The sequence below is a fragment of the Streptomyces lydicus genome (assembly GCF_000717345.1).
GTDB lineage: Bacteria > Actinomycetota > Actinomycetes > Streptomycetales > Streptomycetaceae > Streptomyces > Streptomyces lydicus.
In genome coordinates, this window is sequence record NZ_JNZA01000036.1 from 1 (window position 1) to 110,515 (window position 110,515).

Genomic DNA, 110,515 nt, shown 5'->3' on the forward strand with positions numbered 1-110,515 from the left:
TCTCCGGGCGCTTCCCTTCGGTCTTGCGTTTCCGACTCTATCAGATCCTTGCGGTTCCGATTTTCGCCGGTGCGATTCGGCCTTTCGGCTTCTTCGCGGCTCCGACTCTATCAGATCCGGATTCGCTTTGATTCCGGTTCCGATTTTCGTCGGAGAGCGCTTTGGAACGGCTTTTACCGCTGTTCTTTCGGCGCGTTTCAACTTTAGCGGCTTTCCCTGGCGGCTCATAATCGAGTCGGCGGGGTCGAATTTTGGCAACGCCAAAAAGACCCGTCAGGGGTTTGTTCGCAGTAGTTGGTTTTGCCACCTGGCGGTCTGCGCAGAGAGCGCTGCCCGTCTCCAGCGGCTCGGGCTACGTTAGGCGGTTGACGGTGGAGAGTCAAGTAGCGCTGGTCGCGCGGCGGCGGGGCACGTGGCGACGGTACGGGCTGACGGTCGGGTCGTCCGCGATCCAGTAGCGCCAGGGGTGGTGGGCCCCATCGCCGCCGACGCCGGTGCGCGGGCCGTGGCGCACGAGGGCGGGGGCCGGCGGGTCGCCCTGCAGCAGGGTGAGCGGGGCGTCGCCGCCGCGGCACAGGTCGACGCCGTCCAGGCTCCGGTCGATGTCGAGGGCGGTGGCCAGGCGGGCCGGGCCCTTGGCCAGTTCGTTGGCACTGCGGGCCTTGGGGCGGCGGGCCGCGGCCAGCGAGGCACCGCGGATGATCTTCCCGGCGCGCAGCAGGACACCGCTGGCCTGGCCCTCGGGGCCGCAGACCGCGTTGAGGCTGAACCACATGCCGTAGATGAAGTAGACGTACGCGTGCCCCGGCGGGCCGAACATCGTGGCGTTGCGCGCGGTGCGGCCGCGGTAGGCGTGGGAGCCGGGGTCGTTCTCGCCGTCGTACGCCTCGACCTCGGTGAGCCGGAGTTCGATCGGGCCGTCGGGGGTGTGGCGTACGAGGGTGCGGCCGAGGAGCTCAGGGGCCACCTCTATGACGGGGCGGGCGAAGAAGTCGCGGTTGAGCGGCATTCGTTCCGGTACGTCGGTCATGCGGTACGAGGGTAGTGGAGCGCTCGCGGGAGGCGGCTGGCCAGGGGGACGTCGGGATTGGGAAAGTGTGGCCGTGGAACCGGCCTGCGCGGTTTCGCGTTCGTAGGAAGCAATGCGCGGGCGGCGGTCCGCCGGAAGCGGGCCGTTCGGGCCGGGGCCGGTTCCCGGTACGCACGACAACGGAACACAGGCGCTGCGCCTGGGGAGGAAGAGCATGGGATTCAAGAAGCTGCTGGCGAGCCTGGGCGCCGGAGGCGCGTCGGTGGAGACGGTGCTCTTCGAGGAGAACGTCGTCCCGGGTGGGGTCGTGCAGGGTGAGGTGCGGATCCAGGGCGGGTCGGTGGCCCAGGAGATCCAGGGGCTGTCCGTCGGGCTGCAGGCGCGGGTGGAGGTGGAGAGCGGCGACGAGGAGTACAAGCGGAACGTCGAGTTCACCAAGGTCCAGCTGGGCGGGGCGTTCGAGGTGCAGGCCGGGGCGGCGCACACCGTGCCGTTCGGGCTGGAGATCCCGTGGGAGACGCCGATCACCACGTTCCTGGGGACGCACCTGCACGGGATGAGCGTCGGTGTGACGACGGAGCTGGCGATCGCGCGGGCGGTGGACTCCGGCGACCTCGACCCGGTGAATGTGCACCCGCTGCCGGCCCAGCAGGCGATCCTCGACGCGTTCGGTCGGCTCGGGTTCCGTTTCAAGGCCGCCGACCTCGAGCAGGGGCACATCAGGGGCACGCGACAGCATCTGCCCTTCTACCAGGAGATCGAGTTCTACGCGCCGCAGCAGTACCGCGGGCTCAACCAGGTCGAGCTCTCGTTCGTCGCGGACGACCGGGAGATGGACGTCGTGCTGGAGATGGACAAGAAGCCGGGTCTGTTCACCGAGGGGTCGGACACCTACCGGTCGTTCACGGTCGGTCTGCAGGACTTCCAGGGGACCGACTGGGCGGCGTACCTCAACCAGTGGCTGGCGGAGGTCGGCGGCAAGCGGAACTGGCTCTAACCTGGCCGGACGAAGTGTCAGCAAGCGACCAGGAGGTTCGAGTGTCCGAGCTGAAGCGGCGGCCGCTCCCGCACGATTTCCATCCGCCGGTGCCGGAGTTCACCGTGCTGAGCGACGAGGTGGAGCCGGGCGGGACGCTGCGGCCGGAGCAGGTACACGCCGAGGGGAACCGCTCGCCGCACCTGCGGTGGGAGGGCGCGCCCGCGGGGACGCAGAGCTACGCCGTCACCTGCTACGACCCGGACGCGCCGACCGGCAGCGGTTTCTGGCACTGGGTGCTGTTCGACCTTCCGGCGTCGGTGACGGAGCTGCCGGCCGGGGCGGGCAGCGGCGACATGAAGGGGCTTCCCGAGGGGGCCGTGCATGTCCGTAACGACTACGGGACGCGGGACTTCGGGGGCGCGGCGCCGCCGCCCGGGGACGGTCCGCACCGCTATGTGTTCACGGTGTACGCCGTGGACCAGGAGAAGCTCGGTCCGGGCGCGGACGTCTCGCCCGCGGTGGTGGGATTCAATCTGCGGTTCCACACGATCGGGCGGGCCCAGCTGATCGCCGAGTACGAGGTCCCGGCGGCGGGCTGAGCGCCGTAATTCCGTTGCGCCCCGGCGCTTCCCGCACGCAGAGTGGTACCCGAGCCGCCGCCCCTCATCAGGGCGTCGGACAGCTGGTACCGCAGTGGCGGGAGCGGCGGGGCGCAGGTGTGTCGCCCCGGCTCGCCGGAGCCCGGACTCGTGTCGGGCGTCCTCGCCGGCTGTCGTTCGCTCCGGGTCTCGCGTATTCACGGGGGTGGGACCCGGAGCGATCTCTCATGTGCCGTCCCGGTGAGCGGGGCGGTCCTTCCCGGCTCCCCCGGTGCGCGCGGGTCGCCGCCGGAGCACCCGGTCTTCATCTTCCCCTCACTCCCCATTTCCCTTGTGGCGTGCGGAAATTGCGTTGTTCGGGGAATACCTGCCGCTGCACAGTGGAGCAACTTCGCCACGGGGGCGGAGCGGGTCCGGGAGGTGGACGGGATGCGCGAGACGCTGGTGCTGAATGCGAGCTTCGAGCCGCTGGCGACGGTGTCGCTGCGGCGCGCGGTGGTGCTGGTCATGCAGGACAAGGCCGTCGTCGAGCACGCGCACCCGGGTCTGCGGATCCGTGCCGCTTCGGTGGACGTCCCGGTGCCGCAGGTGATCAGGCTCAGCAGGTACGTACGGGTGCCGTTCCGAAGACGGGCGCCGTGGTCGCGGCGGGGCGTACTGGTGCGTGACCAGCACCGGTGCGCGTACTGCGGGCGCCGGGCGACGACGGTCGACCACGTCGTGCCGCGGTCGCACGGCGGCGGGGACACCTGGCTGAACACCGTCGCCTCGTGTGCGGAGGACAACCACCGCAAGGCGGACCGGACGCCCGAGCAGGCGGGCATGCAGCTGCTGCGGCGGCCGTTCGAGCCGACGCCGGCGGACGCGCTGCTGTCGACGCTGGGGGTGTCCGTACGGGAGGGCCTGCCGGAGTGGCTGGCGCTGCCGGCCTGACCGTCCGGCCGCCGGGCCGTCGTCCGGCTCCCCTCACTTGAGGAGGAGTTGGACGATGGCCAGCAGGCCGACGACGACGATGACGGCGCGCAGCGCGGTGGGCGGCAGCCGGCGGCCGACCTTGGCGCCGAGCTGGCCGCCGAGGGTGGAGCCGACCGCGATCAGGAGGACGGCGGTCCAGTCGAAGGTGGCGACGAAGAGGAAGAAGACCGCGGCGACGCCGTTGACGATCGCGGCGAGGACGTTCTTGAGGGCGTTGATCCGCTGGAGGTCCTCGTGGAGCAGCAGGCCCATCAGGGAGAGGTAGAGCACGCCCTGGGCGGCGCCGAAGTATCCGCCGTAGGTACTGGCGAGCAGCAGGCCGAGCAACAGGGCGATGCCGCCGTCGGGGTGGGGGGCGGTGCCGTTGCGCTCGCGGCGGGCGCGCAGCTTCTTGGCCAGCCGGGGCTGGACGACGACGAGGACGAGCGCCACGGCGATCAGCACGGGGACGATCGTGTCGAAGGCCGTGGAGGGCAGCGCCAGCAGCAGGATCGCCCCGCTCAGGCCGCCGAGGAGGGCGGTGGCGCCGAAGCGCAGCAGCCGGCGGCGCTGGCCGGTCAGTTCACGGCGGTAGCCGAAGGCGCCGCTGAGTGAACCGGGCACCAGGCCGAGGGTGTTGGAGACGTTGGCCGTGACGGGCGGCAGGCCGAAGGCGAGCAGCACCGGGAAGGTGATGAGCGTCCCGGATCCGACGATGGTGTTGATCGTGCCGGCGCCCAGCCCCGCGGCGAGGACGGCGACGGCTTCCCAGATGGTCACGCGGATTCCCCCTGGTGCATGAGCGGTGCGGTCCCGCCCGATCATGCACCAGGGGGTGCGGGGTCAGTCGATCGGGGGCGTTTCGTGCTTCGGTCCGCCGGGCTTGGGGATGGAGCCGCCGCCGGTCGGCGGGGTGAAGTTGCCGAGGGCGCCGCCGAGGCCCTTGAGGGCGTCGCCGATCTCGCTGGGGACGATCCAGAGCTTGTTGGCGTCACCCTCGGCGATCTTCGGGAGCATCTGGAGGTACTGGTAGGAGAGCAGCTTCTGGTCCGGGTCTCCGGCGTGGATCGACTCGAAGACCACCCGGATCGCCTGGGCCTCGCCCTCGGCGCGCAGCGCGGCGGCCTTCGCCTCACCCTCGGCGCGCAGGATCGAGGACTGCTTCTCACCCTCGGCGGTCAGGATCTGCGACTGCCGGACACCTTCGGCCTGGAGGATGGCGGCGCGCTTGTCGCGGTCGGCACGCATCTGCTTCTCCATCGAGTCCTGGATGGAGGTCGGCGGCTCGATGGCCTTGAGCTCGACGCGGTTGACGCGGATGCCCCACTTGCCGGTGGCCTCGTCGAGGACGCCGCGCAGCGCCGCGTTGATCTCCTCGCGGGAGGTCAGCGTCCGCTCCAGGTCCATGCCGCCGATGATGTTGCGGAGGGTGGTGACGGTGAGCTGCTCGATCGCCTGGATGTAGCTGGCGACCTCGTACGTCGCGGCGCGGGCGTCGGTGACCTGGTAGTAGATCACCGTGTCGATGTTCACGACGAGGTTGTCCTGGGTGATCACCGGCTGCGGCGGGAACGGCACGACCTGCTCGCGGAGGTCGATGCGGTTGCGGATCGAGTCGATGAACGGGACGACGATGTTCAGGCCGGCGTTGAGCGTACGGGTGTAGCGGCCGAAGCGCTCCACGATGGCCGCGCTGGCCTGTGGGATGACCTGGATCGTTTTGATGAGTGCGATGAACACGAGCACCACCAGGATGATCAGGACGATGATGATCGGTTCCACAGCGGCTCCCGTGCCCTTCGTTGCTGGTCGCGCCGGCCGGTGACCGGCTTGCCGGTGATCAGTGTTTCAGAGACATGGCTCGTCGCGCAGCGTGTTCGAGTCAGATGACGACGGCGGTGGCGCCGTCGATGTCGACGACGTCGACCTGCTGGCCCGGTTCGTAGATCCGGTCGCCGTCGAGGGCGCGGGCGGACCAGATCTCGCCGGCCAGCTTGATGCGGCCGCCGGCCCCGCCGTCGACGCGTTCCAGGACCGTGGCGCTCCTGCCCTTGAGGGCGTCGATCCCGGAGGCGAGGCCGGGGCTCTGACCGCGCTGGCGGGCGGCGAGGGAGCGTACGACGGCGATCAGCGCGACCGATACGGCGGCGAACACGAGGAATTGCGCGACGGTGCCGCCACCGAGCGCTGCGGTGACGGCACCGGCGACGGCGCCGGCCGCGAGCATCCCGAATTCGGGCATCGCGGTCACGACGAGAGGAATTCCCAGTCCTACGGCGGCGATCAGCCACCACACCCATGGATCCACGGGTTCATGGTAGATCCGTGCGGGCGGCCGGGACAGGGTGCGATCGGTCAGCGCCCGGCCGGCCGGGGCCCGTTGCGGACCACGGCTCAGGTCAGCGGCAGGCCCTGGGCGGTGAAGCGGTCGCCCACGCGCTCGACGACCAGCGGCAGGCCGAAGCAGTGCGAGAGATTGCTGGAGGTCAGCTCCAGGTCGATGGGGCCGGCGGCCAGCACCTTGCCCTGACGGATCATCAGCACGTGGGTGAAGCCGGGGGCGATCTCCTCGACGTGGTGGGTGACCATCAGCATCGAGGGGGCGTACGGGTCGCGGGCGAGACGGCCGAGGCGGCGGACCAGGTCCTCGCGGCCGCCGAGGTCGAGGCCGGCGGCCGGCTCGTCCAGCAGGAGCAGCTCGGGGTCGGTCATCATCGCGCGGGCGATCAGGGTGCGCTTGCGCTCGCCCTCGGACAGGGTGCCGAACTTCCGGTCGAGGTAGTCGTTCATGCCGAGGCGGTCGAGGAAGGCGCGGGCGCGCTGCTCGTCGATGTCCTCGTAGTTCTCCTGCCAGTGCGCGGTCATGCCGTACGCGGCGGTGAGCACGGTCTGCAGGACGGTCTGGCTGCGCGGCAGCTTGTCGGCGAGCGCGATGCCGGCGATGCCGATGCGCGGGCGCAGGTCGAAGACGTCGACCTTGCCGAGCTGCTCACCGAGGATCGAGACGGTGCCCGTGGTCGGGTAGAGGTAGCTGGAGGCGATATTGAGCAGGGTGGTCTTGCCGGCGCCGTTGGGGCCGAGGATCACCCAGCGCTCCCCCTCCTTCACCGACCAGGAGACCTGGTCCACCAGAGCCCGTCCTTCGCGGACCACGGATACGTCCACCAGCTCCAGCACATCGCTCATGAGCGCGTTGTCTCCCATTGCTTCTCGGTCGTCGCGGCGCACCTGTAGGCGCAGCCCCTGCAAACCTACGCCACTCGTTGTCAGTGCTGTTCCCTAGGCTGGGGACCATGCTCGATGAACCTCGTTCGGGACGGTTGGCGGCCTGGGGAAATGCCCTTTTGGCCGGACTTGTCTCACCTGATGAAGCCGCGCACCGGATCGCGGAGGACGACGCGGTGCACCGCGTGGAGGACCTGCCCGGGGAGGCCGCGCCGGTGGGCCTGACGCTCGCGCTGGGCCGGCTGCGGACGCTGGGCGCGGTCGGCCTGCGGGTGGCGCTGCCGGTGGCGGGGCATCCGCTGGGCCTGTGCGGCCCGCCGGAATTCAACGCGCGGGCGCTGGAGGCCGGGGAGGCGGTGCTCGCCGTGGGCGCCGGGCTGGGGCTGGTCCCGGAGACGTACGAGGCCGGGCCGGAGGGCGGTGCCGCGCCCGATGTGCACGTCGAGGTGGTCTGGCGGTGTCTGCCGGTGCGGGAGGCCCCGCCGGCCGACGTGCCGTCGCTGGGCGAGGCGGAGCGGGAGCTGGCGGAGGCGCTGCGGGAGGCGACCGAGGTGCTCTCGAAGCTGGACGTGGCCGGGTCCGGGCCGGTGGCGCAGGCGGCGCTGGAGGCGTACCGGGCGCGGGCGGAGGCCGGCCGGCAGGTGCTGGCGCCCGGCTATCCGCCGCGGGCGGTGCGGGTGCTGGAGCTGGCGCAGCGGGTCGGGGCGCTGATCGACATCGCGCGCGACGCCGGCGGGGACGGGGAGCACGGCGGCGCGGTGAGCTCGTCGGAGATCGCGGCCCGCGCGGAGGCGCTGCGCCCGGTGGACCGTACGGCCCGGCGGGCGCAGGTGGCGGCGTACAACTCCGCGGTGGAGGAGCGGGAGCGGCACCGGGGGTGAACCCGGCGGAGGGCGGGAGCAGCACGGACGGGCCCCGCCGGACCATTGTGTGGTCGACGGCGGGGCCGTGGCCGGGACGGGCCGAACAGCTCTGGGCAGGGCGAGCTGTTCACCCCGCCCCGGACAGCCTCAGGTGCCGGCGACGACGAGTGCGGCCTTTGGGGCGGTGTTCATGAGGGTGAGTTCCTTACGTGGGGGCGCAGGGCCGCGCAGGACGACGCGGTGGGGAGGGGGACGGCAGCACCGCGGGGCTGAACGGCTCGGCGCAGCTGAGCCGTTCAGCCCCGGTCGGGCAGTTCAGTTGTTGGTGCTGAGGTTGCCGAACGCCGAGTTGAGGACGCCGACGACGTTGACGGTGTTGCCGTTGACGTTCACGGGGACGTGCACCGGGGCCTGGACGAGGTTGCCGGAGCCGACGCCGGGAGAGTTCGTGGCACCACCGGCGGCCTGGGCGCCACCGGTGGCGAAGGCCGAACCGGCGGCCGCGCTCAGGGCGAGACCGGTGGCGGACAGGACGAGGGCGGCCTTCTTGGCGGTGTTCATGGGGTGTTCCTCACTTGGCGGCACGAGGCCGGCCGGATGACGGTGACGGTGCGGAGAGCGGACCGGCCGGGTGTCCAGGGGGTGACGGGGACCGGTCCGGCGCGCTCCGCGCGGGCCGTGGACCACGGCACGGCGCGGAGCGTGCGGGCCCTGCGGGCGGGGACCTGCGGTCAGTTGTTGACGCAGGGGTTGCCGAAGCTGGGGTTGAGCAGACCGACGACGGAGATGGTGTTGCCGCAGACGTTGACCGGGACGTGCACCGGGACCTGGACGACGTTGCCGGAGACGACACCGGGGGAGTGCGTGGCGCCGCCCACCGCCTGCGGGCCGTGCGCCGAAGCGACGCCGGCGCCCGCGAGGGCGAGACCGCTCGCCGCCATCGTGATGGCCGCTGCGCGCTTGATGTTCTTCACTTCTCTTGCTCCTCATTGCCGTTGTCGTGACCAGCCGCCACGACTGCTCTGGACAACGGTCCGGCTCGAGGAGGGATACGCCGAACGGGCTACCGCTACACGACAGTATGAATCTCGGACCGGAGGGCGACGTTCGGGTTGACGCATTGTCGTACGGGACGACCGTCGCACCCCCGGTCCGGCCGGGCTTCGTGGCTGCTCAGGCCCCGATTCCGTGCCGTACGGCCCACAGCGCGGCCTGCGTGCGGTCGGCGAGGTCGAGCTTCATGAGGATGTTGGAGACGTGGGTCTTGACGGTCTTCTCCGACAGCACCAGCGCGCGGGCGATCTCCCGGTTGGAGCGGCCGTCCGCGATCAGCGCGAGCACCTCGCTCTCCCGGTCGGTGAGGGAGGTGCCGCGCCCCTGCCCGCCGTTGCCCTCCTCCTGCGAGAGCAGCGCGCCGGCCACCTCGGGCTGCAGCACGACGTGGCCGGCGTGCACGGAGCGGATGGCGGCGGCCAGCGCCTCGGGGTCGATGTCCTTGTAGACGTAGCCGGCCGCGCCCGCGCGCAGCGCCGGGACGACGGTGCGCTGCTCGGTGAAGCTGGTCACCACCAGCACCCGGGCGGGGTTGTCGAGTTCCCGCAGCTTGCGCAGCGCCTCGATGCCGTCCGTGCCGGGCATCTTCACATCCATCAGGACGACGTCCGGGCGCAGTTGTTCGGCGGCGGCGATGCCCTCGGCCCCGTCGGCGGCCTCCCCCACCACCTCGATGTCGTCCTGGACCTCCAGGAACGTCCGCAGCCCGCGGCGTACGACCTGGTGGTCGTCGACGAGCAGGACGTGGATCGACCGGATGTCAGCCACCGGGCACCTCCATCTCGACAGCGGTGCCCTTGCCGGGCTCCGACTCCACCGTGAGCTTTCCGCCGACGCCGCCGGCCCGGTCGTGCATCGACACCAGGCCGAGGTGGCGGCCGGCCCTGCGGACGGCTCCGGGGTCGAAGCCGCAGCCGTCGTCGGCGATCCGCAGCAGCGCGCCCTGGCCGTCGCGGGACAGGGTGACCTCGACGCTCTCCGCTCCCGAGTGCCGCAGGGCGTTGTGCAGCGCCTCCTGGGCGACCCGGAGCACGGCCTCCTCCTGGGCGGACGGCAGCGCCCGCACGCCGTGGGCCGCGAAGGACACGCGGGCGGCGTGGGCGCGGTCCAGGACCTGGATCTGCGAGCGGAGGGTGGCCACCAGCCCGTCCTCGTCCAGGGCCGCGGGGCGCAACTCGACGACGGCGGCGCGCAGTTCTTCGGCGGCCTCCGCGGCCAGCGCGGCGACCTGGTGGAGTTCGTCCTTGGCGCGGACCGGGTCGCGGTCGACCAGGGCGGTGGCGGCCTGGGCGGTCAGGCGGAGCGAGAACAGCTTCTGGGCGACCGCGTCGTGCAGTTCGTGGGCGAGCCGGGCCCGCTCGCCGGCGATGGTGAGCTCGCGGCTGCGCTCGTAGAGGCGGGCGTTGGTCAGGGCGATGGCGGCGTGCTGGGCGAGTATGCCGAGCAGGCGCTCGTCGTCCTCGGTGAAGCCGCAGCCCTCCCGGCGGGAGGGAGCGTCCTCGGGGCAGCGCTTGTTGGCCAGGAAGAGGGCGCCGAGGATCTCGTCGCCGTCGGCGACCGGCAGGCCCAGGAAGTCGGACATGTCGGGGTGGGCGGCCGGCCAGCCGCCGAAGCGGGGGTCCTCGCGGACGTCGGCGAGCCGCTCGGGGGTGGCGTTGTGCAGCATCGCGGCGAGGATGCCGTGCTGGCGGGGCAGCGGGCCGATGGCCTTCCACTGCTCCGCGCTGACGCCGTCGACGACGAACTGGGCGAAGCCGCCGTGGTCGTCGGGCACTCCCAGGGCGGCGTACTCGGCGTCCAGCAGCTCGCGGGCCGAGGCCACGATCGTCTTGAGGACGTCGCGCACCTCCAGATGCCTGCTCATCGCCAGGATCGCGGTGCTCACCGCGGGGATCCCGGCTCCCGGTCCGTTGGTCATGGCTTCACCGTACCGGCGGGCCGCGCGGCCCGTATCGGTCCGGCGACGCCTCCGCCTAGGCCCCCGGCCCTAGGGCGAATGCCCTGCCCGGGGCCGGTCCGGCGGCCGACGTGCGCGGGGCGGGGGCGTTCCTACGGTGAGGGCGTGGCCGGGGCGGCCGTCCCGGCGGGAAGGGGACGCGATCATGCCGGTGGCGATCATCACGGGGGCGTCGAAGGGACTGGGCCGGGCGCTGGCCCGGGCGCTGGCCGCACGCGGCTGGGACCTGGTGGTGGACGCCAGGTCGGCCGGGCCGCTCCAGGAGGCGGCGCGGGAGCTGCGCGGGTCGGGGGGCCGGGTGGTGGCACTGGCCGGGGATGTGGCGGACGGCGGGCACCGGGCGGCGCTGGCGGCCGCCGCGGCGGAGCTGGGCGGGCTCGATCTGCTGGTGAACAACGCGAGCGCGCTGGGCGCCGCGCCGCTGGTGCGGCTGGCGGAGCATCCGCTGGACGGGCTGCGCCGGGCGCTGGAGGTGAATGTGGTGGCGCCGCTGGGGCTGATTCAGCTTGCTTTGCCGCTTTTGCGCAATTCAACCCATGGCTCCTATCTGTCCTCGTATGAAGGAGAGGCCCCTTATATAGGAGAAGCTCCTTCGGGACGGCCGGACGAGGGAAGTGAGACGTACGAGGCGCACACCGCATGCGGGAATTCCCATAATTCTTATTTGTCCGATTCGACCCCTTATGCGGGAGCGGGTGGAGCCGTCCTCTGCCTCAGTTCGGACGCGGCGGTCGAGGCGTACCCCACCTGGGGCGGCTACGGGGCCTCCAAGGCCGCGCTGGACCAGCTGTCCGCGGTGCTCGCGGTGGAGGAGCCGGCGCTGCGCGTCTGGTGGGTCGACCCGGGCGACATGCGGACCGAGCTGTACGCGGCCGCCGTCCCGGACGACGACGACTCCGGCCGGCCGCTCCCCGGGACGGTGGTGCCCGCCCTGCTGCGGCTGCTGGACGGGGCTGCCCCCAGCGGGCGGTACCCAGCGGCCGGGGCGGCGGCCCCGGCCGGCAGCGGGAGCGCCCGGTGAGCGCGGAGACGCTGCACGTACCGGAGGAGCTGTCCGCCCGGGTGCCGGCCGAGCAGCGGGGCCCCGGACTGGGCCGGGACGCCGTACGGCTGCTGGTGAGCCGGGGTTCCGCGGAGCCCGCGCACCACGCCTTCGGTGAGCTGCCGGAGCTGCTGGCGCCGGGGGACGTGCTGGTCGTCAACACCTCCAGCACGCTGCCGGCGGCGGTCGACGGGCGGGTCGGGGACGGCCGGGGGCGTGGCGAGCCGGTGGTGGTGCACTTCTCGACCCGGGCCGGGCGGTGGCCGGCCGCTGGGCGGTCGAGCTGCGCAGCCCGGACGGCCGGGGCAGCACCCACCCGCGGGCGGGCGGCCCGCCCGGCGCCGTGGTGCGGCTGCCGGGCGGGGCACGGCTGGTGCTGGAGGCGCCGGTGGACCCCGGGGGCGTACGGCTGTGGTGGGCGCGGCTGAGGGGCGTCCGGGCGGACGAGCTGATGCGGCGGCACGGGCGGCCGATCCGGTACGGCTACACCGACCGGGACCAGCCGCTGGGGGCGTACCGGACGGTGTTCGCGGTGGACTCCCCCGGCGGCGGCAGCGCGGAGATGCCGAGCGCGGCCCGGCCGTTCACCGCGGAGCTGGTGGCGCGGCTGGTCAGCAAGGGGGTGCAGTTCGCGCCGATCTCACTGGACACGGGGGTGGCGTCGGCGGAGGCGTTCGAGCCGCCGTACCCGGAGCGGTTCGTGGTGCCGGCGGCGACGGCGTGGCTGGTGAACGCCGCGCGGGCCCGCCGGAGGACGGCGCCGCGGGCTGCCGGCGGCCGGATCGTCGCGGTGGGCACCACGGCCGTACGGGCCCTGGAGTCGGCGGCCGGGGCGGACGGGCGGGTACGGGCCGCGGCCGGCTGGACGGACCTCGTGGTGACCCCGGAGCGCGGCGTACGGGCGGTGGACGGCCTGCTCACCGGGCTGCACGAGCCCACCGCGTCGCATCTGCTGATGCTGGGGGCGGTGGCGTCGGTGACCGCGGACGGGGAGGCGCTCGGGCGCGCCTATGCGGCGGCGGTGCGGCGTCGCTACCTGTGGCACGAATTCGGTGACCTGCATCTGCTGCTGCCGGGCTGAGTCCCAGACTCGGTGCATGTCGCATTCAACGAGGAGCTGGGCGCCGGCCGACGGCGAGCCCTACCGGCCGGTGCCGTACCGCCCGGAGCGGATGCCCGCGGCCGAGTCGCTGGCCCGGGCCGCCGAGCTGCGGGAGCGGATGAGCCGGCGGCGTACGGTCCGGCAGTTCGCCGCGGACCCGGTGCCGGAGCAGGTGGTGCGGGACGCGATCGCCTGTGCGGCCACCGCGCCGTCCGGGGCGCATCAGCAGCCCTGGACGTTCGTGCTGGTCAAGGACCCCGAGGTGCGCCGCCGGATCCGGGCGGCGGCGGAGGCGGAGGAGCAGGTCTCCTACCGGGGGCGGCTGGGCGAGGAGTGGCTGGCGGCGCTGCGGCCGCTGGGCACGGACGAGGTCAAACCGCATCTGACCGACGCCCCGCAGCTGATCGTCGTCTTCCAGCAGCGGCACCGGCTGGGCGCGGACGGCAGCAAGCACAAGCACTACTACGTCGACGAGTCGGTGGGGATCGCGGTCGGCATGCTGCTGTCCGCGCTGCATCTGTCGGGGCTGGCGGCGCTGGTGCACACGCCCAGTCCCATGCGCTTCCTCCAGGAGGTGCTGGGGCGTCCGGCGAACGAGAAGGCGTTCGCGGTGATTCCGGTGGGATATCCGGCGCCGGAGTGCGTGGTGCCCGATCTCGTCCGGAAGTCCCTTGATCAGGTAATGGTCGAGGTTTAACGCACACAGCCTGTGCATTCGCAATTACGTCCGGCGAGACAAACCCCCTCGCGGTGTGACGCCGCGCATAGGGCCTACATCACGTACGACCCGGGTTAGTGGGATCCGCAATAGCGTGTGACCTGGGAAGCAAGTATTCGGAAAGCAATATTCCGATACACGGTTCCACTAACTCGGATCGTACGTCACACCTTTGCCGGGGCAATTTTCGGCCGCTAAGAATGGCCTCCATCGCTCGGCGCCGTGGTCAGGACTCGGCGTTCGCCGCCGTTCGAGGCCCGTGCGATACCGCCCATCGGAAGGTCTGTCCCGCCATGCCCCAGCACGCCATTTCTGGTCTCAACCGCCTGACCCGGACGCACAAGCTGTCCGCCGCCGGTGTCGCCACTGCCGGTGCCGCCGCTCTGGTCTTCGCCCTCGTACCGGGAGCCGACGCCGGCCAGGGCAAGGCCCAGGCCACGACGATCGAGAACGTGAAGCCGGTCGCCTTCGCCGCGGTCGACACCGCCGCGAAGACCCAGCAGGCCACGATCGCCAAGCAGGCCGCCGAGTCGACCGCCCAGGGCAAGGCCGAGGCAGCCGCGAAGCAGGCCGCCGCCGAGAAGGCAGCCAAGGCGAAGGCCGCCGCGGTGGCGAAGGCCAAGGCCGAGAAGCAGCGCAAGGCGCAGCAGGCCGCGAGCCGGTCCGCCGTCCGCACCGCGATACCGGCCGCCGCGCCGAAGCCCGCCGCCGCGCCGAAGCCGGTCGTCAAGACCTACCCGAACAACCTCGACGGCTGGATCCGCCAGTCGCTCGACGTGATGGCCAAGAAGGGCATCCCGGGCTCGTACAACGGCCTGTACCGCAACATCATCCGGGAGTCCTCGGGCAACCCCATGGCGATCAACCTGTGGGACATCAACGCCCAGAACGGCATCCCGTCCAAGGGCCTGCTGCAGGTGATCGACCCGACGTTCAAGCAGTACCACGTCGCGGGCACCTCCTGGAACATCTACGACCCGGTCGCCAACATCACCGCCGCCTGCAACTACGCGGCCGCCAAGTACGGCTCGATGGACAACGTCAACTCGGCCTACTGAGCCACTGGTTGACACCTTCCGTGCCACGCGCACACACCGCCGAGGGGCGGCACCCGCAATCGGGTGCCGCCCCTCGGGCGTTGCGGTGGGGTGCGCGCTACTTGCGCATGACCTCCGGCTCGTGGCGGCGCAGCAGCCGTGCGACGACGAAGGCGAGTCCGACGCCCAGGCTGATCAGAATGATCATGTCCATCACGTAGACGCCGGTCTGGTGCTTCCACAGCGGGTCGGGGTTGCCCAGCTCCCACGGGAGCAGGGTGTTCATGTCGGCCGTCGCGCCCATCGCGGCGACCGCCCAGCGCGACGGCATCAGCCAGGCCACCTGGGCCACGCCGACGGTGTCGAAGAGCTGGAAGAGCACGCCGGTGAAGACCACCTGGACGATGGCGAACATGACCAGCAGCGGCATGGTCTTCTCGGCGGTCTTGACCAGCGAGGAGATGACCAGGCCGAACATCATCGAGGTGAAGCCCAGCGCGATGATCGCCAGCGTCATCTCGATCGCCGGCTGCTTGGGCACGATCAGGCCCTCGGAGGGCATGTTGCGGGTCGAGAAGCCGATCAGCGCGATGATCACGCCCTGGAAGGCGGTGACCACACCGAGCACGATCACCTTGGACATCAAATACGCCGACCGCGACAGGCCGGTGGCCCGTTCGCGCTCGTAGATGACCCGCTCCTTGATCAGCTCACGGACGGAGTTCGCCGCGCCGGAGAAGCACATGCCGACCGCGAGGATCAGCATGATCGTGCTGGCGTCGCGGTTGGTGCGGTGCCGGTTCAGCGGTCCGTAGCCGAGGCCGAAGTCGCTGGGGATCAGCATCGAGACGATGCCGAGCACCGCGGGCAGGATCACCATCAGCGCCAGGAAGCCGCGGTCGGAGGCGAGCACCGAGACGTAACGGCGCATCAGCGTCCACAGCTGCGAGCCCCAGCTCTGGGACTTCTGGGTGCGGGCCGGCGGCGGCTGGACGTTCACCGACTGCGGGGCGACGGCGTCGATGTCCGCGGCGTACAACTGATAGTGCGGGGAGCCGCGCCAGCGGCCCATCCAGTCGTAGTCGCGGTAGTTCTCGAAGGCCGAGAAGACATCCGCCCAGGTGTCGTACTGGAAGAAGTTGAGCGCCTCCGCCGGCGGGCCGAAGTAGGCCACGCCGCCGCCCGGCGCCATCACCAGGAGCTTGTCGCAGAGGCCGAGTTCGGCCACGGAGTGGGTGACGACCAGGACCGTGCGGCCGTCGTCGGCGAGGCCGCGCAGCAACTGCATGACATCGCGGTCCATGCCCGGGTCGAGGCCGGAGGTCGGCTCGTCCAGGAAGATCAGCGACGGCTTGGTCAGCAGCTCCAGTGCCACCGAGACGCGCTTGCGCTGGCCGCCGGAGAGCGAGGTGACCTTCTTGTCCTTGTGGACGTGGAGCTTGAGCTCGTGCAGCACCTCGTCGATCCGGGCCTCACGCTCGGCCTCCGCGGTGTCGCCGGGGAAGCGGAGCTTGGCCGCGTACTTGAGGGCCTTCTGGACGGTCAGCTCCTTGTGCAGGATGTCGTCCTGCGGGACCAGACCGATGCGCTGACGCAGCTCGGCGAACTGCTTGTAGAGGTTCCGGTTGTCGTAGAGGACGTCGCCCTGGTCGGCGGGACGGTACCCGGTCAGCGCCTTGAGCAGCGTCGACTTGCCGGAGCCGGACGGGCCGATGACCGCGACCAGCGACTTCTCCGGGACGCCGAAGGAGACGTCCTTGAGGATCTGCTTGCCGCCGTCGACGGTGACCGTGAGGTGCCGGGCCGAGAAGGAGACCTCGCCGGTGTCGACGAACTCCTCCAGCCGGTCGCCGACCAGCCGGAAGGTGGAGTGGCCGACGCCGATGATGTCGTTCGGGCCGACGGGGGCCTTGCCGGACTTGGGGACCGGCTGGCCGTTGACGTAGGTGCCGTTGTGGCTGCCGAGGTCGCGGATCTCGAAGCGGCCGTCGGCGGTGGCGTGGAATTCGGCGTGGTGGCGGGAGACCTGGAGGTCGGAGACGACCAGCTCGTTCTCCAGCGCACGGCCGATGCGCATCACCCGGCCCGTGTCGAGGCGGTGGAAGGTGGTCGGGCTGCGGTCGCCGGCCGGTGCTCCGGCCGGCCGCTGCGCGGGACGCTCCTGGGGCTGCGGGGCCGCCTGCTGGGGCGGGACGTACGGCGGCTGCTGGCCCTGCGGCGGCGCCTGCCAGCCCTGCTGTGCGGGCGGCGGCTGGTGCGCGGGCTGCTGGTGGGCCGGCGGCTGCTGCGCGGCCGGCGCCTGCCAGCCCTGCGCGGCCGCCTGCTGCTGCGGGGCCATCGCGGGCCGGGCGCTGAAGGCGTCGGCGGCCGGCGCCGCGGCGGAGAGCGTCATCCGGGGGCCGTCGGTGGCGTTGCCCAGATGCACGGCCGAGCCGGGGCCGATCTCCATCTGGTGGATCCGCTGGCCCTGGATGTACGTGCCGTTGGTGCTGCCCTGGTCCTCGATCATCCAGCCGCGGCCGGCCCAGCGCACGGTGGCGTGCCGCCAGGAGACCCTGGCGTCGTCGAGCACCATGTCCCCCTGCGGATCACGGCCCACGTTGTAGGACCGGGACGGATCGAGCGTCCAGGTCCGTCCGTTCAATTCCAGTACGAGTTCAGGCACTCCATGCCCCATTACATAGTCCCCCGAGTGACGCCCTGTATGGGAAGTCTAGGGATGGCGAACATCGTGAGGAACTATTTCAGGCTCGGCCGGTGGACCGGAAACCGGGACGGGAGAGGGGTGCGAGCGGCTTCGGCCGGCCCTGCCAAAACTCCCGGAGCACGGGAAGAACCCATGGAAGGGCAGGGATCACCGGATTACGGGTGTTCCGGACGGGCCGGTGTGCGCACGGGGGCTCAGGCAGCCGCCGGGACGCCGTGCGGGCCCACCCCGGAGGCCGCATCATGGGAGATAGCGGACACATCACTGAGCGGAACCACGGTCCGGCGCGGCCGTGGCCGTTGCGCTCCGTCACCGTTGCCGGGTGTCCGGAACGCCGTCCCGCGGCAAGGGCGTTGGCGTTCCCGGGCGCCGCGCCGCGGCGTGCGGAGCGGGACGGCCCCGGACACGACTCCATAACGATCGGCGGGACGGCCGGGGCCTCGGGGTGACGGGGTGCGGGCACGCGGCACCGGGTCCGGCCCGGTCCGAACCCCGGACACCCGTACGGACCCGGCGGCCCGGCGGTTACCGTAAGGGCACCATGAGCGCATCGCAGATCCCGCCTGCCACCGCCGTAACGGGCGATGACGTACCGACCCTGCTCGTCAAGATCTTCGGGAAGGACCGGCCCGGCATCACCGCAGGGCTCTTCGACACCCTCGCTGCCTACTCCGTCGATGTCGTGGACATCGAACAGGTCGTGACCCGGGGACGCATCACGCTGTGCGCGCTGGTCACCACCCCCTCCCCCGGCCAGGGCACCACCGGCTCGTCCGAGGGTGACCTGCGGGCGACCGTGCACAGCTGGGCCGAGTCGCTGAACCTCCAGGCGGAGATCATCTCCGGCCGGGGCGACAACCGTCCGCGCGGCACCGGCCGTTCGCACGTCACCGTGCTCGGGCACCCGCTCACCGCGGAGTCGGCCGCCGCCATCGCCGCCGCCATAACGGCTTCCGGCGGCAACATCGACCGTATTTTCCGGCTCGCCAAGTATCCGGTGACCGCCGTGGAGTTCGCGGTGTCCGGCGCCGTGACCGAGGCGCTGCGCACCGTCCTGGCCCCCGAGGCGGCACGGCTGGGCGTGGACGTCGCGGTGGTCGCGGCCGGGCTGCAGCGCCGGGCGCAGCGGCTGGTCGTGATGGACGTCGACTCGACGCTGATCCAGGACGAGGTCATCGAGCTGTTCGCGGCGCACGCCGGCTGCGAGGCCGAGGTCGCCGAGGTGACCGCCGCCGCGATGCGCGGTGAGCTGGACTTCGAGCAGTCGCTGCACGCCCGCGTCGAGCTGCTCGGCGGTCTCGACGAGTCGGTGGTGGAGGCCGTGCGCAAGGAGGTACGGCTGACGCCCGGCGCCCGCACGCTGGTGCGCACCCTCAAGCGACTCGGCTATCAAGTCGGCGTCGTCTCGGGCGGTTTCACCCAGGTCACCGATGCGCTCAAGGAGGAGCTGGGGCTGGACTTCGCCTCCGCCAACACCCTGGAGATCGTCGACGGCAAGCTGACCGGCCGGGTCACCGGGGACATCGTGGACCGGGCCGGCAAGGCGCGGCTGCTGCGGGAGTTCGCGCGGCAGGCCGGGGTGCCGCTGGACCAGACCGTCGCGATCGGTGACGGCGCCAACGACCTGGACATGCTGAACACGGCCGGCCTCGGGGTGGCCTTCAACGCCAAGCCGGTGGTGCGGGAGGCGGCGCACACCGCGGTGAACGTGCCGTTCCTGGACACCGTGCTGTACCTGCTGGGCATCACCCGGGAAGAGGTCGAGGCGGCGGACACCCACGCAGGGTGAGCGCGGCCCCCGCACGGGGCGCACGAGCAGCGAGAAGAGAAGGGCCCCGGCGGTGTGCCGGGGCCCTTCTCGTGGTGCGGGCCGGCGGGCCGGGGCCCCGCGCGGCGGCGCCGGCGGCCGCGTGGCTCAGCCCTGCGGCGTCCAGTACGCGATCAGCCGGCCGACGCCGTGCTCCAGCGCCTTCCACGAACCGTCGAAGGCGACCACGGCCAGGGCGGAGGTCGGGAAGCCGCTGCGGTTCATCCGCGGCAGCAGATCGGCCTCGGCCTCGCCGGACAGGGCGTCCGCGAGGGCGTGCACGCCCGGGTTGTGGCCGATCAGCATCAGGTCGTTGACGTCGTCGGGGGTCTCGTTCAGCAGCGCGATGAGCTCGCCGAGGGAGGCTTCGTAGATCCGCTCCTCGTAGACGGTCTTGGGCCGCTGCGGGAGCTCGTGGACGGCGAGCTTCCAGGTCTCGCGGGTGCGCAGGGACGTCGAGCACAGGGTCAGGTCGGGGATGATCCCGGTGCCGGCCAGCCAGCGGCCGGCGACGGGAGCGTCCCTGCGGCCGCGCTCGGCGAGCGGGCGCTCATGGTCGCTGGTCTCCGACCATTCGGCCTTGGCGTGTCGGAGGAGGACAATCCGGCGGGGTGTATCGGCGCTCATGCGTCCCAGCTTCGCACGAAAGACGGCGTGCGGCGCGGGGTGTTGGAGCGCTCCCCCTGCAGGGTGACGGCGCACGCGGGCGCTCCTCACGCACCGATGCCGAGGAGCCGGGCGAGCAGCTCCAGCAGCGGCGCCAGGCCCTGCGGGGCACCCGCCGCGCTGGCCCGGGACGGGCTCGCCACCAGGGCCAGCAGGACGGTGAAGGAGACGACCGGCAGCGCCAGCGCCCACCACGGCAGGCGGGCCCGCAGACCGGGCGTCCGCAGGCCGCGGGTCCGCGGGCGGCGGGCCCTGGCAGCGGGTGGCCGGCTGAACGCGGCGGACATACGGATCGCCTCCGGGGCGGATCGGAGCCGCGCGGCCACCGGCCGCGCCACCGCGGGTGCGGTGTACTCCGAAGCTACGGATCACCGGCGGCCGTTCCTACCCGGGAAGCCACCCACTTCCCCCTGAGGCCCGTCCCCTAGGGGACGGGGGGGTGTCCCCACCCCGCGGGGCGGGGCCGCGGGGTCACGGCGCCGCGATACTGGCCACGATCGCGACGACGACGGTCACACCGAGCATGAGGCCCAGCATGAGGAGCAGCTTCTTCTGGCTGTTCTGGGGATTCGGTTCGAGCACTGGCATGGGCCCAGTCTCCCACTCAGGTCTCGTCCTCGATCCGGCGGTCCCGCCCGGCCAGCACCCCCACCGCGATCTGCGGCACCATCAGCCCGGCCATCAGGGCGATCGGCAGCCCCCAGCCGCCGCTGTGCTGGTAGAGCGTGCCGACCAGCAGCGGCCCGGGGATGGAGATCAGATAGCCGACGCTCTGCGCGAAGGCGGAGAGCTTGACGACCCCGGCGGAGCTGGTCGAACGCATCCCGATCATGGTCAGGGCCAGCGGGAAGGCGCAGTTCGAGATGCCCATCAGCAGCGCCCAGGCCCAGGCGCCGGCGGCCGGCGCAAGCCACAGCCCGGCGTAACCGGCCAGGCCGCACAGGCCGAGCAGCACGGCGAGCGGGCCCTGGTGCCGCATCCGGGAGGCGAGCCGGGGCAGCACGAAGGAGAGCGGGACACCCATCGCCATGGTGACCGCGAGCAGCACGCCCGCCGTACCGGCCGAGACCCCGGCGTCGCGGAAGATCTGCGGCATCCAGCCCATGGTGATGTACGCGGCGGTGGCCTGCAGGCCGAAGAAGACGGCCAGCGCCCAGGCGGTGGGCGAGGAGGCGATCCGCACCGGGGGCTCCGCGGGGCGCGCGGGTTCGTCCGCGGCCGGACCCGCGGTGCCGCGGCGCCGGCCCGGCCCGGCGAGCCAGGGCAGTACGGCGACCACGGCGAGCGCCGCCCACACGGCCAGGCCGGTCCGCCAACTGCCGCCCAGCGCACGGGTCATGGGGACGGTGAGCGCCGCGGCCAGCGAGGTGCCCAGGGCCAGCGCCATCGAGTAGAGACCGGTCATCGGGCCCACCCGGTCGGGGAACCAGCTCTTGATCACGACCGGCATCAGCACATTGCTGACCGCGATGCCGGCCAGGGCGAGCGCGCTGCCGGCGAGGAAGCCGCCGGTGCCGCCCGCGTACGGGCGCACCGCGACGCCGACCGCGACCGCGGCCATCCCGGCGCAGACCACCGCGCCGGGCCCCCAGCGCCGGGCCAGCCGGGGGGCCGCGAAGCCGAAGACGGCGAAGCACAGGGGCGGTACGGAGGTAAGCAGCCCGGCCAGGGTGCCGCTCATGCCGAGGCCGTCGCGGACCTCCTCCAGGAGCGCGCCGAGGCTGGTGATGGCGGGGCGGAGGTTGAGCGCCGCCAGGACGAGACCGACCGTCACGATCCGCGGCAGCCAGCGGGCGAGCGGGCCGCCGGCCGGCGGCTCCGGTGTGCCGGGGGCCGGGGCGGTGGGGGTGGTACGGGGCCCGGCGGCGGGGCCGAGGGTCGCGAGGTCGTCGTCTGCCATAGGAGCCATCATAGAATCATGGGATGAATGCCTGTCCAGCCGATATCGGTAGCCTCTGCTGTCCCGGGCGGCGCCGGGGGCCGGAAGGACCCGCCGGGCGCCGTGCCGCAGCCACCCGTCCGCCCCTGCACCCCGGAGCGCAGCCATGCCTCTGACCTCGCCCCGCCGCTCCGCGCTGGCCGACCAGGTGATCGCGCAGCTGCGCGCCCAGATCACCTCCGGTGAGTGGCCGGTGGGAGCCCGCATCCCCACCGAGCCGGAGCTCGTCGAGCAGCTCGGGGTGGCGCGCAACACCGTCCGCGAGGCGGTCCGCGCGCTGGCCCACAACGGGCTGCTGGACATCCGGCAGGGCTCGGGCACGTACGTGGTGGCGACCAGCGAGCTGGCCGGGGTGATGAACCGGCGGTTCGCGGCGGCCGAGCCCGGGCACGTCGCCGAGCTGCGCAGCGCCCTGGAGGCGACCGCCGCCCGGCTCGCCGCGCGCCGCCGTACGGAGCAGGACCTGCGGCAGCTCGACGCGCTGCTGGAGCGGCGCGAGGCGGCCTGGAGGTCGGGGGCGGCCGAGTCCTTCGTGGAGGCGGACGCGACGTTGCACATGGCGATCGTGGCGGCCTCGCACAACGAGGTGCTGGCCGAGATCTACGCCGACCTCGGCGGCGTGCTGCGCGACTTCCTGCGGGCCGATGTCGGCGAGGAACTGCGGCCCGAGGCGCACATGGACCACTCCCGCCTGGTGGAGGCGATCCGCGCGGGCGACGGCGACCGGGCGGCGGCCGAGGCGGGCGCCCACCCCTTCGGCTGCCGGCCGGGCCTCGCCGAACTCGCCTGAACCCCGGGAAACGCGTACTGCCCGCCCCGGAGACCGGGACGGGCAGTACGGACGAGCTCGGGGCGTCAGGCGCCCATCATGTGCACACCGCCGTCGACGTGCACGATCTCGCCGGTCGTCCGCGGGAAGAAGTCGGACAGCATGCCGACGACGCCGCGGCCGGCCGGCTCCGGGTCGGCCAGGTCCCAGCCGATCGGGGCGCGGTGGTTCCACACGTCCGCCAGCTCCTCGAAGCCGGGGATGGACTTGGCGGCCATCGACTTGATCGGGCCGGCCGAGACCAGGTTGCAGCGGATGCCCTGGGGGCCCAGGTCGCGCGCCAGGTAGCGGTTGGTGCTCTCCAGCGCCGCCTTGGCCACGCCCATCCAGTCGTACTTCGGCCAGGCGATCTGCGCGTCGAAGGTGAGGCCGACGACCGCGCCGCCGTGCTCCATGAGCGGCAGGCAGGCCATCGTCAGCGACTTGTAGGAGTACGCCGAGACCTGCACCGCGGTGCCGACGTCCTCCCAGCTCGCCTCCAGGAAGTTGAAGGCGCCCTGCGGGCCGAAGGCGATGGAGTGCACGATGCCGTCGATGCGGGCGCCCTCGCCCTGGTGCTCACGGATCTTGTCCGCCAGCCCGTCCAGGTGCTCCTGGTTGGTGACGTCCAGCTCGATGACCGGGGCTTCCTTGGGGAGCCGCTTGGCGATCCGCTCGACGAGGGAGAGCCGGCCGAAGCCGGTGAGGATGACCTCGGCGCCCTCGTTCTGGGCGACCTTGGCCGCCTGGAAGGCGATCGAGGACTCGGTCAGGACACCCGTGACGAGGATGCGCTTGCCTGCAAGGATTCCACTCATGGTGATCAGTGACCCATGCCCAATCCGCCGTCGACGGGAATGACGGCTCCGGTGATGTACGCGGCCTCGTCGGAGGCCAGGAAGCGGACCGAGGAGGCGATCTCCTCGGGCTGCGCATACCGCGCGAGCGGCACCTGCTTGACGATGCTGTCCCGCTGCTCGTCGCTGAGCACCCGGGTCATGTCGGTGTCGACGAAGCCGGGCGCGACGACGTTGACGGTGATGTTGCGGCTGCCCAGCTCGCGTGCGAGGGAGCGGGCGAAGCCCACCAGGCCCGCCTTGGAGGCGGCGTAGTTCGCCTGGCCCGCGGCGCCCATCAGGCCCACCACGGACGAGATCAGCACGATGCGGCCCTTGCGCGCCCGCAGCATCGCCCGGTTGGCCCGCTTGACCACCCGGAACGTGCCGGTGAGGTTGGTCTCCAGGACCGAGGTGAAGTCCTCCTCGGACATCCGCATCAGCAGCTGGTCACGGGTGACGCCGGCGTTCGCCACCAGCACCTCGACCGGACCCTGCTTCTCCTCGATCTCCTTGTACGCCTGCTCGACCTGCTCGCTGTCCGTGATGTCGCACTTCACGGCCAAAAATCCCGCTGGGGGCTCGCCCGAGCGGTAGGTGATGGCGACCTTGTCGCCTGACTCGGCGAAGGCACGGGCAATGGCGAGGCCAATGCCGCGGTTACCTCCGGTGACCAGAACCGAGCGGCTCAAGAGATCACCCTTTCCGTTTCTGTCCGTCCTGCGTTCGATACGAAACTATCGGTCACGGGCCCCTGAAGTGGAATCGAGCACGGACAGGGGCGCGCCCCGGTCACTGTCGGGTCTCCACAGAACCGCCGCCGACGCGCCGTGCCGCACACCGGTCGCGGTCTGGGCCGCGGCCGCACCGCAGGGCATGATGCAGGCGCCGACCACGGGAGGACGCCTTGCCTGCTGCACCCCATGCCCTTGATGAAACGTTCCTGGCGTTGCCGCTGCACGCGCTGGCCGACGCCGCGCTGGCCCGGGCCCGCGCGCTGGGCGCCACGCACGCGGACTTCCGCCTGGAACGGAACCGCAGCGCCTCCTGGCGGCTGCGGGACGCACGGACGGCCGGGACCTCGGACACCACCGACCTCGGCTACGCGGTGCGGGTGGTGCACGACGGCGCCTGGGGCTTCGCGTCCGGCGTGGACCTGACCATGGACGCCGCGGCGCGGGTGGCCGCGCAGGCGGTGGCGATGGCGAAGCTGTCGGCGAAGGTCATCCGGGCGGCCGGCGCCGACGAGCGCATCGAGCTGGCCGACGAGCCCGCCCACCCCGACCGCACCTGGGTCTCCGCGTACGAGATCAACCCGTTCGACGTACCGGACGCCGACAAGACCGCGCTGCTGGCCGAGTGGAGCGCGCGGCTGCTGGACGCCGACGGGGTGGCCCATGCGGACGCCTCGCTGCTGACCGTCCAGGAGAACAAGTTCTACGCGGACACCGCGGGCACCAGCACCACCCAGCAGCGCGTCCGGCTGCATCCGCAGCTGACCGCGGTCGCGGTGGACCCGACCAGCGGCGACTTCGACTCGATGCGCACCCTCGCCCCGCCGGCCGGGCGCGGCTGGGAGTACCTGACCGGGGACCACTGGGACTGGGCCGGCGAGCTGGCCCGCCTGCCCGAGTACCTCGCCGAGAAGATGCACGCCCCCGGCGTCGAGCCCGGCGCGTACGACCTGGTGGTGGATCCCTCCAACCTGTGGCTGACGATCCACGAGTCGATCGGGCACGCCACCGAGCTGGACCGGGCGCTGGGCTACGAGGCGGCGTACGCGGGGACCTCGTTCGCCACCTTCGACCAGCTCGGCAAGCTGGCGTACGGCTCGGCGCTCATGAACGTGACCGGCGACCGGACCGCCGAGCACGGCCTCGCCACGATCGGCTACGACGACGAGGGGGTGGCCGCGCAGTCCTGGGACCTGATCAAGGACGGCACCCTGGTCGGCTACCAACTCGACCGCAGGATCGCGAAGTTGACCGGCTTCGCCCGCTCCAACGGCTGCGCGTACGCGGACTCGCCGGCCCATGTGCCGGTCCAGCGGATGGCCAACGTCTCGCTGCAGCCGGCCCCGGAGGGGCCGTCCACCGAGGAGCTGATCGCGGGCGTGGAGCGGGGCATCTACGTCGTCGGCGACCGCTCGTGGTCGATCGACATGCAGCGGTACAACTTCCAGTTCACCGGCCAGCGGTTCTTCCGGATCGAGAACGGGCGGCTGGCCGGGCAGCTGCGCGATGTCGCCTACCAGGCGAGCACCACCGACTTCTGGGGCTCGATGAGCGCGGTCGGCGGTCCGGACACCTATGTGCTGGGCGGCGCCTTCAACTGCGGCAAGGCCCAGCCGGGGCAGGTCGCGGCCGTCTCGCACGGCTGCCCCTCGGCCCTGTTCGAGGGCGTGAACATCTTGAACACGACTCAGGAGGCCGGTCGATGAGCCCGCGCAATTCCCGCAGCACCGCACCGCACGAGATCGTCGAGCGGGCCCTGGAGCTGTCCCGCGCCGACGGCTGCGCGGTCATCGCCGACGAGCACTCCGGCGTCAACCTGCGCTGGGCGGGCAACGCCCTCACCACCAACGGCGTCACCCGCGGCCGGACCCTGACGGTCGTGGCGACCGTGAACGGCGCGGAGGGCACCGCCTCCGGCGTGGTGTCCCGCTCGGCGGTGACCAAGGACGATCTGGAGCCGCTGGTACGGGCCGCGGAGGCGGCCGCCCGGGACGCGGGGCCCGCCGAGGACGCCCAGCCGCTGGTCGGCGGCGAGAAGGCGTCCGCCGACTTCACCGACGCGCCCGCCGAGACCTCCTCCGACGTCTTCGCGGCCTTCGCCCCGGCCCTCGGCGAGTCCTTCCGCGCCGCCCGCTCCGGCGGCCGCGAGCTGTACGGCTTCGCCCACCACGGTGTCGTCTCGTCGTACCTGGGCACCTCGGCCGGGCTGCGGCTGCGGCACGACCAGCCCACCGGGACCCTGGAGCTGAACGCCAAGGCGCCGGGCACCGACGGCACCGTCCCCCGCTCGGCCTGGACGGGCCGCGCCACCCGCGACTTCACCGACGTCGACCCGCGGGAGCTGGACGCCGAGCTGGGCCGGCGGCTGGGCTGGGCCGAGCGGCGGGTCGAGCTGCCGGCAGGGCGCTACGAGACGCTGCTGCCGCCCACCGCCGTCGCCGATCTGCTGATCTACCAGCTGTGGTCGTCCGGCGCCCGGGACGCCGCCGAGGGCCGTACGGTCTTCTCCCGGCCGGCCGACGGTGACGGCGACGCCGCCGGCCGCCCCGGCGCCGGCACCCGGCTGGGCGAGCGGCTGAGCGCACTGCCGCTGACGCTGCGCAGCGACCCGCGGGCGCCCGGTCTGGAGTGCGCGCCGTTCGTGCTGGCGCACTCCTCCGGGGACGACGCGTCGGTCTTCGACAACGGGCTGCCGCTGACGGCCACCGACTGGGTGCGCGAGGGCGTGCTCAACCGGCTGCTGACCACCCGGCACACCGCCGGGCTGACCGGCCTGCCGGTGGCGCCCGGAATCGACAACCTCCTTCTGGAGGGCGGCGGTTCCCGCTCGCTGGAGGAGATGGTGGCGGACACCGGGCACGACGGGCCCGCGCTGCTGCTGACCTGCCTGTGGTACATCCGCGAGGTCGACCCGGCGACGCTGCTGCTGACCGGGCTGACCCGGGACGGCGTCTATCTGGTCGAGAACGGCGAGGTGACCGGCGAGGTCAACAACTTCCGGTTCAACGAGTCGCCGGTGGACCTGCTGTCCCGGGCGGCCGAGGCGGGCCGTACGGAGCGGACCCTGCCGCGCGAGTGGAGCGACTACTTCACCCGGGCCGCGATGCCGGCGCTGCGGATCCCGGACTTCAACATGAGCTCGGTCAGCCGGGGGGTGTGAGCGGGGCGGGCCGGGGCCCGCGGCCGCCGCGCCGGGGCCCGCGCTCGGAAACCCGCGCGTGGGCCCCGGCCCGTTGGCCATAGACTTCTTCTCCGTCCCTTCTGGGACACCCTGTCCTCCCTCACGGGAAAAACCGATCGATCAGGAACGCCATGACACGCCTCGGCGAATCCGTCGCCCGCGCCAGCACGCTGCTCTCCGCCGACCTCTCCTCCGACGCCACCGTCGAGGAGCTGCTCAAGGAGACCGGTGCGCGGCGCTATCTCGACCTGACGGACCTGCCCGCCAAGGAGCAGGCCGAGCTGATCGCGGCCCGTACGGTCGAGGTGCTGCCGGGCGTGGAGAAGCTGGCCGAGCGGATCGAGGAGCGCCGGACGGCGGGCAAGGGCCTGCACATCAAGCTGGGCATCGACCCGACGGCGACCGATGTGCACCTGGGGCACGCGGTGCCGCTGATCGTGCTGAGCCGGTTCCAGCGGCTGGGCCACGACGTCACGCTGATCATCGGCGACTTCACCGCCAAGATCGGCGACCCGTCGGGCCGTACCGCCGAGCGCCCGCCGCTGACCGACGAGGACATCGCACACAACCTCGCCACGTACCGGGAACAGGTCCGCCCGTTCTTCGACTTCGAGAAGGTCAGCTTCCGGCAGAACAGCGAGTGGCTGGCGCCGTACACCTTCCCCGAGCTGCTCTCGCTGCTCGCCCAGGTGCCGGCCTCGCAGCTGCTGCAGCGCGAGGACTTCCGCAACCGGCTGGCGGCCGGCTCCGGCCTGACGATGACGGAGCTGCTGTACCCCGTCGCGCAGGGCCTGGACTCGGTGGCGCTGGAGTGCGACGTGGAGCTGGGCGGCTCCGACCAGCTGCTCAACCTCCAGATGGGCCGCAAGCTGATGGAGCTGCGCGGGCAGCGGCCGCAGCTGGTGGTGACCATGCCGCTGATCGAGGGCACGGACGGCACCGGCGCCAAGATGTCCAAGTCCAAGGGCAATTACGTTGGCCTGGGCGCGCCCGCCGACGATGTCTTCGGCAAGATCATGTCGGTGCCGGACCGGCTGATGGAGCCGTACCTGAAGGCGTGGACGGAGTGGACCGACGAGGAGATCGCGCTCGTCCTGGGCCGGATCGCGGACCGTTCGCTGCACCCGATGGACCTCAAGAAGATCCTCGCCGGTGAGGTCGTGGCCGCGCTGTACGGCCTGGAGGCGGCGCAGGCGGCGCGGGCCGGTTTCGTCGCGCAGTTCTCGAAGAAGTCGTTCTCCGACGTGGAGTCGCTGCCGGCCGTCGAGGTCGGCGAGCACGGCGCGGAGACGGTGGCGACGGTGCTGACCCGGGTGCTGGAGTTCACCCCGAGCGCCTCGGCGGCGCGCCGGCTGGCCAAGCAGAACGCGCTGCGGCTGGTCGTGGAGGGCGACGAGGGCCAGCAGACGGTGGTGCTCGCGGAGGCCGACGCGATCCGTCCGCTGGGTGAGGTGCTGGCCGACAAGCTCGCGGACACCGCGGGCGTCGCGTACCTCAAGGCCGGGCGGAAGCTGGCCGTGCTGCGGGGCCGCTGACGAAGCAGCACGAGGGCGGCCGGGGCGCTTGCGCGCGCACCGGCCGCCCTCGTGTGTCGGAACTGCCTAGATGGTTTGCTTCCTGCGGCCGCGCATGGAGACCCACAGCCGGTCCCCGATGGCGACCACGATGACCGCGCCGGCCAGTTGCAGCAGGTGCCGGATCCAGTCGATTCCATTGGTCTCGTTCACGCCGAGCCCGGTGGCCGCCCAGTTGCCGAGGACGCTGCCGAGCATGCCGAAGATCACCGTCAGCCAGAGCGGGATCTGCTGCTTGCCCGGGATGATGGCCTTGGCGATGAGGCCCAGCACCAGGCCCACGACGATGGCCCACAACCACGACATGTGTTGCCTCCTCCGGTGGCACGGTGCACGTGAGGTCGCGCCCCGCCAGTGTCGCCCCGCATCGCCTACGGCGCACGCCGGAGGGGGCGGTACGCCAGTTGTCCGGGCGGACCCGGGCGCGGCGGGGCAGGACCCGGTCTCGAAGGCGGCGCAGGTGCGGCGTACCGTGGAAACCGACCGGAAACCGGGGAGAATCCGGCACGACTGAGCAGGTGGTGGAACGTGACGCGGAAGCAGAGCGGCGGCCAGACCTTCCGGATCACCGGGGCGCGCCAGGGTCTCTCCGAGGACGTGCGCGGACGGCAGCGCCGGTACGTGATCTCGATGGGGGTGCGCACGGTCGCCGTCCTGCTGACCGTCGTGCTGTGGAACATCGAGCGGCCGGTTGCCATCGCGACGCTGGTACTGGGCATGGCGCTGCCCTACATCGCGGTGGTGATCGCCAACGCGGGCCGGGAGAACGCCCCTTCGCTGCCGCGGACCTTCATCGCGGGGCCGACCAGGCCGATGCTCACGCCGGGGACGACCGGCGGCGCGGCGGAGCCCGTTCCGGACCGGCCGGCGGCGGAGGGCACGGCGCCGCGGGACGCCGCCCGCTGATCACCGTTCGGTCTGCAAAGCTCAAGAAAAGCTCAGATCAATCATGGAGTTCCGGTGCACCGCGCACCATCCCCCGTGACATACTGCGTACGCGCTCCGCATCCCCCGTCGGAGCGACGGACCGACGCCGGGCGGCTCCCCCCGTGGCTGCCCGGCGTCGCCATGTCCGCGGGTGGTGGCCGGCCGGGGTGCCGGGGCCGCAGGACGTAGGGTTGAGGCCGTGAACTCCCCTGATCTTCCCGGCTTTCCCGCCGGTGCCGACAGTGCCGTCATCTGCTCCGCCAAGGGCTGCCGCGCCGCCGCCGTCTGGGTGCTGGCCTGGAACAACCCCAAGCTGCACACGCCGGACCGCCGGAAGACCTGGCTCGCCTGCGAGGAGCACCGGGAGCACCTGTCGCAGTTCCTCGGCATGCGCGGCTTCCTCAAGGACGTCGTGACGCTGGAGGACTGGGAGGCGTCGGCCTCCGGGCACTGACGGCGGGCCGGTCAGCCGCCGATCGCGGACATCGGCCGCTCGGGCTGGAGGAAGGACGGGTCGTCCAGGCCGGAGCCCGCCTTCTTGCCCCACATCGCGACCTTCCACAGGCGCGCGATCTCCTCGTCGGGCGCCCCGGAGCGCAGGGCCGTGCGCAGATCCGTCTCCTCGGTGGCGAACAGGCACGTACGGACCTGGCCGTCGGCGGTCAGCCGGGTGCGGTCGCAGGCGCGGCAGAACGGGCGGGTGACCGAGGCGATCACGCCGACGCGGTGCGGGCCGCCGTCGACGATCCAGCGCTCCGCGGGCGCGGAGCCGCGTGCGTCCCGGCTCTCGGGGGTGAGCGTGAAGCGGGTGCGCAGCGAGGTGAGGATGTCACCGGCGGTGATCATGCCGTCGCGCTTCCAGCCGTGCTGGGCGTCCAGCGGCATCTGCTCGATGAAGCGCAGTTCGTAGTCGTGGGCGATCGCCCAGGCCAGCAGGTCGGGGGCCTCGTCGTCGTTGAGGCCGGGCATCAGGACCGTGTTGACCTTGACCGGGGTCAGGCCGGCGGCGCGGGCCGCCTCCAGGCCGTGGAGCACGTCGTCGTGACGCTTGCGGCGGGTCATGGCCTGGAAGACTTCGGGCCGCAGGGTGTCGAGGGAGACGTTGACGCGGTCGAGTCCGGCGTCGCGCAGCGCGGCCGCCGTGCGCTGCAGCCCTATGCCGTTGGTGGTCAGGGACATCTGGGGGCGCGGGGTGAGCGCGGCGACCCGCTCGACGATGCCGGGCAGGCCGGGGCGGAGCAGCGGCTCGCCGCCGGTGAAGCGGACCTCCTCGATGCCCAGGTCGCGCACGGCGATGCCGATCAGCCGGACGATCTCGTCGTCGGTGAGCAGATCGGGCTTGGCCAGCCACTGCAGGCCCTCTTCCGGCATGCAGTACGTGCAGCGCAGATTGCACCGGTCGGTCAGCGAGACGCGCAGGTCTGTGGCCACGCGACCATAGGTGTCAATGAGCACGAGGCCCCCTCCCCGGGAGTGATGGCCCGGTACGTCGTCCGTGGTGGATCAGTACGTCTTCGAGCCTACGCGATAGGTGTGCCGGTGAGCAGAGATGAGAAGCACGAGGTGGGCGGGGTGGCCTCGTAGATCTCTACGACGCCACCCCGCCCGGGTGCTGTAGGGACGGCTCAGTGGGCTCCGGTCCCGGTCAGCGAGCGGACCTCCAGTTCGGCGTACTTCTTGGCGTCCGGCTCCTCCTTGGACAGCAGGGAGCCCAGCCAGCCGAGCAGGAAGCCCAGCGGGATGGAGATCAGGCCGGGGTTCTCCAGCGGGAAGAAGTCGAAGTCGGCGCCGGGGAACATGGAGGTCTCCTTGCCGGAGACGACCGGCGAGAAGAGCACCAGCAGGACCGACGAGGCCAGTCCTCCGTAGATGGACCACAGGGCGCCCCGGGTGGTGAACCGCTTCCAGAAGAGGCTGTAGAGGAGCGTCGGGAGGTTGGCGGAGGCGGCGACCGCGAAGGCGAGGGCGACCAGGCCCGCGACGTTCAGGCCGCGGGCGAAGACGCCCAGCACGATGGCGACCGCGCCGATGCCGACGGTGGCCCAGCGGGCCGCGCCGACCTCCTCCTTCTCGGTGGCCTGCCCCTTGCGCAGGACGTTGACGTAGATGTCGTGGGCGAACGACGAGGACGAGGCGAGGGTGAGGCCGGCGACCACCGCCAGGATCGTCGCGAAGGCGACCGCGGAGATGACGGCCAGCAGCACCGCTCCCCCGGTGGAGCCGGCGCCGCCGCCGATCACCTCGGCGAGCTGCGGGGCCGCGGTGTTGCCCGCCTTGTTGGCGGCGGTGATCGCCTCCGGCTTCAGGAGCGCGGCGGCGCCGAAGCCGAGCGCGATGGTCATCAGGTAGAAGACGCCGATGATGCCGATCGCCCAGTTCACCGACGTACGGGCGGCCTTGGCGGTGGGGACGGTGTAGAAGCGGATGAGGATGTGCGGCAGGCCGGCGGTGCCCAGGACGAGCGCGAGGCCCAGCGAGATGAAGTCGATCTTCGAGGTGGCGGTGGCGCCGTACTTGAGTCCGGGCTGGAGGAAGGCCGCGCCCTTGCCGCTGTTCTCCGCGGCGGCGCCGAGCAGGCCGGAGAGGTTGAAGTGGAACTTCAGCGCCACCAGGAAGGTGATCAGCAGGGTGCCGGCGATCAGCAGCACCGCCTTGACCATCTGCACCCAGGTGGTGCCCTTCATGCCGCCGATGGTGACGTAGAGGATCATCACGATGCCGACGAGGACGACGACCAGGATCTTCCCGGCCTCGCTGGTGATGCCCAGCAGCAGGGTGACCAGCGCGCCGGCGCCCGCCATCTGGGCGAGCAGGTAGAAGATCGAGACGACGATGGTGGAGGTGCCCGCGGCGGTGCGGACCGGGCGCTGGCGCATCCGGTAGGCGAGGACGTCGCCCATGGTGAACCGGCCGGAGTTGCGCAGCGGTTCGGCGACCAGCAGCAGCGCGACGAGCCAGGCGACGAGGAAGCCGATGGAGTAGAGGAAGCCGTCGTAGCCGAAGAGGGCGATGGCGCCGGCGATGCCCAGGAAGGACGCGGCGGACATGTAGTCGCCGGAGATGGCCAGGCCGTTCTGGAAGCCGCTGAACTGCCGGCCGCCGGCGTAGAAGTCCTCGGCACCCTTGGTCTGCCGGCCGGCCCAGACGGTGATGCCGAGGGTGGCGGCGACGAAGACCGCGAAGAGGGTGATGATCAGGGCGCGGTGTTCGCCCGCGCCGCCGGCCGCGAGCTGGAGCGCGTACGACTGCTGAGGGGGCATCATGCGTCGGCCTCCAGGCGGGGCTTGTCGGCCTCCAGGCGGGACTTGATGGCCTCGGCCTTGGGGTCGAGCCGGGCGGCGGCATGCCGGGAGTACCACCAGGCGATGAGGAAGGTCGTCACGAACTGGCCGAGGCCGAGCACGAAGGCCACGTTCACCCGGCCGGCGACCTTGGTGGCCATGAAGCCGCCCGCGTAGCTCGACAGCAGCACGTACACGAGGTACCAGAGGATGAAGCCGAGGGTCAGCGGGAAGGCGAACGAGCGGTGCGCACGGCGGAGTTCATCGAATTCAGCGCTGGACTGCACCTGGAGGTAGTCGGGCGGCTCATGCGTCCCCGGATCGATGGTGGGTGCGGCACTCACGGAGTCTCCTGACGCGAGGGGTCTGGTGCTGGGGCCGAGGATAAGGCCCGGATAAGTGACGTGGATCACGCATCGTAGGGCCGCTCCCCACGATGCGACAGGGGTGGGATGGTTGAAATCCTGAGGAAACGAGGGAATGCGCAGCCCGGCCGCCACCGCGCGGGGGGCGCTTCGTTGAGCCGGTTGTGAATCCGCCGCCCCAGCAGGACGCCTCCCCACCCGGTCCCCGTCGGCGCCCGTACGGCAGCGTCCGGCTGCCCGCCCCGCTCGCCGTCGCCCCCGCGCCGCCCCGGCCCGGCGCCGATGCGCGCCGCTGGTACGGCCGGCGGATCGCCCTGCCGCCGCTGAGCATCGGCGCGCTGCGCCGGCAGGACTGACCGCCCGGCGCCTGCGCAGCGCCTCGCGCGGGCCCGTTTTCCGACGCGGCGTCAATGTGCCATCTCTGACGGGTTTCTCCGAGTCCGTTGCTGTCTGTCAGTGATCGCCGATAACTTCACTTCGCACTGCATCCGCCCGTGCGCAAACCCGCGCACGGGCGGTCTCACGGATGATGTGGAGTACCCATGGCGCATCCCCGATCCAGACGCATGCGGGCGCTGGCCGTCCCGCTCGGACTGGCCCTGACGGCGTCCCTCGGCTTCCTTCCGAACGCGGCCACCGCCGCCTCTGCGGACTCCGCCCCGGCCGCCGCCGCCCCGGCCGACGGCCCGCTGCTCTCGTACGTCGTGAACACCGCGCCGGGCCATGCCGCGGTCGGCAAGGTCGAGAAGGCGATAGCCAAGGCCGGCGGGAAGGTGATCGTCGCCCATGAGCAGATAGGCGTGATCGTCGTCCACTCGGCCAACCCGCAGTTCGCCGCCACCATACGGGCGGTGCCGGGTGTGCAGACGGCGGGCGCGACGCGCACCGCGCCGCTGAAGCCCACCGGCACCACCGACGTCGGCAAGCCGCAGAAGGTCGACCTGTCGAAGTCCCAGCTCAAGGCGGCCGGCAGCGCGGCGAAGGCGAACGGCCAGGAGCCGCTGGAACCGCTGCAGTGGGACCTGCCCGCCATCAAGGCCGACAAGGCCGCGAAGGTGAACCCCGGCAGCCGGAACGTCACCGTCGCCATCATCGACACCGGCGTGGACGACACCCACCCGGACCTGAAGCCCAACTTCTCCGCGAAGCAGTCCGCCAGCTGCGTGGGCGGCGTGGCCGACACCTCCAAGGGTGCTTGGCGCCCCTGGAACCCGGACGAGGACTACCACGGCACCCACGTCGCGGGCACGATCGCCGCGGCCCGCAACGGCGTGGGCGTGGCGGGCGTCGCCCCGGGCGTGAAGATCTCCGCCATCAAGGTCAGCGAGCCGGAGACGAGCCTCTTCTACGCGGAGAGCGTGGTCTGCGCGTTCGTCTTCGCGGCCGACCACGGCGTCGAGGTCACCAACAACAGCTACTACGTCGACCCGTGGATGTTCAACTGCAAGGATGACGCCGACCAGGCGGCCATCATTGACGCGGTCGGCCGGGCCGCGAGCTACGCCCAGCGCAAGGGCGCGATCAACATCGCCGCCGCGGGCAACTCCAACCTCGATCTGGCCGCCACCAAGCTCACCGACTCCGGCAGCCCGAACGACTCCACCCCGGTCGAACGCACCGTCAACCCGAAGACCTGCTGGGACGTTCCCACCCAGCTGCCGGGCACGGTGACCGTCGCGGCGACCGGCGTCAACAAGCTCAAGTCGTCCTACTCGAACTACGGGCTGGGCCAGATCGACGTGGCCGCCCCGGGTGGCGACTCCAAGCAGGTGCCCGAACTGCCCGCCAAGAACGGCAACATCCTCTCCACCATGCCGGGCGGCGACTGGGCCTACCTGGCCGGTACCTCCATGGCGACCCCGCACGTCGCGGGCGTGGCGGCGCTGCTGAAGAGCGCCCACCCCAAGTCCGGCCCGCAGGAGATCCAGTGGCTCCTCAAGGAGCAGGCGGACAACCCCGGCTGCCCCGCGGGTGACACCACCTGCACCGGCACCAAGCACGTGAACAGCCACTTCGGCTACGGCATCGTCGATGCGCTCGACGCCGTGAAGAAGTAACTCCCGGGAGGCGACTCCCCGGCCGGCACGCCCCTCGGGGTGTGCCGGCCGTCCCGCGCTCAGGGCGTGACCAGCACCTTGAGGGCGGTGCGCCGGTCCATCGCGCGGTAGCCGTCGGGGACGCCCGCGAGGTCGACGGTGAGGTCGAAGACCGGGGCAGGGTCGAGGGTGCCGTCCAGCACGTCGGGGAGCAGCTCCGGTATGTAGCTGCGGACCGGGGCGACGCCGCCGCGGACGGCGATGTTGTTGTCGAAGAGGGCGCGCATGTCCAGCCCGCTGCCGCTGCCGTGCGGGACGCCGACCCAGCCGATGGCGCCGCCGGGGCGGGTGATGCCGACCGCGGTGCGCATCGACTGCTCGGTGCCGACCGCCTCGATGACGGCGTGCGCGCCCCGGCCGCCGGTCAGCTCGCGGACCGCCGCGACGGCCGCCTCGCCGCGCTCGGCGACCACGTCGGTGGCGCCGAAGGTCCGGGCGAGGTCGGTACGCGCCTGATGGCGGCCGAGCGCGATGATCCGCTCGGCGCCCAGCCGCCTGGCGGCCAGCACACCGCACAGGCCGACCGCGCCGTCACCGACCACCGCGACCGTGGAGCCGGGCCGTACGCCGGCGCCGAGGGCGGCGTGGTGCCCGGTGCCCAGGACGTCGGAGAGCGCGAGCAGCCCGGTGAGCAGCCGCTCGTCGCCCGCGGCGTCGGCGGGCAGCTTGACCAGGGTGGCATCGGCGTACGGGACCCGTACGGCCTCGCCCTGGCCGCCGTCGGAACCGGGCTCGCCCCAGAAGCCGCCGTCGACGCAGGAGGTGGTCAGGCCGTCGGCGCAGTACTCGCAGCGGCCGTCGGACCACATGAAGGGCGCGACGACCAGGTCGCCCACGGAGAAGCCGGACACCTCGGGGCCGGTCTCGGCGACCACACCCAGGAATTCGTGGCCGATCCGCTGGCCGGGCTCGCGCGCCGCCTCGCCCCGGTACGCCCACAGGTCGCTGCCGCAGATGCAGGCCCGCAGCACCTGCACCACGGCGTCCTGGGGCTTGCGGACGGCGGCGTCCGGGACGTCGTCGACGCGGATGTCGTGGGCGGCGTGGATCGTGGTGGCGCGCATGCGGGGCGGTTCCTTGCGTTTTCAACAGATGGACCGCTCCACGGTACGCCTGCCCTACGACACCCCCGCCCCGGGCCGCACCGGCGCCGGCCGCGGCCCGGGCCGCCCGGCCGTCGTGGCGACGGCCCGCAGCACCCCGGTGGCCAGCGCGAACTGGGCCGCGGCGTAGGTGAGCATGATGCAGAACTGCGGGAGCGGGAGCTGCGGCCAGTGCGCCAGACCGCTCGCGATCAAGGTGTCGGAGAGCAGGAAGAGCAGCCCGCCGGCCGCGGCCAGGAGGCCCGCCCGCAGCGCGCCGAAGGCCATCGCGGTGAGCAGCAGGCTGTAGCCGGCGACCGGGATCCGCAGCTCCGCGGGCAGGTCCGGCCACAGCAGCGCCACGGTGCCGGCCAGCAGCAGCCCGTACCCGGCGGCGAGCCCGGCCGTCCGCCCCCGCCGGGCGGGCGCCGCACCGTTCCGCTCTCCCTGCCGTGCGAACACCAGCAAATAGCAGACGTGGCCCGCCGCGAACGAACCCATCCCCAGCAGGAAGACGGTGTCCCCGCCGATCTGCAGCAGGGTGTCGCCGCCGCAGCCGAACAGCAGCGCACCGGCCAGCAGGGCCGGCCCGCCGCGCGCCAGCACGTAGCAGGCGAGCACCGGCATCAGCGCGGGCTTGGTGACGTGTGCGACGGCCGTCGCCCCGGCGAGCAGCGCTCCCAGATGGACAGCGGTCAGCGCGGCGAACGCCCACAGCAACGGCCGCACGCCGGCCGCCCAACGGGGCGTCATGTGACGGGTTCCTCGACGGCGGGGCGCGCCTCGCCCTGCGCGGCGCCGGCCGCCTCCCCCTTTGCCGCGCCGGCCGCCTCCCCCTGCGCGGCGGCCGGCCGCCAGCCCGGTCCGCGGAAGACGTGGCCGGCGCGGGCGCTCCAGCTGCCGGCGGCCCGTACGTCGCGCGCGATGGCGGCGTACTCGTGGGTGGCCACCCGCAGCGGGTTGAAGGTCGCGATGTTCTTGGTGAGGCCGTAGACCGGCCGTTCGGTCTCGGCGACGAAGGAGCCGAACACCCGGTCCCAGATGATCAGGATCCCGCCGAAGTTGCGGTCCAGGTAGCCGCCCTGGGAGGCGTGGTGGACGCGGTGGTGGGACGGCGTGTTGAACAGGAACTCGACGGGCCGGGGCAGCTTGCCGATCCGCTCGGTGTGCACCCAGAACTGGTAGACGAGGTTGGCGCCCGAGGTGAACGCGATCGCGGCCGGATGCACGCCGAGGGCGATCATCGGGACGTAGAAGGGCCAGACGGTCCAGGTCGTCCAGGGCTGTCGCAGTGCGGTGGTGAGGTTGAACTTCTTGCTGGAGTGGTGCACCACGTGGCACGCCCACAGGACGCGGATGACGTGGTGGCCGCGGTGCGACCAGTAGTAGAAGAAGTCCTGCGCGAGCAGCATCAGCGGCAGCGTCCACCACAGCACGGGTATCCGCAGCGGGGTGAGTTCGTAGACCGCCGCGTAGATCGCGACGATGGGTATCTTCCACAGCGCGTCGAAGACCAGGCTGCCCAGCCCCATCCCGACGCTGGTGGCCGCGTCCTTGGCCTCGTAGCCCTCCGCGTCCTCGTCGGGATGCAGGCGGAAGCTCACCATCTCCACCACGGTGAGCAGGACGAAGGCCGGTACGGACCACAACACGACATCGGGCAGGTGCGGCATGTCCCGCACCATAAGGGGGGCGACAGGGGCGCCGCTAGGGGTTGTTACTCAGAAGTATGTGAGACCGGCCGTCAACTGCGGGCCGCGGCGTACCGCCGGTAGCTTCCCTCCCGGGCACGCGCCCGGCAACGACGACGGAAGCGAGGTCCGATGTCCGCACCCACCATCGCCCTGCTCGGCGGCGGTTTCTCCGACGACCCCGACACCCTGCTCGACGACTTCGTGCTGGCCGCCACCGGACGGCCGCGGCCGAAGGTCTGCTTCCTGCCCACCGCGAGCGGCGACGCGCCGGGATACATCGAGAAGTTCCACGCGGCGTTCGGCAAGCGGGACTGCGAGGCGAGCCATCTGGAGCTGTTCCGGCGCACCGTGACCGATCTGCGGTCCTTCGTCCTGGCGCAGGACGTCGTCTACGTAGGGGGCGGCAACACCGCGAACATGCTTGCCGTCTGGCGGCTGCACGGGCTGGACGAGGTGCTGCGCGAGGCGTACCGGGCCGGGGTGCTGCTGTGCGGCATCAGCGCCGGGGCCTGCTGCTGGTTCGAGAGCGCCTTCTCCGACTCCTTCGGCCCGCCCGCCCCACTCACCGACGGACTGGGCCTGCTGCCGGGCAGCCTGTGCCCGCACTACGACAGCGAGCCGGCGCGCCGCCCCGGCTACCTGGCCGCCGTCAACGACCGTGCGCTGCCCGCCGGTTGGGCGGTCGACGACGGCGCCGCCGCGCTGTTCACCGACGGCCGGCTGACCGATGTGGTGACCCGCAGGGAAGGGGCCACACTGCGCCGGGTGCAGGCGGACGGCGACGGCCCGGTACGCGAGACGGCCCGGACGGCGCGGGTATTGGCGGGCTGACGGGCCGGGGCGACGGAGGAGTGCGGCGAGAGCGCGGGGGCGGATTCGCGGGGCCGCTTGCGGCGACTTCAGGCCGAATCGGGGCCCGATTTCGGAGCGGCCAGTTTTTGACGAGTCGTGACGAGTTGTCCCGATTCGCTCGCCTTCCGGCCCCGCCCTACGGGCCCTTGCCCTCCCCCGTCCCTCCTGGTTTTCCCCTCCGCCCCCCTCCGCCTGGGGAACAGAACCCCACCAGAGCGTCTGCAAGGCGCTCAAATGCCCTCCCCCGCGGCGGAATTGTGCCCGTCGACGCCTCCGTGGCGGCCGTCTCCGGCGACGGCGGTTCGGTGGCTGTCGGTGGTGGCCCGTATCCTCAGGGACCATGCTCGAAGACCGCATGGCAGCAGCCGACCCGATCGCCCCGAGGATCGGGCAGCAGCCGGGCCCGCAGACGCCGCCGGCTCCCTGGCCGTCCGGGTATCCCCAGGGATACGCGGTGGTCGACGTGGAGACGACGGGCCTGGCCCGCGACGACCGGATCATCTCCGCCGCCGTGTACCAACTCGACGCACAGGGCGAGGTCCAGGACCACTGGTACACCCTCGTCAACCCGCAGCGCGATCCGGGCCCGGTGTGGATCCACGGCCTGACGAGCGCCGTGCTCGCCGACGCGCCGCTCTTCCCGGAGATCGTCACGGAGCTGTCCGAGCGCCTGGCGGACCGCGTGCTGGTGGCGCACAACGCCATGTTCGACTGGTCGATGATCGCCCGTGAGTACGCCCGCGCCGCGGCGACCGCCCCGGTGCGCCAGCGGCTGTGCACCATCGCGCTCTCCAAGGAGCTGGGACTGCCGCTGCCCAACCACAAGCTGGAGTCGCTCGCCGCCCACTACGGCGTCGTGCAGGAGCGCGCGCACCACGCGCTGGACGACGCCCGGGTGCTGGCCGAGGCGTTCCGCCCCAGTCTGCGGCGGGCCGCCCGGGAGAACCTCCGGCTGCCGCTGCTGACCTGCCAGCCGCTGACGGAGTGGTCGGACGCCCCGGCGCCCCGGCAGCGCGCCGCCGCCGCGTCGTACCGCCCCACCTCCTGGCGGCCGTCCCGCAAGCGTCCGGCGTGCCCGTATCCGAATCCGGGGCGCTACGAACCGGGCGGCCGGCTCGTCCAGGGGATGCGGGTCGCCTTTTCGGGCGATACGTCCGTGGACCGCGAGCTGCTGGAGGACCGCGCGATCGAGGCCGGGCTGCATGTGGCGACGAGCGTGTCCCGGCTGACCAGCCTGCTGGTGACCAACGACCCGGACGCCCGGACCTCCAAGACCGCCAAGGCTTCCTCGTACGGCACGACCGTGATCGACGAGGCGGCCTTCATGCAGCTGCTCCAGGACGTCCTTCCGGCGCCTGCTTCCGGGTGAAGCCCGGCCAACACACCCGTCCGCGCCTCGCCCCGTGCGGGCCCCGCCCGCACGCTGTGGCGCATGGCACGTTGTGAGGTCTGCGGAAACGACTACGGGATGACGTTCGAGGTGCACGCGCAGGGCGCGGTGCACGTCTTCGACTGTTTCTCCTGCGCCATCCACCGCATGGCGCCGATCTGTGAGCACTGCCGGGTCCAGATCATCGGCCAGGGGGTGGAGGCCGACGGCAAGTGGTACTGCGGCGCGCACTGCGCCCGCTCGGACGGGCGGGTGGGCATCGTCGACCGGGTCTGACGGCCGCGGGCCCCCTCTGCCGGGGACCCGCGGCCGGGCCGCCCGGGCGCCCCAGGTACCGTCGGAGCCGTGTACCGCTTCCTGTTGTCCCGGCAGTGGGTGATCCTCACCCTCGTGGGCCTCGTGCTGATCCCCGTCATGATCAAGCTGGGCTTCTGGCAGCTGCACCGCCATGAGCACAAGGTGGCGCAGAATCAGCTCATCGCGTCCAGCCTGGCGGCCAAGCCGGTCCCGGTGACGGCGCTGACCGCCCCCGGCCGGGACCTCCCGCACCACGACATGTGGCGCACGGTCACCGCCACCGGCACGTACGACACCGCGCACGAGGTCGTGGTGCGTCAGCGCACCGCCGCCGACGAGCAGAGCATCGGCTACTACGTCCTGACCCCGCTGGTCCTGGCCGACGGCGACGCGGTGCTCGTCAACCGCGGCTGGATCTCGGCGGGCAACGACCTCACCAAGTTCCCCGACGTCCCGCCCGCCCCCAAGGGCAAGGTCACCGTGACCGGCCGGATGATGGCCGACGAGACCACCGCGTTCAGCGGCATCAAGGACACCAAGGGGCTGCCCGCCCGCCAGGTCATGCTGATCAACAGCAAGGAGCAGGCGAAGCGGACCGGCCGGCCGATGCTCGGCGGCTACATCGAGCAGACCGGCCCCGATCCGGCGGGCGGTAAGCCGGAGCTGGTGCCCGAGCCGGACCACGACTCGATCGGCCCGCACATGGCCTACGCGATCCAGTGGTGGCTGTTCGCGGGCGCCGTACCGGTCGGCTGGATCATCCTGGTACGCCGTGAGCGCCGCGACCGCGCCGAGGCAGCGGCCAAGGAGGCCGCGGGCGCCGAGGAGGCCCCGGGCGGGCCGCCCGCCCGCGAGACCGAGGACGCCACCGCGTAGAACGCGACGGCCCGGGACGCCACAGCCCCGGAACGGCCCGGCCGCGGCCGTCGCCCGGACAGCCGTCAGCACCGCGTAGCGCACCCGCCCGGCGGGAAAGCCCGAGGGGTGCACCCACATATCGAGGACTACGCGCTCATCGGCGATCTGCAGACCGCCGCGCTGGTCGGCCGCGACGGCTCGATCGACTGGCTGTGCCTGCCCCGCTTCGACTCGCCCGCCTGCTTCGCCGCTCTCCTCGGCGGCCGGGACAACGGCCACTGGTCGCTGTCCCCGCGCTCCCCCGAGGCCCGCGCCGAGCGCTCCTACCGCGGCGACTCGCTGATCCTCGACACCGTCTGGGAGACCCCCACCGGCCGGGTACGCGTCACCGACTTCATGCCGCAGCGCGACCGCGCACCCGACGTCGTACGGATCGTCGAGGGCCTGGACGGCAGCGTCGAGATGCGCGGGGTGCTGCGGCTGCGGTTCGACTACGGGCGGGTGGTGCCGTGGGTGCGCGCCACCGAGGGCGCCCGGGTGGCGGTCGCCGGTCCGGACTCGGTGTGGCTGCGCACCCCGTCCCACGGCACCACCTACGGCAAGGACTTCTCCACCCGATCGGACTTCACCGTCGCCGCGGGCGAGCGCACCGCGTTCGTGCTGACCTGGCATCCCTCGCACGAGCCCCGGCCCGACCTCATCGACCCGTTCGACGCGCTGGCGGACACCCTGGAGGACTGGCGGACCTGGTCCGCCCGGTGCCGCTACGACGGCCCGCACCGCGCGGCCGTGATCCGTTCGCTGATCACCCTCAAGGCGCTGACCTACGCCCCCACCGGCGGCATCGTCGCGGCACCCACCACCTCGCTGCCCGAGGAAGTGGGCGGCGTCCGCAACTGGGACTACCGCTACTGCTGGCTGCGCGACGCCAGCCTCACCCTGGACTCGCTGCTCGCCGCCGGGTACCTGGAGGAGGCCGGCGCCTGGCGGGACTGGCTGCTGCGTGCGGTCGCCGGCGCGCCCGAAGACCTGCAGATCATGTACGGGCTGGCCGGCGAGCGGCGGCTCCCGGAGGCCGAACTGCCCTGGCTGAGCGGGTACTCCGGCTCCACGCCGGTGCGGATCGGCAACGCCGCCGTCGAGCAGCGGCAGCTCGACGTCTACGGCGAGGTGATCGACTCCTTCCACATCGCGCGTACCGCCGGACTGCCGGCGGAACCGCACGCCTGGAGCATCCAGCGGACCGTGGTGGACTACCTGGAGACCACCTGGCGCGACCCCGACGAGGGGCTGTGGGAGGTCCGCGGCCCGCGCCGGCACTTCGTGCACTCCAAGGTCATGGCGTGGGTGGCGGCCGACCGGGCGGTACGGGCGCTGGAGGCGAACCCGAAGCTGGGCGGGGACATCGACCGCTGGCGGGCGATGCGCGACGAGGTGCACCGGGAGGTCTGCGAGCGGGGGTACGACGCCGATCGGGGCACCTTCACCCAGTTCTACGGCTCGGCGGAGCTGGACGCCGCGACCCTGCTGATCCCCCGGGTCGGCTTCCTGCCGGGGGACGACCCCCGGGTGGTCGGCACCATCGACGCGGTGCGCCGGGAGCTGACGCACGACGGGCTGGTCCGCCGCTACAGCAGCGGGGACGTCCCGGTCGACGGACTGCCGGGCAGCGAGGGCGCGTTCCTGGCCTGCTCGTTCTGGCTGGTCGACGCGTTGCAGCTGAGCGGACGGCGACCGGAGGCCGCCCAGCTGTTCGAGCGGCTGCTGGAGCTGCGCAACGACGTGGGGTTGCTCTCCGAGGAGTACGACCCGGTCGCGGGGCGCCAGCTGGGCAATTTCCCGCAGGCGTTCAGCCATATCGGTCTGGTGGGGACCGCCTTCGGTCTGCTCGGCGGGGCCGGGGCAGACTAGGGCCATGGATCTGGGACTTACCGACCGGACGTACATCGTCACCGGGGCGACCCGCGGCCTGGGCTTCGCCACCGCCCGGGAACTCGTCGCCGACGGCGCCAACGTCGTGATCAGCGGACGCACCGAGGAGAGCGCGGCCAAAGCGGCCGCCTCACTGGGAGAGCGCGCCCTCGGCGTGGCCGCCGACAACGCCGACGCGCAGACGCCGGACCGCCTGGTGGCGGCGGCCCGCGAGCGCTTCGGCCGCCTGGACGGCGTGCTCATCAGCGTGGGCGGCCCGCCACCGGGCTCGGCCCTCGACAACACCGACGACCAGTGGCGCGCGGCCTTCGAGTCGGTCTTCCTCGGCGCGGTCCGGCTGGCCCGTACGGCCGCCGCGGAGCTCGCGGAGGGCGGGGTGATCGCCTTCGTGCTCTCCGGCTCGGTGCACGAGCCGATCAGCGGCCTGACCATCTCCAACGGTCTGCGCCCCGGCCTCGCCGGCTTCGCCAAGTCGCTCGCGAACGAGCTGGGGCCGCGCGGCATCCGCGTCCTCGGCGTGCTGCCCGGCCGGATCGCCACCGACCGGATGACCCAGCTCGACGCGCTCTCCGGCGACCCCGAGGGCTCCCGTGCCCGCAACTCCGCCGCGGTGCCGCTGGGCCGCTACGGCGAGCCGGAGGAGTACGGCCGGGTCGCGGCGTTCCTGCTGTCGCCGGCCGCGTCGTACGTCACCGGCGTGATGGTGCCGGTGGACGGCGGCGCCCGGCACGGCTTCTGACGGACTCCGGACGCCAGGACCGGGACGACGGGCGCCGGTCGGCGAGTGCCGGCGCGCTAACTCACCCGCTCCGCCCGGTGCTTGACCGCCCGCAGGCGTACGTCCGCCGGCAGGTGGTCGAGCCCGGCCGAGCGGCGGGCGTGCGCCACCGCCTCGTCGGACAGCCGCAGCAGCACGCCCCCGGGGTCGGCGTGCGGGGCGAGGGCGAGCAGGGCACGCAGCCGCGGCTCGGTACGGCGGCCGGTGAGCCGGACCCCGGCCCCGTCGACGCCCTCCAGGGACTCGGCCTCGGCGACGAGGACCCTTTCCAGGGCCCGGCCCCGCAGCAGGGCGCCCTCGCCGTCGCCGCTGTCGACGAGCATCTCGTGCAGCCGGTGCCGGCGCAGCTGGGCCAGCAGCCACCACAGCATCAGCAGCACGAACACGGCCAGGGCCGCGATGACGACCGGCCACCACCAGCCCTCGTGCGTCCAGCGGGTGCGCTGGTGGGCGGAGAGCAGGACGTCGCCGGGGCGGGACCAGGGCCAGTGGGCGGGCAGGCCCAGATGCCACTTGGCGGGCAGCCCGAGGCCGCCGAACAGCACCAGCCCGCCGGTGCCGAGCAGCACCACACCGGCCAGGCCCAGCAGCACCCGGTTGGCCGTTCTGCGGGCCGTGGGCATCGCGCTCACCTCTTCTTCGGGCGTCGGACGTGCACGGTCAGACCGAACCGGTGCGCCAGGCCGAGCTGCCGCAGCCCCTCGCCGAGCGCCACGTCGAGGTCGGCACGGACCTCGTCCAGCTCACGGAAGTGCGAGACGGCGCGCGCGGTGGCCTTGCGGCGGCTGACGCTCATCCGCACGGACTGGACGCCGGAGACCTCCATGGCCCGGTCGCGCAGCACCAGCGCCGCGGCCTTCCGGTCGAGTCCGGCCCGGATACCGGGGGCGACCGGCCGCATCGGCAGCACCTGGCGCAGGCCGGGGGTGACGGCCAGCGCGATCAGCCACAGGCCGAGCACGACAGCCAGCGCGGCGGGACCCAGCACCAAGGAGTCGTCGAGGTGACGGGTGGCCAGTTCGCGGGCGAGGTGCCGCCGCCAGGCCATCGCGGGGTGGTGGGCGCGCACCGCGGCGACGTCGTAGAGCAGCAGCCCGGCGGCGCCCAGGAGCACGAGCGCGACCACCGCGGCGGGCACCCGGCGGGCGGACCAGAAGCGTCCGGTCCGGCCGTCGGCCGCGACGGGCTCCGGCGTGTCCCCGGCGGCGGGACGGGCCCCGTCGTCCGGCCCGCCGGACTCCTTGTCGAGGGTGGGCATCGGCCGGGTGTCCGGTCGCTGTGCGTCGTCGTCGCTCATTGCACCCTCTCCCGGCCGTGGCCCTCCAGCAGCGGTGAGCGCAACCGCTCGACCTCGACCGCGACCTCGGGCACCGTCATGTTCGCGAGTGCCTTGACCCGTTCGGTGACGTGGCGGCGCACCGCGCGGCACTGCGCGCCGATGTCCGAGGGGTAGCGCAGCTCGACGGCGATGCGCAGCCGCGCCTCGCCGAAGTGCTCGGTGTCGTCGCGGCGGTGGACGGTCACCGTCGCATGGGCGTCCGTACGGGCCTGCGGTGACTCCTCGCGCAGCGCCTCACGCGCGGCCCGGGTGGCGATCTTCGCCACCACCCGGTCCGCGATGCTGGTCGCCCCGCGCCCGCCCGCCGGTACGTCAGCGGCAGCGGCGGGCGGGGCCGCCGGGTGGACGGCTGTCACCCGGCCTCACCGCCGCCGGTCGAAACGGTCGCCGGAGCGCGTGCGGAAGAAATCGCCGGCTTCCAGGTCCCCGTCGAGGAACCGCCCGGCCACGAACCCGACGGCGCCCAGCGCCGCCACCAGGACAAAGGCCCCGAAACCGCCGAAGTATCCGGCGAAGCCCAGCGCCATACCGGCCAAGAGGCCGACCACGGCCATGCTCATCGTGCGCTCCTTCGCTACTGCTCCGGACGGGACCGCCTACTGGAGCCGCGGCTCCGCTTCCTCTTCTTCGTCTGCCTCGTCGGGCAACTTCACATCGCTGACCGCGATGTTGACCTCGACGACCTCCAGGCCCGTCATCCGCTCCACGGCGGCGATGACGTTCTCCCGGACGGAACGCGCGACATCGGCGATGGCGACGCCGTAGTCCACCACGATCTCCAGGTCCACCGCGGTCTGCACCTCGCCGACCTCGGCCTTCACCCCGCGGCTCGCGGTCGAGGCACGCCCGCCGCCGGGCACCCGCTCCCGTACGGCGCCCATCGTGCGGGCGAACCCGCTGCCCATGGCGTGCACACCGACGACGTCCCGGGCCGCCAGACCGGCGATCTTCTCCACGACGCCGTCGGCGATGGTGGTGCGGCCCCGTGACCCGGGGTCACCTCCGCCCCTCTTCGTCGGCGTCCTGGACTCCACTGCCTGCTGCTGGCTCTCGCTCATCGTCGTTCGTCCCTTCCGCGGGGAGAAGCGGTCCACCCGCTCCGATCCTCACAGTAGGTCCGCGACCCCGGAACCGCTCCGGGAGTGTGGCAGCCGGGTGTTCCGTACGGCTCCGTCCGGCGCATCGCCCTGCCGTACCGGCGGGTCTGCGGCAGGCTGGGGACACAGTCCGGCTACGGACTCCGGCACGGGCCGGGAGACCTGCCGGGAAAGGGGTGACGCGGTGGCCGGGAACCAGTGGGCGCAGACAGTGCGCCGCCAGCTCGGGATCGGCCGGGTGCTGCCGCTCGGCGGGCCCGCGGACGGGTCCTGGATCGCCGAACGGGCCGCCGTCGGGGTACTGCGGACGGCCGCCGGCCTCCCCGCGGGCGTGCGCCTGGGTCCGCTGCGGCTGTCCCTCGCCGATCCCGGGCAGGTCGCGGAGCCCGCCGTGCCGGCGCCGCCGAGCGCACTGCCGCCGGGCCCGCTGCGGATCGAGGCGGAGTTCGCCGCGGTCGCCGACCGGCCGCTGCCGGTCCTCGCCGACCAGGTGCGCACGGCGCTGCTGGAGGCGGCGTTCCAGCAGCTCGGGCTGGTGGTGGGAGTGGTGGACCTGCGGGTCAGCGAACTGCTGGAGGCGGGCGAGGGCGGGCCGGCGGCGGAGCCCCCGGGTGCCGCCGCGCCGCCGGAGCCGCCGGCCCACCCCGGCGGTACGCCCGGGCCGGCGGCGGAGGACTCGGCCGGCGCCCCTCAGGACGGCGCGGCCGGCATCGCCGCCGCGGCGCTGGGGGTGTCCGGGGTGGCGCGTCTGGCGCCGGTGCTCGGCGGCCGGTCCCGTCCGGTGCGGCCGGCCGACGGGCACGTGCTGATCGAGCTGGCGGTCGAGGCCGGCTATCGCGCGCTGGATGTCGCGCATGCCGTGCGGGAGGCGGTGGCCGCCGCGCCGCCCCGGCCGTCGACGGTCGCGGTGCTGGTCACGGACGTCGAACCGGAGTGAGGCGCGCGGCGGACGAGAAGCGGCGGCCCGGGGAGCGGTACGGCTCCCCGGGGACGCCGGAGCCGCTACTCCCCCACACCCGCCAGATCGCGCAGCCGGCGGGCCTGGGCGGCGCGTTCGGCGACGCGCTGCTCCTCGTAGTCCCGGCCCGCCGCACCGGCCAGCAGGGCCTTGGTCTCGATCACGGCGTCCCGCGGTGCGGCGAGGAGCGCGGCGGCCAGGTCGGCCACCGCGGCGTCGAGGTCGTCCGGGGACACCACGAGGTTGGCGAGGCCGGTCCGTTCGGCCTCCTCGGCGTGCACGAAGCGCCCGGTGGCGCAGATCTCCAGGGCGCGGGCGTAGCCCACCAGCGCGACCAGGGGGTGGGTGCCGGTCAGGTCCGGTACGAGCCCCAGGCTGGTCTCGCGCATGGCGAACTGCACGTCATCGGCGACCACGCGCAGGTCGCAGGCGAGCGCGAGCTGGAAGCCCGCGCCGATGGCGTGCCCCTGCACGGCGGCGATCGTCACCAGGTCATTGCGCCGCCACCAGGTGAAAGCCTCCTGGTACTCGGCGATCGTGGCGTCCAGTGCGCTGTCCGTGCCACGTGCCAGATCGATGAACGACGGCTCGCCGTCGAAGCCTTCGGGCGTGAACGCCTGCCGGTCGAGGCCCGCCGAGAAGGACTTGCCCTCTCCGCGCAACACCGCCACCCGGACGTTTCCCGGCAGCAGCGAACCGGCCTCGGCCAGCGCCCGCCACATGGCAGGCGACTGCGCGTTGCGCTTGGCCGCATTGGCGAGGGTCACCGTCGCGACGTCACCGTCCACGGTGAGCCGCACGCCGTCCTTGTCGAGCAGAGTCATGAGCGCCTCCGAGTCAGCCAGCCGCACCTGCGTGCGTAAGTGACTGAACGGTAACCTCCCGGCCGACTGCTCGGCCGACCGGGGGGAGACCGCTGCTACCCGGAGTCGCGGCCGTCAGGCCGAGGCGGCCTTCTTGCCCCTTGTGGCTCCGCCGCGACCACGCAGGACCACGCCGGATTCGCTGAGCATCCGGTGCACGAATCCATAGGAGCGGCCGGTTTCCTCGGCCAGCGCCCGGATGCTCGCTCCGGAGTCGTACTTCTTCTTCAGGTCTGCCGCGAGCTTCTCGCGCGCGGCGCCGGTCACCCGGCTGCCCTTCTTCAGAGTCTCGGCCACCCGTGCCTCCTCGTGGGAAGTGCGCTCTGGACTCTCATGATCACCCCTCCCCGGCTTCCTGGCCACCCATTCCGCAAGGTCAGTACGACATCCTTTGCCCGCGGACGGCCCCTCAGCCGGGCCGGAATCCCGCCCGGCGGGCCGCCCACGCGCGACTTTCCGCGAGAAGTGGCAGGTCAGGCGGTATGCGACCGAAAAGGTGCGGGCCGGGCACCGGGCGGGAGCGAGGGCGGTGAAGGCTCGCCGGAGTATGAGCCGTTCTCACTCAGATGATGGATCACAGGTAGGCCGAATGATCCATACGGCATGATCCAACCGCCGTGACCGCTCCCCGCGGCCCTACGCCGGGCCCGCCGCCGGGTCAGGCCAGCGCGACCAGGTCCGCGTAGTCCTGGCCCCACAGGTCCTCGACGCCGTCGGGGAGCAGGATGATCCGCTCCGGCTGGAGCGCGTCCACGGCGCCCTCGTCGTGGGTCACCAGGACCACCGCGCCGGTGAAGGTGCGCAGCGCGCCGAGGATCTCCTCGCGGCTGGCCGGGTCGAGGTTGTTGGTGGGCTCGTCGAGCAGCAGGACGTTCGCGGAGGAGACGACCAGCGTCGCGAGCGCGAGACGGGTCTTCTCACCGCCGGAGAGGACGCCGGCCGGCTTGTCGACGTCGTCGCCCGAGAAGAGGAAGGAGCCCAGCACCTTGCGGACGGCGACCAGGTCCATGTCCGGCGAGGCGGAGCGCATGTTCTCCAGGACCGTGCGGTCCGGGTCCAGGGTCTCGTGCTCCTGGGCGTAGTAGCCGAGCTTGAGGCCGTGGCCGGGGCGGACCTCGCCGGTGTCCGGCGTCTCGACGCCGGACAGCAGCCGCAGCAGGGTGGTCTTGCCCGCGCCGTTCAGGCCCAGGATGACCACCCGGGAGCCCTTGTCGATGGCCAGGTCGACGTCGGTGAAGATCTCCAGGGAGCCGTAGGACTTCGACAGGCCCTCGGCGGTCAGCGGGGTCTTGCCGCACGGCGCCGGGTCCGGGAAGCGCAGCTTGGCGACCTTGTCGGCGGCGCGCACCGCGTCCAGGCCGGCCAGCAGCTTGTCGGCGCGCTTGGCCATGTTCTGCGCGGCGACGGTCTTGGTGGCCTTGGCCCGCATCTTGTCGGCCTGCGAGTTGAGCGCCGCGGCCTTCTTCTCGGCGTTCGCGCGCTCGCGCTTGCGGCGCTTCTCGTCCGCCTCGCGCTGCTGCTGGTAGAGCTTCCAGCCCATGTTGTAGACGTCGATCTGGGAGCGGTTGGCGTCCAGATAGAAGACCTTGTTGACGACGGTCTCGACGAGGTCGACGTCGTGCGAGATGACGATGAAGCCGCCGCGGTAGGTCTTGAGGTAGTCCCGCAGCCAGACGATGGAGTCGGCGTCGAGGTGGTTGGTCGGCTCGTCGAGCAGCAGGGTGTCGGAGTCCGAGAAGAGGATCCGGGCCAGCTCGACGCGGCGGCGCTGACCACCGGAGAGGGTGTGCAGCGGCTGGCCGAGGATGCGGTCGGGCAGGCCGAGGCTGGCGGCGATGGTCGCGGCCTCCGCCTCGGCGGCGTACCCGCCCTTGGTCAGGAACTCGGTCTCCAGGCGCTCGTACTTCTTCATCGCCTTGTCGCGGGTGGCGCCCTTGCCGTTGGCCATCCGGTCCTCGTTCTCGCGCATCTTGCGCAGCACGGAGTCCAGATCGCGGGCGGAGAGGATGCGGTCGCGGGCGAGGACGTCGAGGTCGCCGGTGCGTGGGTCCTGCGGCAGATAGCCGACCTGGCCGGAGCGGGTGACCGTGCCGGCGGCGGGGATGCCCTCACCGGCCAGCACCTTGGTGAGGGTGGTCTTGCCGGCGCCGTTACGGCCGACCAGTCCGATCCGGTCGCCCTTGGCGATGCGGAAGGAGGCGGACTCGATGAGGACGCGGGCGCCGGCACGCAGCTCGACGCCGGAAGCGGTGATCACGGAAAATGCTCCAGGGCAGGAAGACGGCGGATTGGACGGACGGTCCGAGAGCGGTCTGCGCCGTCTAATGAACCCAAAGGAGAACTGCCATAAGAGGCAGTCTAACGGGCCAGTGCAAGGAGTTTTTCCGGTCGGCCGACGGGGGCGTTGTGAACCGCGCCACCCGGGAGGGCGCCCGGCGCGACGGTGCGGCGCTCGTCGCGCGGGGCGGGCCCGGCATCGCGGGCGGCGGCCAGCGGCAGGGCCAGCAGGGCGGCGGCGAGGGGGAGCGCGAGGGGGCCGAGGCGCCCGAGGCGCCGGCCGGGCGCGACGGGGGAGGTGGGGGCTGGGAGGGGTGTGGGCACCCGGGTCCCCTTCGTCAGGAGACTGCCGATCGGCGCCGAGCGTAGCGGCGGACCTCGCGCCCGGCGGGGCGCGGGACGGCGACACGGCGGGGCGGGGCGGCCGGGTCCCCCGTTCGGCCGTCGCGGCTCGCGGCGGGAGCACCCCGCCGGCCGGCGCGCGGCCGCACCGGCCCGGGGGCCGTCCGGCCGTTGCGGGCCGGGCGTTGTCAGACCCCGGTGCCACACTGTGATCCAGGACACAGACGGGCTGGTCCGCGGCGAACGAAGGGACCGTGAGCACGATGACAGGCGCGAGGACGGGCACCCCCACGATGTATCCGACGGTGCTCTACGCGGACGCACACGCCGCCATCCGGCAGCTGACGGAGGCGTTCGGCTTCCGCGTCGGCGCCACGTACGAGAGCGAGGACGGCACGGTGCTGCACGCCGAACTCTCCTACGGCAACGGCACGGTGATGCTCGGCTCGAAGGGGCGCGGCGGCGTCTTCGCCGAGGCGATGGAGGACGCCGGGCCGGTGGGCGTGTACGTCCGGGTCGAGGACACCGACGCGCACTACCGGCAGGCCGAGCGGGCCGGGGTGGAGATCCTGATGCCGCCCACCGACGAGCCCTACGGTTCCCGCGACTACATGGCGCGGGACGTCGAGGGAAACGTCTGGAGTTTCGGCACCTACGCGCCGGCCGGCGCCGGGGCCTGAGCCGGGGCCCGGGCCGTCGCCGGCCGGCGACGCGGTCAGACGCCGCCCGTATGGACCTGGAACGCCGCGCGGCGCACGGCCTTGGCGAGCGCCGGATCGGGGTGGGCCGCGGCCAGCGCCACCAGCACCTGCACGGTGCGGGGGTGCCCGACGGCGCGCACCTCCTCCAGCAGGCGCGGCACCGAGCCCTGGACCGCCGAGTCGAGGTGACGCACCAGCAACTGGGTCTCCCCGTGGTCGGCGACGGCCGCCGCGGTGTCCACCCACAGCCAGGTCGACTCCTCGCGGGTGAGCACGTCCGGCGCGGTCTCCGGGTCGCCGCCCTCGTGCTCGAAGAGCCACAGCAGGGCGTACGGGCGCAGGGCCGGCTCGTCGGCGGCGGCGCGTACGGCCGGCTCGGCCGGTGCGCCGACCGCGCGCAGCGCCTCGAAGGCCAGCCCGCGCAGCAGCGCGTCCTCGCCGCGGGCCGCGACCAGCAGTTCCTCGACGGCCGCGCCGACCGAGCGGGCGGCGAGCCAGGCGCGGTACTCCGCGCGGGCCGGCCCCGGGGTGAGCCGGGCGCAGCCGCGCAGCATCGCCTCGGCGGACTGCTCGATGTTGCCGGCCGGGCTCTGCGCGGCGACGCAGATCTGCTCCAGCTTGACCCACACCGACCAGTTGCCGAGCGGCGTCAGCTGCGCCTCCAGGGCGTCGTGGGCGCCCTCGTAGGAGCCGTCCGGCGCGCCTTTCGGCGGCATCAGCGCGCCGACGGTGCACAGCGCGTCCAGGGCCCAGCCCAGCAGCTCGGCCAGCGACGCCCCCGCGGCGTCGTCGACCGAGCCCGCGGCCCGGCCTGCGGCGTCGCCGCCGGAGCCGGGTGCCGGGTCCTGCCCGTAGGGCACCTCGCAGCGTTCGGTGCGCAGTTCGGTGACGCGCTGGTCGAGCATGTCCAGCAGCACCGGCAGCCGGACCGGTCCGGCCGACAGGTGCAGCAGGGACAGCAGTTGCGGCAGTGCCTCGACGACCTCCGCGACGATGGCGGGCCCGGCGCCGGGCGGCGCGGGGCGGGCCAGCGACCAGGCGTCGAACAGCGCGACCCAGCCGCGCAGCACGGCGGTGTCGTCGCGGTCCCAGGCGCGCAGCCGCCAGCCGGGGCGGGCGAGGCCGCCGTGCAGCTCGACGAGCCCGGCGAGCCGGGCCCGGTCCCAGTCGGCGCGGACCTGCGGCGGCGTCAGGCCCAGGTCCTGGGCGGCGCGTTCCGCGGCGGGTGCCGGCAGTGCGCCGTCCGGGCCGGCGCGCAGCGCGCCGCCGGAGCCGCCGGCGCCCTCGGCCCAGCGGGCGAGCCGGGCAGCGCCGGCCAGCACGGCGCGGGCCTGCCGGGCCAGTTCCGCGGGTGGCGGGGTGCCCTCGGGCGGGCGGGGCGCCGGCCGCTTGGCCCGGGTGGTCACCGCCCGGCGGGCGGCCGCAACCGGTTGACGAGGGACGAGTCGGAGCCGGGAGTCGCGCGGAGTACGGGACGTCACAGGAGCAGTGTTGCCGCTGACGGCCCGAAAGCCCAATCGGAACCCGGCTTGCGATCCGGCAGGGCCGCGGCACCGCGCCGACCGGCCCCCGATATGCGGAGTTGTCCCCCCGTATGCCCGGCCGTCATCGGGGCGGCGGGGCCCCGGACGGGGGCGGTGGTGCTACATGAGCGGGGTCAGGAAGCGGCGCAGCGCCTCTTCGTATCCGGAGGGGTCGGCGTTCCACATGGCGGCGTGCGGGGCGTGCGGCACCGCGTGCAGGGTGATCAGCTCCGGGCGGCGGGCCGCGAAGGAGCGGGAGGCCGTCCAGGGGGCGATCAGGTCGTCGGGGCCGTGGAAGAGCAGGGTGGGGACGTTCAGGGCGGCGGGGTCGGCGGCGTCCGCGGGCCGGTCGACGGGCATCCCGGTGGCGCCCTCGGCGGCCCGCACGGCCAGCGGGAGCAGGGCGCGCGGGACCCCCCGGGCGGTGGCCAGCGCGCGGACCGTGGCGTGCCGGTCGAGCACCGGCGAGTCCAGGATCAGGCCGCTGACGCGGTCGCGCAGCGCGGAGTGGGTGGCGGCGCGCAGCGCCATCGTGGCGCCGGCGGACCAGCCGTGGAGGACGATGTCGCGGGCGCCGTGGCCGACCGCGTAGCGGATCGCCGCGTCCAGGTCGCGCCATTCCGTCTCGCCGAGGTGGTGGATGCCGTCGGCGGTGCGCGGGGCGCCGGGGTCGTTGCGGTAGGCCAGGTCCAGGACGGGCAGCCGGTGGCGGTGCAGGAACGGTATGAGGACCATCGGGTGTGCGCGGGTGGTGCCCAGGCCGTGCACGGTGATCACCCAGGTGTCGCGTACGGCGGGGACGAACCACGCCGGGAGGGGCCCGAGCTCACCGGGGATGTCGACGTCGGCGCAGTCCAGGCCGAGGGCGTCGCGGGGGTCGCCGCGGTGCACCTGCGGGGTGAGCCGCACCCGGTGCCCCGGCTTGAGGGTGCCGTGGGTGACCCGCTCCAGGCGGCGGACGACCGCGTCCGCGGGGTGCGGGGCGCCGTGGACGACGTCGCCGATGACCGCGTGGCAGCCGCTGCCGGTGAGGCCGTAGGTGCCGGGCCGCAGGGACGCCAGGCTGCGGGTGAGGGCGATGCGCTCCTCGGTGACGGAGTGCACGGTGAGCCGCGGGTCGCCCGGGAGGGGCTGGTCGGACACCGGTTTCAGGGCAATGTCGCCGGCGTACCGGCCGACCGCCACGGCGGCCGCGCCGGCACCTATCACGGTGGCGGCGACCACGGCCGCCGTGGTACCCGGACGCATCTCACCAGTGTGCGCAGCGACGCCGGGTGCGGCCACTCGGCGCCCTCGCCGGGGTGGGCGGCGGCCGGGCGGGCCGCCGCCCGCCGGGCGCCGCCGCCACGGTGCCGGCCGGCGGTCAGCTGCCGGGGCCGCCGCGCTGGCCGTAGCCCGCGAGCCGGGCGCCGGCCGCCTCCAGCTGGTCCGCCGACAGCAGGCGGGGCGTGCCGCCGGGCACCGAGACCGCGGTGAGCCAGACCCGGCACATCCACTCCAGCTGGGCGGTGCGGTCCAGGGCCTGGTCGAGGCTGTCGCCGTAGGCCACGGTGCCGTGATTCTGCAGCAGGGCGCCGGTGCGGTCGCGGAGCGCTTCGAGCAGGTGCGCGGCGAGCTCGTCGCTGCCGTAGAGGGCGTAGGGGGCCACGCGTACGGGGCCGCCGAGCGCCGCGGCCATGTAGTGCACGGGTGGGAGTTCGGCGACGAGGGTGGAGACCGCGGTGGCGTACGGCGCGTGGGTGTGCACGACGGCGGTGGCCGGGGTGCTGCGGTAGACGGCCAGGTGCATCGGGAGTTCGCTGGTCGGCCGGAGCGAGCCGATGATCTGCGCCCCGTTCAGGTCGACCGCGGTGAGGTCGCCGGGCCCGAGCCGGTCGTAGGGGACGCCGCTGGGGGTGACCAGGACCAGGTCCTTGAGGCGGCGTGAGACGTTGCCCGAGGTGCCGACGACCAGGCCGTCGGCGACGGTTCTGCGGGCGGTGTCGACCAGTTCGCTCCAGGCGGCGGCGAGCTGGTCGGGGTGCTCCTTCATGGGTCCTCCGGCGCGGTGCGGCGAGTGCGGATGCAGTGCGCGCCACCGTACGAGCAGGCCGGGGAAGGGGACGCCGGAGGCCCGCCGGTCCGGTATCCGCCAGCAGGGGACACCGCCCGGATGGCGGAGATTGGCCGTAGTTCTGCCGCTGTGCCGCGAAATCCCCTTATCGTCGGACGCGTTGTCATGCACGCCCCCGGGATCGGGGCGCGCGGGGCACCGGGCCGGTCACCGGGGGCCGAGGCCGCCGGAACGGCATGTCGGCAGAGCGCATCGAGTTCGCCGACGGGTGAGGTGGAAGTGACGTGTGATACACCTCCGCGTGAACACTGCGGTGGCGTCATCATCACGCCCGTCCCAGTTCACTTTCCGTTCACCCGCCCTCCGTACGGTCCCAGCGACACTGACCTTCGAACTGATTGCCTGGGTGAATGGAACACATCACGCTTCTCATCGGGATCGTGATCGTCACGGCCTTGGTGTTCGACTTTACGAACGGCTTCCACGACACGGCCAACGCAATGGCCACCACCATTTCCACCGGCGCCTTGCGACCCAAGACCGCCGTGGCGATGTCCGCAGCCCTCAATCTCGTCGGGGCGTTCCTGTCCGTGGAGGTGGCCAAGACCATCTCCGGGGGCATCATCGACGAGGCCGCCGGCGTCAGACCTGAAGTGATCTTCGCCGGCCTGGTCGGCGCCATCATCTGGAACCTGCTGACCTGGCTCGCGGGTCTCCCGTCCAGCTCCTCCCACGCACTGTTCGGCGGCCTGATCGGCGCCACCCTGGTCTCCGTCGGCACGCACGGCGTGCACGGCGACGCCGTGGTGATGAAGGTCCTGATCCCCGCCGTGGCCGCCCCGATCGTCGCGGGCCTGGCCTCGATGGCCGCGACCCGGCTCACCTACCGGCTGACCCGCAACCGCGACGAGGCCGACACCGCCAAGGGCTACCGCGCCGGCCAGATCGCCTCCGCCGCCCTGGTCTCCCTCGCCCACGGCACCAACGACGCACAGAAGACGATGGGTGTCATCACCCTCGCCCTGATCACCGGCGGAGTGGTCGCGCCGCACGCCGACCCGCCGCTGTGGGTCATCGCCTCGGCCGGCCTCGCCATCGCGCTCGGCACGTACCTGGGCGGCTGGCGGATCATCCGCACGATGGGCAAGGGCATCACCGACATCCAGCCGCCGCAGGGCTTCGCCGCCCAGACCGGCGCCGCGGCCACCATCCTGGCCTCCTCGCACCTCGGCTTCGCGCTCTCCACCACCCAGGTCTGCTCGGGTTCGGTGATGGGCTCGGGCCTCGGCCGCAAGGGCGCCGTGGTGCGCTGGTCCACCGCCGGCCGGATGGTCGCCGCCTGGGGCCTGACCCTGCCGGCCGCCGGTGCGGTCGCGGCGGGCGCCGCGTTCCTCGCCAAGCAGGGCACCTGGGGCGTCACGGCCGTGGCCGTCCTCGCACTCGGCATCTGCGGCGCGATCTGGGCCGCCTCCCGGCGCAACACCATCGACCACACCAACGTCAACGAAGGTCCGGCCGCGGAGCCGGTGGGCGTGGTGACCACCGCGCTGCGCACCGTCTCCCCGCCCCCGGCGGGCCAGCCCGCCCCGGCCGGCGACGCCCCGCACACCACCGACGAGGTGCCGGCCCCCGCGGCCGGCGCCGACACCGCCTCCCCCGCCCCGCGTGCCCAGGCCGCGACGGTCACCCGCTAGCGGCTCCCACCTCCTAAGGAAAACTCCATGAGCATCGACTGGGCAGCTTTCGGTCAGGTCTTCGGCGTCACCCTCGTGGTGACGGTCGGGATCGTGGGCCTGTTCACCGTCGGCATCGTCGGTACGGCCCGCAAGCCGGGCGGAGAGGGCGAGGCCGCCGTGGCGACCGCGCCCGGCGCCGGTGCGCGGGCCGGTGCGCTGACCGCCTTCGCCCTGTGCGCGGCGGCCGTCGCGTACGGCATCTACCTGATCGTCGCCGCCTGACGCGGCCGGGGACGACAGCGGGCGGCAGCGGCCGCGCGCACGAGGCGCCCGGAGGGGCACGGCATCAGCCGGCTCCCTCCGGGCGCCTCGGCTGTTCCGCCCCCCGCCCGCTGAGCGCCTCGTCGGCCTCCCGGGCCAGCGCGTCGGCGATGGCCGTACCGCCACGGCTGCTCAGGTACTGCGAGACCCGGATCTGCACGACCTTGCTGAAGGTCTGGTAGTGGGCGCTGCGCGGGCGCGGTTCGGCCGCCCGCAGCGCCGCGTACAGCGTCCGGGTGTACGGCGGCTCCTGGCCCGGCCAGGGCGCCCGCTGCCCCGTACTCCCCCGCTCGGCGCGCTCCGGCGGCAGCGGACAGGACGGCGCCTTCGCCGCGTCCCGGTACGCCGAGTCGCGGGTCGCCGCGAACCCCCGCTCCAGCAGACAGCGTTCACTGCCCGGCCCGGTCAGCGCCTCGATCAGGGCGCGGGCGCCCGCCGGCCGCTTGCTGCCCGCGGAGATCGCCAGGTTCTGCCCGCCCAGCACCGACATCCGCTTGCCGTCGGAGGGCCGGGCCGGCAGCTCGGCGACGTCGAACTGCTTGCGGGGGGTGAGCTTCTCGGCGACCGAGGCGTACTCCACCGGCCAGTTGCGCATGAACAGCGCACGGCCGTCGGCGAACCAGCGCCGGCTCTCCGTCTCGTCCATCGTCGTCGCCTCGTGCGGCATGATCGAGTCCAGCCGGTCCTTGACGTCGGCGACGCCCTGCTGGAGGGCGCCGACCTGCTCGCCCTTGGTGAAGCTGGTGGCGTCCGGGTCACCGCCGTTGGCCCAGGCGGCCTCCAGGGTGTTGACGGTCAGCCCCTCGTACGGCCGCAGCTGGGCGACCATCCCGTACATCGTGCGGTCGGCGGGAACCGTGCCGCCCTTCGCCTTGCGGGCCAGTTCCCGGTTGTACGCGCCGGCCACCTCCCGGGCGATGTTCTTCACCTCGCCCCAGTTCGACGGCGGCTGGTGGTGGCCGTACCGGGCGAGGATGTCCTTGCGGTAGTAGAGCAGCCCGGCGTCGGTGTTGAAGGGGACGCCCCAGATCTTGCCGTCGTAGGCGACGGTCTTGACCACACTGTCGAGGAAGTCGCCGTCCAGGCTGGTGCCCCAGGGCCGGATGACGCCCGCCTCGGCGAACTCCGCGGTCCAGGCCACGTCGAGGTTGAGCACGTCGTAGTCGCTGTTGCCGGACTGGCCGGCCGCCAGCAGCTGACTGCGCTGCCCGTCGGCGGTGTCCGGGAGCTTGACGATCCGCACCGCGCGGCCGGTGCGCTGCTCGAAGGCCCGGATCAGGTCCTGGCGCACGCCCGTACTGCTCAGGTCGCTGCCGGTGGCCAGCACGATCGGGCCCTTCTCCGGGCCGGGCTCCGGCCCCGCCGTGCAGCCGCCGGCGGCCACCGCCAGCAGCAGGGACAGTGCGGCGGCCGGTCCCGCGGCGCGTGCGGTCCTCACCGGTCCCCCTTGCCCGCGGTGCCGATGGACGCGACCAGCCCGGCCAGCAGGTCGGGCGCCTGCGGACCGCCGGGCACGCACTGCCCCCGGGACGCGCCGGCCAGACCCTGGAGGATGAAGGTGTCGCAGCCGGCCCGGCCCAGCACCAGCGTCAGGACCGGCACCGGCGGCTTCTTCTTCAGCAGCGCGGTGAGGGTCTGCTCGACGCCCGGCGCGCGTCGCGGCCCGCCGTCGTCCTCGTCGAGGATCAGCACGATCGCCTGGTTACTGCCCGCCGACTTCTTCATCTCCCGTACGGCGGCGGTCAGCGCCTCCTCCATCGCGGCGCCGTGGTCGACGAGTTCCCCCTTGGCGATGCGGTCCAGCGCGGCCTTGCCGGGGGCCGGATCGGCGGTGCCCAGCGGGACGACTTCACGCACCGCCCCCGGGTCGTCGGGGTGGGCCCGGTCGGGGAAGGTCCACAGGCCGTACGTGTGGTGGGCGCCGACCATCTCCAGGGCGCGGTCCGCGGCGCCGACGGCCACCGGCAGCTTGCCGCCGTCGGCCATAGAGGTGGAGGTGTCCATGAGGATCAGCAGCCGGCTGGACTTCTGTGCCTTGTCGTAGCCGTCCAGCACCCGGGCGACCTGGTCGGCGCCGGTCGCGAACGGGGTGACCGGCGCGTCCAGGTCGGCGTTGGCGCGGCTGTTGCGCAGCGGGGAGCCCGGCGCGGGCGCGGGCACCGCGCCGTCCTTGCCGGGGACGCCGCGGTATCCCTGCGCGGTCAGGATGCGCTGGCCGCCCTGCGGATCGCGCAGCCACCCGGCCAAGCGGTCCACCGCGGCCCGCCGCACGGTGGCGTCCGCGGCACCGCGCCAGGCGACCCGGATCAGCGGGTGGTCGAGCGCCGGGACGTTCCTGGGGTAGTACGCGGCGTAGCGGTCGCCGTACGGCAGCGGCGCGTCCAGCGCCGGGCAACTGCCGACGGCGTGGCCGAGGTTGAAGTCGGCGAGCGACTTCTCGGAGACCAGCGGCGCCGACCGGTCCCGCTGCCCGCCGGCCGGCCCCGGGTCCGCGCTCGACGGGCGCAGCGAGCACAGCAGCTCGGTGCTGTCCGCGTACTGGCTGCCGGGGGCGGAGAGCCGCTGCTCGGCGCCCTCGGCGAGCGCCGGGTCGGGGGCACCCGACGTGCCGATGTGCGAACCGTCGTTGGCGAGGTAGAGGCCGATGGTGTGCAGCAGCCCGGTGCCGGACAGCACCGGGCTGGGGCGCAGCAGTTTGAGGTCGCGGTGGGCACTGTCGGTACCGGTCAGCAGGTCCTGCCAGGAGGCGCCCACCGGCTCCACGTCGTCCAGCCGTTTCGTGGCCGGGATGCCGACGACCAGGGGGCTGTAGGCGACCGGGCCGGTGTCGGACAGGGCCGCCGGGGAGCCCGTCGGCGGCATCCCCCGCCGGGCCTCCTCGTAGACGGCGGTGGACTCGGGGATCCACACGTCCGGCTGCGGCCCCGGCCGGTTGAGCGGGTCGGCGCCCTTCGTGCCGGGCTGCCCCTGGCCGGTGCCCTTGGCCTCGCCCTGCCAGCGGTCGGCGGCCGCGAAGCCCTGGTCGATCTGGTCCTTGGCAGCGGAGTACACGGTGATCTGGGCGCGCCGGCAGCCGGCGGGCAGCTCGCCCTCGCCCTGCAACGGCCGGGTGTTCAGCTCGGACATCTCGTACGCGAACGCGGCCTGCCGCAGGGTGGGTTCGGCCTCCGGGGCGGTGAGCAGCCGCAGTTCCAGGGCCGGTGGGCAGGCCGGCAGCGGCCGCAGCAGACGCAGCGCGGTCAGCCCGGCGGCGGCCAGGACCAGGACCGTGCACAGCGCGAGGAGCAGCCTCAGCCGCGGCCGGAGGTGCTGGTTGAACCAGCGGCGTAAGCGGATCCGCGGCGGGGTCGGCAGCGGCGTCCCGGAGGTCGCGAACGACAGGACGACGTCGTCGACGGTGTTCTGCTTCGCCGAGCGCGGCTCCCACACGTCACCCATCGGTGTCCGCTCGCCGGCGAGCCGAACCCGCAGCTCCCGTACGAGGTCCTCGAAGGTGACGAAGCGCCGGCCGGGGATGCCGCGTTCGAGGATCTGCACCACGGCGCGGGTGAAGAGGGTGCCGCCGGCCGGCTCGTCCCCGCTGAAGATCCGGCGGTTGGGCTGGGCGGCCATCAGCAGCGACATCGGCTTGCGGTGGGAGTGGAAGGCGCCGCCGGCGTTGCCCGCGTAACAGCACTCCAGGACGATCACGATGCGCTCGGCCCGGGTGTTGTCGAGGCAGGAGAGCACCACGTCCTGCCAGGAGACGGTGGTGTGGCTCTGCCGCGGCACGGACGTGCCGACCATCAGCCGCAGATCGCCGCCGTCGCTGCCGACCCAGCCGTGGCCGGAGAAGTGCACCAGCAGCAGACCGCGCGCCTCGTCGGCGGCGGCCGTGAGCGCCTGGCTCAGCTCCCACGGCTCGCCGGGGCGGCAGATGGTGACCTCGTCGGCGGTGAACAGGTCGGTCGCGGTCAGCGCGCGGCGCAGTTCGGCGGGGTTGTCCTCGACGGCGGGCAGGCCGCGGAGCGTCGCGTAGTCGTGGACACCGATCAGCAGCGCCCGGTTGATCTTTCCGCGCGCGTCGTATTCCGACATCCGGTCAGTCCTCGCCGGTGCTGCCGCTCCCGTGCGCCGGGCTGCCGGGCTCGGGGCTCTCGCCGACCGCCTGGACCTGTCCGCCGGCGCCCACGTCGACGGCGGGCGCCTCGCCCTCGGCGCGCTCCTCCTTGCGGCGCCGCAGCCACTCCCGCAGCGCGATGCCCAGCCCCTTGGTGAGCTCGGTGGCGACCGCGCCGACGATGACGAGGATCAGGTCGTCCACGCCCACGGCCATGTCGGCCGGTTCCGCGCCGTCGGTGCCGTCCGCCGTCCCGGCGGGCCGCGGCCGCTGCTCCCAGGAGTGCTCCCGGCGGTTCAGCCAGGGTTCCCGCTCCAGCCACGCCCGGAGGTCGTCGATGTCCTGCTGCGGATTGTTCGTGCCCGTGACCCTGATCCGGATCTCATGACGAGCGGCGCTCTCCGGCATCCCCCAGCCCCCTTCCGGCGGCCCCTTCGCCACCGTGCTCCCGATAGTGACGTGGGATCAGGGGCGCAGGCAACCGTCTGTGACGCCGCTGCCACCCTGTGGCGTGGGCCACAGCGCCCGCCGAGGGGCAGCGTCGCAGGTCAAAGGTGAGTTGACGGGCATTCGCGGACCGTGGTGGACTGCCGGAGCCAATCGGCGACAGCAGAGGAAGTCCGGTGCGAATCCGGCGCGGTCCCGCCACTGTCACCGGGGAGCGTCCTCCGACGACGGCCACGGCCCGTACCCGTACGGGCTGGAAGGCCGGAGGCCACGCCGATCCGGGAGCCAGGAGACTCGTGTCGCCGTCACGTCGAGCCAGGGCGCGGACCCTGAGTGAGGACATACCGCCATGCCCGGCCGCCGTTCGAGAGCACCGATGCCCCCTGCCGCGGGGGCCCTTCACGGATGTCACGGTCCCGCCCCGACGGCGGTCTGACCCGATGCGCGAACACGCGGGATACGCGTGCGGCGCGGCACTCGGCTTCCTCGGCGACCTGATCGCGGCGGACCCACGGCGCGGCCACCCGGTGGCCGCGTTCGGCCGGGCCGCCGCCGCCGTCGAACGCCGGCTGTGGCGCGACCACCGCGGCTACGGAACGGCCCACACCCTGCTGTGCGCGGGCGGTACGGCCGCCGGCGCCGCGCTGCTGGCACGCGCCGTACGCGACGTCCCCGCCGCCCGCACCGCGCTGACCGCGGCGACGGTCTGGGCCGTGCTCGGCGGCACCTCGCTCGGCCGGGAGGCGCGGGCCGTCGGCGGTGCGCTGGCGGCCGGCGACCTCGACGTGGCTCGGGAGCGGCTGCCGCACCTGTGCGGGCGCGACCCCCAGGCGCTGGACGGGCCGCAGATGGCCCGCGCGGTGGTGGAGTCGGTCGCCGAGAACACCTCCGACGCGGTGGTGGGCGCCCTGGTGTGGGGCGCCGCCGGCGGAGTGCCCGGACTGGTGGCGTTCCGGGCCGTCAACACCCTGGACGCGATGGTGGGTCACAAGTCGGCGCGCTACCGGCGCTTCGGCTGGGCCGCGGCCCGGCTCGACGACCTGGCCGGCTGGCCCGGCTCCCGGCTCACCGCCGCCCTGACCGTGCTCGCGGGCCCCGACCGGCGCGGCGCGCTGCGGGCCTGGCGGGCCGACGGCCGCGCCCACCCCAGCCCCAACGCCGGCCCGGTGGAGGCGTCGTTCGCGGGCGCGCTGGGCGTACGGCTGGGCGGCACCCTGGCGTACGGCGGGCGCATCGAGCACCGCCCGGTGCTCAACGGCGGCGGCCGGCCGCCCGCGGTGGACGACATCGAGCGGGCGGTGCGGCTCTCCCGGCGGGTCGGCGCGCTGGCGCTGGCGACGACGGTGGCGGGACGGCTCGCCGCGGGCGCGCTGCGGCAGCGGAACGGAAACGGGAGGAAACGCCGGTGAACGGTGGGCCGGGAACATCCGGGAAGCTCGGCGGCGGCCTGCTGGTGGCCGGTACGACGTCCGACGCCGGCAAGAGCGTGGTGACCGCGGGGATCTGCCGCTGGCTGGTCCGCCAGGGCGTCCGCGTGGCGCCGTTCAAGGCGCAGAACATGTCGCTCAACTCGTTCGTCACCCGCGAGGGCGCGGAGATCGGCCGGGCCCAGGCGATGCAGGCCGCGGCGGCGCGCGTCGAACCGACCGCGCTGATGAACCCCGTCCTGCTCAAGCCGGGCGGCGACCGCACCAGCCAGGTGGTGCTGCTGGGTAAACCGGTCGGTGAACTGAGCGCCCGCGGCTACCACGCGGGCCGGCAGGAGCAGTTGCTCGGCACGGTCACCGACTGCCTCGCCGAGCTGCGGCGCACCCACGACGCGGTGATCTGCGAGGGCGCCGGCAGCCCCGCCGAGATCAACCTGCGGCGCACCGACATCGTCAACATGGGCATCGCCCGGGCCGCCCGCCTCCCCGTCGTGGTGGTCGGCGACATCGACCGCGGCGGCGTGTTCGCCTCCTTCTTCGGCACCACCGCGCTGCTGTCGAAGGAGGACCAGGCGCTGGTCGCCGGGTACCTCGTCAACAAGTTCCGGGGCGATGTGACGCTGCTGGAGCCGGGCCTGGACATGCTGCGCACCCTCACCGGCCGGCCGACGCTCGGCGTGCTGCCGTACCGGCACGGCCTCGGCATCGACGAGGAGGACGGTCTGCGAGTGTCGCTGCGCGGCGCGGTGCGCGAGAGCGTGGTGGCCCCGCCGCACGGCGCGGACGTCCTGCGGGTCGCGGTCTGCGCCGTCCCCCTGATGTCCAACTTCACCGACGTCGACGCGCTGGCCGCCGAACCGGGCGTGGTGGTGCGGTTCGTCGACCGCGCCGAGGAACTCGCCGACGCCGACCTGGTGGTGCTGCCCGGCACCCGCGGCACCGTCCGGGCCCTGACGTGGCTGCGCGAACGCGGACTGGCCGACGCGCTCGCCCGGCGGGCCGCCGAGGGCCGCCCCGTACTGGGCATCTGCGGCGGCTTCCAGATACTCGGCGAACACATCGACGACGAGGTCGAATCGAAGGCCGGAGCGGTCGCGGGGCTCGGACTGCTGCCCGTACGGGTCCGCTTCGCGGCCGGCAAGACCCTCGCCCGGCCGGTCGGCGAGGCGCTGGGCGAGCCCGTCGAGGGCTACGAGATCCACCACGGCGTCGCCGAGGTCACCGGCGGCGACGAGGAGTTCCTCGACGGCTGCCGGGTGGGCTCCGTATGGGGCACCCACTGGCACGGCTCGCTGGAGAGCGACGGCTTCCGCCGGGCCTTCCTGCGGCGGGTCGCCGCCGACGCGGGCCGGGCGTTCGTCCCGGCCCCCGACACCCGCTTCGGCACGCTCCGCGAGGAGCAGCTGGACCTGCTGGGCGACCTCGTCGAGGAGCACGCGGACACCGCCGCCCTGCTGCGGCTGATCGAGGAAGGGGTGCCGGAGGGGCTGCCGTTCGTGCCTCCGGGGGCGCCATGACGGGTACGCAAGCAACGGAGCGGGGAGCCGACGGCGACGTGGAGGACGACACAGCATGACAACCGCGCACAACACGACCAGCCCGCAGTACCCCTTCACCGCCGTGGTCGGGATGGACGACCTGCGGCTGGCACTGCTGCTGAACGCGGTGAGCCCCGCGGTCGGCGGTGTGCTGGTGCGCGGCGAGAAGGGCACCGCCAAGTCCACCGCGGTCCGCGCGCTGTCCGCGCTGATGCCCGCCGTGGACGTCGTCGGCGGCTGCCGCTTCGCCTGCGCGCCCACCGCACCCGACCCCGGCTGCCCCGACGGCCCGCACGGCACCGGCCCGGTCGAACACCGCCCGACCAGGATGGTCGAACTGCCCGTCGGCGCCTCCGAGGACCGGCTCGTCGGCGCGCTCGACATCGAACGCGCCCTGTCGGAAGGCGTGAAGGCGTTCGAGCCGGGCCTGCTCGCGGACGCCCACCGCGGCATCCTCTACGTCGACGAGGTCAACCTCCTCCACGACCACCTCGTCGACCTGCTGCTGGACGCCGCCGCCATGGGCGCCTCCTACGTCGAACGCGAGGGCGTCTCGGTACGGCACGCCGCGCGCTTCCTGCTCGTCGGCACCATGAACCCCGAAGAGGGCGAACTGCGCCCGCAGTTGCTGGACCGGTTCGGGCTGACCGTCGAGGTCGCGGCCTCCCGCGAGCCGGACCAGCGGGTGGAGGTGGTCCGCCGCCGGCTGGCCTACGACGCCGACCCGGCCGGCTTCGCGGCGCGCTGGGCCGGCGACGAGGACGAGCTGCGCGGCCGCATCGCCGAGGCCCGGGAGTTGCTGCCGCGCGTGACGCTCGGCGACCGGGCGCTGCGGCAGATCGCCGCGACCTGCGCCGCGTTCGAGGTGGACGGGATGCGCGCGGACATCGTGATGGCCCGCACCGCCACCGCGCTGGCCGCCTGGGCGGGCCGCACCGACGTGGCGGAGGAGGACGTCCGGCAGGCCGCCCTGCTGGCGCTGCCGCACCGCCGGCGCCGCAACCCCTTCGACGCCCCCGGCCTCGACGAGGACAAGCTCGACGAGACGCTGGAGGAGTTCCGCGGCACGGACGAGGACCCGGCCCCCGACACGGACGGCGACGACGATCCCGACCCGGACGGCCCCGACGGCGGCGGCCCGGGGGGCGGCGACGGCCCCGAGGGCGGGCACCCGCCGCAGGAGGGCGGCCCCGAGGAGGCGCCGCTGCCGCCGGAGACCGGGCTGCCGCACCAGCAGGACGGGGAGGCGTCCCCGACGCCCCAGGCCCCCGAACAGCCCGAGCCGGAGCCCCGGCCGCAGGGCGGCGCGGCCGGTGAGAAGCCGGCCGTCGGCGCCACCGAGCCGTTCCGCACCCGCCGGCTCGACGTACCCGGCCTGGGCGAGGGCGCCGACGGCCGCCGCTCCCGCGCCCGCACCGCGCACGGCCGGACCACCGGCGCGCGCCGCCCGCGCGGCGCCCTGGGCAAGCTGCACCTGGCCGCCACCGTGCAGGCCGCCGCCCCGCACCAGAAGGCCCGCGGGCGGCGCGGCACCGGCCTGGTGGTGCGCCGCGACGACCTGCGCGAGGCGGTGCGCGAGGGCCGCGAGGGCAACCTCGTGCTGTTCGTCGTCGACGCCTCCGGTTCGATGGCGGCACGCAAGCGCATGAGCGCCGTCAAGGGCGCGGTGCTGTCGCTGCTGCTCGACGCCTACCAGCGCCGCGACAAAATCGGCATGATCACCTTCCGGGGCAGCGACGCGGAACTGGCGCTGCCCCCGACGTCGTCGGTCGAGGCGGGCGCCGCACGGCTGGCACAGCTGCCCACCGGCGGCCGCACCCCGCTGTCCGAGGGCCTGCTCAAGGCCCACGAGGTGCTGCGGATCGAGCGGATGCGGGACCCCTCGCGCCGCGCCCTGCTGGTCGTCGTCACCGACGGGCGGGCCACCGGCGCACCGGGCGCCGGCCGGGCAGCGGGCGGGCCCCTCGCCCGGGCCTCCCGGGCCGCCCGGCTGCTGGCCGTCGACGGCACCGCCGCCGTCGTCGTGGACTGCGAGGCCGGCCCCGTACGCCTCGGCCTGGCCGGGGAGCTCGCCCGCGACCTCCAGGGCACCGCCATCACCCTCGACGAGCTGCGCGCGGACAGCGTCTCCGCGCTCGTACGAACCGTGCAGGGCACCAGGACCACTCACGGCAACAGGAAGGCCGCGTAATGCCGCAGGGACAGCCGTCCGTCGTACCGAACGACGGGCTCACCACCCGCCAGCGCCGCAACCGCCCGCTGGTGTTCGTCCACACCGGGCAGGGCAAGGGCAAGTCGACCGCCGCCTTCGGGCTGGCGCTGCGCGCCTGGAACCAGGGCTGGCCGGTCGGGGTGTTCCAGTTCGTGAAGTCGGCCAAGTGGAAGGTCGGCGAGGAGCGGGCACTGAAGGTGCTCGGGGAGTCCGGCGAGGGCGGCACCGTCGCCTGGCACAAGATGGGCGAGGGCTGGTCCTGGGTGCAGCGCGACATCGCCTCCAGCGAGGACGCGGCGCGCGAGGGCTGGGAGCAGGTCAAGCGCGACCTAGCCGCCGAGACCTACAAGCTGCTGGTGCTCGACGAGTTCGCGTACCCGCTGAAGTGGGGCTGGATCGACACCGACGAGGTGGTGGCGGCGCTGCGCGACCGCCCCGGCACCCAGCACGTGGTCATCACCGGGCGCGGCGCCCCGGAGCCGCTGCTGGACTTCGCCGACCTGGTGACCGACATGACGAAGGTCAAGCACCCCATGGACACGGGCCAGAAGGGCCAGCGGGGCATCGAATGGTGAAGCGGGAGAGCAGCGCATGAGCGGCGGCTCCGTCCCGCGGCTGGTCATTGCCGCGCCGTCGTCCGGCGCGGGCAAGACCACCGTGGCCACCGGCCTGATGGCGGCGTTCACCGAGGCCGGTCTCACGGTGTCGCCGCACAAGGTCGGCCCCGACTACATCGATCCGGGGTACCACTCGCTGGCCACCGGCCGGCCCGGCCGCAACCTGGACGCCTACCTGTGCGGCCCGGACCGGATCGCGCCGCTGTTCCTGCACGGCGCCGCCGGCGCCGACCTCGCCCTCGTCGAGGGCGTGATGGGGCTGTTCGACGGCGCGTCGGGGATGGGTGAGCTGTCGTCCACCGCGCAGGTGGCGAAGCTGCTGCGGGCACCGGTGGTGCTGGTCGTGGACGCCTCCTCGCAGTCCCGGTCGGTGGCCGCGCTCGTCCACGGCTTCGCGTCCTGGGACCCGGGCGTACGGCTGGCCGGGGTCATCCTCAACAAGGTCGGCTCGGACCGCCACGAGGAGCTGCTGCGGGAAGCCATGGACTCCTCCGGTGTGCCCGTCCTGGGCGCGCTGCGCCGTGACGGGCGGGCCGGTACGCCGTCCCGCCACCTCGGCCTGGTGCCGGTCGCCGAACGGCGGGCCGACGCGGTCGAGTCGGTGGGCGAACTGGCGGCGCGGGTGCGCGCGGGCTGCGACCTCGACGCGCTGCTGGCCCTGGCACGCAGTGTGCCGGAACTGCCGGACGCCCCCTGGGACCCGGCCGCCGAGGCCGCCCCCGTCACGGGCGGCACGTCGGCCGGCCGGCCGCTGATCGCCGTCGCCGGCGGCGCCGCGTTCACCTTCTCGTACGCCGAGCACGCCGAACTCCTCGCCGCCGCGGGCGCCGACGTGGCGCCCTTCGACCCGCTGCACGACGAGCGGCTGCCGCCCGGCACCCGGGGGCTGGTGATCGGCGGCGGCTTCCCCGAGGTCTACGCGCCGGACCTGTCGGCGAACGAGCCGCTGCGCGCCGCGGTGGCCGCGCTGGCCGCCTCCGGGGCGCCGGTGTCCGCCGAGTGCGCCGGACTGCTGTACCTGTCCCGCTCGATCGACGGCAAGCCGATGTGCGGGGTGCTGCCCGCCGAGGCCCGGATGACCGAACGGCTGACCCTCGGCTACCGGGAGGCGGTCGCGCTGCGGGACAACGCGCTGGCCGCGGCCGGGACGCGGGTGCGCGGCCACGAGTTCCACCGCACGGTGCTGGAGCCGGGCGCGGGCCCGGACCCGGCCTGGGGACTGACCCACCCGGAACGCCGGGTGGAGGGCCATGTGTCCGGCGGTGTGCACGCGTCGTACCTGCACGTGCACTGGGCGGCCGAACCGTCGCTGCCCCGGCGGCTGGTGGCGGGCGCGGCCCGGGCCGCCGCGGAGGCCGCGCGATGACCACCGCGGCGGGCCCCGCCGCCGTCCTCGACCACCTCGTCTACGCCACGCCCGACCTGGCGCGCACCGTCGACGAGGTGGCCCGGCTCACCGGCGTACGCCCGGTCCGCGGCGGCAGCCACCCCGGCCGGGGCACCCGCAACCATCTGCTGGGCCTGGGCGGCGGGGCGTACTTCGAGATCATCGGCCCGGACCCCGAGCAGCCCGCGCCGCGGGAACCGCGGTGGTTCGGCATCGACGCGCTGCCCGGGCCCCGGCTGGTCACCTGGGCGGTACGGGTCAGCGGCATCAGCGCCCGCGTCGCGACGGCACGCGCCCACGGCTACGACCCCGGGGAGCCGGCGGAGATGTCCCGCCGGGCCCCGGACGGCACCCTGCTCGCCTGGCAGCTGACACCACCGGGCGCGGGCGGTGGGCCCGCGGACGGGGAGTCCGCGGGGGTGTGGCTGACGCCGTTCCTGCTCGACTGGGGCACCACCCCGCACCCGTCCGCCGCCGGACTCCCCACGCTGCCGCTGGTCTCGCTCACCGCGACGCATCCCGCTCCGGCCGCCGTGCACGCCGAACTGGCGGCGCTCGGCGCCCCCTGGCCCGGCGAGCCGGTCGCCGCCGGCGCCGGCCCCCGGCTGACCGCCGTGCTGGAGGGCCGGCACGGCCGGGTCGCCTTCGGCCGGGGAGCCGTCGCGCTGTGAGGAGACGGCTGTGAGCGGCCGGGCGGTCGGCGGACCGGCCGGTGACGCCGGTCCGCCGGCCGGGGAGTCCGCGCCGGTGGTCGTGGGGGTGGGCGCGAGCCGGGGCGTGGCGGTCTCCGAGGTCGTGGAGCTGATCGAGGCCGCCCTCGCCGCGGCGGGGTGCGCGGACCGGCCGGTCCGGGCGCTGGCGACGGTGACCGCCAAGTCCTCCGAACCCGGTCTGATCGGGGCGGCACGGCGGCTCGGCGTGCCGCTGCGGGCGTTCCCGGCGACGGCACTGGCGGCCGTACGGGTGCCGGCCCCGTCCGCGGCGACGGCCGCCGCCGTGGGGACGCCGAGCGTCGCCGAGGCGGCCGCGCTGCTGGCCGCCGGGCCGGGCGCCCAACTGATCGCCGGCAAGCGGAAGTCGGTGCCGCGGGGCGGGCCGGCCCGGGCGACGTGTGCCCTCGCCGGACCGGCAGTAACGGACAACGGTGCCCTTACCGCTGGTAGGGAGGGAGCACCCGCAGGCTCCTCGCCCGCTGCCGATATCGTCATGACCTCCCCCAACCCGCCCCGCCGTGGCCCGGATCGGCGGACGGCGGTCATCGGCGACAAGGCGCCCGAGCGCGATCCCACCGGCACCAAGGAGACCCAGTGACCACCCCTCCCGCCCTGCTCATCGCCGGTTACGGCACCCGTGACGAAGACGGGGCCGACGCCCTGCGCGCGCTGGTGCGCATGCTCGGCGCGCGCCACCCCGAAGTTCCCGTCGCCGGCGGCTTCTTCGGCACACCGGGCACCGAGGCCGCGCCGGGCGGTCCGGGCGCGCCGCTGCCGCTCGGCGACGCGGTCGGCGAACTGGTGGCGCGGGGCGCGACCCACCTGGTCGCCGTACCGCTGCTGCTGGCCCCGACCGGGCCGGTGGCCCGGCCGCTGGCCGCGGCGCTGGAGCGGGCCGTGCAGCGCCACCCCGGGGTCGACCACACCTGCGGTGCCGAGCTGGGGCCGCATCCCCGCCTGCTCGACGCCCTGGAACGGCGGCTGGACGAGGCGCTGGGCGAGGGCACCCGCACCCCGCTGGACCGCGCCCGTACGACGGTGCTGCTGGTGGGGCGCGGGGCGAGCGATCCGTACGCCAACGCCGAGGTGGCGCGGGCCGCGCGGCTGCTGTGGGAGGGGCGCGGCTTCGCGGGGGTGGAGACCGCCTTCGTGAGCCAGGCGGCGCCCGATGTGCCGGCCGGCCTGGACCGGTGCCGGACACTGGCCGCCGCGGCCCCGGCCGCGGGCGGGCCGGGCCGGGTCGTGGTCGTGCCGTACTTCCTCTTCGCCGGCGGGCTGTTCGAGCGGCTGTGCATGCAGACCGAGGGCTGGGCGGCGGCGCACCCCGACATCGAGGTGTACGGGGCGCACACCCTCGGCGTCGGGCCCGAGGTGGCCGAGGTGGTTATGGAGCGCTATCACGAGACCGTGGCGGGCGGTCCCCGGGCGGCGGCGGGGGACGCCCGGGGCACGTACCGCACGGCCCGGCAGTCCGCCCCGGTCACCGCCGGCACCGGAGAGCGCTGACCATGCCGCTCTCCACCGACTCCGCCCTTCCCGCACCCGGCGTCCGCCCTCCGCACGGCGCCCACGGGGCCGCCCCCTCCCCCGAGCCCGATCTGCGGCACCACGGTGATGCCGAGGTCCGGGCAGCGGACGGCGGGGGCGATCTGACGGACCTGGCGGTCAACGTCCGCACCGGCACTCCCCCGGCCTGGCTCAAGGCCCGGATCGCCGCGTCGCTGGACTCGCTCGCCGCCTACCCCGACGGCCGTGCGGCACGCCGGGCGGTCGCCGAGCGGCACGGCCTGCCCGCCGAGCGGGTGCTGCTGACGTCGGGGGCGGCGGAGGCGTTCGTGCTGCTCGCCCGCGCGGTGCGGGCGGTCCGGCCGGTCGTGGTGCATCCGCAGTTCACCGAGCCCGAGGCGGCGCTGCGGGACGCCGGGCACGACGTCGGGCGGGTCCTGCTCACCGAGCGCGACGGCTTCCGGCTGGACCCCGGCGCGGTGCCCGACGACGCCGACCTGGTCGTCGTCGGCAACCCCACCAACCCGACCTCCGTGCTGCACCCGGCGGCGACGCTGGCCCGCCTGGCGCGGCCCGGCCGGACGCTCGTGGTGGACGAGGCGTTCATGGACGCGGTGCCCGGCGAACAGGAGTCGCTGGCCGGCCGCACGGACCTGCCGGGCCTGGTCGTGCTGCGCAGCCTGACGAAGACCTGGGGTCTGGCGGGGCTGCGGATCGGCTATGTGCTGGCCGCCCCGGAGACCGTCGCCGCCCTGGAACGGGCCCAGCCGCTGTGGCCGGTCTCCAGTCCCGCGCTGACCGCCGCCGAGGCGTGCAGCGGGCCCGCCGCCCTGGCGGAGGCGGCCGCGGCGGCCGAGCAGATCGCCGCGGACCGCGCGCATCTGCTGGCCCGGCTGGCCGGGTTCCGGCAGATCCGGGTGGCCGGCCCGGCGGCGGGACCGTTCGTACTGATCCGCCTGCCCGGGGCGGCGGGGGTACGGGCCGGACTGCGGGCCCGCGGCTTCGCGGTACGCCGCGGCGACACCTTCCCGGGGCTGGGGCCCGACTGGCTGCGGCTCGCGGTGCGCGACCGGGCCACCACGGACCGCTTCACCTCAGCGCTGGCCGAGGTGCTCGGAGAGGCCGGTGGCCCCCGGTAGGGCCGAGGGCCCGTGGGTCCTTGGCGACCCGGTGGGGCCTGGAGAAGCCGTACCCCGGGGCGGCGCCCCCACAGCGCCGGCCCGGGGTACGGGGCTGTCAGCCGCGCCCGGTCTGCGGGGCGGCGGAACGGCGGCGGCGGGCGTAGACCATCGAGCCCGCGCCCGCGACGACGAGCAGGGCCGCGCCGCCGGCGAGGTACGGGGTGGCCGAGCTGCCGCCGGTTTCGGCGAGGTTCTGGGTGCTCGGCCGGGAGCCCGGCTGGTTCACCTGGGCGTCCTTGCCGCCGGCCGGCTTGCTGTCCCCGGCCGGTTCGGTGCCCCCGGCCGGCTTGGTGTCGCCGCCCGGTTGCGGCTGACCGCCGCCGGTGCCGCCGGAGCCGCCCGGCCGGGGCACCTTGCCGCCCGGGGTGGCGCAGCTGGCCTGGACGAGCGTGACCCGGCCGCGGACGTCGGCGACGTTGAGCTTCAGGGGGTTGACGGAGACGTTCAGGTCGAGTGCGGTGGCCGCGGCCTTCCTGGCCGTGGTGCTCTTCTTCGACAGGTCGAGCCGCACCTCGCCCACGCCGGGCACCTGCACGTCCGTCGTCCCGCCCGCCGTGAGCGTGACCTTCTTGCCCAGGACGCGGACGCTGCCCAGCACGTTCGACGTGGCGCGGGGGGCCTTGCCGGCCTCGCACACCGCGGTGGCGGTGACCTGCTGGACCTCGATCAGGGACAGCAGCGGCAGGCCGGGCAGATGCACCTTGGCGTGCACCAGGTTGGCGTAGCCCTCGGCCTTGCGGTGGTCCGCGGTGGCCCGTGCGGTGGCGACGTCGGCCCGCAGCACGCTGAACGGCTTGCCGTGCCCGATGCCGTCGAGGTTGACGGTGAGCGCGGTCTTGTTCGCGGAGGCCGGGGCGTGCACCTCGTTGAGGACGGCGTTCAGCGGGACGTCGAGCGTCTTGTTGAGCAGGCCGACGTTCAGGCCGGCGCGCAGCACGACCGCGCCGGACGTGCCGCGGGCCGGGCCGTGGCCGCCGGTGGCGTGGGCGGGCGCGGCGCCGAGCAGGACGGCGGGACCGGCCGTCAGGGCCGTGGCGACGAGGGTCGCGGCGAGGCGCCTGGGCATGCCGGAGTGGGTGGGACTGGTGGACACGTGTGTGGAACCCCCACAAGAGAAATGGAGCCGCCGGCCGCGCCAATGGGGGACATCACGCGGGCCGACGACCTCGACCCGCACATCGTGTCCGCACTGAGGGTGAACGGGGAGCCACGCGTGGTCAGTTCATCCCAACGGGTGGTTTTCGCGTCTGCATTCGATTCCCGTGGCACGGTGCAGCTCTCGCGTCACAGCCGCCCCACCGCGTGGGTGACCCTGGTTGACCGGCATCGTTTCCCCCGGTCACCGGATCGGGGCAGGGGCGCGTGACGCGGCCCGGCCCGGCCGGAGCCGGGCCGGGCCACAGGAGGGCTCCGGGGGGCGTCCCGCTAGGGGCTGTCGTTTGGATCAGGCCGGATCAGGGAGCGGGGTCTGGTGCCGTGCATCGCAAGGCGGAGGAGGGAGTCAGGGCGGAGCCCTGGCGACCTCCTCGCGCGGGTCGCTCTCGTAGACCACGAGGTCGGCGGGGGCGCCCTCGGTGAGGCCGGGGCGGCCGAGCCAGTCCCTGGCCCCCCAGGTGGTGGCGGAGAGGGCGGCGACGGCGGGCAGGCCGGCCCTGGTCAGTTCGAGGACCTCCTCGGCGACCAGGCCGTGGGCGAGCGAGCCGCCGGCGTCGGTGCCGGCGAAGACGGGCACACCGGCGTCGTAGGCGGCCCGTACGGTGTCGTAGCGGCGTTCGTGGAGGCGTCGCATGTGGTCCGCCCAGCGCGGGTACTTCCCCTGGCCACCGGCCGCGAGCTGCGGGAACGTGGCGATGTTGATCAGGGTGGGGACGATCGCGACGCCGCGTTCGGCGAACAGCGGGATGGTGTCGTCGGTGAGGCCGGTGGCGTGCTCGATGCAGTCGATCCCGGCCTCGACGAGGGGCGCGAGGGTCTCCTCGGCGAAGCAGTGGGCGGTCACCCGGGCGCCGAGCCGGTGCGCCTCGGCGATGGCCGCCTCGACCGCGCCCCGGGGCCAGCAGGCGGACAGGTCGCCGGTGGAGCGGTCGATCCAGTCGCCGACGAGCTTGACCCAGCCGTCGCCGCGGCGGGCCTCCTGGGCGACGTAGGCGACCAGGTCCTCGGGCTCGATCTCGTGCGCGTAGTTGCGGATGTAGCGCTTGGTGCGGGCGATGTGGCGGCCGGCCCGGATGATCCGCGGAAGGTCCTCGCGGTCGTCGACCCAGCGGGTGTCGGAGGGTGATCCTGCGTCGCGGATCAGCAGGGTGCCGGCGTCACGGTCCGTGAGCGCCTGTTTCTCGCTGGTGGGGGCGTCCACCGGGCCGTGTGCGTCCAGACCCACGTGACAGTGGGCGTCGACGAGGCCGGGCAGCGTCCAGCCCTCCACCGTGGTGGCATCGCGTGCCATGGCCGGCCGGTCGAAGGTGACGCGGCCGCCGACGACCCACAGCTCGTCGCGTACGTCGTCCGGCCCGACGAGGACCCTCCCCTTGAGGTGCAGCACCGCACCTTCACTCTTGGACGTCATACAGGCACTTTAGGCGGCGCGGCCGACCCGGCGGGGCGGGGTGGCGGGGGTTCTGGCGGCGGGGAACCGGGGGTGCCGGGAGCCGGGCGTTCCCGGCGATTTCCCATAATCGCGGCGCATGAGGTTGCGAGCCTTGTCATGGGTTTGCCGGGCAGGTTTACATAGGTCCTACGCAAGGTCTTCCACCGGCGAATTCCCAATTTCCTGGAAGTACAGCTTCCCGTATTCTTCTGCCCGCTTTTCCGCAGCTCAAACGCCAAGATTTTGCTAGTACGGATCCCGTAATTCGGACGCATCTCAGGAGCGTTACGCAGCTGTGACCGACTACACAGCGTGTCCGTTTCGCCCCGAACATCCTGGGCAAATCGTGACAAGTTTCAGCCCGATCGCACGCACAGGCGCGCCCGCGCGATAACACATCCAGCTCGTTTACGTAACCCCTGCCCGCGATGCAATTTCCTTTTCGCCTGGGTAAATTCAATTGCATGACCGCCGCACAAGCAGACCATGCAGGTGCCCGCAGCGATATCAGAGAAATTCCGGAGGGCTTCAAGCTCGACACTCCACGTGTGGAGGACGGGGCAGCGATCTGGCGCATCGCCCGTGACTCGAAGGCGCTGGACCTCAACTCGTCCTACAGCTACCTGCTGTGGTGTCGTGACTTCGCCGCCACCTCCGTCGTCGCCCGCGACGCGGAGGGCGAGCCGGCCGCCTTCCTCACCGGCTACCTCCGCCCCGAGCGCCCGGAGACCCTGGTCGTCTGGCAGATCGCCGTCGACGACGCGCACCGTGGCAAGGGGCTGGCGGCCGCACTCCTGGACGGACTGACGCTCCGTGCCAGGGACGAGCTGGGCATTCGTTACGTCGAGACCACCATCACACCCGACAACGCCGCGTCCAACAGGTTGTTCGCGTCCTTCGCCGAGCGGCACTCCGTGCCGGTCGAGCGCGAGGTGCTCTTCGATGCGGGGCTGTTCCCCGAGCAGGGCCACGAGCCGGAGGTGCTCCACCTCATAGGCCCGTTCGTGCCTCCCGCCCCTGTCCCCGGGTAGTAGCGCCCCCGGGCCGCGCGGCGACGGCGCCGCGCCGGCCCCGCGGATCCGGCCGCCCGCAAGGGGCCGCCGGCACCGCCCCCAGACTTCCTCATCCTTCGCACTCATCTCCCAGGAGCATGCTGTGACCATCACCCAGCCCGATCTGAGCGTCTTCGAGACCGTGGAGTCGGAGGTGCGCAGCTACTGCCGTGGCTGGCCCACCGTCTTCGACCGTGCCCAGGGCAGCCGTCTGATCGACGAGGACGGGCACACCTACCTGGACTTCTTCTCCGGAGCCGGGTCGCTCAACTACGGACACAACAACCCGGTCCTCAAACGCGCCCTGATCGACTACATCGAGCGGGACGGCATCACCCACGGCCTGGACATGTCCACCACGGCCAAGCGGGCGTTCCTGGAGTCGTTCCAGAACATCATCCTGCGGCCGCGTGACCTGCCTTACAAGGTCATGTTCCCCGGCCCGACGGGCGCCAACTCGGTCGAGGCGGCGCTGAAGCTCGCCCGCAAGGTCAAGGGCCGCGAGTCGATCGTGTCCTTCACCAACGCCTTCCACGGCATGTCGCTGGGCGCGCTCGCGGTCACCGGTAACTCCATGAAGCGGGCCGGCGCCGGTATTCCGCTGGTGCACGGCACCCCGATGCCGTTCGACAACTACCTGGACGGGGCGTACCCGGACTTCCTGTGGTTCGAGCGGCTGCTGGAGGACCAGGGTTCCGGCCTGAACACGCCCGCCGCGGTGATCGTGGAGACGGTCCAGGGCGAGGGCGGCATCAACGTGGCCCGCGCCGAGTGGCTGCGGGCGCTGGCCGACCTGTGCAAGCGCCGGGACATGCTGCTGATCGTCGACGACATCCAGATGGGCTGCGGCCGTACGGGTGCCTTCTTCTCCTTCGAGGAGGCGGGCATCGTGCCGGACATCGTCACCGTCTCGAAGTCGATCAGCGGCTACGGTCTGCCGCTGGCGCTCACCCTGTTCAAGCCTGAGCTGGACATCTGGGAGCCGGGCGAGCACAACGGCACGTTCCGCGGCAACAACCCGGCCTTCGTGACGGCCGCCGCCGCGCTGGACACCTACTGGGCCGACGGCCAGATGGAGAAGCAGACTCTCGCCCGCGGTGAGATCGTCGAAGCGCACCTCAAGGCCATCGTCGAGGAGCACCCGGGCGCCTTTGCCGAGTACCGCGGCCGCGGTCTGGTGTGGGGTCTGGAGTGCAACGACAAGAGCCTCGCGGGCCGTATCGCGGGCCGGGCCTTCGAGCTGGGCCTGCTGATCGAGACCTCCGGTCCGGAGAGCGAGGTCGTCAAACTGCTGCCCGCGCTGACCACCACCCCCGAGGAGCTGGACGAGGGCCTTCGGACCCTCGGCCGCGCGGTCCGCGACTGCGTCTGAGCCCCGTCAGAGTTCCTGCACGTTCGACAGAAAGGCACCGACCCACCGTGATCGTCCGATCCTTCAAGGACATCGAGGGCACCGACCGCCACGTCAAGGCCAAGTCCGGTACGTGGGAGAGCAAGCGCATCGTGCTCGCCAAGGAGCGCGTCGGGTTCTCGCTGCACGAGACCGTCCTGTACGCCGGTACGGAGACGTCGATGTGGTACGCGAACCACATCGAGGCCGTCGTCTGCGTCGAGGGCGAGGCCGAGCTGACCAACGACGAGACCGGCGAGAAGCACCTCATCACGCCCGGCGTGATGTACCTGCTCGACGGGCACGAGAAGCACACCATGCGGATCAAGGAGGACTTCCGCTGCCTGTGCGTCTTCAACCCGCCGGTCACCGGCCGCGAGGACCACGACGAGAACGGGGTCTACCCGGTTCTCACCGAGCCGGACCCGGAGCCGGAGAAGGTCTGAGGCGACCCCGGGCCGGCCCGTCAGGGCCGGCCGCGGAAGCCCCGCGTCACGCACGTGAGCCGGATTCCGTACGAGAGGAGAGGAAGGCAACACCATGACCACCGCACCCGAGCGCATCGCCGACCTGTACCCGACCCGGGGGACCGCCGAGGTCATCACCCCGCGGAAGGACCCGGTGGTGTGGTCGCAGCCCGGAGCGGCCGGCCCGTTCGCGCCGTCCGAGCTGAGCGACTTCGAACGCGACGGCTTTTTCGCCATCGGGGAGCTGCTGACGGCGGAAGAAGTCGCGGTGTACCGCGCCGAACTGGACCGGCTGGTGCTCGACCCGGAGATGCGCGCCGACCCGCGCTCCATCGTCGAGCCGAAGTCGCAGAGCGTCCGGTCCGTCTTCGAGGTGCACAAGATCAGTGAGGTGTTCGCCAAGCTGGTCTCCGACCCGCGGGTGGTCGGCCGGGCCCGGCAGATCCTCGGTTCGGACGTCTACGTCCACCAGTCGCGGATCAATGTGAAGCCCGGCTTCGGTGCTTCCGGCTTCTACTGGCACTCGGACTTCGAGACCTGGCACGCGGAGGACGGGCTGCCGAACATGCGGACCGTGTCCGTGTCGATCGCGCTGACCGAGAACTACGACACCAACGGCGGCCTGATGATCATGCCTGGTTCGCACCAGCACTTCGTCGGCTGCGAGGGCGAGACGCCGAAGGACCACTACAAGCGGTCGCTCCAGATGCAGGACGCGGGCATCCCGTCGGACGAGGTGCTGACGAAGATGGCGGACAAGCACAGCATCCGGCTGTTCACGGGCAAGGCCGGTTCGGCGACGTGGTTCGACTGCAACGCCATGCACGGCTCGGGTGACAACATCACGCCGTACCCCCGCAGCAATGTGTTCATCGTCTTCAACAGCGTGGAGAATGCCGCGGTGGAGCCGTTCGCGGCGCCGGTGCGGCGCCCGGAATACATCGGGGCCCGGGACTTCACCCCGGTGCGCTGAGTACGGTGACGTAGACGAGAGCGTTACCGGTGGCGCGGTCGTCGCACAGCAGGGTCTGTGCGGCGGCCGCGCCGCCTTCGTGTGCGAGGAGGGGCTGATGAGGGCGGACCGGCTGCCGGGGATCGTGGCGCGCGACCATGTGCTCGAAGTGCCGCTGGATCATGACGATCCGGGCGGGGAACGGCTGGAGGTGTACGGCCGGGAGGTGGTGGCCGCCGGGCGGGAGCGGGACGAGCTGCCGTGGCTGGTGTATCTGCAGGGCGGCCCCGGGTGTCCGTCGCCGCGGCCGGTGGGGCGGGAGTCCTGGCTGAAGCGGGCGCTGGAGGACCACCGGGTGCTGCTGCTGGACCAGCGCGGTACGGGGCGGTCGACGCCGGCGAACCGGCAGACGCTGCCGCTGCGCGGCGGCCCGGAGCAGCAGGCGGCGTACCTGGCGCATTTCCGGGCGGACGCGATCGTGCGGGACGCCGAGCTGTTCCGCCGTCGCCTGGTCCCGGACGGCGGGCCGTGGAGCGTGCTGGGCCAGAGCTTCGGCGGTTTCTGCACGGTCGGTTACCTCTCCCGGGCGCCGGAGGCGCTGTCGGCGGCGTACATCACGGGTGGGCTGCCCGGTCTGGACGCGAGTGCCGAGGACGTGTACCGGGCGGCGTATCCGCGGGTGGCGCGGAAGAACGCGGCGCACTACGCGCGGTATCCCGACGACGTGGCGGCGGTGCGGCGGATCGTGGGGTATCTGCGGGAGCACGTGGTGCGGCTGCCCGGCGGGGGGCTGCTGACCGCGGAGGCGTTCCTGTCGCTGGGGCTGATGCTGGGCAGCGGCGACGGGTCGCACACACTGCACCACCTCGTGAGTGAGGCGTGGGTGACGGGCCCGGCCGGCCCGGAGCCGGCCGACGCGTTCCTGGAGGCCGTGCAGGGTCAGCTGTCGCATGCCGCGACGCCGTTGTTCGCGGTGCTGCACGAGACGATCTACGGGCAGCGGTCGGTGGACGCGGGGCCGACGGGCTGGGCGGCGGAGCGGGTGCGGCGGCAACTGGCGCCGGCGGACGCGGCGTTCGACGTGGACGCGGCGCTGGCCGGGGACGGGCCGGTGTATTTCACCGGGGAGATGATGTTCCCGTGGATGTTCGACACGGATCCGGCGCTGCGGCCGTTGAAGGAGACCGCGCACGCGCTGGCGGAGCGGACGGACTGGCCGGATCTGTACGACGCCGGGCGGCTGGCCGGCAACGAGGTGCCGGCCGCGGCGGCGGTCTACTTCGACGACATGTACGTCGACACCGGTCACGCGCTGCGGACCGCGGAGCAGATCCGGGGCATGCGGGTGTGGGTGACGAACGAGTGGGAGCACGACGGGCTGCGGGTCAGTGACGGGGCGGTGCTGGACCGGCTGGTGCGGATGGTGCGCGGAGAGGTGTGAGCGGGCCGGCGGGGCGCACGGAGCGCCCCGCCGGTGCGTCGCCGCGTCGCTGCGTGCTCAGTCGGTCAGGGCCGGGTAGTCGAGGTAGCCGCTGTCGTCGCCGCCGTAGAAGCTGGCGCGATCGGGGGTGTTGAAGGGGCCGCCGGCGGCGAGGCGGCGGGGCAGGTCCGGGTTGGCGAGGAAGAGCGCGCCGTACGCCAGCAGGTCGGCCCGGCCCTCCTCGACGAGCGGGAGCTCTTCGGGGCCGGTGGGGCGGCCGTCGGTGACCGGGTTGAGGACGAAGGTGCCGCCGAAGCGCTTGCGCAGCCGGGCCAGCAGGTCCTGGTCGCGGACGTCGCAGCTGTGCAGGTAGGCCAGGCCCAGCGGGGCGACCGCTTCGACGAGCGCGGTGTAGGTGGCCTCGGGGGCGGGCTCGGAGATGTCGTTGAAGGTGTTGCCCGGGGAGATGCGCAGGCCGGTGCGGTGGGCGCCGATCGCATCGGCGACGGCCCGCACGACCTCGATGGCGAAGCGGGCGCGGGCTTCGTCGGAGCCGCCCCACTCGTCGGTGCGCAGGTTGCTGTTGGGGGCGAGGAACTGGTGGATGAGGTAGCCGTTGGCGCCGTGGATCTCGACTCCGTCGAAGCCGGCGTCGAGGGCATTGCGGGCGGCGGTGGCGAAGCCGGCGATCGTCTCGGCTATCTCCTGGCCGGTCAGTTCGCGGGGCGTGACGAAGTCCTTGAGGCCCTCGTGGGTGAAGCCCTGGCCGGCCGCGGCCACCGGTGAGGGGGCGACGGGCACCAGGCCGTCGGGCAGCAGCACGGGGTGGCCGATCCGGCCGCCGTGCCACAGCTGCGCGAAGATCGTGCCGCCCGCGGCGTGCACGGAGTCGGTGACCGCACGCCATCCGGCGACCTGTTCCGGGGTGTGCAGGCCCGGGGTGAGCGGGTAGCCGCGGCCGACGGGGGTGGTCTGGGTGGCTTCGGTGATGATGAGTCCGGCGGAGGCCCGCTGGGTGTAGTAGCGGACCATCGAGGGGGTGGGGACGCCTTCGGCGGTGGCGCGGTTGCGGGTCATCGGCGCCATCACGAGGCGGTTGGCGAGCGGGATGCCGGCGAGGTCGACGGGGTCGAAAGCGGTGGTCACTGAAGGGGCCTCTCAACTGCTGTCCGGAGCACGGTGTCAGACGTGACGTCAGCGGTGCCAACATCGCCGGCGGGACCCCGCATTCCCGGGGCCGCTGTCCGGTGTCAGTCCAGCAGGGACAGCAGCCGGTCGACGTCGTCGGTGGAGTTGTAGAGGTGGAAGGACGCGCGCAGCAGCCCGCCGCGTACGGAGATCTTCACGCCGGCCTCGGTGAGCCGGTCCTCGGCGTCCGTGAGGCCGGGGGTGGAGACGATGGCGGAGCCGGGCGCGGGGCGGGGCGTCAGGCCGCGTTCGGTGAGCCGCTCGCGGTAGTACGCGGCGAGCGCGGTGTCGTGGGCGTGGATCGCGGCCACACCGAGTTCCTCGATGAGGGCGAGCGACTGTTCGGCGCCGACGTACGAGAAGAAGGCGTGCGGTTCGTCGAAGCGGCGGGCGGTGGTGGCCGGGGTGATCAGGCCGTAGTTGGACGCGGCGAGGTCCTCGCCGGCCACCCAGCCGGCGTGCAGCGCGGCCGGCCAGCCGGGGCCGTCGGTGCGGTCGCCGCGGTCGCCGCCGAAGGCCATGAAGGTGGTGCCGCGCGGGCACAGCAGCCATTTGAAGGCGCCGGCGACGAGGTAGTCGAAGTCGAGGGCGCGCAGCGGCAGCCAGCCGGCGGCCTGGGTGGCGTCGACGAAGGTGCGGGCGCCGTGGGTCCGGGCGGCTTCCCGTACGGCGGCGAGGTCGGCGATCCGGCCGTCGAGCGACTGGACGGCGCTGAAGGCGACCAGCGCGGTGCCGGGGCGCACCTCGTCGGCGAGCGCTTCCAGGGGGACGGTGCGCAGCTTGATGCCCGGGTGGGTGCCGAGCGGGTTGACCAGGGAGCTGAAGTCGCCTTCGGGGGCGAGGACTTCGGCGCCCGCCGGGAGGGACGCGGCGATCAGCGCGGACTGGACGGCGACGGAACTGCCGAGGGCGACCCGCTCGGCGGGGACGCCCACCAGCCGGGCGAAGGCGGCCCGGGAGGCTTCGGCGGCGGCGAAGTAGTCGCGGCCCATCGTGCCGTGCGAGGCGGATTCGTCGAGGGCCGCGCGCACTGCGGCGGCGCTGCGGCGTGGAAGGAGTCCGCTGGAGGCGGAGTTGAGGTACGTCGTCCCGGGCGCGAATTCGGCCCCGCCGAGTGGCTCATGTCGCTGCATGACCCCACTGTGCTCGGCGGGGGCCGGTCGCGTCCATTGTCTTTCGGACGGTGTCAGACGCCGGGTACGGCGCAGCCCTCGTCCCCGCAGACCTCGCCGTCGGGAGCGGCGAGGGTCTGGATCGCGCCGTCGGCGTGGGCCCGCTCCAGGGCCTGGCGGAAGACGTCGGCGGGCTGGCCGCCGGAGATGCCGTAGCGGCGGTCGATGACGAAGAAGGGGACGCCGGTGGCGCCGAGCGCGGCGGCCTCGCGCTCGTCGGCGCGTACCTCCTGGGCGTACGCGGCGGGGTCGGCGAGCACCCGGGCGGCTTCCTCGGCGGGCAGGCCGGCGGCGGTGGCGATCTCCTGGAGGACGGCGGGGTCGCCGAGCGGGCGGGCCTCGGCGAAGTTGGCCCGGTAGAGGGCGTCGAGCAGGGCGTCCTGGACGCCGTGGGCCTTGCCGGCGTGCAGCAGCCGGTGCAGGTCGAAGGTGTTGCCGTGGATGCGGTCGGAGCGGTAGTCCAGGCCCTCGCCGGCGGCGGCGTCGGCGACCCGGGCCTCCATGGCCTCGGCCTCGTCGCGGCTGACGCGGTACTTCGAGGCCAGCATGTCGAGGACCGGGATGTCGGTGGGGGCGGGCGCGTCCGGGTCGAGCTCGAAGGAGCGGTGGACCACCTCGACGCCGTCGCGGTGGGCGAAGGCGGCGAGACCGGCCTCGAAGCGGGCCCTGCCGATGTAGCACCAGGGGCAGGCGATGTCGGACCAGATTTCGACGCGCATGAGCTGACTTTCCTCGTCGGGACGTGTTCCGGTGCAACCTCGGGGGGCGGCGGGCTATTCCGTGGGTACGGTCCGGGCATGACCTCGCCACAGGGATTCCTCGACTTCTGGGAGACGACCGGGTCCGCGAAGACCTTCACCCATCCGCTCGATCCGGAGCTGCTGGCCGCGTACGTGCCGCGCGGGGCGCGGGTGCTGGACTACGGCTGCGGTTACGGGCGGCTGACCGCGGAGCTGGCCGGGCTCGGCTACCGCGAGGTGCGCGGGGTGGATGTGTCGGCGGCGCTGGTCGCGCGGGGGCGGCGGGAGCATCCGGAGCTGGATCTGCTGCGGTGGGCGGGGTTCCCGCTGCCGTTCGGGGCGGGCTCGTTCGATGCGGCGCTGCTGTTCGCGGTGCTGACGTGCGTGCCGGGGGACGCGGAGCAGGCGGCGATCGCCGGGGAGCTGGGGCGGCTGGTGCGGCCCGGCGGGGTGCTGTATCTGAGCGACGTACCGGTGCAGGGTGATGCGCTCAACCAGGAGCGGTACGCGCGGTTCGCGGCGCGGTACGGCACGTACGGGGTGTTCGAGACGCCGGACGGCGGGGTGTTCCGGCACCATCCGCCGGAGCGGCTGCGGGGGCTGGTGCGGGCGGCGGGATTCTCGGTGGTGGCGGAGCGGACCGGCCGGGTGGGCACGCTGGACGGGCGGACGGCGGAGCGGCTGCAGCTCATCGCACGGCGGGAGGGCCCTGCGGCGCCGGGTGCGGGCGGGGCGGCAGCTCCAGCGTCAGGGTGAGGTGGGTGGCGTCGGGGGCGGGGCGGCGGCCGGGGTCGGGGTGCCAGCCGAGGCGGGCGTAGAAGGCGCGGGCACGGCGGTTGTGCCACTGGACGTCGAGGACGGCCCGGGCGTAGCCGGCCGTGTGCCAGGCGTGCAGGCAGGCGGTGTGCAGGGCGCGGCCGACGCCGGTGCCCCAGTGGGCGGGGTCGACGTGCAGCTGGTGGAGTTCGACGGTGGGCCGGGGCCGGTCGGTGCCTCGGGGGTCCCCCCACAGCGTTGCGGCGTGGGGCAGGTAGGTGGCGGCGCCGAGGACGGTGCCGCGGCGTTCGGCGCACAGGGCGGGGGTGTCGTCGCAGTCCAGGACGCGGGCCCAGGCGTCGTGCCGGCGGGCGTGCTCGGCGGGGGCGTCGAACGGCGTGTGGGGGTGCCGGGCGCGATGGTGGGCGGCGCGGGCGCCGGCGTGCAGCGCGGCGATGGCCGCCAGGTCCGCGCGGGTGGCGGCGCGGACCCGGACGGCGGTGTCGTGGGGAGCGGGGTGCACGGCTACGGGTGCTCGGCGCGGCCGTCGACCCGGCGGGGCAGGCCGAGCGGGTTGTCCTCGCGCAGTTCGGGCGGCAGCAGGGCGGGCGGGGTGTCCTGGTACGCGACCGGGCGCAGCCAGCGTTCGATGGCGGTGCCGCCGACGGAGGTGGCGGTGGAGGTGGTGGCCGGGTAGGGGCCGCCGTGGTGCTGGGCGGGGGCGACGGCGACGCCGGTGGGCCAGCCGTTGACGACGACGCGGCCGGCGAGCGGGGTGACCTCGGCGAGCAGCCGGGCGCCGCGCCCCGCCCCGTCGGTGCCGGCGCCCTCCTCGTCGCCGAGCTGCAGGGTCGCGGTGAGGTTGCCGGGGAGCCGGGCGAGGACGGCGCCGATCTCGGCCTCGTCGGTGTAGCGGGCGACGACGGTGACCGGGCCGAAGCACTCCTCCAGCAGGAGGTCGTGCGGTCCGTCGGCGGCGAGGCGGGCGGCGGGTACGGCGAGGAAGCCGGCGCTGACGGTGTGTTCGCCGCCCGCGCCCGGGGTCACCGGCGCCTCGACGTCGGGGAGTGCGGCGCGGGAGCGGACGCCGTCGAGGAACGCGTCGCGCATGCGGTGGTCGAGCAGTACCCCGGCCTCGGTGTCGCTGACCGCGGCGGTCAGCGCCTTCAGCAGCCGGTCGCCGGTGGCTCCCGCGGGCGCGAGGACCAGACCGGGCTTGACGCAGAACTGGCCGACGCCGAGGGTCATCGAGCCGGCCAGCCCGGCGCCGATCTGCTCGGCGCGCTCCTCGGCCGCGGCCTCGGTGATCACGACGGGGTTGAGGCTGCCCAGTTCGCCGTGGAAGGGGATGGGGTGCGGGCGGGCCGCGGCCGCGTCGTACAGCGCGCGCCCGCCGCGCACCGAGCCGGTGAAGCCGGCGGCGCTGATCAGCGGGTGCCGGACGAGGTCGAGACCGGCCTGGAAGCCGTGGACCACGTTGACCACGCCGGCAGGCAGGCCGACGTCGGCCGCGGCGCGGCGCAGCAGCGCGGCGCACAGCTCGGAGGTGGCGGGGTGGTCGGGGTGGGCCTTGACGACGACGGGGCATCCTGCGGCGAGGGCGCTGGCGGTGTCACCGCCGGGGACGGAGAAGGCGAGCGGGAAGTTGGAGGCGGCGTAGACCGCGACCGGGCCGAGCGGGATCTTGTAGCGGCGCAGGTCGGGCCGGGGCGGGGCGAGGCCGGGGTCGGCGTGGTCGATCAGCACGCCGAGGAAGGCGCCCTCGTCGACGATGTCGGCGAAGGCGCGCAACTGGTAGGTGGTGCGGCCCAGTTCGCCGGTGAGCCGGCCGGGGCCGAGTGCGGTCTCGGCGTCGGCGACCCCGACGACGGCCTCGCCGGCCTCGTCGAGGAGCGTGGCGGCGCGGCGCAGCAGCGCGGCGCGGGCGGCCCGGTCGGCGAGCGCGCCGCGGGCGGCGTGGGCAGCGCGTACCGAGGCGTCCACCTCGTCGGCTGTGGCTTCCACCGCAACCTGCTCCCGCCGCTTCCCGGTTCGGGGGTCGACACTCCAGACTGGTGTTGCTGCTGCCGCTGCCACCGTGCATTCCTCCCGGGCGATGCCGTGCCGAGTCGTTCTGAGGGTTCCGGGACCGTCCGGACCTTGCAGCACACCGGACCTCGTTCGATATGCTGAACGCCATCCCGGATGATGAACAACTGGGACTCTATGGCTGTCCGAACAGAGGGGTCAAGAGCGATGTCAGCTGCCGATACCGGTGGATCGCAGGTCAAGTCGGCGGTGCGGACGGTCGAGTTGCTCGAGTACTTCGCGGGCCTGCCCGGCATGCACTCGCTGGCCTCCGTCCAGGAAGCCGTCGGCTACCCCAAGTCCAGCCTGTACATGCTGCTGCGCACCCTCGTCGACCTGGGCTGGGTCGAGACGGACGCCACCGGCACCCGCTACGGCATCGGCGTACGGGCGCTGCTGGTCGGCACGTCGTACATCGACGGCGACGAGGTGGTGGCCGCGGCCCGCCCCACGCTGGACCGGCTCTCCGACGACACCACCGAGACCATCCACCTCGCCCGCCTCGACGGCACCAACGTCGTCTACCTCGCCACCCGGCAGTCGCAGCACTACCTGCGGCCCTTCACCCGGGTCGGCCGGCGGCTGCCCGCGCACTCCACCTCGCTGGGCAAGGCGCTGCTGGCGACGTACACCGACGACCAGGTCCGGGCGATGCTGCCGCCGACCCTCGCGCAGCTGACCGAGCACACCCTGACCGACCGCGAGCAGCTGATCGAGGAGCTGCACGCGGTGCGCGAGCAGGGCTACGCGGTCGACCGCGAGGAGAACACCCTGGGCCTGCGCTGCTTCGGCGTCGCGATCCCGTACCGCACCCCGGCCCGGGACGCGATCAGCTGCTCGGTGCCGGTGGCCCGGCTGACCCCCGACCACGAGCAGATGATCAAGGACACGCTCTTCGACGCCCGTGACCGGCTGACGCTCGCCACCCGGCGGCTGTGACCGGCTGACGAACGCCCCGGCGCCTGCGACCCGCGGGGCGGCGCCCCTCCCCCGCGCGGCGGAGGCGGATCACCGGTACGGCCGAGGCGGCCGGACCGGGCCGCCGGAAGCCTGGACGGCATGAGCACTCACACCACCCGAGCCGCCCCGGCCCGCACCGCCCGCACCGTGCTGCGCGTGACCACGCTGGCCGCCTGCGTCCCGTACCTCACACTGAAGATCGCCTGGATCGCGGGCAGCCGCATCGGCATCCCGGAGGGCAGCGCGCTGCGCCGGGACGGCAACTCCCTGATGGCGCTCAACGCGCTCACCGTGCTGATGGACGCGGCCGTCATCGCGCTGGCCTTCCTGCTGACCCGGCCGTGGGGACAGCGGGTCCCGTCCTGGCTGTTGGCGCTGCCCATGTGGTGCGCGACCGGTCTGCTCGCGCCGATCGTCGCGGTCTTCCCCGCCCAGACGCTGGCCGCGGCGGTACGGGGCGGCCCGCCCGGCGCCGGCGGCGGCAGCCCGGACGCACTGCTCGCCCCCTGGGTCTGGAGTCTCGTCTACACCGGCTTCATCGTGCAGGCGCTGGCGCTCGGCACGCTGTTCGTGCTCTACGCCAGGGAGCGCTGGGCCCACCTGTGGCGGGGCCGCATCGGCACGCTCCCCGACAGTCCCACCCGGTCCGCACGCCGGCTGACCGCCGCCGCGGTGGCCGTACTGAGCCTGCTGCCCGCCACGACGCATCTGCTGTGGGCGAGCGGCAGCACCACCGGACTGAACGCCGCACGGGCGGCCGCGACAGACCTCGACTCCCGTCTGAACGACGCCGGTTACGTCCTCTTCGCGCTGCTCACGGCGGTCGGGGCGCTGACCCTCGGCTACGGACGCAGCCGCCGCGTCCCGCTGCTGCTGCCGCTGGCCGCCACCTGGATCGGCTCCGGTGCGCTCGCCGGCTGGGGCGGCTGGCTGACGCTGACCACCCTCTCCGTCAGCGCCGGCGATCCGAAGCTGCCCTCGCCCCTGTTGAGCCTGACCTACGCTGTGCAGATGATCGTCGGGATGCTCGTGGCAGTGGCCGGTGCCCACTTCTTCGCCGAACGCGAGGCCGCGCGGTGCGCATAGCCCGCCGCCACCGGAGGCAGCTCCGGCTGCTGGGTGCCCGCTGGATCCATCTCGTCCTGGGCGGCGCGCTGTTGATGCCGTTCTACCTGCTGGCGTCGGTCTTCGTGGGGCTGGTGACGGACGGCGCCGATCCGCTGCGCAACGTGGCCGCGCAACTCCTCTCGTTCGGCTGCGCACTGCCGCTCGCCGCCCTGGCCGCCCTCCTCCTCCCGCAGTTGCGGCCCCTGGAGGTGGCCGCCGTACGGACGCTGTGCTTCATCCCGGCGGAGCGGCTGGCCGACGGCCCGGCCCCCTCCTGGGCGGCCCGTCGGCGCACCGCACTGTGGTTCGTGGCGCATCTGCTGGCCGGCGGGGTCGTCAGCGGCATGACACTGGCCACGCCGCCGGCCGCGGTGGTGCTGCTGGTACTGCCGTTCACGGCCCCGCTGCAGCGCTCCGTGCCGCCCTGGATGCAGGACCTCCCCGGTGCGCTCGGCCCGCTCGCCGGGCTGGGCCTGCTGGCCCTCGTCGTCGCCACCGCCTGGGCGTGCGGGGTGCTGCTGGCCCGCTGCGCGCCCGCGCTGCTGGGGCCCACGCCCGCGGACCGGCTGGCCGCCGCCGAGCGCCGGGCCGCCGATCTGGCCACCCGCAACCGGCTGGCCCGCGAACTGCACGACTCCGTGGGGCACGCGCTGAGCGCGGTCACCCTCCAGGCGAGCGCCGCCCGCCGGGTGCTCGACGAGGATCCGGAGTTCGCCCGTCAGGCGCTCACTGCCATCGAGGAGACCACCCGCGCGGCGGTCGCCGAACTCGACACCGTACTGGGGCTGTTGCGCGAGGAGGACGGCACCGACCCGGCGGCGCCCGCGCCCACTCTGGACGGACTGGACGAGCTGCTCGCCCGGACCCGTGCGGCGGGGGTGGCGGTGGAGGCAGCGGTCGAGGAACGGTGCGCCGGGCTGCCGCCGGTGGTCTCACGGGAGGCGTACCGGATCGTGCAGGAGGGCCTGAGCAATGCGCTGCGGCACGCCGGACCGGTACCCGTACGACTGCAACTGCGCTTGCGGGGCGATCAGTTGACGCTGCGGATGGAGAATCCGGTGGCGGCGGGTGGCGCCGGCCCGGACCCGGCCGTCCCGACGGCGCGTACCGGTGGCGGCCGGGGGCTGCGCGGTATCGCCGAGCGCGCCCGGCTGCTGGGCGGCGAGGCGACGGCCACGGCCACGGACGGCGTATGGCGGCTGACGGCGCGGCTGCCACTGGCGGGGAAGAGCGCGCACACGGGGGCGGACGGGTCATGAGCAGGACGCGCAACGAGCACACAACGGGGACGGGCACACCATGAGCACGACGCACCACGGCGACACCGGTGACGGTCCTGGCGGCGGGACGGACGATCCCTCCGCGGGCGCCCGCTCCCGGCAGGCATTGCGGATCGTCCTCGCCGACGACGAGCGGATGGTGCGTACGGCGCTGCGCGCGATCCTGGGCGCCGAGGACGACATGGAGGTCGTCGGCGAGGCGGCGACCGGCGCCGAGGCGGTACCCCTGATCCGCCGGCTGCGCCCGGACATCGTGCTGATGGATGTGCGGATGCCGGAGATCGACGGGATCCGCGCGACCGAGCAGGTGCTCGCCGGAATGGACCGGCCGCCGCGCATCATCGTCGTGACGACCTTCGAGAACGACGCGTACGTGTACGACGCGCTGCGGGTCGGGGCCAGCGGCTTCCTGCTCAAACGGTCCGGTGCGGAGGACCTGGTCCAGGCGGTGCGGCTGGTGGCGCGCAGCGACTCGCTGCTGTTCCCGGCGGCGGTGCGCAGGCTGGCCGCCCGGCACGCCGGGGAGCGGGCCGCGCGGGACACCGTGCGGGAGTTGCGGGCCCGGCTGTCGGAACGGGAGCGGGCGGTGCTGCGGCTGATGGCGGCCGGGCTGACGAACGCCGAGATCGCGGGGCGGCTGGGCGTCGGACCGGCCACGGTGAAGACACATGTGGCGGGCGTGCTGGCCAAGCTGGGGGTGCGGGACCGGACGCAGGCGGTCATCGCCGCGTACGAGTGCGGCTTCGTCCGCCCGGGGTGACGGCCTCGTAGGGGGCGCCCCGTAAGGGTTCGGTGGGCCCCCGGTGGTTGCCCTGCCCGTCGCGGAGGGGCGGGACGCGGGGGCCGTCCCGGAACTGTCCCGGAGCCACCCCGGAGCCGCCCCGGAGCCGCCCCGGAAGCGAGATCGGGGCTCGCCCGGGCACCAGCGGGTTCCGCCCGGCGAGCGCACCGGGTTCCCTCCGGCGAGTACCGGGGCCGCCGCCCACCCCCTCAAGCCAGCGCGTGCAACGCCTCCCGTACTGCGGTCAGATCGTCGTCGCTCGCCAGCCCGGCGTGGTAGAGCCGCAGGGCGTTGGCGCCCAGTGAGGCGGCGTGCGTAGCGTCCGCGGCGAGGGTGTGGGGGCTGCCGCCCAGGCCGGAGACGACGGTGAGGTTGGCGGCGACCGTGGCGGCGGCGGGCCGGTCGGCGAACGGGGCGAGGACGTCGGCACGGGCGGCGGCGTCGCCGGTGCACGGCAGCACCACCCCGTCGGCGTGCGCGAGGACGTCCGCCGGGTCCACCCCGGCGTTGGCGCCGCAGCGGTGCGCGGCGGGATCGGCGTGCAGCAGCACCCGGAAGCCGTCCGGCGCGGCGTCCCGTACGGCGCGCACCACGGCGCGCTGCAGCGTGCGGGCGGTCCGGTCCCGCCAGGTGCGCAGCACCCCCGCCGGCTCCGCGCCGAGCAGCGCCTCGACGGCGGCCCACTCCCCCGCCCGGCCGCCGGTCCCGGCCGGGGCCGGGCCGCCCGCCCACAGCGGTTCCATGGCCCGCGCCACCGCGCCCCTCAACTCCCCTGCGGATACGCCGAGTTCGCGGTAGCCCTCGGCGCACACCGGGCAGAAGCACACCGACATCAGGTACTGCGCGGCGCCGGGGAGCGGCACTCCGGCGGTCTTGTCGTGGGCGTGCAGATGGGCCAGCCCGTACCAGCCGCAGGACTCCAGCTCGGTGCCCCGGGCACCGGGCCGTACGGCCGCCTCGGCGGCGAGGGTGACGAGGTACGCGCGCACCTCGGGCCGGGCGATGCACGGCGCCCAGGGATAGGGGTCGCCGTAGGCGTTGCGGACGACGGCGGAAGGATGGTCGGCGCCCAGGCGGGAGTTGTGGGCGAGGACGACCCAGGAGTGCACCTCCAGGCCGGCGTCGGCCAGCGCCCGGGTGGCCGCGCCGAACGGGTCCGGGCCTGTCACCCAGTCCTGGGCGTACGGGCGCAGGGTCCGCCGGGCCCAGCGGGCGGGGTCCGGCGGGTAGAGCACGGCGGCGTGCCGGGCGGTGACGATGCGGTGGCGGGGGTGGCGCGGGGTGAGGGCGCGGGTGGAGTGGTAGGCGGAGGCCAGGGTGGCCTGCTGGACGCCGAGGGCGGCGAGGCGTCCGGGGGCGTCCGGGTCGCCGATCACGTCCCAGGGGTAGAGGAAGGCGGCGGCGCGCATCAGGCACCGGCCCCGGGCGCCTCCGGCAGCAGGGCCAGGCCGTGGTCGATCAGCGCGGCCAGCTCCTTGACGTGCGCGGGGGCCGGTTCGTTCAGCGGCGGCCGGACCTCGCCGACGTCCAGGCCGCGCAGCCGTACGCCCGCCTTGACCAGCGAGACGGCGTAGCCGCGGCCCTGGTTGCGCAGTTCGACCAGCGGCCGGTAGAAGCCGTCCAGCAGCCGGGTGACGGTGTCGTCGTCGCCGGTGGTCAGCGCCCGGTGGAAGGCGAGGGCGATGTCGGGGGCGAAGGCGAAGACGGCGGAGGAGTACAGGCGGACGCCGAGGCCGCGGTAGGCGGGGACGGTGAGTTCGGCGGTGGGCAGGCCGTTGAAGTAGAGGAAGTCCTCGTCGGGGGCGTCGGTGCGGACGGTGCTGATGATGCGCTGGAGCAGGTCGAGGTCGCCCAGGCCGTCCTTGAGGCCGATGATGCCGGGGGTCCTGGCCAGGGCGGCGACGGTGGCGGGGGTGAAGACGGCGTTGTCGCGCTGGTAGACGATGACGGGGAGGGCGGTGGCGGCGGCGAGGTCGGTGTAGTGCCGCCGGAGTCCTTCCTGGCCCGCGGTGACGAGGTAGGGCGGCATGGCGAGCAGCCCGTCGGCGCCGGCGTCCTGGGCGAGGCGGGCGAACCGGACGGCGAGCGCGGTGCCGTAGCCGGTGCCGGCGACGACCGGGACGCGGCCGCCGGCCTCCGCCACGGCGGCGGTGACGCAGGCGGCGAACTCCTCGGGGGTGAGTGCGTGGAATTCCCCGGTGCCGCAGCAGGCGAAGACCGCGGCCGCGCCCGCGTCGATGCCGGCGCGCACATGGGTGCGGAAGGCGGTGAGGTCCAGGGCGCCGTCGGGTGCGTACGCGGTCACGGGGAAGAACAGCAGTCCGTCGAGACGGTCGGCGAGTTGAGGGGACCTCCCAGCGTCAGCTGGGGGAGGCTGTGCGGTCACGGGCTCTCCCTGAGATACTCGTGCATGTTTCTGATCGACGTCCATATTTCTGAACGCCGTTACGCTAGAGCAGCGTTCCGGCGCCGGTCAAGGGCCCACAACTGCCGTGTCACAAGCGGATTTTCCGGATCCGTCAACCGTCTTGACCGGCGACGACGCGGCTTCCTACGTTGTCCATCCACCTGAATGTCGTTCGCGGATACAGCCTTTCAGCTGCCTTTCCGCCATCCTCAGCTCCCGCAGTTCAGCCGGAGGAGTACCCGCCATGACCGCACCCCGCACCGTCCTGCTCACCGGCGCCGCCGGCGGCCTCGGCACCCTGATGCGCGAGCTGCTGCCGCCGCACGGCTACCGCTTGCGCCTCTTCGACCAGCGAGCCATCGAGACCACCGAGGGCGAACCGGACGCGATCACCGCCGAGTTGGCCGACAAGGAGGCGCTGCGCGAGGCGGTGCGCGGGGTCGACGCCGTCGTCCACCTCGCCGGCATCTCCCTGGAGGCCCCGTTCGAGAAGATCCTGCGCGCCAACATCGAGGGCACCTACCAGGTGTACGAGGCGGCGCGCGAAGCGGGCGTCCGACGGGTCGTGTTCGCCTCCTCCAACCACGCCGTCGGCTTCACCCCGCGTCCCCCGGACGGCTCCGCCGCCATCCCGGTCGGCACGCCCCGCCGCCCCGACACCTATTACGGCCTCTCCAAGGGCTTCGGCGAGGACCTCGCGTCGCTCTACTGGGACGTGCACGGCATCGAGACCGTCTCCATCCGCATCGGCTCCTGCTTCCCGGCGCCGACCTCGGTGCGCATGCTGTCGATCTGGCTGAGCCCGGCCGACTGCGCCCGCCTGCTGCACGCCGCGCTCACCGCCCCCGATGTCGGCCACACCGTCGTCTACGGCTCCTCCGCCAACACCCGCCTGTGGTGGGACCTGTCCTCCGCGCGCGCCCTGGGCTACGAGCCGCAGGACGACTCCGAGCCGTACGCCGCGGAACTCCTCGCGGCCCAGGGCGCGCTGGACCCCGCCGACCCCGCGCACGCTCACCTCGGCGGTGCCTTCTGCACCGACCCGCCGCAGTGGCCGTACTGACCGCCGGCCGGCCGGACCGGCGGGCGACGCGCGCCACCGGCACCCGGGCGGCGCTCCCCTGTCCGCGGGTGGGCCGCGCCACCTCGCGGAACCCGCGCCGCCCGGGTGGCGTCCTGGTGGGTGTACCCACCACCGCGCAGGAACGAGGAACGCATCATGGGCATCGTCAGCTGGCTCGTACTGGGGCTGATCGCGGGCATCGTCGCCAAGGTCCTGCTGCCGGGGCGGGACCCGGGCGGCATCGTCGGCACGACCCTGATCGGCATCGTGGGGTCCTTCATCGGCGGCTGGCTGTCCACCAAGATCCTGCACCGCCCGATACCGAAGGACTTCGGCGAGCCGTCCATGTGGATCGCCTCGATCGCCGGGGCGCTGGTCCTGCTCATCGCCTACCGGCTGCTCTTCGGCAACTCCCGCGAACGACGGTGACCGGCGCGCGGGGCGGCCCTCCGCCCGCAGGTAATGGAACCGCAAAGGCGGGCCGATCGTTGGTCCCGGCATGACCGCTATGACTCCTGGCTCGAACCTCCCGCTCACCGCCGCGCGGGTGGCGGTGGACGTCACCGCCCCCGTGCGGCTGGACGTGTCGGGCCTGCTGCTCGCCGCCGACGGCAAGGTGCGCTCCGACGCCGACTTCGTCTTCTACAACCAGCCCGCCGGGCCGGGCGTGACGCACTCCGCGGCGCCCGCCGGCGGCGACACCATCACGGTGGACACCGCCGCGGTCCCCGACGGCATCGAGAAGATCGTGGTCACCGCGAGCCTGGACGCCGCCGGCGCGACCTTCGCCGGCACCGAGCCGACCGCCACGGTCCGCAATGCCGACGACGGCAGCGCCCTCGCCTCCTTCACCCCGCCGCGGCTGGGCAGCGAGACCGCGCTGGTGGTCGTCGAGATCTACCGGCGGGCCGGCGCCTGGAAGGTGCGCGCGGTCGGCCAGGGCTACGCCAACGGCCTCGCGGGGATCGCCACCGACTTCGGCGTGACCGTCGACGAACCGGCCGCCCCGTCCGCCGCCACCCCGCAGGCACCCCCGGCGCCCCCGGCACCTGCCGCTCCCCCGGCCCCCGCCGACCAGTGGGCGCCGCCGGCCGGCGCCCCGGCCCCGGTCGCCCCGCCGCCGGCCGCCGCTCCCCCGGCCCCGCCCGTCGCACCGGCCGCCGCCGCGCCCGGCACCGGCACCGGCACCGGCACCGGCAAGGTCAACCTCGACAAGGGCCGGGTCAGCCTCCAGAAGAACCAGACCGTCTCCTTGGTCAAGGGCGGCCGGCCGCTGCTGGGCTCGGTCCGGATGGGCCTCGGCTGGGAGCCGGCCTTCCGCGGCAAGAACATCGACCTCGACGCCTCCGTCATCGCCTACGGCCCGGACCGCAAGAAGATCGACAACTGCTTCTTCGGCAAGCTGATGATCCTCGGCGGCGCCGTCCAGCACTCCGGCGACAACCTCACCGGCGAGGGCGCCGGCGACGACGAGGCGATCACCGTCCACCTCGGCGGCCTGCCGCCCGAGGTGACCGGCCTGGTCTTCGTCGTCAACTCCTTCTCCGGCCAGAAGTTCTCCGACGTCGCCAAGGCGTACTGCCGCCTGGTCGACGACCGGACCGGCGAGGAACTGGTCCGCTTCGACCTCACCCACGCCGAGCCCCGTACGGGCGTGATGATGGCCAAGCTGATCCGGCAGTTCTCCGGCGAGTGGGAGATGACCGCGATGGGCGAATTCGTCGACGCGCGGACGGTGCGCGGCATGGTCAAGCCGGGCGGCCAGGCCCTGTGACGCGGGCGGCCGCCGGGCTCCGCACGGCCCGGCCGGCCCCCGTCCTCCGGCCGGCCGCCGTCACGCCGCCGGCAGCCGGCCGGCCGTGCGCCCGGTGAGCCCGGCCACCCGCGCCAGCCGTTCGTACGACTCCAGCAGCGCCGCCCGGTCGTGGGTACTGGTCGTGACCAGCACCTCGTCCGCGGCGGCGGCGTCGATCAGCGTGCCGAGGGCGTCCGCGACCTGCTCCTCCGTGCCGTGGAGCTGGCCGCGCAGCGCGTCCTCGTAGAAGCCGCGCTCACGCTCCGTCAGCGCGGCCGCGGCCGCCGGGCCGTCGTCGGCGGGCCGCAGCGGCGGGAAGACACCATGGGTGCGGGAGTACGCCAGGGCGCGGGCCTCCGGCAGCAGCAGCCGGCGCGCCTGCGCGGTGGTGGCGGCGACCGCCACCGTCCCCGAGATGACGACGTAGGGACGCGGCCACAGGACCGACGGGCGGAACGCGTCGCGGTAGGCGGCGATCGCGTCCAGCATCCTGCGGCGGTCGCGCAGGTCGCCGATGACCAGCGCCAGCCCGGTCTCCGCGGCGACCCGGGCGCCGGCGCCGGTCGCCAGGACGAACGCCGGGACCCGCAGCCCCTCGGCGGGCCGGGCGTGGACCTGCGGGTGGGTGGTCTGGGTGCCGGTGAAGTAGCCGAGCAGTTCGGTGAGTTGGGCGCCGAAGTCCTCGGCCGCGTCCTTCCCGGTGCCCAGCGCCCGGCGGATGCCGCCGGTGAAGCCGACCGACCGGCCCAGGCCCATGTCGATCCGGCCGGGGAAGAGCGACTCCAGCACCCCGAACTGCTCGGCGACCACCAGTGGCCGGTGGTTGGGCAGCATCACCCCGCCGGTGCCGACCCTGATCGTGGCGGTCGCCGCGGCCACCGCGGCGGCCAGCACCGTGGGCGCCGACCCGGCGACCCCGGGCACGCCGTGGTGCTCGGACACCCAGAACCGGTGATAGCCGAGCTGCTCGGCGCGGCGCGCCAGGGCGACGGTGTCGCGCAGCGCCGCCGCGTCCGGATGCCCTTCCCTGGTGCGGGAACGGTCCAGGATCGAGAATTGTGTCGTCCGTGTCGTCGAGCTCACCACCTCTGCTTCAACGTCCGTACGCCCGCCAGATTCCCCGGTCCGCCCCCCCCGGGCGGCACAAGGAGCGTCCGATGCCGCAGCAGCAGCCGCCGGCCGGCGCGGCCGGCCCCGCGGATCACCCGGACGGCGCAGCCCCGCCGCCCGACCTTCCCGAGCGGGTCGTGGAGATCTACGGCGAGCACGACCTGAGCACCGTCCCGGCCTTCGCCGGCGGCTTCATCAACTTCGGCTACTGGGCCGAGGTGCCGCAGGCCGCCGGGCGCCGGCTGACCGAGGCCGACCGGGTGCGCAGCGAGCAGGACCTCTACCGCCTGGTGCTCGGCGCCCTCGGCCCGGTGCGGGGCCGCTCGGCGCTGGAGGTCGGCTGCGGGCGCGGGCTGGGCTGCGCGCTGGCGCTGCGGGAGTACGGGCTGGGCGCGGTGACCGGTCTGGACGCGCACCCCGACCAGATCTCCCGCGCCCGGGAGGCGAACGCGGCGCTGCTCGACGCGGGGACGGCGGCGGGGACGGGCCGGCTGGAGTTCGTGCTGGGGGCCGCCGACCGCCTTCCGCTGCCCGGCGGCGCCGTCGACGTCGTCTACTCGGTCGAGGCCGCGCAGCACTTCCGGGACCTGCCGGGTTTCGCGCGGGAGACGGCGCGGGTGCTGCGCCCGGGCGGGCGGCTGGCGCTGACGACGTTCTTCGCCCGTACCCGCGCGGCCGCCCGCGAGCTGCCCGGGCTGCTGCCGCCGTACGCCGACGGCCTGGACGTGCCGTACGTGGTCGACGAGGTGGCCGCGACGCTGGCCGCGGCGGGCCTGCGCGACGTCCGGGTGCGGGCGGTCGGTGCGGGGGTGTGGGAGCCCTACGACCGGTATCTGGCCCAGCAGCACGAGCCGCGGGACGGCTGGGCGCGCCGCTATCTGACGGCCTACCGGGCGGGGCTGCTGGACTACTACCTCCTGACGGCGGCGGCCGGCTGAGCCGTCGGCCGCCGCCGCGTGCAGGAGGGTGCGGCGCCGGCGGCCTAGCGCTGGCGGCGGTGCCGCTTCCAGGGGCCGGTGATGGCGAGCATGATGCCGGGCTCCTGGATGTTGGCGAACAGCGTGTGTCCGTCCGGGGAGAAGACCGGGCCGGTGAACTCGCTGAACTCCGGCTTGTCGGCGGTGCCGATGTTGAGCTCGTTGCGGGCGAGCGGGTAGGTGCGGCCGTCGTCGGTGGCGCCGAAGAGGTGCTGTACGCCCTCGCCGTCCTCGGCGATGATCAGCCCGCCGTAGGGGGAGACGGTGATGTTGTCGGGGCCGTCGAACGCGCCGTCCTTCCCGGGGTCGGGGTTGACGCCGAGCAGGACCTTCAGGGTCAGGGTCCGCCGCCGCGGGTCGTAGAACCACACCTGCCCGTCGTGCTGGACGGGGCTCTCCTCACGGGCGAAGGAGGAGACGACGTACGCGCCGCCGTCGGCCCACCACAGGCCCTCCAGCTTGCGGGCGCGGGTGACCTCGCCGGCCGTGAACTGCTTGCGTACCGAGACCGTGCGGGCGTCGCGGTCGGGCACGTCGACCCAGTCGACGCCGTAGACGGTGCCGGTCCTCGTGGCGCGTGAGAGGTCGTCGACGAACCGGCCGCCGGAGTCGAAGCACTTGAACGCCTGGAGCACGCCGGCGTCGTCGGCGAGGGTGCGCAGCTTCCCGCGGCCGTGGTGGAAGCCGTGCGGCGGGGTCCAGCGGTAGAAGAGGCCGTTGGGTCCGGCGGCGTCCTCGGTCAGGTAGAGGTGGCCGCGCCGGGGGTCGACGACGACGGCTTCGTGGGCGTAGCGGCCGAGCGCCTTGACGGGCCGGGGGTCGCGGCCGGCCCGGAGGTCGCGCGGGTCGACCTCGAAGACGTAGCCGTGGTCCTTGGTCATGCCGTGCTGGCCGGCCTTGTCCTCGGTCTCCTCGCAGGTGAGCCAGGTGCCCCAAGGGGTGGTGCCGCCGGCGCAGTTGGTGGAGGTGCCGGCGATGCCGACCCGCTCGCCGACCGGGGTGCCGTCCTGGGCGACCTCGACGACGGTGCAGCCGCCGGACGCCGCCGGGTCGTAGACCAGCCCGTCGGTGAGCGGCACCGGGTGCGGCCAGTCGGCGCGCGGGCCCTTCAGCTCGTGGTTGTTGACGAGGAGGGTGGTGCCGCGGGGGCCGGCGAAGGTGCCGGTGCCGTCGTGGTTGGAGGGGGTGGTCTCACCGCTTTCGAGGGTGGTGACCCCGGAATGGGTGATGATCCGGTACGAGAACCCGGCGGGCAGCGCGAGGATGCCGTCGGGGTCGGGGAGGAGCGGCCCGTAGCCGAAGCCGTGGCCCGTCGCCGTGCCGTCCGCGGCGGGGTCCGGCAGTTCCTCGCCGAGCGCGCCCGGTGCGGTGGCCAGCACGCTGACGCTGCCGGCCAGCGCGACCCCCGCGCCGGCGAAGGCGGAACGCTTGGCGAAGTCTCTTCGGGTGAGCGGCATTGTCGTCTCCTGGATGGCCGGTTTTCCACGCCCGTGTGCCTGCGCCGCACACGCTCTCGTGCGTCGTCGAACTCCAGTTGAACGCGGTGCGACATCCAGGAAGCAGTTGGGGCGGGCCGGGCCGTCGTACGGCCGGCCCGCCCCGTGCGGCGGAAGGGTCGGGGTCAGTCCGACTGCCGGGAGCGTGCCTTGAACGCGGCCTTGCGGGCCTCCTTGGCGGACTTCTTGTCCGGGTGCAGCCGGCCCATCGCCTCCAGGACATCGGCGGTGGCCGGGTGGTCGACCCGCCAGGCGGCGTCGAAGAAGCCGCTGTGCTGGTCGGTCAGGCCCTGGACCAGGTCGCGCAGCTCGGCCTCGGTGCCCTCGTCGGCGCCGTCCAGCTGGGCCGCGATGGTGTCCACCGTCAGCCAGAAGATCATGCCCTGGGAGGGCTCGGGGATGCCGGGCAGGCCGCGCTCGGCGAGCCAGACCCGGGCGAGGCCGCCCAGCTGCCGGTCGTCGAGCACCTCGCGCAGCGCGGGCTCGGCCTCCGGCGGGACCAGCGAGAGGGTCTGCTGCGCGGCGAGGCGGCGGCGCGGGGCGCCCTCGTCGTCACCGCGGGCGGCCGCGAGCAGGTCGCGGGCGGCGTCCAGCGGGGTGCGGGCGGCGAGCCACTGCTCGGACTCGGCCTGGGAGAGCGCCTGGGGGTAGTCGGGCAGCGCGTCGAGCAGCACATCGGCGCCCTTGTCGGTGAGGTCACCGACGGCGGGGGCGTGGGCGCCGGCGTCCTGCAGCCGGGCGCGGACCGCGTAGACGCCGAGCGGGGTGAGCCGGACCATGCCGTAGCGGGAGACGTCCTCGTCGGTCAGCGGGCCGTCGTGCGGCGTCCCCGCGGAGCCCGCCGCGGAGCCCTGGACGGTCTCGCCCTCCTCGTCCAGCTCGTCGATGAGCGCCTCGTCGACCGGCTGGTACGTGACCAGGCCGATCGGCTCCAGCACCCGGAACTGGTCGTCCAGGCGCATCATCGCCTCGGAGACCTCTTCGAGGATGTCGTCGGTGGGCTCCTCCATGTCGTCGGGGACGATCATGGAGGCGGCCAGTGCGGGCAGCGGAACGTCCTGGTCGCCCTCGGCGAGGGCGGAGAGCAGGTAGAGGTTGCCGAGGATGCCGTCGAGCAGCTCGGCCTCCTGCTCGGGGTTCCAGTCGAGCGCGTCGAGGTCCAGCTCGCCGCCCTCGGTGAGCTGGTCGGCCAGGTCGGCGAGGTCGGGGGCGGCCGCGTCGGCGAGCACGGTCTCCATGCCGCCGAGCCAGATGTCGAGGATGTCCTGCGGGCTGCCGGAGGTGAGCAGCCGCAGCTCCTCGCCGGGGGTGGCGGTCCCGACGGCGGCGTCGTCGGGCAGCCCGTCGCCGTCCTCGGCGGTCTCCTCGATCTCGACCAGGCCGGTGTCGACCGCGAGCTGCCACGCCTCGGCCGCGTAGGCGGGCCCGTCCTCGTCGTCGGCCAGCCCCAGGTGCTCGGTGGCGTCGGTCAGCGCGTCCTGGAGGATCTCCCCGCCGACGCCGACCGGGACGCCCCGCTCGGCCCACCGGGCGAGCTTGGCCGCCCGGGCCATCAGGGGAGCGCTCAGCGCGTCCCGGGCCAGCTCCGCTTCGGAGTGCAGCCGCACCGGCGGCAGGGTGGGGCGGTCTGCGGACATCAGGTGCTCAGCTCCTCGGACGGACGACAGGCTCGTGCGCCGCCCAAGCGTAGACGGAATTCTCCGTATCTCGGACGGTTCACCCCCCGGCTGCCTGCCGGTGGCCCGAAGAACCTTGACAACTCCCTTGCGCACACCGGAGATTGACGCGCGTAGCGCGCACGGGCCCGGCCCTGCGCGCACAGTGCCGTGACACCCCCGTTCACCCCCCATTTCCCCTTCGGAGGCACGCATGCCGTCCCGTCGTCCGCTCCGCCGACCGGTCACCGTCGCCGCGGTGGCCGCCGCCGCCCTCGCCGGCGGGCTGCTGACCGCCACGCAGTCCGCCTCGGCGGCCGGCACCCGGATCCACGACATCCAGGGCAGCACCCGAATATCCCCGCTGGCCGGGCAGCAGGTCAGCGAGGTGCCCGGCACGGTCACCGCGGTCCGCTCGTTCGGCTCGTCGCGCGGCTTCTGGGTCCAGGACCCGCACCCGGACGACGACCCGGCCACCAGCGAGGCGGTCTTCGTCTTCACCGGCAAGGAGACCCCGCAGGTGGCCGTCGGTGACGCGGTCACCGTCTCCGGCACCGTCAGCGAGTACTACCCGGGCGGCAAGGACGCCGGGCTGCAGTCCGTTACCGAGATCACCAAGGCGACCTGGCAGAAGGGCTCCGCGGGCAACCCGCTGCCGGCCGCCTTCAAGCTCAACGCGGTGTCGGTGCCGAACCGGTACGCGCCCGCCGCGGGCGGCAAGAGCATCGAGTCGCTGAAGCTGCGCCCGGGCTCGTACGCGCTGGACCGCTACGAGTCGCTGGAGGGCATGCGGGTCTCGGTGTCGGACGCCCCGGTCGTCGGCCCGACCAACGCGTACCACGAGCTGTGGGTGACGGCCGAGCCGCAGCACAACCGGACCGCCCGGGGCGGCGACCTCTACCGCTCCTACGCGGACCCGAACGGCGGCCGGGTCAAGGTGGCCTCCCTGATCCCCTTCGCCGAGCGGCCGTTCCCGGTGGCCGACGTCGGCAGCCGGCTGGCCGGCACCACCGCCGGACCGCTGGACTACGACAACTTCGGCGGCTACACCCTCCAGGCCACCGAGCTGGGCAAGCTCGCCGGCCGCGGCGCCGCGCCGGAGACCACCCGCAAGCAGCAGACCGGCGAGCTGGCGGTGGCCACCTACAACGTCGAGAACCTCTCCCCCGCCACCCCGCAGGCCAAGTTCGACCGGCTCGCCACCGCGCTGGTGCACAACCTGTCCTCCCCGGACGTCGTCGCGCTGGAGGAGGTCCAGGACGACAACGGCCCCACCGACGACGGCACGGTCACCGCCGGCGCCACCCTGAAGAAGCTCACCGACGCGATCAAGGCGGCCGGCGGCCCGGCGTACGAGTGGCGGCAGATCGACCCGGTCAACGACCAGGACGGCGGGCAGCCCGGCGGCAACATCCGGACCGCGTTCCTGTTCAACCCGGCGCGGGTGTCCTTCACCGACATCAAGGGCGGGGACGCCACCACCCCGGTGAAGGTGGTCGCCGACCACGGCAGGGCCACCCTGTCCGCGTCCCCGGGCCGGATCGCGCCCACCGACCCGGCGTGGAAGACCAGCCGCAAGCCCCTGGTCGGCCAGTTCTCGCTGCGGAACCGGCCGGGGAGCCGGGTCTTCGTGATCGCCAACCACTTCAACTCCAAGGGCGGCGACCAGGGCCTGGACAGCCGGTTCCAGCCCCCGGCCCGGAGCTCGGAGACCCAGCGCACCGCGCAGGCCCGGCTGGTCAACGGGTTCGTGAAGGAGCTGCTGGCCAAGGACGCCAAGGCCGACGTGGTGGTGGCCGGGGACCTCAACGACTACCAGTTCTCGCCGGCCCTGAAGGACCTCACCGCCGGCGGGGTGCTCACCGACCTGGTCGGCGGGCTGCCGCGCGCCGAGCGGTACGGCTACGTCTACAACGGCAACTCGCAGGTGCTCGACCACATCCTCACCAGCCGCCACCTGGCCCGGCCGGACTACGACATCGTGCACATCAACGCCGAGTTCGCCGACCAGGCCAGCGACCACGACCCGCAGGTGCTGCGGATCCGGCCCTGAAGCCGGGCCCTTGCGTCACCGGGTGTGACGCAGCCGTCACCCGATCGGCCCCGGTCCGGGCGCCAACTGTCGCCGGGGGTGGCGTACTGGGCTCGTAAGCAACATTCGGCGAGACATGAGGAGTCATCATGCCGAAGGCGCAGAACCGTAAGTCGGGTAACAAGGACCGTGCCGCCGAGCGGCGCTCCGACCAGCAGAAGCGGAAGCCGTCGGAGGAGTCCGCATCCGAGCGCACCCAGGACCTGAAGCGTTCGCGGAATGGCCTGACTGACGCGTGATGGGCCTGTGAAGCCCGAGCGGCCGTCGCACCGTGAGGTGCGGCGGCCGTTCCGCTTCCCGGCCGCCCCGTCCCACAACGTAGCGATCCTTAAGAATTCACCACAGTACAACTAAGTGGACGTGAAACATGATGGGCCAGCACACTCCCCGCATGGACACCGTGACCGCACCCCTCACCCCGCGAACCGCCACGGCACCGTTCGGCCGCACCGCCGTCGCGATGATCACGCCGTTCACCGACGACGGTGCGCTCGACCCGGACGGCGCGCAACGGCTCGCCGCGCACCTCGTCGACGAGGGCGGCTGCGACGCCCTGGTGCTGAGCGGCACCACCGGCGAGTCCCCGACCACCTCGGACGCCGAGAAGGAGACCCTGCTGCGGGCCGTCGTCGAAGCGGTCGGCGACCGGGCGCGGATCACCGCCGGGGTCGGCACCAGCGACACCCGGCACTCGGTCGAACTGGCCCGCGCCGCCGAACGGGCGGGCGCACACGGCCTGTTGGTGGTCACGCCGTACTACTCACGGCCGACCCAGGAGGCCGTCGCCCACCATCTGCGCACCGTCGCGGACGCCACCGGCCTGCCCGTGCTGCTCTACGACATCCCCGGCCGCACCGGCACCGCGCTGGCCGCCGACACCCTGCTGCGGCTGGCCGACCACCCGCGGATCGCGGGCGTCAAGGACTGCGGCAACGATCTGCTGAAGACGGCGAAGGTGCTGGCCGCGACCGGCCTGGCCTACTACGCGGGCAGCGACGAGCAGATCCTGCCGCTGCGGGCGCTCGGCGCCGCGGGCTGCGTCAGCACCGCCGGCAACCTCGCGCCCCGGGCCGTGTGCGCCGTACGGGACGCGCACGACGCCGGCGACACCGCCGAGGCCGCCCGCCGCCAGCTCGCCCTGATCCCGCTGATCGAGGCGGTGACCGGCTCCCAGACCCCCGGGACGGTCGCCGCGAAGGCACTGCTGCGCCACCTCGGGCTGCCCGCCGGACCGGTCCGCGGCCCCCTGTTGGACGCCGACGACCGGCTCACCAGCCGGCTGGTGGACGCGCTGCGGACGACCCTGGACCGGACGGCCCGGGCGGGGCGGGGGGTGCCGGCAGTGGCTGGTGCGGCTGTCCCTGGCTAGCCGGCCAGGACGCGGGCGCCGCGCCGGAACCGGCCACCGGGCCGGCGCCCGCGACCTCGTCCCCGTCCGCCCCGGAAGGCGGCTGCTCGTCCGGCACCAGGTCCCGCACCAGCAGCGTCGCGCCGGCCACCGCGCCCGGCATCAGCACCACCGCGACGAACGGGACCAGGAACAGCAGCACCAGCGGGGTGCCGAAACCGACCGCGAGCGCCTTCCGGCCGCGCAGCATCCGCAGCCGCTCGCGGACCGGGACGGCACGGCGCTGCATGGCCACCGACGTCAGCTCGACGGCGAGGAAGAAGCCGGAGACGCAGAAGCCGATCGCGGGGATCACCGTCTGCCCGAGGAAGGGCAGGAAGCCCAGGACGAACAGCAGGAGCCCGAAGCCCGCGGCGCGCAGCAGCACATGGACGCTGTCCCGCAGCCCGTTCCAGAGCTCACGCCACAGCGGCTGGTCCGGCCCGGGCGGGCAGTGCCCCTCGCTCTCCTCGACCTTCTGCGACAGCGACTCGTAGAAGGGGTCGCCGATCAGCAGGGTGACCGCGGTGAAGGTCAGCACGGACAGCGTCAGCCCGCCGGCGAACAGCAGCGCCACGAACAGCCCGCGCAGCAGCCCCTGCCAGGGCGCCCCCCAGCCGTCGGCGAACGGTGTCGCCCAGGCCGCGAGGTCGCCCGCCCACAGGGCGAGCACGATGAGCACCCCGGCGTACAGCGCCAGCGCGATCAGCGCCGGAATCAGTCCGAACCCCCACCACCGGCCGTGCCGGGCCACCCAGCGCTGGCCCGCCCCCAGATACCGCATCCCCGCTACAAGATCACGCATGGCCCCAACCCTATCGGCGTCCGTACCGGGCCCGAACGGGGCGGCAAGCGGCGACGGCCCGGCGGAGGTGTCTGCCCGACTCGCCGGAAGCTCAAGGGGCCATGATCACTCGCCCCAAAGCAGCTCCAGCCCAAAGCCTCTCCGTCGACCGTTTCTCAGAGCGCCCCCTCACGCTCCCCTACGCCCCCACTTGGAGGCAAGAACAGGGCTTCGGCGGGCATCAACAAAGTATGAGCGCGTCGGACGGCACATGTGCAGGCACCGGATGGAGTGCCGTTGAATCGGCACCGGCAAATTCTCAACTCGCAGGCGTATTAGCTGGCTTCATTTTCGCCGGGATCGTCATGATTATCACTGAAAGGAAGGCTAGCGTAGCGCGAATAACCGCCCTGCGGGTCCTCATCTCCGCTTTCATTGCGCTCGCGCTGGACAGCTATGCTTTCTCTCTCCTCAATGGCGACGTAGCCGAGAATGCCTGCGCGCGCATCTGGACGGAATCCCTAATAGCTAGCGGAATGCTTGCGGTGGGGGCGGTTGCCGTAATGGCAAGTATATCCTGGCTATTGAGCGCTTACATCGAGACACAGAGTGGCGAGGCAGAATCCGGGCCACCCTCAGCCCAATCAATTATCGGACTGGCAACTTTGGAGCGCCTGCTCCGGAGGATCGTCTACGGCGTGACTGTAATGACAGTAGTCCTCTTATCCACGGTAGCCAATGACTACGTCAACGTAGCCTTCGCTGGACGTGGGAAACCCTGGTGGGGTCCCAGCATCTCGCCGCTCTATGTTCTTTCCGCGAGCCTTGGGATGGTAGGCATTACGTGGTGGAGGCAACGAAGGGCAGAGGAGCAAAGCCCTACCGATTACCCATCTCGGAACGCGCTATCGACAGCATTCGCTGCGGTAATCTCCTATGCCCTATGCGGCACGACCGCGATCGGAATCACCACTAGCACTCCAATTAGATTTTGGAATCCCGCCCCGAATTTCCTGGTGATCGTGACGATTTCTTTTGTGCTTGTCGTACCTGTTCCAGCAATGCTCGCGTTGATTTACGCAATGCCAAACCCGAGGGCCTCAGGTGAAGGGGATGGTCCTGCGAACCGACACGGTGAGGGATGACGCAAACCTGAAGTTGAGTCATCAGACACGGCGGCGCCCCCCTGCAATGAGTTCTATAGGGATTCCAGGCGTGATGCCGCGGGCCAAAAAGGAGGCGTCTACCTCGGGAGGATTGCGCCGGTCAAGATCACCGGTAACTGCGTGACAATGCCGAGCGCATCGGCGGACACCTGCGGGCCATCGCGGCAGGTAAGAGGCGCAACCACCCCAGGTCGGGCTTCTGCCCACAACCTGGGTTCTGCCTGGTTGACCTGACCGCTCTCCCGGTCCGTCTCCTCCGCCCTTACAAGGCCGGTATCGCCCCCCAACGCACGAGCGCCCTCCCGGGCCGTCCTAGGGCCGTGGAAGGGCGCTCAACGTTGACCAACGTCGACAGGTGCCGACAGCTCGGCAGCAGGTCAGGGCGTTGATCGATTCGGCGGCCGCAGGTCACGGCCGCCGGTGATCAGTTGTGGCTGTGCAGGATCTCGTTCAGACCGCCCCAGACCGCCTTGTTCGGCCGGGCCTCGACCGTGCCGGTGGTGGAGTTGCGGCGGAAGAGGATGTTGTCGGCGCCGGAGAGCTCCAGGGCCTTGACGATCTGCCCGTCGGGCAGCGTGACGCGGGTGCCCGCGGTGATGTACAGGCCGGCCTCGACCACGCACTCGTCGCCCAGCGCGATCCCGATGCCGGACTCGGCGCCGAGCAGGCAGCGCTCGCCGATCGAGATGATCTGCTTGCCGCCGCCCGACAGGGTGCCCATGGTGGAGGCGCCGCCGCCGATGTCGGAGCCGTCGCCGATGACCACGCCCGCGCTGATCCGGCCCTCGATCATGGAGGTGCCCAGCGTGCCGGCGTTGAAGTTGACGAAGCCCTCGTGCATGACGGTGGTGCCGGCCGCGAGGTGGGCGCCCAGGCGGACCCGGTCGGCGTCCGCGATCCGCACGCCGGCGGGCGCGACGTAGTCCGTCATCCGCGGGAACTTGTCGACGCTGGTGACCTGGAGGTGCAGCCCCTCGGCGCGGGCGTTGAGCCGCACCGTCTCCAGCGTGTCGACGGCCACGGGGCCCAGCGAGGTCCAGGCGACGTTGGACAGCAGGCCGAACATGCCCTCCAGGTTCTGCCCGTGCGGCTTGACCAGACGGTGGCTGAGCAGGTGCAGACGCAGGTAGACGTCGTGCGCGTCCAGCGGCTTGTCGTCGAGGGAGGAGATGACCGTACGGACGGCGACGACCTCGATGTCACGGACCGGGTCGGGACCGATCGCCTTGAGCGCGGCGGCGCCCAGCAGTTCGGCGGCGCGCGCGTCCTCAAGGCGCTCGGTGCCGGCCGGGCCGGGGCCCTCGGCGGTCACGGTGACCAGTTCCGGCGCGGGGAACCAGGTGTCGAGGACGGTGCCGTCGGCGGCGACGGTGGCGAGCCCGGCGGCGACGGCGCCGGTGGTACGGGAAGAAGCGGAAGCAGCAGCATCGGTCATGCTCGAAACCTAACCGGAGGGCCCCCGCCGAGGCGAACCGGTCTCAGTGCTCGGGCCCGGTCCGTACGGTCGCACAACCGGCCTCGTAGGGCCGCACGAGAGCGGCCCGGGCCCCGCCGCCGGGTTCCGTCAGTGCGTCGCACCGCCCAGATTCAGCACCACGACCCCGGCTATCACCAGCAGCACCCCGAGGATCTTCAGCGCGCTCGCACTCTCCCCCAGGAACACCATCCCGATCGCCGCGATCACCGCCGTGCCGGCGCCGGCCCAGATGGCGTACGCGGTGCCCACGCTCATCGACTTCAGCGTCCGGGCCAGCAGTGCGAACGCCAGCAGGTATCCCACCGCGGTGGTCAGCGACGGCCACAGCTTGCTGAAGCCGTCGCTGTACTTCATCGCGGTCGTCGCGAGGACCTCGGAAAGAATCGCGCCGGCGAGCGTCACGTAAGCCATGCGCCCGAGCGTACGAGCGCGGCGAACGGCCGTACACCGGGCCCGTGCAGCGGGCCGCCGCGGCGGACGCCCGGGACGCGGAACGGCCGTGCCCGCCGGTGGTGACCGGTGGGCACGGCCGTCGCACGTACCGCTGTCCTGCTCGGGAGGATCCGTCAGACGTTGAAGCCGAGCGCGCGGAGCTGCTCGCGGCCGTCGTCGGTGATCTTGTCCGGGCCCCACGGGGGCATCCAGACCCAGTTGATCTTCAGTTCGTTGACGATGCCGTCCGTGGCGGACTTGGCCTGGTCCTCGATGACGTCGGTCAGCGGGCAGGCCGCGGACGTCAGCGTCATGTCGATGGTGGCGATGTTGGCGTCGTCGATGTGAATGCCGTAGATCAGGCCCAGGTTGACGACGTCGATGCCCAGCTCGGGGTCCACGACGTCGTACAGCGCCTCGCGGACCTCTTCCTCCGAGGCCGGCTTGGTGGTGGTCGGCGTGTCGGTCATGCGGTCTTCGCCTCCTCGGAGAGGGCCTTGGCCGTGGCGTCCTTCCAGGCCATCCAGCTGAGCAGGGCGCACTTCACGCGCGCCGGGTACTTGGAGACGCCGGCGAACGCCACCGCGTCCTCCAGCACCTCCTCCATCGCGTCGTCCGGTTCGACCTGGCCCTTGGACTGCATCAGCTCCAGGAAGGTCTCCTGGATCTTCTGCGCCTCACCGAGCTCCTTGCCGACCAGGAGGTCGTTGAGCACCGACGCGCTGGCCTGGCTGATGGAGCAGCCCTGGCCCTCGTAGGACACATCCTCAATCGTCGCGCCATCGAGCCGGACGCGCAGCGTGATCTCGTCGCCGCACGTCGGATTGACGTGGTGCACCTCGGCGTCGCCGTCCCGAAGACCGCGCCCATGGGGGTGCTTGTAGTGGTCCAGGATGACGTCCTGGTACATGGAATCCAGCTTCACGACTCAGTCAGTCCTCGTCCTCATCCGCCGTGCCTGATTAACCGAAAAAGTTGCGGACGTGCTCCAGGCCCGCGACCAGGGCGTCGACCTCGGCCGGGGTGGAGTACAGATAGAACGACGCTCGCGTGGTCGCAGGAATTCCGAAGCGCAGGCAGACCGGACGCGCGCAGTGGTGCCCCACCCGGACGGCGATGCCCTGCTCGTCCAGCACCTGGCCGACGTCGTGCGGGTGGATGTCGCCGAGCGTGAAGGAGATCGTCGCCCCGCGGTCCTCGGCCGTGCTCGGGCCGACGATGCGCAGGTCGGGGACCTCCAGCAGCCGCTTGACGGCGTACTCGGTGATCGCGTGCTCATGCTCGGCGATCTTGTCCATACCGATCGAGGTGAGGTAGTCCACGGCCGCGCCGAGGCCGACGGCCTGGGCGATCGGGGGCGTACCGGCTTCGAACTTGTGCGGCGCCGGGGCGTACGTCGAGGAGTGCATCGAGACGGTCTCGATCATCTCGCCGCCGCCGAGGAACGGCGGGAGGTCCTCCAGCAGCTCCTGGCGGCCCCACAGGACGCCGATGCCGGTCGGGCCGCACATCTTGTGGCCGGTGAAGGCCACGAAGTCGGCCTGCAGCGCCTGCACGTCCAGCACCATGTGCGGGGCTGCCTGCGAGGCGTCGATGCAGACCAGCGCGCCGACCTCCTGGGCCCGGCGGATGATCGTCTCGACCGGGTTGACGGTGCCCATGATGTTCGAGACCAGCGTGAACGAGACGATCTTCGTCTGCTCGGTGATGATCTCGTCGATGTTGGACAGGTCGAGACGGCCGTCGTCGGTGATGCCGAACCACTTCAGCTTCGCGCCGGTGCGCTGCGCGAGCAGCTGCCACGGGACGATGTTGGAGTGGTGCTCCATCTCCGTGATGACGATCTCGGTCTCGCGGTCCACACGGTAGGGCTCGTCGGCCCAGCCCAGCATGTTCGCGACGAGGTTGAGCGACTCCGAGGCGTTCTTGGTGAAGATCACCTCGTTGCGGCTCGGCGCGTTGATGAAGTCCGCGACCTTGTCACGGGCGCCTTCGTACAGCGCCGTGGCCTCCTCGGCGAGCACGTGCACGCCGCGGTGGACGTTGGCGTTGTGACGTTCGTAGTAGGCGTTCAGGGCGTCGAGGACCTGACGCGGCTTCTGCGAGGTCGCCGCG

At 73.2% G+C, this 110,515-nt stretch carries 108 protein-coding genes, 1 pseudogene and 1 riboswitch (1 of these 110 cut by a window edge); of the genes and pseudogenes, 53 read left to right on the plus strand and 56 right to left on the minus strand.

Annotation, left to right across the window (positions count from 1 at the left end; genetic code table 11):
- Nucleotides 1-379: 379 nt before the first annotated feature.
- Entirely contained in the window at nt 380-1,030 is a 651-nt protein-coding gene (locus tag OO62_RS28270; protein ID WP_033270462.1) for a DNA-3-methyladenine glycosylase, read from the minus strand.
- Between the two features lie 214 nt (nt 1,031-1,244).
- Between OO62_RS28270 and OO62_RS28275 the strand changes: the two genes are divergently transcribed.
- The 3 genes from OO62_RS28275 (at nt 1,245) to OO62_RS28285 (ending at nt 3,541) form a co-directional block, all read left to right on the plus strand.
- Complete coding sequence (locus OO62_RS28275; protein ID WP_033270463.1) at nt 1,245-2,027, plus strand: sporulation protein; 783 nt, start codon at nt 1,245-1,247, stop codon at nt 2,025-2,027.
- Between the two features lie 41 nt (nt 2,028-2,068).
- A complete protein-coding gene (locus OO62_RS28280) occupies nt 2,069-2,608 on the plus strand; it encodes a YbhB/YbcL family Raf kinase inhibitor-like protein (protein ID WP_033270464.1) in 540 nt (179 codons plus the stop codon).
- Between the two features lie 429 nt (nt 2,609-3,037).
- Nucleotides 3,038-3,541: an HNH endonuclease gene (locus OO62_RS28285; protein WP_033270465.1), complete on the plus strand. Its 504-nt coding sequence runs from the start codon at nt 3,038-3,040 to the stop codon at nt 3,539-3,541.
- A 33-nt stretch (nt 3,542-3,574) separates the two neighbouring features.
- Here the strand turns inward: OO62_RS28285 and OO62_RS28290 are convergent, their stop codons facing one another.
- The 4 genes from OO62_RS28290 to OO62_RS28305 form a co-directional block, all read right to left on the minus strand.
- Nucleotides 3,575-4,342 (minus strand): sulfite exporter TauE/SafE family protein, encoded by a 768-nt coding sequence (locus tag OO62_RS28290; protein ID WP_033270466.1) that lies wholly within the window; start codon nt 4,340-4,342, stop codon nt 3,575-3,577.
- A gap of 63 nt (nt 4,343-4,405) precedes the next feature.
- The gene (locus OO62_RS28295; RefSeq protein WP_033270467.1) at nt 4,406-5,344 is read right to left on the minus strand and encodes an SPFH domain-containing protein; all 939 of its coding nucleotides are present in this window, start codon (nt 5,342-5,344) and stop codon (nt 4,406-4,408) included.
- Nucleotides 5,345-5,444: 100 nt separating this feature from the next.
- Nucleotides 5,445-5,858, minus strand: coding sequence for an NfeD family protein (locus OO62_RS28300; protein WP_033270468.1), 414 nt, complete (start codon nt 5,856-5,858; stop codon nt 5,445-5,447).
- Nucleotides 5,859-5,956: 98 nt separating this feature from the next.
- Nucleotides 5,957-6,766: an ABC transporter ATP-binding protein gene (locus OO62_RS28305; protein ID WP_033270469.1), complete on the minus strand. Its 810-nt coding sequence runs from the start codon at nt 6,764-6,766 to the stop codon at nt 5,957-5,959.
- Nucleotides 6,767-6,855: 89 nt separating this feature from the next.
- On the opposite strand from OO62_RS28305, the gene OO62_RS28310 reads away from it, so the two are divergent.
- Nucleotides 6,856-7,668, plus strand: coding sequence for a hypothetical protein (locus OO62_RS28310; RefSeq protein WP_033270470.1), 813 nt, complete (start codon nt 6,856-6,858; stop codon nt 7,666-7,668).
- A gap of 297 nt (nt 7,669-7,965) precedes the next feature.
- On the opposite strand, the gene OO62_RS28315 is transcribed toward OO62_RS28310, so the two are convergent.
- The 4 genes from OO62_RS28315 to OO62_RS28330 form a co-directional block, all read right to left on the minus strand.
- The gene (locus OO62_RS28315) at nt 7,966-8,211 is read right to left on the minus strand and encodes a chaplin family protein (protein WP_033270471.1); all 246 of its coding nucleotides are present in this window, start codon (nt 8,209-8,211) and stop codon (nt 7,966-7,968) included.
- A 170-nt stretch (nt 8,212-8,381) separates the two neighbouring features.
- On the minus strand, nt 8,382-8,624 hold the full coding sequence (locus tag OO62_RS28320; RefSeq protein ID WP_033270472.1) for a chaplin: 243 nt from the start codon (nt 8,622-8,624) through the stop codon (nt 8,382-8,384).
- A 199-nt stretch (nt 8,625-8,823) separates the two neighbouring features.
- Nucleotides 8,824-9,471, minus strand: coding sequence for a response regulator (locus OO62_RS28325; protein ID WP_033270473.1), 648 nt, complete (start codon nt 9,469-9,471; stop codon nt 8,824-8,826).
- The gene (locus OO62_RS28330) at nt 9,464-10,621 is read right to left on the minus strand and encodes a GAF domain-containing sensor histidine kinase (RefSeq protein ID WP_033270474.1); all 1,158 of its coding nucleotides are present in this window, start codon (nt 10,619-10,621) and stop codon (nt 9,464-9,466) included. Before OO62_RS28330 ends, OO62_RS28325 begins: the two co-directional genes overlap by 8 nt.
- Before the next feature lie 184 nt (nt 10,622-10,805).
- On the opposite strand from OO62_RS28330, the gene OO62_RS28335 reads away from it, so the two are divergent.
- From OO62_RS28335 to OO62_RS28350, 4 genes and pseudogenes are all read left to right on the plus strand, one after another.
- Complete coding sequence (locus tag OO62_RS28335) at nt 10,806-11,681, plus strand: SDR family NAD(P)-dependent oxidoreductase (protein WP_033270475.1); 876 nt, start codon at nt 10,806-10,808, stop codon at nt 11,679-11,681.
- A pseudogene (locus OO62_RS36625) lies at nt 11,678-12,783 on the plus strand (S-adenosylmethionine:tRNA ribosyltransferase-isomerase). Before OO62_RS28335 ends, OO62_RS36625 begins: the two are co-directional and overlap by 4 nt.
- A 16-nt stretch (nt 12,784-12,799) precedes the next feature.
- Entirely contained in the window at nt 12,800-13,501 is a 702-nt protein-coding gene (locus tag OO62_RS28345) for a nitroreductase family protein (RefSeq protein ID WP_180290013.1), read from the plus strand.
- Nucleotides 13,502-13,815: 314 nt separating this feature from the next.
- A complete protein-coding gene (locus OO62_RS28350) occupies nt 13,816-14,580 on the plus strand; it encodes a transglycosylase SLT domain-containing protein (protein ID WP_033270477.1) in 765 nt (254 codons plus the stop codon).
- A 97-nt stretch (nt 14,581-14,677) separates the two neighbouring features.
- Here OO62_RS28350 and OO62_RS28355 read toward each other — a convergent pair whose 3' ends face one another.
- Complete coding sequence (locus tag OO62_RS28355) at nt 14,678-17,236, minus strand: ABC transporter ATP-binding protein/permease (protein ID WP_033270478.1); 2,559 nt, start codon at nt 17,234-17,236, stop codon at nt 14,678-14,680.
- 571 nt (nt 17,237-17,807) lie between these two features.
- Here OO62_RS28355 and serB point away from each other — a divergent pair.
- Entirely contained in the window at nt 17,808-19,055 is a 1,248-nt protein-coding gene (gene serB, locus OO62_RS28360; protein ID WP_033270479.1) for a phosphoserine phosphatase SerB, read from the plus strand.
- A 126-nt stretch (nt 19,056-19,181) separates the two neighbouring features.
- On the opposite strand, the gene OO62_RS28365 is transcribed toward serB, so the two are convergent.
- The 4 genes from OO62_RS28365 to OO62_RS28375 form a co-directional block, all read right to left on the minus strand.
- Entirely contained in the window at nt 19,182-19,700 is a 519-nt protein-coding gene (locus tag OO62_RS28365; RefSeq protein WP_033270480.1) for a SixA phosphatase family protein, read from the minus strand.
- A gap of 86 nt (nt 19,701-19,786) precedes the next feature.
- On the minus strand, nt 19,787-20,026 hold the full coding sequence (locus tag OO62_RS28370) for a hypothetical protein (protein ID WP_033270481.1): 240 nt from the start codon (nt 20,024-20,026) through the stop codon (nt 19,787-19,789).
- 184 nt (nt 20,027-20,210) lie between these two features.
- Nucleotides 20,211-20,327 carry an SGM_5486 family transporter-associated protein gene (locus OO62_RS41400; RefSeq protein WP_266105127.1) on the minus strand — a complete coding sequence of 39 codons (117 nt, stop codon included), beginning with the start codon at nt 20,325-20,327 and terminating at the stop codon, nt 20,211-20,213.
- A 16-nt stretch (nt 20,328-20,343) separates the two neighbouring features.
- Nucleotides 20,344-21,639: a CynX/NimT family MFS transporter gene (locus OO62_RS28375; RefSeq protein ID WP_033270482.1), complete on the minus strand. Its 1,296-nt coding sequence runs from the start codon at nt 21,637-21,639 to the stop codon at nt 20,344-20,346.
- Between the two features lie 145 nt (nt 21,640-21,784).
- On the opposite strand from OO62_RS28375, the gene OO62_RS28380 reads away from it, so the two are divergent.
- Nucleotides 21,785-22,468 carry a FadR/GntR family transcriptional regulator gene (locus OO62_RS28380; protein ID WP_033270483.1) on the plus strand — a complete coding sequence of 228 codons (684 nt, stop codon included), beginning with the start codon at nt 21,785-21,787 and terminating at the stop codon, nt 22,466-22,468.
- 65 nt (nt 22,469-22,533) lie between these two features.
- Here OO62_RS28380 and fabI read toward each other — a convergent pair whose 3' ends face one another.
- Nucleotides 22,534-23,304 carry an enoyl-ACP reductase FabI gene (gene fabI, locus OO62_RS28385; RefSeq protein ID WP_033270484.1) on the minus strand — a complete coding sequence of 257 codons (771 nt, stop codon included), beginning with the start codon at nt 23,302-23,304 and terminating at the stop codon, nt 22,534-22,536.
- A gap of 5 nt (nt 23,305-23,309) precedes the next feature.
- Nucleotides 23,310-24,014 (minus strand): 3-oxoacyl-[acyl-carrier-protein] reductase, encoded by a 705-nt coding sequence (gene fabG, locus OO62_RS28390; RefSeq protein WP_033270485.1) that lies wholly within the window; start codon nt 24,012-24,014, stop codon nt 23,310-23,312.
- Nucleotides 24,015-24,229: 215 nt separating this feature from the next.
- On the opposite strand from fabG, the gene OO62_RS28395 reads away from it, so the two are divergent.
- The 3 genes from OO62_RS28395 to tyrS all read left to right on the plus strand — a co-directional run bounded on the left by OO62_RS28395 (nt 24,230) and on the right by tyrS (nt 28,772).
- Nucleotides 24,230-25,762: a TldD/PmbA family protein gene (locus tag OO62_RS28395; RefSeq protein ID WP_033270486.1), complete on the plus strand. Its 1,533-nt coding sequence runs from the start codon at nt 24,230-24,232 to the stop codon at nt 25,760-25,762.
- Nucleotides 25,759-27,216 carry a metallopeptidase TldD-related protein gene (locus OO62_RS28400; RefSeq protein WP_033270487.1) on the plus strand — a complete coding sequence of 486 codons (1,458 nt, stop codon included), beginning with the start codon at nt 25,759-25,761 and terminating at the stop codon, nt 27,214-27,216. Before OO62_RS28395 ends, OO62_RS28400 begins: the two co-directional genes overlap by 4 nt.
- Before the next feature lie 152 nt (nt 27,217-27,368).
- On the plus strand, nt 27,369-28,772 hold the full coding sequence (tyrS, locus tag OO62_RS28405) for a tyrosine--tRNA ligase (RefSeq protein ID WP_033270488.1): 1,404 nt from the start codon (nt 27,369-27,371) through the stop codon (nt 28,770-28,772).
- A gap of 66 nt (nt 28,773-28,838) precedes the next feature.
- Here the strand turns inward: tyrS and OO62_RS28410 are convergent, their stop codons facing one another.
- Nucleotides 28,839-29,117 (minus strand): GlsB/YeaQ/YmgE family stress response membrane protein, encoded by a 279-nt coding sequence (locus tag OO62_RS28410; RefSeq protein WP_033270489.1) that lies wholly within the window; start codon nt 29,115-29,117, stop codon nt 28,839-28,841.
- 222 nt (nt 29,118-29,339) lie between these two features.
- Here OO62_RS28410 and OO62_RS28415 point away from each other — a divergent pair, with 222 nt between their 5' ends.
- A complete protein-coding gene (locus OO62_RS28415) occupies nt 29,340-29,717 on the plus strand; it encodes a DUF3099 domain-containing protein (protein ID WP_033270490.1) in 378 nt (125 codons plus the stop codon).
- A 220-nt stretch (nt 29,718-29,937) separates the two neighbouring features.
- Complete coding sequence (locus OO62_RS28420) at nt 29,938-30,192, plus strand: hypothetical protein (protein ID WP_033270491.1); 255 nt, start codon at nt 29,938-29,940, stop codon at nt 30,190-30,192.
- 11 nt (nt 30,193-30,203) lie between these two features.
- On the opposite strand, the gene moaA is transcribed toward OO62_RS28420, so the two are convergent.
- From moaA to OO62_RS28435, 3 genes are all read right to left on the minus strand, one after another.
- The gene (moaA, locus tag OO62_RS28425) at nt 30,204-31,193 is read right to left on the minus strand and encodes a GTP 3',8-cyclase MoaA (RefSeq protein WP_033270492.1); all 990 of its coding nucleotides are present in this window, start codon (nt 31,191-31,193) and stop codon (nt 30,204-30,206) included.
- 170 nt (nt 31,194-31,363) lie between these two features.
- On the minus strand, nt 31,364-33,001 hold the full coding sequence (locus tag OO62_RS28430; RefSeq protein WP_033270493.1) for a solute symporter family protein: 1,638 nt from the start codon (nt 32,999-33,001) through the stop codon (nt 31,364-31,366).
- Nucleotides 32,998-33,363 (minus strand): DUF485 domain-containing protein, encoded by a 366-nt coding sequence (locus OO62_RS28435; RefSeq protein ID WP_033270494.1) that lies wholly within the window; start codon nt 33,361-33,363, stop codon nt 32,998-33,000. The genes OO62_RS28430 and OO62_RS28435 overlap by 4 nt, the downstream gene beginning before the upstream one ends.
- A 185-nt stretch (nt 33,364-33,548) precedes the next feature.
- Here OO62_RS28435 and OO62_RS28440 point away from each other — a divergent pair, with 185 nt between their 5' ends.
- Both OO62_RS28440 and OO62_RS28445 read left to right on the plus strand, forming a co-directional pair.
- Complete coding sequence (locus tag OO62_RS28440; RefSeq protein ID WP_033270495.1) at nt 33,549-33,740, plus strand: hypothetical protein; 192 nt, start codon at nt 33,549-33,551, stop codon at nt 33,738-33,740.
- 186 nt (nt 33,741-33,926) lie between these two features.
- Nucleotides 33,927-35,441 carry a S8 family serine peptidase gene (locus OO62_RS28445; RefSeq protein WP_033270496.1) on the plus strand — a complete coding sequence of 505 codons (1,515 nt, stop codon included), beginning with the start codon at nt 33,927-33,929 and terminating at the stop codon, nt 35,439-35,441.
- A gap of 59 nt (nt 35,442-35,500) precedes the next feature.
- Here OO62_RS28445 and OO62_RS28450 read toward each other — a convergent pair whose 3' ends face one another.
- Genes OO62_RS28450 through OO62_RS28460 form a run of 3 tightly spaced genes read right to left on the minus strand, consistent with a single transcriptional unit; the run spans nt 35,501 to nt 38,235 of the window.
- Nucleotides 35,501-36,544, minus strand: a complete 1,044-nt coding sequence (locus OO62_RS28450) for a zinc-dependent alcohol dehydrogenase family protein (RefSeq protein ID WP_033270497.1) — start codon at nt 36,542-36,544, stop codon at nt 35,501-35,503.
- A gap of 54 nt (nt 36,545-36,598) precedes the next feature.
- Complete coding sequence (locus OO62_RS28455) at nt 36,599-37,315, minus strand: lysoplasmalogenase (RefSeq protein WP_033270498.1); 717 nt, start codon at nt 37,313-37,315, stop codon at nt 36,599-36,601.
- Nucleotides 37,312-38,235 carry a sterol desaturase family protein gene (locus OO62_RS28460; protein WP_033270499.1) on the minus strand — a complete coding sequence of 308 codons (924 nt, stop codon included), beginning with the start codon at nt 38,233-38,235 and terminating at the stop codon, nt 37,312-37,314. The genes OO62_RS28455 and OO62_RS28460 overlap by 4 nt, the downstream gene beginning before the upstream one ends.
- Nucleotides 38,236-38,385: 150 nt before the next feature.
- Here OO62_RS28460 and OO62_RS28465 point away from each other — a divergent pair, with 150 nt between their 5' ends.
- The 6 genes from OO62_RS28465 (at nt 38,386) to OO62_RS28490 (ending at nt 44,324) form a co-directional block, all read left to right on the plus strand.
- Entirely contained in the window at nt 38,386-39,087 is a 702-nt protein-coding gene (locus OO62_RS28465; RefSeq protein ID WP_033270500.1) for a Type 1 glutamine amidotransferase-like domain-containing protein, read from the plus strand.
- A gap of 361 nt (nt 39,088-39,448) precedes the next feature.
- Entirely contained in the window at nt 39,449-40,477 is a 1,029-nt protein-coding gene (locus tag OO62_RS28470; protein ID WP_078617396.1) for a DEDDh family exonuclease, read from the plus strand.
- Between the two features lie 63 nt (nt 40,478-40,540).
- Nucleotides 40,541-40,774: a hypothetical protein gene (locus OO62_RS28475; protein ID WP_077192103.1), complete on the plus strand. Its 234-nt coding sequence runs from the start codon at nt 40,541-40,543 to the stop codon at nt 40,772-40,774.
- A gap of 69 nt (nt 40,775-40,843) precedes the next feature.
- Nucleotides 40,844-41,671, plus strand: coding sequence for an SURF1 family cytochrome oxidase biogenesis protein (locus OO62_RS28480; RefSeq protein WP_033270501.1), 828 nt, complete (start codon nt 40,844-40,846; stop codon nt 41,669-41,671).
- 108 nt (nt 41,672-41,779) lie between these two features.
- Nucleotides 41,780-43,564, plus strand: coding sequence for a glycoside hydrolase family 15 protein (locus OO62_RS28485; protein ID WP_033270502.1), 1,785 nt, complete (start codon nt 41,780-41,782; stop codon nt 43,562-43,564).
- A gap of 4 nt (nt 43,565-43,568) precedes the next feature.
- Nucleotides 43,569-44,324 (plus strand): SDR family oxidoreductase, encoded by a 756-nt coding sequence (locus OO62_RS28490; RefSeq protein WP_033270503.1) that lies wholly within the window; start codon nt 43,569-43,571, stop codon nt 44,322-44,324.
- Between the two features lie 56 nt (nt 44,325-44,380).
- Here the strand turns inward: OO62_RS28490 and amaP are convergent, their stop codons facing one another.
- Genes amaP through OO62_RS28515 form a run of 5 tightly spaced genes read right to left on the minus strand, consistent with a single transcriptional unit; the run spans nt 44,381 to nt 46,760 of the window.
- A complete protein-coding gene (gene amaP, locus OO62_RS28495; RefSeq protein ID WP_033270504.1) occupies nt 44,381-44,986 on the minus strand; it encodes an alkaline shock response membrane anchor protein AmaP in 606 nt (201 codons plus the stop codon).
- A 5-nt stretch (nt 44,987-44,991) separates the two neighbouring features.
- Nucleotides 44,992-45,660: a DUF6286 domain-containing protein gene (locus tag OO62_RS28500; RefSeq protein WP_033270505.1), complete on the minus strand. Its 669-nt coding sequence runs from the start codon at nt 45,658-45,660 to the stop codon at nt 44,992-44,994.
- Nucleotides 45,657-46,058, minus strand: coding sequence for an Asp23/Gls24 family envelope stress response protein (locus tag OO62_RS28505; protein ID WP_033270506.1), 402 nt, complete (start codon nt 46,056-46,058; stop codon nt 45,657-45,659). Before OO62_RS28505 ends, OO62_RS28500 begins: the two co-directional genes overlap by 4 nt.
- Before the next feature lie 6 nt (nt 46,059-46,064).
- On the minus strand, nt 46,065-46,262 hold the full coding sequence (locus tag OO62_RS28510; RefSeq protein WP_033270507.1) for a hypothetical protein: 198 nt from the start codon (nt 46,260-46,262) through the stop codon (nt 46,065-46,067).
- A 36-nt stretch (nt 46,263-46,298) separates the two neighbouring features.
- A complete protein-coding gene (locus OO62_RS28515) occupies nt 46,299-46,760 on the minus strand; it encodes an Asp23/Gls24 family envelope stress response protein (RefSeq protein ID WP_033270508.1) in 462 nt (153 codons plus the stop codon).
- 223 nt (nt 46,761-46,983) lie between these two features.
- Here OO62_RS28515 and OO62_RS28520 point away from each other — a divergent pair, with 223 nt between their 5' ends.
- Nucleotides 46,984-47,736: a hypothetical protein gene (locus OO62_RS28520; RefSeq protein WP_033270509.1), complete on the plus strand. Its 753-nt coding sequence runs from the start codon at nt 46,984-46,986 to the stop codon at nt 47,734-47,736.
- 65 nt (nt 47,737-47,801) lie between these two features.
- On the opposite strand, the gene OO62_RS28525 is transcribed toward OO62_RS28520, so the two are convergent.
- From OO62_RS28525 to OO62_RS39725, 4 genes are all read right to left on the minus strand, one after another.
- Nucleotides 47,802-48,581, minus strand: a complete 780-nt coding sequence (locus OO62_RS28525; RefSeq protein WP_033270575.1) for an enoyl-CoA hydratase/isomerase family protein — start codon at nt 48,579-48,581, stop codon at nt 47,802-47,804.
- Between the two features lie 114 nt (nt 48,582-48,695).
- A complete protein-coding gene (locus OO62_RS28530) occupies nt 48,696-48,917 on the minus strand; it encodes a helix-turn-helix domain-containing protein (protein WP_006606369.1) in 222 nt (73 codons plus the stop codon).
- Nucleotides 48,918-49,278: 361 nt separating this feature from the next.
- Nucleotides 49,279-50,877, minus strand: coding sequence for an ABC-F family ATP-binding cassette domain-containing protein (locus OO62_RS28535; protein WP_033270510.1), 1,599 nt, complete (start codon nt 50,875-50,877; stop codon nt 49,279-49,281).
- Nucleotides 50,878-50,978: 101 nt separating this feature from the next.
- Nucleotides 50,979-51,221, minus strand: coding sequence for a hypothetical protein (locus OO62_RS39725; RefSeq protein WP_129323009.1), 243 nt, complete (start codon nt 51,219-51,221; stop codon nt 50,979-50,981).
- Between the two features lie 281 nt (nt 51,222-51,502).
- Between OO62_RS39725 and OO62_RS28545 the strand changes: the two genes are divergently transcribed.
- A complete protein-coding gene (locus OO62_RS28545; RefSeq protein ID WP_033270576.1) occupies nt 51,503-51,919 on the plus strand; it encodes a VOC family protein in 417 nt (138 codons plus the stop codon).
- A gap of 35 nt (nt 51,920-51,954) precedes the next feature.
- Here the strand turns inward: OO62_RS28545 and OO62_RS28550 are convergent, their stop codons facing one another.
- The 3 genes from OO62_RS28550 to OO62_RS28560 form a co-directional block, all read right to left on the minus strand.
- Nucleotides 51,955-53,421: a hypothetical protein gene (locus OO62_RS28550; RefSeq protein WP_078617397.1), complete on the minus strand. Its 1,467-nt coding sequence runs from the start codon at nt 53,419-53,421 to the stop codon at nt 51,955-51,957.
- Between the two features lie 162 nt (nt 53,422-53,583).
- Nucleotides 53,584-54,711 (minus strand): alpha/beta hydrolase, encoded by a 1,128-nt coding sequence (locus tag OO62_RS28555; RefSeq protein ID WP_033270513.1) that lies wholly within the window; start codon nt 54,709-54,711, stop codon nt 53,584-53,586.
- Between the two features lie 115 nt (nt 54,712-54,826).
- Nucleotides 54,827-55,495 carry a class II aldolase/adducin family protein gene (locus OO62_RS28560; protein ID WP_033270514.1) on the minus strand — a complete coding sequence of 223 codons (669 nt, stop codon included), beginning with the start codon at nt 55,493-55,495 and terminating at the stop codon, nt 54,827-54,829.
- 431 nt (nt 55,496-55,926) lie between these two features.
- Between OO62_RS28560 and OO62_RS28565 the strand changes: the two genes are divergently transcribed.
- The gene (locus OO62_RS28565; protein WP_033270515.1) at nt 55,927-57,210 is read left to right on the plus strand and encodes an inorganic phosphate transporter; all 1,284 of its coding nucleotides are present in this window, start codon (nt 55,927-55,929) and stop codon (nt 57,208-57,210) included.
- Between the two features lie 27 nt (nt 57,211-57,237).
- On the plus strand, nt 57,238-57,474 hold the full coding sequence (locus tag OO62_RS28570; RefSeq protein WP_033270516.1) for a hypothetical protein: 237 nt from the start codon (nt 57,238-57,240) through the stop codon (nt 57,472-57,474).
- Nucleotides 57,475-57,538: 64 nt separating this feature from the next.
- On the opposite strand, the gene OO62_RS28575 is transcribed toward OO62_RS28570, so the two are convergent.
- From OO62_RS28575 to OO62_RS28585, 3 genes are read right to left on the minus strand one after another with little or no spacing between them, the layout of a single operon-like run.
- Nucleotides 57,539-58,951, minus strand: coding sequence for an extracellular solute-binding protein (locus OO62_RS28575; RefSeq protein WP_033270517.1), 1,413 nt, complete (start codon nt 58,949-58,951; stop codon nt 57,539-57,541).
- On the minus strand, nt 58,948-61,590 hold the full coding sequence (locus OO62_RS28580; protein WP_033270518.1) for a VWA domain-containing protein: 2,643 nt from the start codon (nt 61,588-61,590) through the stop codon (nt 58,948-58,950). Before OO62_RS28580 ends, OO62_RS28575 begins: the two co-directional genes overlap by 4 nt.
- A gap of 4 nt (nt 61,591-61,594) precedes the next feature.
- Nucleotides 61,595-62,020, minus strand: a complete 426-nt coding sequence (locus OO62_RS28585; RefSeq protein WP_033270519.1) for a hypothetical protein — start codon at nt 62,018-62,020, stop codon at nt 61,595-61,597.
- 205 nt (nt 62,021-62,225) lie between these two features.
- A riboswitch (cobalamin riboswitch) is annotated at nt 62,226-62,354 on the plus strand.
- A 145-nt stretch (nt 62,355-62,499) separates the two neighbouring features.
- On the opposite strand from OO62_RS28585, the gene OO62_RS28590 reads away from it, so the two are divergent.
- From OO62_RS28590 to cobC, 9 genes are read left to right on the plus strand one after another with little or no spacing between them, the layout of a single operon-like run.
- Nucleotides 62,500-63,468, plus strand: coding sequence for a cobalamin biosynthesis protein (locus OO62_RS28590; protein ID WP_033270520.1), 969 nt, complete (start codon nt 62,500-62,502; stop codon nt 63,466-63,468).
- Nucleotides 63,465-65,003, plus strand: coding sequence for a cobyric acid synthase (locus OO62_RS28595; protein WP_033270521.1), 1,539 nt, complete (start codon nt 63,465-63,467; stop codon nt 65,001-65,003). The genes OO62_RS28590 and OO62_RS28595 overlap by 4 nt, the downstream gene beginning before the upstream one ends.
- Nucleotides 65,004-65,058: 55 nt before the next feature.
- A complete protein-coding gene (locus OO62_RS28600; RefSeq protein WP_033270522.1) occupies nt 65,059-67,215 on the plus strand; it encodes a putative cobaltochelatase in 2,157 nt (718 codons plus the stop codon).
- Nucleotides 67,215-67,811, plus strand: a complete 597-nt coding sequence (gene cobO / locus OO62_RS28605) for a cob(I)yrinic acid a,c-diamide adenosyltransferase (protein WP_033270523.1) — start codon at nt 67,215-67,217, stop codon at nt 67,809-67,811. The genes OO62_RS28600 and cobO overlap by 1 nt, the downstream gene beginning before the upstream one ends.
- A 16-nt stretch (nt 67,812-67,827) precedes the next feature.
- Nucleotides 67,828-69,219, plus strand: coding sequence for a cobyrinic acid a,c-diamide synthase CobB (locus tag OO62_RS28610; RefSeq protein WP_033270524.1), 1,392 nt, complete (start codon nt 67,828-67,830; stop codon nt 69,217-69,219).
- On the plus strand, nt 69,216-69,911 hold the full coding sequence (locus tag OO62_RS28615; protein WP_033270525.1) for a VOC family protein: 696 nt from the start codon (nt 69,216-69,218) through the stop codon (nt 69,909-69,911). Before OO62_RS28610 ends, OO62_RS28615 begins: the two co-directional genes overlap by 4 nt.
- Nucleotides 69,912-69,921: 10 nt before the next feature.
- On the plus strand, nt 69,922-70,551 hold the full coding sequence (locus tag OO62_RS41780) for a cobalamin biosynthesis protein (protein ID WP_063739064.1): 630 nt from the start codon (nt 69,922-69,924) through the stop codon (nt 70,549-70,551).
- Nucleotides 70,548-71,459 carry a sirohydrochlorin chelatase gene (locus tag OO62_RS28625; RefSeq protein WP_033270526.1) on the plus strand — a complete coding sequence of 304 codons (912 nt, stop codon included), beginning with the start codon at nt 70,548-70,550 and terminating at the stop codon, nt 71,457-71,459. The genes OO62_RS41780 and OO62_RS28625 overlap by 4 nt, the downstream gene beginning before the upstream one ends.
- Before the next feature lie 2 nt (nt 71,460-71,461).
- Nucleotides 71,462-72,598, plus strand: coding sequence for an Rv2231c family histidinol phosphate aminotransferase CobC (cobC, locus tag OO62_RS28630; RefSeq protein ID WP_078617398.1), 1,137 nt, complete (start codon nt 71,462-71,464; stop codon nt 72,596-72,598).
- A 97-nt stretch (nt 72,599-72,695) separates the two neighbouring features.
- Here the strand turns inward: cobC and OO62_RS28635 are convergent, their stop codons facing one another.
- Together OO62_RS28635 and OO62_RS28640 are read right to left on the minus strand one after the other, a co-directional pair.
- Nucleotides 72,696-73,706 (minus strand): SCO1860 family LAETG-anchored protein, encoded by a 1,011-nt coding sequence (locus tag OO62_RS28635; RefSeq protein WP_033270579.1) that lies wholly within the window; start codon nt 73,704-73,706, stop codon nt 72,696-72,698.
- A 435-nt stretch (nt 73,707-74,141) separates the two neighbouring features.
- Nucleotides 74,142-75,206 carry an amidohydrolase family protein gene (locus OO62_RS28640; protein WP_078617400.1) on the minus strand — a complete coding sequence of 355 codons (1,065 nt, stop codon included), beginning with the start codon at nt 75,204-75,206 and terminating at the stop codon, nt 74,142-74,144.
- Nucleotides 75,207-75,691: 485 nt separating this feature from the next.
- On the opposite strand from OO62_RS28640, the gene ectA reads away from it, so the two are divergent.
- The 5 genes from ectA to OO62_RS28665 all read left to right on the plus strand — a co-directional run bounded on the left by ectA (nt 75,692) and on the right by OO62_RS28665 (nt 80,529).
- Nucleotides 75,692-76,258 (plus strand): diaminobutyrate acetyltransferase, encoded by a 567-nt coding sequence (gene ectA / locus OO62_RS28645; RefSeq protein WP_180290016.1) that lies wholly within the window; start codon nt 75,692-75,694, stop codon nt 76,256-76,258.
- Between the two features lie 124 nt (nt 76,259-76,382).
- The gene (ectB, locus tag OO62_RS28650) at nt 76,383-77,651 is read left to right on the plus strand and encodes a diaminobutyrate--2-oxoglutarate transaminase (RefSeq protein WP_033270528.1); all 1,269 of its coding nucleotides are present in this window, start codon (nt 76,383-76,385) and stop codon (nt 77,649-77,651) included.
- A gap of 47 nt (nt 77,652-77,698) precedes the next feature.
- Nucleotides 77,699-78,115: an ectoine synthase gene (locus tag OO62_RS28655; protein WP_033270529.1), complete on the plus strand. Its 417-nt coding sequence runs from the start codon at nt 77,699-77,701 to the stop codon at nt 78,113-78,115.
- A 94-nt stretch (nt 78,116-78,209) separates the two neighbouring features.
- Nucleotides 78,210-79,109, plus strand: coding sequence for an ectoine hydroxylase (thpD, locus tag OO62_RS28660; protein ID WP_033270530.1), 900 nt, complete (start codon nt 78,210-78,212; stop codon nt 79,107-79,109).
- A 97-nt stretch (nt 79,110-79,206) separates the two neighbouring features.
- A complete protein-coding gene (locus tag OO62_RS28665) occupies nt 79,207-80,529 on the plus strand; it encodes an alpha/beta fold hydrolase (protein WP_033270531.1) in 1,323 nt (440 codons plus the stop codon).
- Nucleotides 80,530-80,586: 57 nt separating this feature from the next.
- Here the strand turns inward: OO62_RS28665 and OO62_RS28670 are convergent, their stop codons facing one another.
- The 3 genes from OO62_RS28670 to OO62_RS28680 form a co-directional block, all read right to left on the minus strand.
- Complete coding sequence (locus OO62_RS28670) at nt 80,587-81,654, minus strand: alkene reductase (RefSeq protein WP_033270532.1); 1,068 nt, start codon at nt 81,652-81,654, stop codon at nt 80,587-80,589.
- Nucleotides 81,655-81,758: 104 nt separating this feature from the next.
- Complete coding sequence (locus tag OO62_RS28675) at nt 81,759-82,829, minus strand: aminotransferase class V-fold PLP-dependent enzyme (protein WP_033270533.1); 1,071 nt, start codon at nt 82,827-82,829, stop codon at nt 81,759-81,761.
- A gap of 53 nt (nt 82,830-82,882) precedes the next feature.
- The gene (locus OO62_RS28680; RefSeq protein WP_033270534.1) at nt 82,883-83,587 is read right to left on the minus strand and encodes a DsbA family oxidoreductase; all 705 of its coding nucleotides are present in this window, start codon (nt 83,585-83,587) and stop codon (nt 82,883-82,885) included.
- A gap of 78 nt (nt 83,588-83,665) precedes the next feature.
- On the opposite strand from OO62_RS28680, the gene OO62_RS28685 reads away from it, so the two are divergent.
- Nucleotides 83,666-84,364: a class I SAM-dependent methyltransferase gene (locus OO62_RS28685; RefSeq protein WP_033270535.1), complete on the plus strand. Its 699-nt coding sequence runs from the start codon at nt 83,666-83,668 to the stop codon at nt 84,362-84,364.
- Here the strand turns inward: OO62_RS28685 and OO62_RS28690 are convergent.
- Nucleotides 84,297-84,887 (minus strand): GNAT family N-acetyltransferase, encoded by a 591-nt coding sequence (locus OO62_RS28690; RefSeq protein ID WP_033270536.1) that lies wholly within the window; start codon nt 84,885-84,887, stop codon nt 84,297-84,299. The two genes, OO62_RS28685 and OO62_RS28690, sit on opposite strands and share 68 nt — an antisense overlap.
- Nucleotides 84,888-84,889: 2 nt before the next feature.
- Nucleotides 84,890-86,440 (minus strand): aldehyde dehydrogenase (NADP(+)), encoded by a 1,551-nt coding sequence (locus OO62_RS28695; RefSeq protein WP_078617401.1) that lies wholly within the window; start codon nt 86,438-86,440, stop codon nt 84,890-84,892.
- Between the two features lie 159 nt (nt 86,441-86,599).
- Between OO62_RS28695 and OO62_RS28700 the strand changes: the two genes are divergently transcribed.
- The 4 genes from OO62_RS28700 (at nt 86,600) to OO62_RS28715 (ending at nt 90,538) form a co-directional block, all read left to right on the plus strand.
- Nucleotides 86,600-87,370: an IclR family transcriptional regulator gene (locus OO62_RS28700; protein WP_033270538.1), complete on the plus strand. Its 771-nt coding sequence runs from the start codon at nt 86,600-86,602 to the stop codon at nt 87,368-87,370.
- A gap of 120 nt (nt 87,371-87,490) precedes the next feature.
- On the plus strand, nt 87,491-88,477 hold the full coding sequence (locus OO62_RS28705) for an aromatic ring-opening dioxygenase LigA (protein ID WP_051733682.1): 987 nt from the start codon (nt 87,491-87,493) through the stop codon (nt 88,475-88,477).
- A 74-nt stretch (nt 88,478-88,551) separates the two neighbouring features.
- Nucleotides 88,552-89,757 (plus strand): sensor histidine kinase, encoded by a 1,206-nt coding sequence (locus OO62_RS28710; protein ID WP_051733686.1) that lies wholly within the window; start codon nt 88,552-88,554, stop codon nt 89,755-89,757.
- Nucleotides 89,758-89,797: 40 nt separating this feature from the next.
- Nucleotides 89,798-90,538 carry a response regulator transcription factor gene (locus OO62_RS28715; protein ID WP_078617402.1) on the plus strand — a complete coding sequence of 247 codons (741 nt, stop codon included), beginning with the start codon at nt 89,798-89,800 and terminating at the stop codon, nt 90,536-90,538.
- Nucleotides 90,539-90,768: 230 nt separating this feature from the next.
- Here the strand turns inward: OO62_RS28715 and OO62_RS28720 are convergent, their stop codons facing one another.
- Nucleotides 90,769-91,968 carry a hypothetical protein gene (locus OO62_RS28720; protein WP_033270539.1) on the minus strand — a complete coding sequence of 400 codons (1,200 nt, stop codon included), beginning with the start codon at nt 91,966-91,968 and terminating at the stop codon, nt 90,769-90,771.
- Complete coding sequence (locus tag OO62_RS28725; protein ID WP_078617403.1) at nt 91,968-92,990, minus strand: 5-dehydro-4-deoxyglucarate dehydratase; 1,023 nt, start codon at nt 92,988-92,990, stop codon at nt 91,968-91,970. The genes OO62_RS28720 and OO62_RS28725 overlap by 1 nt, the downstream gene beginning before the upstream one ends.
- 220 nt (nt 92,991-93,210) lie before the next feature.
- On the opposite strand from OO62_RS28725, the gene OO62_RS28730 reads away from it, so the two are divergent.
- The 3 genes from OO62_RS28730 to OO62_RS28740 all read left to right on the plus strand — a co-directional run bounded on the left by OO62_RS28730 (nt 93,211) and on the right by OO62_RS28740 (nt 95,803).
- Nucleotides 93,211-94,029 carry an NAD-dependent epimerase/dehydratase family protein gene (locus OO62_RS28730; RefSeq protein ID WP_033270541.1) on the plus strand — a complete coding sequence of 273 codons (819 nt, stop codon included), beginning with the start codon at nt 93,211-93,213 and terminating at the stop codon, nt 94,027-94,029.
- A 156-nt stretch (nt 94,030-94,185) separates the two neighbouring features.
- The gene (locus tag OO62_RS28735) at nt 94,186-94,458 is read left to right on the plus strand and encodes a GlsB/YeaQ/YmgE family stress response membrane protein (protein WP_033270542.1); all 273 of its coding nucleotides are present in this window, start codon (nt 94,186-94,188) and stop codon (nt 94,456-94,458) included.
- Between the two features lie 79 nt (nt 94,459-94,537).
- On the plus strand, nt 94,538-95,803 hold the full coding sequence (locus OO62_RS28740; RefSeq protein WP_033270543.1) for a TerD family protein: 1,266 nt from the start codon (nt 94,538-94,540) through the stop codon (nt 95,801-95,803).
- A 60-nt stretch (nt 95,804-95,863) separates the two neighbouring features.
- Here OO62_RS28740 and OO62_RS28745 read toward each other — a convergent pair whose 3' ends face one another.
- On the minus strand, nt 95,864-96,907 hold the full coding sequence (locus OO62_RS28745) for an MsnO8 family LLM class oxidoreductase (protein WP_033270584.1): 1,044 nt from the start codon (nt 96,905-96,907) through the stop codon (nt 95,864-95,866).
- Nucleotides 96,908-96,981: 74 nt separating this feature from the next.
- On the opposite strand from OO62_RS28745, the gene OO62_RS28750 reads away from it, so the two are divergent.
- Entirely contained in the window at nt 96,982-97,872 is an 891-nt protein-coding gene (locus OO62_RS28750; RefSeq protein WP_033270544.1) for a class I SAM-dependent methyltransferase, read from the plus strand.
- Between the two features lie 44 nt (nt 97,873-97,916).
- Here OO62_RS28750 and OO62_RS28755 read toward each other — a convergent pair whose 3' ends face one another.
- Together OO62_RS28755 and OO62_RS28760 are read right to left on the minus strand one after the other, a co-directional pair.
- A complete protein-coding gene (locus OO62_RS28755) occupies nt 97,917-99,368 on the minus strand; it encodes an alkaline phosphatase PhoX (protein WP_033270545.1) in 1,452 nt (483 codons plus the stop codon).
- Nucleotides 99,369-99,532: 164 nt separating this feature from the next.
- A complete protein-coding gene (locus OO62_RS28760) occupies nt 99,533-101,044 on the minus strand; it encodes a hypothetical protein (RefSeq protein WP_033270546.1) in 1,512 nt (503 codons plus the stop codon).
- A gap of 232 nt (nt 101,045-101,276) precedes the next feature.
- Between OO62_RS28760 and OO62_RS28765 the strand changes: the two genes are divergently transcribed.
- From OO62_RS28765 to dapA, 3 genes are all read left to right on the plus strand, one after another.
- Complete coding sequence (locus OO62_RS28765) at nt 101,277-103,115, plus strand: endonuclease/exonuclease/phosphatase family protein (protein WP_033270547.1); 1,839 nt, start codon at nt 101,277-101,279, stop codon at nt 103,113-103,115.
- A 128-nt stretch (nt 103,116-103,243) separates the two neighbouring features.
- Nucleotides 103,244-103,393: a hypothetical protein gene (locus tag OO62_RS40050; protein WP_164993262.1), complete on the plus strand. Its 150-nt coding sequence runs from the start codon at nt 103,244-103,246 to the stop codon at nt 103,391-103,393.
- A 152-nt stretch (nt 103,394-103,545) separates the two neighbouring features.
- Nucleotides 103,546-104,523 carry a 4-hydroxy-tetrahydrodipicolinate synthase gene (gene dapA, locus OO62_RS28770; RefSeq protein ID WP_033270548.1) on the plus strand — a complete coding sequence of 326 codons (978 nt, stop codon included), beginning with the start codon at nt 103,546-103,548 and terminating at the stop codon, nt 104,521-104,523.
- Here dapA and OO62_RS28775 read toward each other — a convergent pair.
- The 6 genes from OO62_RS28775 to OO62_RS28800 all read right to left on the minus strand — a co-directional run.
- A complete protein-coding gene (locus OO62_RS28775; RefSeq protein WP_033270549.1) occupies nt 104,423-105,346 on the minus strand; it encodes an EI24 domain-containing protein in 924 nt (307 codons plus the stop codon). The genes dapA and OO62_RS28775 overlap by 101 nt on opposite strands.
- A gap of 1,569 nt (nt 105,347-106,915) precedes the next feature.
- Nucleotides 106,916-107,926, minus strand: a complete 1,011-nt coding sequence (gene dapD, locus OO62_RS28780; protein WP_033270550.1) for a 2,3,4,5-tetrahydropyridine-2,6-dicarboxylate N-succinyltransferase — start codon at nt 107,924-107,926, stop codon at nt 106,916-106,918.
- 129 nt (nt 107,927-108,055) lie between these two features.
- Nucleotides 108,056-108,379, minus strand: coding sequence for a DMT family transporter (locus tag OO62_RS28785; RefSeq protein ID WP_033270551.1), 324 nt, complete (start codon nt 108,377-108,379; stop codon nt 108,056-108,058).
- A 155-nt stretch (nt 108,380-108,534) separates the two neighbouring features.
- Nucleotides 108,535-108,870 (minus strand): metal-sulfur cluster assembly factor, encoded by a 336-nt coding sequence (locus OO62_RS28790; protein ID WP_033270552.1) that lies wholly within the window; start codon nt 108,868-108,870, stop codon nt 108,535-108,537.
- Nucleotides 108,867-109,325 carry a Fe-S cluster assembly sulfur transfer protein SufU gene (gene sufU / locus OO62_RS28795; RefSeq protein WP_030411905.1) on the minus strand — a complete coding sequence of 153 codons (459 nt, stop codon included), beginning with the start codon at nt 109,323-109,325 and terminating at the stop codon, nt 108,867-108,869. The genes OO62_RS28790 and sufU overlap by 4 nt, the downstream gene beginning before the upstream one ends.
- Before the next feature lie 37 nt (nt 109,326-109,362).
- On the minus strand, nt 109,363-110,515 hold the 3' portion of the coding sequence (locus OO62_RS28800; protein WP_033270553.1) for a cysteine desulfurase. 104 nt of this gene lie beyond the right edge of the window; the window shows 1,153 of its 1,257 coding nt (coding positions 105-1,257); the start codon falls outside the window, past its right edge — the gene reads right to left on this strand; its stop codon occupies nt 109,363-109,365.

Bases quoted from the DNA above. Each gene is read 5' to 3' on its own strand.
- OO62_RS28760 (WP_033270546.1), bottom strand. From the start codon at position 101,044: ATGTCCGCAGACCGCCCCACCCTGCCGCCGGTGCGGCTGCACTCCGAA.
- OO62_RS28500 (WP_033270505.1), bottom strand. From the start codon at position 45,660: ATGAGCGACGACGACGCACAGCGACCGGACACCCGGCCGATGCCCACC.
- cobO (WP_033270523.1), top strand. From the start codon at position 67,215: ATGCCGCAGGGACAGCCGTCCGTCGTACCGAACGACGGGCTCACCACC.
- OO62_RS28565 (WP_033270515.1), top strand. From the start codon at position 55,927: ATGGAACACATCACGCTTCTCATCGGGATCGTGATCGTCACGGCCTTG.
- OO62_RS28380 (WP_033270483.1), top strand. From the start codon at position 21,785: ATGCCTCTGACCTCGCCCCGCCGCTCCGCGCTGGCCGACCAGGTGATC.
- OO62_RS28765 (WP_033270547.1), top strand. From the start codon at position 101,277: ATGCCGTCCCGTCGTCCGCTCCGCCGACCGGTCACCGTCGCCGCGGTG.
- OO62_RS28570 (WP_033270516.1), top strand. From the start codon at position 57,238: ATGAGCATCGACTGGGCAGCTTTCGGTCAGGTCTTCGGCGTCACCCTC.
- OO62_RS28585 (WP_033270519.1), bottom strand. From the start codon at position 62,020: ATGCCGGAGAGCGCCGCTCGTCATGAGATCCGGATCAGGGTCACGGGC.
- OO62_RS28705 (WP_051733682.1), top strand. From the start codon at position 87,491: ATGAGCACTCACACCACCCGAGCCGCCCCGGCCCGCACCGCCCGCACC.
- serB (WP_033270479.1), top strand. From the start codon at position 17,808: ATGAGCGCATCGCAGATCCCGCCTGCCACCGCCGTAACGGGCGATGAC.
- OO62_RS28490 (WP_033270503.1), top strand. From the start codon at position 43,569: ATGGATCTGGGACTTACCGACCGGACGTACATCGTCACCGGGGCGACC.
- OO62_RS28615 (WP_033270525.1), top strand. From the start codon at position 69,216: ATGACCACCGCGGCGGGCCCCGCCGCCGTCCTCGACCACCTCGTCTAC.
- OO62_RS28285 (WP_033270465.1), top strand. From the start codon at position 3,038: ATGCGCGAGACGCTGGTGCTGAATGCGAGCTTCGAGCCGCTGGCGACG.
- OO62_RS28470 (WP_078617396.1), top strand. From the start codon at position 39,449: ATGCTCGAAGACCGCATGGCAGCAGCCGACCCGATCGCCCCGAGGATC.
- OO62_RS28275 (WP_033270463.1), top strand. From the start codon at position 1,245: ATGGGATTCAAGAAGCTGCTGGCGAGCCTGGGCGCCGGAGGCGCGTCG.
- OO62_RS28675 (WP_033270533.1), bottom strand. From the start codon at position 82,829: ATGCAGCGACATGAGCCACTCGGCGGGGCCGAATTCGCGCCCGGGACG.
- OO62_RS28545 (WP_033270576.1), top strand. From the start codon at position 51,503: ATGACAGGCGCGAGGACGGGCACCCCCACGATGTATCCGACGGTGCTC.
- OO62_RS28345 (WP_180290013.1), top strand. From the start codon at position 12,800: ATGTCGCATTCAACGAGGAGCTGGGCGCCGGCCGACGGCGAGCCCTAC.
- OO62_RS28510 (WP_033270507.1), bottom strand. From the start codon at position 46,262: ATGAGCATGGCCGTGGTCGGCCTCTTGGCCGGTATGGCGCTGGGCTTC.
- OO62_RS28455 (WP_033270498.1), bottom strand. From the start codon at position 37,315: ATGACGCCCCGTTGGGCGGCCGGCGTGCGGCCGTTGCTGTGGGCGTTC.
- OO62_RS28720 (WP_033270539.1), bottom strand. From the start codon at position 91,968: ATGCGCGCCGCCGCCTTCCTCTACCCCTGGGACGTGATCGGCGACCCG.
- OO62_RS28635 (WP_033270579.1), bottom strand. From the start codon at position 73,706: ATGCCCAGGCGCCTCGCCGCGACCCTCGTCGCCACGGCCCTGACGGCC.
- OO62_RS28740 (WP_033270543.1), top strand. From the start codon at position 94,538: ATGACTCCTGGCTCGAACCTCCCGCTCACCGCCGCGCGGGTGGCGGTG.
- OO62_RS28590 (WP_033270520.1), top strand. From the start codon at position 62,500: ATGCGCGAACACGCGGGATACGCGTGCGGCGCGGCACTCGGCTTCCTC.
- OO62_RS28580 (WP_033270518.1), bottom strand. From the start codon at position 61,590: ATGTCGGAATACGACGCGCGCGGAAAGATCAACCGGGCGCTGCTGATC.
- OO62_RS28400 (WP_033270487.1), top strand. From the start codon at position 25,759: ATGAGCCCGCGCAATTCCCGCAGCACCGCACCGCACGAGATCGTCGAG.
- OO62_RS28475 (WP_077192103.1), top strand. From the start codon at position 40,541: ATGGCACGTTGTGAGGTCTGCGGAAACGACTACGGGATGACGTTCGAG.
- OO62_RS28310 (WP_033270470.1), top strand. From the start codon at position 6,856: ATGCTCGATGAACCTCGTTCGGGACGGTTGGCGGCCTGGGGAAATGCC.
- OO62_RS28790 (WP_033270552.1), bottom strand. From the start codon at position 108,870: ATGACCGACACGCCGACCACCACCAAGCCGGCCTCGGAGGAAGAGGTC.
- OO62_RS28445 (WP_033270496.1), top strand. From the start codon at position 33,927: ATGGCGCATCCCCGATCCAGACGCATGCGGGCGCTGGCCGTCCCGCTC.
- OO62_RS28365 (WP_033270480.1), bottom strand. From the start codon at position 19,700: ATGAGCGCCGATACACCCCGCCGGATTGTCCTCCTCCGACACGCCAAG.
- OO62_RS28725 (WP_078617403.1), bottom strand. From the start codon at position 92,990: ATGGACGTCGATCAGAAACATGCACGAGTATCTCAGGGAGAGCCCGTG.
- OO62_RS28515 (WP_033270508.1), bottom strand. From the start codon at position 46,760: ATGAGCGAGAGCCAGCAGCAGGCAGTGGAGTCCAGGACGCCGACGAAG.
- dapD (WP_033270550.1), bottom strand. From the start codon at position 107,926: ATGACCGATGCTGCTGCTTCCGCTTCTTCCCGTACCACCGGCGCCGTC.
- OO62_RS28465 (WP_033270500.1), top strand. From the start codon at position 38,386: ATGTCCGCACCCACCATCGCCCTGCTCGGCGGCGGTTTCTCCGACGAC.
- OO62_RS28450 (WP_033270497.1), bottom strand. From the start codon at position 36,544: ATGCGCGCCACCACGATCCACGCCGCCCACGACATCCGCGTCGACGAC.
- OO62_RS28410 (WP_033270489.1), bottom strand. From the start codon at position 29,117: ATGTCGTGGTTGTGGGCCATCGTCGTGGGCCTGGTGCTGGGCCTCATC.
- OO62_RS28775 (WP_033270549.1), bottom strand. From the start codon at position 105,346: ATGCGTGATCTTGTAGCGGGGATGCGGTATCTGGGGGCGGGCCAGCGC.
- OO62_RS28525 (WP_033270575.1), bottom strand. From the start codon at position 48,581: ATGACTCTGCTCGACAAGGACGGCGTGCGGCTCACCGTGGACGGTGAC.
- cobC (WP_078617398.1), top strand. From the start codon at position 71,462: ATGCCGCTCTCCACCGACTCCGCCCTTCCCGCACCCGGCGTCCGCCCT.
- thpD (WP_033270530.1), top strand. From the start codon at position 78,210: ATGACCACCGCACCCGAGCGCATCGCCGACCTGTACCCGACCCGGGGG.
- OO62_RS28460 (WP_033270499.1), bottom strand. From the start codon at position 38,235: ATGCCGCACCTGCCCGATGTCGTGTTGTGGTCCGTACCGGCCTTCGTC.
- OO62_RS28685 (WP_033270535.1), top strand. From the start codon at position 83,666: ATGACCTCGCCACAGGGATTCCTCGACTTCTGGGAGACGACCGGGTCC.
- OO62_RS28560 (WP_033270514.1), bottom strand. From the start codon at position 55,495: ATGAAGGAGCACCCCGACCAGCTCGCCGCCGCCTGGAGCGAACTGGTC.
- OO62_RS28750 (WP_033270544.1), top strand. From the start codon at position 96,982: ATGCCGCAGCAGCAGCCGCCGGCCGGCGCGGCCGGCCCCGCGGATCAC.
- OO62_RS28715 (WP_078617402.1), top strand. From the start codon at position 89,798: ATGAGCACGACGCACCACGGCGACACCGGTGACGGTCCTGGCGGCGGG.
- OO62_RS28610 (WP_033270524.1), top strand. From the start codon at position 67,828: ATGAGCGGCGGCTCCGTCCCGCGGCTGGTCATTGCCGCGCCGTCGTCC.
- OO62_RS28785 (WP_033270551.1), bottom strand. From the start codon at position 108,379: ATGGCTTACGTGACGCTCGCCGGCGCGATTCTTTCCGAGGTCCTCGCG.
- OO62_RS28735 (WP_033270542.1), top strand. From the start codon at position 94,186: ATGGGCATCGTCAGCTGGCTCGTACTGGGGCTGATCGCGGGCATCGTC.
- OO62_RS28700 (WP_033270538.1), top strand. From the start codon at position 86,600: ATGTCAGCTGCCGATACCGGTGGATCGCAGGTCAAGTCGGCGGTGCGG.
- OO62_RS28305 (WP_033270469.1), bottom strand. From the start codon at position 6,766: ATGGGAGACAACGCGCTCATGAGCGATGTGCTGGAGCTGGTGGACGTA.
- OO62_RS28755 (WP_033270545.1), bottom strand. From the start codon at position 99,368: ATGCCGCTCACCCGAAGAGACTTCGCCAAGCGTTCCGCCTTCGCCGGC.
- OO62_RS28640 (WP_078617400.1), bottom strand. From the start codon at position 75,206: ATGACGTCCAAGAGTGAAGGTGCGGTGCTGCACCTCAAGGGGAGGGTC.
- OO62_RS28730 (WP_033270541.1), top strand. From the start codon at position 93,211: ATGACCGCACCCCGCACCGTCCTGCTCACCGGCGCCGCCGGCGGCCTC.
- dapA (WP_033270548.1), top strand. From the start codon at position 103,546: ATGGACACCGTGACCGCACCCCTCACCCCGCGAACCGCCACGGCACCG.
- OO62_RS28350 (WP_033270477.1), top strand. From the start codon at position 13,816: ATGCCCCAGCACGCCATTTCTGGTCTCAACCGCCTGACCCGGACGCAC.
- OO62_RS28555 (WP_033270513.1), bottom strand. From the start codon at position 54,711: ATGCGTCCGGGTACCACGGCGGCCGTGGTCGCCGCCACCGTGATAGGT.
- OO62_RS28710 (WP_051733686.1), top strand. From the start codon at position 88,552: ATGCCGTTCTACCTGCTGGCGTCGGTCTTCGTGGGGCTGGTGACGGAC.
- OO62_RS40050 (WP_164993262.1), top strand. From the start codon at position 103,244: ATGCCGAAGGCGCAGAACCGTAAGTCGGGTAACAAGGACCGTGCCGCC.
- OO62_RS28355 (WP_033270478.1), bottom strand. From the start codon at position 17,236: ATGGGGCATGGAGTGCCTGAACTCGTACTGGAATTGAACGGACGGACC.
- OO62_RS28330 (WP_033270474.1), bottom strand. From the start codon at position 10,621: ATGACCAACGGACCGGGAGCCGGGATCCCCGCGGTGAGCACCGCGATC.
- OO62_RS28680 (WP_033270534.1), bottom strand. From the start codon at position 83,587: ATGCGCGTCGAAATCTGGTCCGACATCGCCTGCCCCTGGTGCTACATC.
- OO62_RS41400 (WP_266105127.1), bottom strand. From the start codon at position 20,327: ATGCCAGTGCTCGAACCGAATCCCCAGAACAGCCAGAAGAAGCTGCTC.
- OO62_RS28315 (WP_033270471.1), bottom strand. From the start codon at position 8,211: ATGAACACCGCCAAGAAGGCCGCCCTCGTCCTGTCCGCCACCGGTCTC.
- OO62_RS28430 (WP_033270493.1), bottom strand. From the start codon at position 33,001: ATGATGCCCCCTCAGCAGTCGTACGCGCTCCAGCTCGCGGCCGGCGGC.
- OO62_RS28370 (WP_033270481.1), bottom strand. From the start codon at position 20,026: ATGTCCGCCGCGTTCAGCCGGCCACCCGCTGCCAGGGCCCGCCGCCCG.
- fabI (WP_033270484.1), bottom strand. From the start codon at position 23,304: ATGAGTGGAATCCTTGCAGGCAAGCGCATCCTCGTCACGGGTGTCCTG.
- tyrS (WP_033270488.1), top strand. From the start codon at position 27,369: ATGACACGCCTCGGCGAATCCGTCGCCCGCGCCAGCACGCTGCTCTCC.
- OO62_RS28600 (WP_033270522.1), top strand. From the start codon at position 65,059: ATGACAACCGCGCACAACACGACCAGCCCGCAGTACCCCTTCACCGCC.
- amaP (WP_033270504.1), bottom strand. From the start codon at position 44,986: ATGCCCACGGCCCGCAGAACGGCCAACCGGGTGCTGCTGGGCCTGGCC.
- OO62_RS28270 (WP_033270462.1), bottom strand. From the start codon at position 1,030: ATGACCGACGTACCGGAACGAATGCCGCTCAACCGCGACTTCTTCGCC.
- OO62_RS28335 (WP_033270475.1), top strand. From the start codon at position 10,806: ATGCCGGTGGCGATCATCACGGGGGCGTCGAAGGGACTGGGCCGGGCG.
- OO62_RS28665 (WP_033270531.1), top strand. From the start codon at position 79,207: ATGAGGGCGGACCGGCTGCCGGGGATCGTGGCGCGCGACCATGTGCTC.
- OO62_RS28375 (WP_033270482.1), bottom strand. From the start codon at position 21,639: ATGGCAGACGACGACCTCGCGACCCTCGGCCCCGCCGCCGGGCCCCGT.
- ectA (WP_180290016.1), top strand. From the start codon at position 75,692: ATGACCGCCGCACAAGCAGACCATGCAGGTGCCCGCAGCGATATCAGA.